Here is a 106458-nt window from a genome sequence, read left to right as displayed (position 1 = left end):
TGTCGAGGACCGCCTTGCCGGTGCCGGAGTCCAGGTTCACGATCATCAGGACCTTGACCCCGCTGGAGATCATGCCGTCGGCGATCGTCTGGAACTGGCTCTTGTCACCCTGGGCGTTCTGGATGTCGACCGCCACCCCGGCCGCGTCGAACGCCGCTTTCAGGAACTTCGGGTCGGCGGTCGCCCACCGCGCCGAACTCTTGGTGTCGGGCAGGATCACGCCGACCCTGCCCACCCCGCCGTCGTCGTCGCCACCACCGTCGCACGCCGAGACGGCGCCGGCGGCCAGCATGCCGGCCGCGGCGAGGGCCAGGGCCGTCCTTGCCATCGTCGTTCCTTCCCGTCCGCCTCACGCGAGGAGTCCCGCGCCGGAAACCGTGTCCGGCAACGGTCGTCCATCGCGGGCACGAACACAAGCGGCGGGGGCGAAACGGCGCCGGACGTCGGCGGAGGACAAGGTGTCAGAGCAGCCCCGACCGGCGCCACAGCACCATGCCCGGGCCGCCGATCAGGTCCAGTTCCCGCAGGAACGCGACCACTTTCTCCGCCGCCCACCGCAGCGTCTCGCGGTGGTGGGGATTGGCCCACGCCGCCCGGACGCCCACCTTGGGGTCGATGCCCACCGACCGGTAGACCTCGGGCGAGATCAGGCGCCGGCCGGCCAGGTACGCGGACCGCGCGATGATCACGCGGTCGTGTGCCAGCCGCTTCTTGCCGGCCGCCCGCACCTGCCGGACGAGTTCCTCGCGGGCGTAGCGGACGTGGCGGGCCTCCTCGATGACATGGATGCGGGACACCATGCGGACCAGCGGCTGCACCGTCTCGTCCGCCGCCGCCTCGCGCTGCAGGGTATCGAGGATCTCCTCGCAGATGAGGATGGCCGCGTACATGCGGGGGCCGGTCGCCGTCGCCGCGATCAGCTTGCCCAGGCCGGCGTCGATCGCGCTGACGCGGTAGACCGGGCACTCGAGCTTGGAGATCATGCGGCCGAACATCACCGAGTGGCGGCACTCGTCGGCGACCTCGGTGAGGGCGTACTGGGCGTGGGGGTCGGTGGGGTCCTGTTTGTAGTACTGGCGAAGGAGCAGTTGCATGAGGATGGTCTCGAACCACACGCCGAGGCCGGCGATGCTGGCGACCTCGTGGCGGCCGAGGGTGATCCGCTGCTCGGGAGTGAGCCGGTGCCACAGGTCGGTGCCGTAGAGCGACGACCGGTGCTCCGGCACGAACCAGGCGTCCGGCAGCAGGGGCGCCTCCCAGTCGATCTCGACACCGGGGTCGTAGGAATGCGACGCCGACGAGCGCAGCAGGCGGGTAGCGGTCTGGGAACGGTCGGAGAGAACCACGTCTGACCTCCGCGGGGGGTTGACGTTACCGGAAGTAACAGCTACTTCTCGTACTATGAGCGCCGACGACGAGACCGTCAACAGTTCCGACGGACGCAGCCGAAGGTGGGCACACCACCGCGAGCGCCGCCGGGAGGAGCTTGTGGACGCCGTCATCGCGGCGATCCGCGAGCTGGGCCCCGAGCCCGGCATCGACGCGGTCGCCGCGCACGCCGGCGTCAGCAAGCCCGTGCTCTACCGCTACTTCACCGACAAGTCGGGGCTCTGGGAGGCCGTCGCCCGGCGGGCGGCGTCGGCGGTGGTCGAGGCGGTGGGCCCCGCGGTCGCCGCCGTCGGCGAGGATCGCGAGGTGGTCGTCGCGGCGGTCGACGCCTACCTCGCCTACATCGAGAACGACCCACACCTCTACCGGTTCGTGGTGCACCAGCGCGGCATCGCCCGCGAGCGCGACGTCGTCTCCGACGCGATCGACACCGTCGCCAGCGTCCTGGCCCGCATCCTCGGCGACCGGCTGCGGGCCCTCGGGCTCGACTCGGGAGGCGCGCTTCCGTGGGCGTACGGGATCGTCGGCTACGTCCAGACGGTCGGCGACTGGTGGCTGCGCCACCAGCAGCCGATCAGCCGCGAGGCCCTCGCGGAATACCTGACCACATTGCTCTGGGGCGGAATGACCGGGGTCCGGGCCGCCGCGGACATACCAGGCGGATTGGCGGCACCACTGTGAGCGACGCGGACGAGGAATACCGGGGCGAGGCCGAGATCCGGGCGGGCGAGACGGCGGTGACCGTCACCGTGCGGCTGTCGGTGCAGTTCGAGCCGATCGAGGGACGCTACCGCTGGGCCGGGCGGGCCGCGCCCGACGAGACCCTCAGCGCCCACCTGCGGGCCGGCACCCGGGAGGTGACCGTCCGCATCGGCGAGCGCGAGTCGCCGGCCCGGCTGGGCGAGCCGGACCCCTGGGGCGGTGTGCGGGTCACCGGGGTGGGACGGCCACCCTGGAGCGCAGCTGCCGGGGTGTGAGGCCGTACCAGCGCCGCACCGCGCGGCTCAGCGCGGACTGCTCCGCCAGACCGACCATGGCGGTGACCTGGGTCAGCGGCAGATCGGTCTGCGTGATGAGCCGGTGCGCGGCGACCCGGCGCACCTCGTCGAGAATGGTCTCGAACGTGGTGTCCTCGCTCGCCAGGCGGCGCTGCAACGTCCGCGGGTGGACCCTTAGCGCCTTCGCGACGGCGGTGACCTCGACCGGTGAGGAGCCCAGCGCCTGGGCCAACAGCAGGCGCACCCCGTCCGCGACGCGCTCCCCCGGCGCCGGGAAATGGCTGGCGATGTAGCTGACGGCGAGCTCGTGCAGCACCTGGTTGCCGCCGGGGACCGCGGTGTTGGCGAGGCCGCCGGGCACCCGCAGCACCGCGTCGGGCCGGTCGAAACGCACCTCCGCCCCGAAGAAGCGGGTGTACGTCTCGACCGGCGCCAGCGCCGGGTGCGGCAGGTGCACCGAGCGCAGCCCGTACGGGCCGCCGTGCAGCAGCACGATGATCCGGTGGAACAGGCCCAGGCCGAGGCCGGCGGCCTGCGGCGGCAGCGGCTCGGCGTCCGTGCTCCGGTAGAGCAACCCCACCACGCCCGCCCGGCCCGACGGGTCCGGGATCTGCGAGACGGTGATGGCCGGGCTGTGCACGAAGAGGAACCGGCGGGTGGTGGCGAGCGCCTCGCCGAAGGTCGGAGAATTCTCGATCGCCACGGCGAGCGGCCCGAGCACCGACGCGTTCTGCGTCCCGGCCAGGCGCAGCCCCAGATCCGGGCAGCCGAGCTCGATGGCGGCCGTCTCCAGCAGCTCGCCCACGGCGAGCGCCGGGATCACCGCGTCGTCGGACTCCACCGCCGCGCAGGCCACGCCGAAGCGGGCGAACAGGGCGGCGCCGTCGCCGCCGAGGCCGTCCACGAGCGCGGGAAGCCCCCGCAGGCAGGCCGCGCGCACCATTGGCTCCATGGCGGGCAAGGATAAATCCCTGTCGCGCAAAGGCAAGTCCCGCGACGGGTACGGGCGAAACACTGGTCCCATGGCCGAACACTTCGACGTCCTCATCATCGGCGCGGGCCTCTCCGGGATCGGCGCGGCATGGCGGCTGCGCCGGGAACGGCCCGGCACGACATACGCGATCCTCGAGGCCCGCACCGCCATCGGCGGCACCTGGGACCTGTTCCGCTACCCCGGCGTCCGCTCGGACTCCGACATGTTCACCCTCAGCTACCCATTCCGGCCGTGGCGCGGCGCCCAGGCGATCGCGTCCGGCGAGTCGATCCGGGCGTACATCCGGGCGACCGCCGAGGACGGCGACATCACGCCGCACATCCGCTTCGGCACCCGGGTGCTCGCCGCGAGCTGGGCGGACTCCCGCTGGACCGTCACCACCGACCAGGGCACCTTCACCTGCGACTTCCTCTACGCCTGCGCGGGCTACTACGACTACGCGCGGGGCTACCAGCCGGACTTCCCGGGCCTCGACGACTTCCGGGGCACCGTCGTGCACCCGCAGTTCTGGCCCGAGGACCTGGACTACACCGGCAAGCGGGTCATCGTCATCGGCAGCGGCGCGACCGCGGTGACCGTGGTGCCGGCGATGGCCGAGACCGCGGCGCACGTGACGATGCTGCAACGCTCCCCCACGTACATGACGGTGCTGCCGGAGCGCGACGTCATCGCCGACGTCCTGCGCCGGGGGTTGCCGGCCCGGGTCGCGCACACCCTCGTCCGCGCCAAGAACGTCCTGCTGATGCAGGGCTTCTATCAGCTCGCGCGGCGCCGGCCCGCGCAGGTCAAGGCCCTGCTGCGCCGGCTCACCCTGTCCCAGCTCGGCGACCGGGGCCTGGTGGACGAGCACTTCACGCCGAACTACCAGCCCTGGGACCAGCGGCTGTGCGTGGTCCCCGACGGCGACCTCTTCACCGCCATCAAGGCGGGCACGGCCTCGGTGGTGACCGCCCACATCGACAGGTTCGTGCCGGAGGGCATCCGGCTCACCGACGGTCGCGTGCTGGAGGCGGACGTCGTGGTCTCCGCCACCGGGCTGTCGCTGCTGCCGATCGGCGGCGTCGAGCTGACCGTGGACGGCGCGGTCGTGGAACCCGGCAAGACGGTCGCCTACCGCGGCGTGATGCTCAGCGGCGTGCCGAACTTCGCGTACTGCATCGGCTACACCAACGCGTCCTGGACCCTGCGCGCCGACCTGTCCCACCGCTACGTCCTGCGGCTGCTGTCCTACCTGGCCCGCAACGGGTTCACCAGCGCGACACCGCAGGCCCGGCCGGGCCCCCGCCGGCCACTGCTCGACCTGACCTCCGGGTACGTGCAGCGGTCCCTCGACCGCTTCCCCAGCCAGGGCGACCGTGACCCGTGGACCGTCCGGCAGAACTATCTGCGCGATGTCCTGTTCACCCCGCGCGCCGACGTGCGCCGGGACATGACGTTCAGCCGCAAGCCCGCCCCCGTGCTCGAGGAGATTCGATGACCGGACTGAACCCGTACCGATTCGTCGGGCGTACCGCCGTGGTGACCGGCGCCGCCGGCGGCATCGGCGAGCAGCTCGCCCACGGCCTCGCCGCGCGGGGCAGCGAGCTGGTGCTCGTCGACCGCGACGCGCTGCGCCTCGACGAGGTGGCCGAGTCGCTCCGGGCCGCGTACCCCGGCCGCGCCATCGAGGCCCTGGTCGTGGACCTCGCCGACCGGGACGCGGTGATCTCCCTCGCGGAAGGCCTGCGCGAGCGGCATCCGCGGCTGGGCCTGCTGATCAACAACGCCGGCGTCGCCCTGGGCGGGCGCTTCGACCAGGTGACGGTGGAGGAGTTCGAGTGGGTCATGGCGGTGAACTTCACCGCGCCGATGCTGCTCATGCACCACCTGCTCCCGGCCCTGACCGCCGAGCCGGGCTCGCACCTGGTCAACATCTCCAGCCTGTACGGCCTCATCGCCCCGCCCGGGCAGTCCGCGTACAGCTCCAGCAAGTTCGCGATCCGCGGCCTGAGCGAGGTGCTGCGCGGCGAGCTGCTCGAGTGCGGCGTCGGCGTGACCACCGTGCATCCGGGCGGCGTGCGTACCCGCATCGCGGAGAGCGCCCGCATCGCCGAGGGCGTGCCACCCGACGACGTCGAGCAGCATCAGCGGATGTGGGCGGCGCTGCTGACCTACGCCCCGGAGAAGGCGGCCGCCGACATCCTCAACGCCGTGCGGCGCCGCCGCGGTCGGGTCCTCATCGCCCCCACCGCGAAGATCCCCGACCTGCTCGCCCGGCTGATGCCGGAGTCGCACATGCGGCTGCTCGCCAAGGCCACCGAGGCCGTCGCCCGGCGTGGTCAGGCCAAGGTCCGGGTGAGCAAATGATCACGAACCTGAACGTACGCGGCGCGTCCATCCGCGTGCACGCCACCGGCGACCCGGACCACCCACCGATCCTGCTGTTGCACGGCATCGGCCGCAGCCTGGAGGACTGGCTGCCGCAACACGAGCGGCTCTCCGCCCGCTGGCGGGTGATCAGCGTGGACCTGCCCGGCTTCGGCCTGTCCGACCGGCTGCCCGGGCCGGTCAGCCTCGCCTCGCTGGCCGACGGCGTGCTCGCCACCATCGACACGCTGGGCGAACGGCGACCGCTGAACGTGATGGGCAACTCGCTGGGCGGCGCGGTGGCGATGCAGCTCCTGACCGCCGTGCCCGACCGGGTGTCGACGCTGACGCTGGTCAACAGCGCCGGCTTCGGCAAGGAGGTGGCGTACTTCCTGCGGGCTCTGGCCATCCCCGGCCTCGGCAGGCCGCTCATGCGCCGGATCGACGCCCGGGTGGCCCGGAGGATCGAGCGCGCCATCTTCTTCGACCGGGTCCACGTCACCCAGGAGCGCGTCGACTTCGCGCTCCAGGTGGCCGCCCGCCCCGAGTACGCGATGGCGTTCCTGGAGACCGCTCAGGCGCTGGGCGGCCTGCGCGGCATCCGGGCACCCTGGCGGCAGACGCTGCTGGCCGAGGTGGCCCGTCACCCGCGACCCACGCTGCTCGTGTGGGGCGACCGCGACCTGATCCTGCCCGCGAAGCACCTGACGGCGGCCCAGGCGGCGTTTCCCGACGCCCGCTCGCACATGTTCGCCGACACCGGGCACATGCCCCAGATCGAACGCCCCGACGAGTTCGCCGACCTCGCCGAGCTGTTCCTCACGGCCCGCTCGGACACTCCCGCCTAGATCTTCCGGGAATGACGTGGGGGCGGCTCGCGCCGTCGGAGGGGCGTAGTGCCGCACTGACCTAAAGTGATCCACATGTCCGTCTGGCCGAGCAGTCCCGCCCACCACCGCTGGCTCGACCAGCACAGCCGCGACCTGCTCGCCTTCGGGCGCCGCACCGCCGACCCCCACGGCGGCGCCCGCTGGCTGGACGACCACGGCGTGCCGATGCCCGATCGACCCGTGTCGGTGCTGATCAGCAGCCGGATGGCCCACGTCTACGGCATCGGGGCCCTGCTCGGCGTGCCCGGTGCCGGCCGGATCGCCGCCCGGGCGCTGGCCGGGCTCACCGGGCGGCTGCGCGACCCGCGCGGCGGCTGGTTCCCGGCCGCCGCCGCAGACGGCACGCCCGAGCCGGGCAAGACCTGTTACGACCATGCCTTCGTGCTGCTCGCGGCCTCCACGGCGGTGCAGGCCGGGCTGCCCGGCGCCGACGAGTTGCTCGACGAGGCCGGACGGGTGCTGCTCGCGCGCTTCTGGGACGACGAGGTCGGCCTGTGCGCCGACACCTGGGACAGCGGGTTCACGAAGCTCGACGACTATCGCGGCGTCAACGCCAACATGCACGCCGTCGAGGCGATGCTGTCGGTGGCCAGCGTGACCGGCGACCATGCCTGGGTCACCCGCGCGCTGCGCGTCTGCCGGTTCGTCGTGACCACCGCCGAGGCGCACCGGTGGCGCATCCCCGAGCACTACGACGCCGCGTGGCGGCCGCTGCCGGATTACCACCGCGACGAGCCCGACCATCCCTTCAAGCCGTACGGGGCCACGATCGGTCACGGCCTCGAATGGTCGCGTCTGCTGCTGCACGCCGCGTCCGCCCCCACAGCCGGGGAGTCGGCGTGGCTGAGCACCGCCGCCCGGGAGCTGTTCGCCCGCGCGGTGACCGACGGCTGGGCGGTCGACGGTCAGCCGGGCTTCGTCTACACGACCGACTGGACGGGCCGCCCGGTCGTCCGCGACCGGATGCACTGGGTGGCGGCCGAGGGAGTCCACGCCGCGGCGGCGTTGCACGCCTACACCCGGGAGCCGGAGTACGCCCAGTGGTACCGAACCTGGTGGGACTACATCGACGAGCACCTGATCGACCACGAGCACGGGTCGTGGTTCCACCAGCTCGACCCGGAGAACGCGCCGACCGCGACGGTGTGGCCGGGCAAGGCCGACCTCTACCACGCGTTCCAGGCGACGCTGGGCCCCCGCGTACCCCTGTGGCCGATGCTCGCGACCGCCGTCGACGAGCACCTCACCGTCTAGACCCGGAAGCGTCCGACGGCGCTTTGCAGGTCGGTGGCGAGCCGTGCCAACTCGGCGGCGGTGCGGTCGGCCTCGGACAGTTCCGTCGTGGTCAGCTCGGCGGACGCCGCCACGCCGCGGACGTTCTCGGCGATGTCGGACGCACCGCCGGCCGCCTCGGTGACGCCGCGGGACATCTCTCCGGCGGTTGTCGTCTGTTCCTCGACCGCCGCGGCGATGGTCAGCTGATAGTCGTTGATCCGGGCGATGATCCGGCTGATCTCGCCGATGGTGTCGACCGCCTTGACGGTGTCGGACTGAATCGCCGCCACCCGCCGCGAGATGTCCTCGGTGGCCCGGGCGGTCTCCTGGGCGAGGTCCTTGACCTCGCTGGCGACCACCGCGAAGCCCTTGCCCGACTCCCCGGCGCGGGCCGCCTCGATGGTCGCGTTGAGCGCCAGCAGGTTGGTCTGCTCGGCGATCGACGTGATGGCCTTGACGACGGTGTCGATCTCGGCCGACGACTCGCCGAGCTTGGCGACGGTCTGTGTGGTGACCTCCGCGACGCCCACCGCGTCCGCGGCGACCCGGGCGGCGTCCTGGGCGTTCTGCGCGATCTCGCGGATGGACGATCGCATCTGCTCGGAGCCGGCGGCGACGCTCTGCACGTTGTTCGACACGTCGCCCGCCGCGGTCGCGACCACGTTGGCCTGGTCCGCGGCCCCCTGCGCGTTGACGGCGATCCGCCCGGTCACCCCGGTGAGCCGCTGGGAGCTGTCGCCCAGGGTGCGGGAACCGGCGGCGAGCGTCTCGACGGTGTGCCGGATGCCGTCTCTGGCCTCGTTGACCGCCGCGGCCATCCGACCCAGCTCGTCGCGGCACCGGACCTCGGCCGGGTGGGTCAGATCCCCACCGGCGACCGCGTGCAGCGCGGCGGAGGCGCCGCGCAGCTGCCGCGCCATCATCCGGGACACCGCGAACCCGACCGCCGCCGCGATGATCAGGCCGAGCAGCAGCGCGGCGATCGTGACCGCCCGTGCCGCCCGGTACTTCGCGTCCGCTCCGGCGGCCATCACGGCCGCGGCCTCCGCCTCGGCGCTGCGCAGCGCGGTGATCGAGTTCTCCATCCGCGTCGCGACGTCGGCGAACGCCGCGGAGATTCCGTCGACGGGCGGCGGGGTGAAGCCCGCCGGCGGCGGCTCGCCGAAGTCCAGCGTGTTGCGCAGCAACCGGTAGTCGGCGATGGCCTTGGCACACGCCTCGATCGCCGCGCGGCGCTCCGCGACGCCGCCGGTGCGTTCGTGACCGCCCTGCGGACCGTTCGCCACGAGCTCCTGATACTTGGACAGTGCCGCGTCGACCTCGTCGTCGGCGGCCGCGACGTCCTTGCGACCCTGCGTCCGCAACGCCGGATCGCGATCGCCGTGGCTGTGGAGCAGCAGGCCGCCGTACATGTCCGCCAGCCCGCCCCGCAGGTCGCCGAGGTGCTTGAGGCTCTCGACGTGCACGGTCTTCGTCTGCTCGAGGTCGTCGCTCAGGACCGACATCCGGTTGACCGACAGCGCGCCGACGCTGATCGCCACGAGCCCGGTGATCCCCGCCGCGAGCAGGCCCTTGACGTTCACACTGCGATCGGCCAGCCAGCCCGCAACCGGGTTACGGCGGATCGTGACCTCCACCGGGCGCCTCGCCGCTTTCGATGACTCCATCGCCTTCGTACGGTACGCGCCGGACCGGCGCGACAGGCACGAAACCGCAGGTCCGGCCAGGGACGCGCGTCAGGGAACGGTGCCGGCCGGGCGGCGCAGGTAGACCGCCCAGGTCACCAGGAGGCCCACCGCGTAGAAGGCGATGAACGCGAGGTACGCGGCGTCCGCCGAGCCGTACTCCAGGAACGACTGCCGGAAGGCCAGGTTGACCAGCACGCCGCCGAAGGCGCCGATCGCACCGGCGATGCCGATCACCGCGCCGGAAAGCCGGCGGGCCTCCTGCTCATGCTCCGGGTGCTTGAGGGCGAAGATCCGCGGGATCATCTTGTACGTCGAGCCGTTGCCGATCCCGCTGACCACGAACAGCGTGACGAACCCGGCCAGGTAGAGCGACAGGGAGTGTTGCCGCGAGGCCAACAGGACGATGCCGGCGCCCGCCGCGAGGGCCGCGAAGGTCCACGCCGTGACCCGGGCGCCGCCGAGCCGGTCCGCCAGCGCCCCGCCGACCGGGCGGACCAGCGAGCCCAGCAACGGACCGAGGAAGGTCAGGTACGCGGCCTCGGCCGGGGTGCTGAACACGTCGCGGAACTGCACCTGCAGCACCTGGCCGAAGGCGAACCCGAAGCCGATGAACGAGCCGAACGTGCCGATGTAGAGCAGCGACATGATCCAGGTGTGCGGCTCCCGGGCTGCGTCGCGCATCCCACGCCGCGCGGCGCGCGCCTGGGTCAGGTTGTCCATGGAGAGCGCCGCGCCGACGGCGGCGACGACGATCAGGGGGATGTAGACGCCGGCCACGATGCCGGGGTGCCCGGCGCCGAAGACGAACAGGACGACGAGACCGACGAGTTGCACGGCGGCCACACCGAGGTTGCCGCCGCCGGCGTTGATGCCCAGCGCCCAGCCCTTGAGGCGGTCCGGGTAGAAGTAGTTGATGTTCGCCATCGAGGAGGCGAAGTTGCCGCCGCCGACGCCGGCGACCGCGGCCAGCGCCAGCAGCGTGCCGTAGGAGACGCCGGGCTCGATGAGGAAGGCGGCGAGGACCGCCGGGACCAGCAGCAGCGCCGCGCTGATGATCGTCCAGTTGCGGCCACCGAACCGGGCCACCGCGAACGTGTACGGAATCCGCAGCACCGATCCGACCAGCGCCGGCACCGCGGTGAGCAGGAACTTGCCGGCCGGATCGATCCCGTACTCGGGGCCGAGGAAGAGCACCAGCACCGACCACATCGTCCACACGGAGAAGCCGATGTGTTCGGCGAAGATCGAGTAGGCGAGGTTGCGGCGGGCGATCGCGGCGCCGCCGTTCGCCCAGAACTCCGGATCCTCCGGCCGCCAGTCGTCGATCCAGTGGCCGCGCACAGTCAGCGCGGGACGTTCCAGGGTGGGGGCGCTCATGCGGGAACCTCCAGGTGGATGACGATGTGGCCGTCGTCGTCGACGGCGACAGGGTAGGTGGTCACGTCGGGCTGTCCACTGAGTGAGCAGCCGGTGGTCAGGTCGAACGCGTTGAGGTGCAGCGGGCAGACGACCACCCGGCCGTCGGTCTGTCCGTCGGCGAGGGGGCCGCCCCGGTGCGGGCAGACCGCGGAGAGGGCACGCAGGGAGCCGTCGCGCAGGCGGAACACGGCCACCATCTCGCCGTCCACGGCGAACGCGCGTCCCTCGCCGAGCGGGATCTGGTCCACGGGACCCAGCCGGGTGCTCATCGGACCGGCACCTGGGGCAGGACCACCAGCGGCAGCGAGGTGCGGAACTGTCCGGGCGTCACCGGCTCGGCGCGTTCTCGCCAAGGGTCGGCGTAGGCGGCCACGGACGCGTCCATGGCGGCGTCGAGGTCCGCGGCGATCCCGTCGGCGTCGTCGACGACCACCTCGCGGATGCGGTCGATGCCGATCCGCGGCACCCACGCGTACGTCCGCTCCAGCCAGTTGGCGTTCTCCCGGTAGTACTGCAGGAAGCGCCCGGTCAGCGTGACGACCTCGGCGGCCGTCGTCACCGTGGCGAGCAGATCGCCCTTGCGCACATGCGCTCCGGCCGCCCCGCCGACGTAGATCTCCCAGCGGCCACCGTCGACGGCGACGACACCCAGGTCCTTCACGTACGCCTCGGCGCAGTTGCGCGGACATCCGGTGACGGCGAGCTTCATCTTGCCCGGCCCCTCGATGCCCTGGTAGCGCTCCTCGAGGGCGATGCCGAGCGCGGTGGAGTCACCGACGCCGAAGCGGCAGTAGTCGGAGCCGACACAGGTCTTCACGGTGCGGAAACTCTTGGCGTAGGCGTACCCGGACGGCATGTCGAGCTCGGCCCAGATCTGCGGCAGCTTCTCCTTCGGCACGCCCAGCAGGTCGATGCGCTGCCCGCCGGTCACCTTCACCATGGGTACGTCGTGCCGCTCGGCGACCTCGGCGATCCGTTTGAGCTGGGCGGGCGTGGTGACGCCGCCCTTCATCTGCGGCACCACGGAGAACGTGCCGTCGCGCTGGATGTTGGCGTGCACCCGGTCGTTGATGAACCGGGCGTCGCGCTCGTCCTCGTACTCCTCGCCCCACATCATCTTCAGCAGCGAGGCCAGGCCCATCTTGCTCCGGGCGTCTTCCTCGCCGCCGGGCACCAGCGTGGCGAAGACCGAGGACACCGATTTCAGGCCGTGCGTACGGATGGCCCGCATCAGCTCCGGCTTCGGCATCGGTACGCCGGGAACATACCAGGACGCCGTCGGATCCTCCTCGGCCTCTCCCCCGGCGGCCCACTCGACGATCCGCTGGACGACGCTCTTGCAGGTGCCGCAGCCCTTGCCGGCCCGGGTCGCGTCCATGACGCCGTTGACGGTCCGGCAGCCGCCCTGCACGGCACCCACGAGCGTGGCCTTGCTGACGCCGTTGCAGTTGCAGACCTGGGTGTCGTCGGGCATGTCGGCGGCGCTGACCTCGGCGGGCGGTCCGCCGAGGTCGAACATCAGCTCGACGCGGTCCTCCGGCAGGGCCAGTTCCCGGTCGAACGCCTGCATGAGGAACGCCACCTTGCGGACGTCTCCGACCAGGGTGGCGCCGACCAGGCGCCCGTCGCGGATGACCAGGCTCTTGTAGACACCCTTGGCCGGCTCGCTGAAGACCAGGGTCTCGTCGTCGTCGCGCTCGGCCTGCTGGATCCCCATCGCGGCGACGTCCACCCCGGCTACCTTCAGCTTGGTGGCCACCCGGGAGCCGTGGTAGGCGGCGTCCGGATCGCGGCCGGTGAGGTGGTCGGCGAGCACCTTCGCCTGATCCCAGAGCGGAGCCACCAGTCCGTAGACCTCGCCGCGGTGCTGGACGCACTCGCCGACGGCGTAGATGTCGGAGTCGTCTCGCACGCGCATCTGGTCGTCGACGACGATGCCGCGATCGACCTCGATGCCGCTCACCTTCGCCACCTCGGCGTTGGGGCGGATGCCGGCGGCGATCACCACGACGTCGCAGTCGATCGTGCGGCCGTCCTTGAGCTTCACCCCGGTGACCGCGTGCTTGCCGAGGATCTCCGTGGTCATCGCGTCGGTGACCACCTCGATGCCGAGCTTCTCCACGCTGCGCTGCAGGGTCGCGCCGCCCTGCGCGTCCAGCTGGGTGTTCATCAGATGCCCCATGGCGTGCAGCAGCGTCACCTGGCTCACGTGGTTCTGCAGGCCGCGGGCCGCCTCCAGGCCGAGCAGGCCGCCACCGATGACGACCGCGCGCTCGTGGTCGCGGGCGTAACGGATCATCGACCGGGTGTCGTCGAGCGTCCGGAACGCGAAGACGCCCTGGTGGTATCCGCGGCCGGGGCGGTGGATGCCGGCGATCGGCGGCACCCAGGGGCTGCTGCCGGTGGCGATGATCAGCTTGTCGTAGGGCGTCGCGGTGCCGTCCTCGGCGTACACCTTCTTGGCGCGACGGTCGATGCGCGCGATGCGGGTGTCGGTGTGCAGGGTGATGCCGTTGTCGGCATACCAGGACAGGTCGTTGAGGAAGATGCCCGCCTCGTCCTCCACGCCCGCGAGCACGTTGGAGAGCATGATGCGGTTGTAGTTGCCGTAGGGCTCGTCACCGAACACGGTGACGGCGAATTCGCCGCCGCGGGCGAGGATCTCCTCGAGCGTACGGACGCCGGCCATGCCGTTGCCGATGACTACCAAGCGCTGCATGTCAACTCTTCCCCTCTGGTTCGTCCGTCCGTGCGATAGCGACCGCGCACGCCTTGAAGGCCGGCATCCGGGAATGCCGGTCGAGTGCGGGGTCGGTGAGGGCATTGACGGCGTTGTCGCCACCCCAGTGGAACGGCGCGAAGACGGTGTCCGGGCGGATGCCGGGATCGAGCCGGGCCCGGAAGAACGCGCGGCCGCGACGGCTGCGCAGCTCGACCAGGTCGCTGTCGGCGATGCCGTGCCGGCGGGCCAGATCGGGATGCAGTTCGACGCGCGGCTCGGGCGTCCCCATGGTGAGCGCGGCGACGCGGCGGGTCTGGTTGCCGCTCTGGTACTGCTGCATCGTCCGGCCGGTCGTCAGGACGTACGGAAAATGCTGGTCGGGAAGCTCGTGCGGATCGCGGTGCTCGACCCGCACGAACCTCGCCCGCCCGTCGGGCGTCGGGAAGCCGTCGGCGAACAGCCGCGGCGTACCCGGGTGGTCCTCGGACGGACACGGCCAGAACACGCCCTGCTCGGCGTCGATCCGCTCGTAGGTGATGCCGGCATAGTCGGCGATCCCGCCCGCGCTGGCCCGGCGCAGCTCCTCGAACACCTCGCGCGGCTCGTCGCTGAAGTGCTCGCCGCGGCCGAGCCGCTCCGCGAGGTCCTTGAGGAAGTGCAGGTCGGTGCGGACCCCGGGCGGCGGGGGAAGGGCCCGACGGCGGCGGATGACCCGCCCCTCCAGGTTGGTCATGGTGCCTTCCTCCTCGGCCCACTGGGCCGTCGGGAGGACCACGTCGGCGAGCGCGGCGGTCTCCGAGAGGAAGATGTCGGAGACCACGAGCAGGTCGAGAGCGCGCAGCCGGTCGATCACGTGGGTGGCGTGCGGCGCGGAGACGGCGATGTTGCTGGCGAGCACGAGCAGCACCCGCACGCCGCCGTCGGTGCCGAGCCGGTCGAGCATCTCGTACGCGGACTTGCCCGGCATCGGCAGCTCGGCGGGATCGACGCCCCAGACCGCCGCGACGTGCGCCCGGGCGGCGGGATCGTCGAGGCGCCGGTAGCCGGGCAGTTGGTCGGCTTTCTGCCCGTGTTCGCGCCCGCCCTGCCCGTTGCCCTGGCCGGTGATGGTGCCGTAGCCCGAGTACGGCCGCCCGACCAGGCCCAGCGCGAGGGCGAGGTTGAGGTAGGCCTGTGCGGTGTCCGTACCGTTGCTGTGCTGTTCGGCGCCGCGAGCGGTGAGAATCATCGCCGGGCCCTCGGTGGCGAGCAGGCGGGCCGTCTCGCGCAGGTGTGCCTCCGGCACGCCGGTCATCCGCTCGACCCGCTGCGGCCAGTAGGAGTTGACGGCGGCGCGAACCGCTTCGAAGCCGCTCGTGCGGTCCCGGACATAGTCCTCGTCGACCAGGCCGTCGCGGATCGCGACGTGCAACAGGCCGTTGGCCAGTGCCAGGTCCGTGCCGGGCAGCGGTTGCAGATGCCGGTACGCGCCCTTGGCCGTCGCCGTCAGCCGCGGGTCCACGACGATGAGGCGGGCGCCGTCGGCCCGGCCGGCGTCGAAATACTGCATGGACGGCGGCATCGCGTCGGCCGGGTTCGCGCCGACCAGCAACACCGTCCGCGCCCGGGCGACGTCCTCGAGCGGGAAGGGCAACCCGCGGTCGACGCCGAACGCGCGGTTGGCGGCGGTGGCGGCCGACGACATGCAGAAGCGTCCGTTGTAGTCGATGGACGCCGACCGCAGCGCCACCCGGACGAACTTGCCGAGCGTGTAGGCCTTCTCGTTGGTGAGCCCGCCGCCGCCGAACGCGCCGACGCTGTCCGGGCCGAACCTCTGCTGGCTGGCCCGGATCGCGTTGACGATCCGGTCCATGGCCTCGTCCCAGGTCGCCGGGCGCAGCGGGCTGCGGCGGTCGGCGGCGTCCTCGCGGACCAGCGGGTTCACCAGGCGGTCCCCGTGGTCGAGCAGCTCCGCGGCGGTCCAGCCCTTGGCGCAGAGACCGCCACGGTTCACCGGGAAGTCGGCGGGTTCCAGCCGCACCCGGGGAATCACAGGCGTCAGCCGGATGCCGCACTGCAACGCGCAGTACGGGCAATGCGTCTCGGTGACCGTCACGCGAACGATGGTGGCGGGCCGTCGTTTCCATTCACCGCGCGTGCCGGTTGCCCCGACGTTCGCAATTCCCTACAACCTGTGAACGGGCGATGTGAGATCCACGTCGTCGACCCGCAGCCGGTATCCGCGCTTGACGACGGTCTCGATGTGCCCGCCCCCGCCGAGCGCGGTCCGCAGCCGGGCGATCGCGACGTCCACGGCGTGCGCGTCGGTGCCCCGAGGCAGCGCGTCGGCCAGCCGCTCCCGGGCGACCACGACGCCGGGCCGGGCCGCGAGCGCGCCGATGATGGCCATCGCGGCCGGGGCCAGTGTCCGCAACCGACCGCCGACGAGCACCGCATGCCCCCGGATCTCCAGCTCGTCCCCGGCCACCCGCAGCCTCGTCGCCCGTCGCGGCAGCTCGTCGGTGACGACCTTGACCAGCGCGCCGAGCCGTGACCGGTGCGGCGTCACCACCGGCACACCGAGCTCCACCAGGGAAGCGGCGGTAACCGGCCCGACACAGGCCGCCATCGTGGGGCCGCGAAACCGGTCCAGAACCTCGGCGGCGTCCTCGCCCGCGGTTTCCAGCAGCGCCTGCACGGCGGGGGCGCTCGTGAACGTGACGGCGTCGACCTGCCCGGCGGTGAGTCGGCCGACAAGCCGGCGTACCGGTGCCACATCCGACGGCAGCGTCCACCGGTAGACCGGGACCTCCACGACGGTGGCCCCCGCCGCCCGCAGCGCGCCGGTGAACTCCGCCTGCGGGCCACCGTGCAGCTGGACGGCGATCCGCCGGCCGGCGACACCCTGCGCCAGCAGCCACTGGAGGATCTCCTCCGACGACTCGGTCGCCGCCGACCAGTCCTCGGTGAGGCCCGCGGCCCGAATCGCCCCACACGGCTTGGCGCCGCGAGCGATCAGCGTCGCCCGGCGCAGCGCGGCCCGCAGGGTGTCGCCCATCCCCCAGCCCTCGGCGGCCTCCAGCCATCCCCGGAATCCGAAGCCGGTGGTGGCGACGACGATGTCCGGTGCCAACTCGACACAGGCCCCGGTCGCGGCCTGAAGCGCCCGGTCGTCGCGCACCGGCACGATGGTGATGACGGGCGCGACGACGACCCGCGCGCCCCGCCGCTCCAGCAGGGCGGCCAGCTCGTCGCGGCGGCGCTCGGCGGTGACGGCCACGGTGAATCCGGCGAGCGGGCCCGCGCCGTCGTTCTGGTCGGCTTTCACCCATCAGATGCTCGCCACCGGCCGTTACGGGCCGGGATCCCACATGTTTCCCGGGTGTCAACGCCGCCGGGCTTCCGGAAACCTCCAGGTCATCTTTGTCACCGGCGGTCACCCGCGTCCACCACGGCGAAGTTACGCTCTGCGCGTGTTGGGAAACTCAGGATCACCGATTCCTCATCCGGTGGGGCTGTACGCGCACCTGTCCCCACCGGAGTGGCACAACGTCTGCGCCGCCGGCGTGCCGGTGCACTACCAGCCTCGTGCGGTGCTGCTTCGACAGGGAGAGTCGACCGAACACGTGCACATCATCGTCGCCGGATGCGTCAAGGCGACCCGGTCCGAGTCGGATGGCAGCCAGGCGTTGCTGACCCTGCGCGCGGCCGGTGACGTGGTCGGCGACCTGTCAGCCGTGGACCGGCGTCCCCGCTCGGCCACCGTCACCGCGCTGACCGATGTGATCACCCACCTGCTGAGCGGTGAACAATTCCGCCGGTTCCTCACGCTGCCGTCGGTGGCGGCCGGGTTCGCGGCGTACACGGTGGGTCGGCTGCGGGAAGCGGACCGCCAGCGCACCGAGATGGCCGTCCTGTCGGTGCGGCAACGGCTGGCCCGCACCCTGCTGCGCCTCGACCGGGCCGGCGGCCACACTCCCGGCCCCATCCGGCTGCCACAGTGGGAGCTGGCCGAACTCGTCGGTGCCTCGCGCAACGCCGTCGTGGCCGAGCTCGCCAGCCTGCGGGACCAGGGCATCGTGGTGACCCGGCGACGGCAGATCGACGTCGTCGATAGCGAGCGGCTCACGGTGGTCGCCGCGGAGCCGGCCACGGACTGACGCCTCGGTCACACCGCGAACGCCCAGAAATGTGCGGACTTCCCGCGGCGCGAGCCCGACGCTGACGGTGTTCAGCCATCCATCGGAGGGAATGCCGTGGACCCGTTCAGCCAGACCGTCGACCTGCCGCCGTACCGGGCGATCCTGGCCGTCGACGCCAAAGACTTCACCGCACAGCCCAGCATCGCGCACGAGCCGATCAGCGGCTCCATCCTGGACCTGGTCGGGGACGCCTTCACCAGGACCGGCCTGACGACCGAATGGAGCCAGCCCGCGTTCCTGGGGCCGACCGGCGACGGATTCGCGATCGGCCTGCCGCCGCGGATCCTGCCATACCTGGTCTACCCCTTCGGCCGGGTGCTGCAGGAGCGGCTGGCCGAGCACAACCGCACGGCGCGCGGCGACCACGCCCGCATCCGCCTGCGGATGAGCCTCAACGTCGGTCCGCTGCCGGCCGACCCCGCGGACCCGCACCGGACCGGCAACGGCACCGCGCGCAACGACACCCATCGCTTGCTGGACTCGGTGCCCGTCAAGTCGATCCTCGCCGCCTCCAGTAGTCAGGTGACGCATCTGGCCTGCGTCTTCAGCGACCGCGTCTTCCAGGACGTGGTGGCCGCGGGATACGCCGAGCTGCACCCCGACCGCTGCATCGAGGTGCCGGCGACCGTGGACGGGAAGGCGTTCGCCCAGCGTGCCTGGCTGTACGTCCCCGAGATCTCCGGAAACCTTCTCGGGATCGCGCGGCCCGCTGCGAGCCACGAGCCGGCCCCGGCGCGGAAGAAGGCGAAACCCGGGGCGGCGGGTCCCCGGGTGGGGAAGAACTGGGGTCAGGTGGCCACGACGGTGGAGTCGATGACCCAGAACACCGGCGGTGAACGATGACCACGGAGCCGGAGGAACCCCGCCCGGTGGACGACGCCGCCGCGGACATCGATGTCGCCGCCGACGACCTGCCCGAGGAGTCCCCGGAGTCCACCGCGGGCCCGGTCGTCCAGGACAATCGTGGGCAGGTCGCGAACCACGTCGACCGGATGAACCAGATCAACAACAACTACTGGCTCCACCACAATCGGGCCGTCTTCGCGTTGAGCCGGGGCTCCGTGCGACTGATCATGGACACCTTCGTCGAGCGCGAGTATCGGCGGGTCGGGAGCGCGGACGGCCCCGTGGACAGCCACTCGGCCGCGCGGATGTTCGACGGGCACCGTTGCCTGCTGCTGGTGGGCCCGGCCGACTCGGGTCGCCGGACCGCCGCGGTCGCCCTGCTCAGCCACACCGGCGGATCGCTGCATGTGCTTCCGGCCGACGACGACAACCATCGGCTCCTGCCGGTCGGCGAATTCGCCTGGCCGGAGGACGACGAGCCGGCCGCCTACCTGGTGGAGGTGCCGTCCGGCGCGGAGCGGCACAGCCGGTTGCCCGAGCAACTGGCCGCCTACCGGCAGGAGGTCGAGCGCCGCGAGGCCCTCCTGGTGATGCTCATCGACCCGGAGACCTGGGAGGCGATCGAGGGCGTGCCGGACTACGTCGCCGTCCGGGTGGCCGGGCCGAATCCGTACGCGGTGATGGAGGTGCTGCTCCAGACCGAGCGCGAGCACTGGGACACCGACCGGCTTCTGCACGAGAAGCGGGTGAGCGAGGTGCTGAACGGTGCGACGCCGAGGCAGGTGGAACGGTTGTACCGACGGGTGGTGGCCGCGGCCGGCGAGGTGCGCGCACAGGAGGTGGCCGATCCGGTCGCGGCGATCGCGGCGATGGCGGTCAGCGCCTACGAGAACTGGGACAAGGAGCTGGCGGACTGGTTCGAGGAGCACACGGATCCGCGGACGCGTCTCTTCCTGATCGCCCTCGCCTTTCTCGACGGCGAGCCGGCCGCCGACGTTCTCGACCAGGCGGAGCGGCTCGCGTCGACGCTGGGGGTGTCCAAGGAGTTCCGGGGCGGGATCAGCGGCACCGGAATCCGACAGCTGGCCCGGCTGGTCGGCGCGCACGTCGATGACAACTGGCGGATCCGGTTCACCAGGACCGCGTACGGGACCTCCGTGCTGAGGTTCGTGCACGGCGACCAGTCGGCGGAATTCCGCCGTCAACTGTGGGTGTGGGCGGCCGCTCTGCCGCTGCGCCGGGGAGCACCCCACCAGAGGACCGCGAACGAGGTGGCCAGAGCCATGCTCGGGATACACCTCGCGATGCCCAGACCCAACATTCCCGAACTGCGACTCCTGGTCCACTCCTGGTGGCGGTATCCGACGTTGCGGCCGCTGGTCACGAATCTCATCACCGAACTGGCGTTGAGCCCCGAGGCGGGATCGATCATCCGGGCCCGGCTGCTGCGCTGGTCCGAGGCGTCGGGTGACTCCCGGGTGCTCGAAGCCGTCGCCGCTGTCTGTGCGGGTCAGTTCGCGGACGCGTACCCGCAGGCGGCGTTCACCCGACTCAATCGACTGGCGTCCCGGATGATCGTGGACAACGACGTCGTCGACGCGATCGCCGAGTTGTGGTCGCGGTCAACACACCGCAGGACCGTCCTGCGTCAGGTCGTCGGTTGGGCGGCCGAAGATGGCCCACGGCGAGCGGTCGGCCTCAGCGCGCTGGCCGCCATCACCACGACCGAGCCCGACGTCCGGGCGGTGTTCGAGGAACTGGCCGGCGACGACACGGTGCGGGCAGATCTCGTCCAGGCGTTCAGCGACCTCTTCGTCCCCCCAGGTCCGTTCGGGGAATTCCGTCAGGCCTTCAAGGTCTGGCTGGAGGTCGCGGCGGAGCACCAGGGATACCGCGATCTGATCGCACGCCTGCTGCTCCACGGCGGCACGTGGTCCGGGGACGACGGCGTCAGCGCCCGCTACGCCACGATGAACACGCTTCTCTTCGAGTGGCGACCGGTTCTCGGCGACGACGAGAACCCCCGCGCGCGGGACTTCCGCGCCTGGCTGGCCGAACGGTTGATCCACGCCGATCCGCTGACGAACCACCGTCCTTCCGAGCCCCGGGCGGCGGCCTGATGACCGCGACGGCAGACTCGTGGTACCGACGCCTGTTCACCGGGTGGGAGGGTTCCGGCGGCTGGAGCGAGACGCACCCGGTGACCGCGCCGCCGGTCCGGCAGAGCCAATTCTCGGCGGAACTGGCGAGCCGTGATCCGGGCCTGGCGTTCACGGCCTCGTTCGAGCTGTTCTGGCAGGGCGAGGAAAGGGCCGTCTGGGCGACCTTGCGGGACCTGCATCACTGGGCGGCCGACATCTCCCGCCGATACTGCGTCGCACAGACGGGATACCTGCAAGCCGAGTTGAACGCGCTGGTCGGTCAGCGGTGGGCACGCCAGATCGACACGGTGACCCGGATCGTCGACGCGAAGGTCCGGGTGGCCGCCAGTCACGACGTCCTGACCGCCTACACCGAGATGCAGTCGATCAAGCGGCGCGCGGCGATCGAACGGCTGCGCTGGGAGACCGACCTCGAGGAGCTCGCCTTCCTGCGGGAGAAGGTCTTCTCCCGCCCGGACGTCGCCCGCAGCTACTGGCTGAACCGTCACCTCGACAAGCCGGATGAATTCGGCAGGGTGCCGTTCGACGAGATCGCCGAGGCCTTCGGCGCGTCCTCGAAGGAAAGCATGTCCGCCCGGATCGGTGGACTCATCGAGGAATTCCTCGGCGGACTGGACGAGGGACAACGCAACTATCTCGTCGTCCAACTCGGGCAGGTGTTCTCCTCGTACCTCCGCCCCGACCTCGCGAAGCTGCTCGACGAGGCCCGCGAGGACCGCGATCCGGATCGGGTGCCGGAGTGACCGGCGCGGTGACGCGGGTGGGCGGATCTGCCCGCGTCACCGGCGGCGGAGCCGGAACCTGGCAAAATCGCCGCATGTCCGACCCCGAGCTGGTTCTCGTGCTGCGTTACCGCAAGGCCGTCACGTACGGCTTCCACGTGCTGCTCGGCGCCTTGGAACAGCACGAGACAGGCACTCGATACGAGGTGCACTTCGGCGACACCGCCAAATCGACCGCCGAGCACATCCAAGCCGCGCTCGCGACCGGCGCCAAGGTGCTCGTCCTCTGGTCGTTCTACTCACCTGACGCCGCGGCACTCGCGGAGGAACTCAGTCGCATCCGTGAGCTGGCGGACGGCTCCTCCGTGCTCCACGTCGCCGGCGGCGTGCACGCCACCGCCGAGCCCGTCCAGACCCTCGACGCGGGCTGGGACGTGGCCGCGATCGGCGAGGGCGAGACCACCCTGCTCGCCCTGGTCGATGCCAAGGGTGACCCCACCGGGATCGGCGGTCTGGCCTACCGCGACACCGGCGGCGACCTGGTCCGCACCGGTAAGGCGAAGCAGCGCCCGCTCGACGACTTCCCCGGCTTCTCCCTGAGATGGGACCGCTTCAACGCTCTGGAGATCACCCGCGGGTGCGTCTACGCCTGCCGGTTCTGTCAGACGCCCTTCATGTTCTCCGCGCGGTTCCGGCATCGCAGCATCGGCAACGTGCGGTGGCACGTCGACCGGATGCGTGCCCGCGAGCTGCGTGACGTCCGGTTCGTCACGCCGACCGCGCTGTCCTACGGCAGCCAGACCGACGAGCCGAACCTCGCGGCGGTCGAGGAACTGCTCGCCTCGTGCAAGGAGGGCATCGGGCCGCACGGCCGGGTCTTCTTCGGATCGTTCCCCAGCGAGATCCGCCCGGAGCACGTGAGCCGCGAGGCGCTGCGCCTGGTCAAGCGGTACTGCGCCAACAACAACATCATCGTGGGCGCCCAGTCCGGGTCCGATCGCGTCCTCGACGCCGCCAAGCGGGGACACGGCGTCGAGGATGTCCGGCGGGCGGTGCGCCTCGGCGTCGAGGAGGGCTTCCGGATCAATGTCGACATGATCTTCGGCATGCCCGGCGAGGGAGCGGCGGAGGTCGCGGAGTCGCTCGCGCTCGCCGGGGAGCTGGCCGATCTCGGCGCCCGCATTCACGCGCACACCTTCATGCCCCTGCCGGGTACGCCCTGGCGGGACGCGCCGCCGGGTGATGTCGACCCGGCGACGATCAGTGAGGTTGACCGGCTCTCGCAGCGCGGCGCCCTCTACGGGCACTGGCAGAAGCAACGCGATCACGCGGCCCGGCTCGCGGCCGCGGCCGCGGCATACCCGCGGCCGGGCCGCAGCCGCACGATCCTGCCGACGCTGCCGGTCGGCGAACAGCGCCTGTCAGGGTGAGACCGACGCCGCGAGCAGGCGGCCCACCGCGTCGGAGGCTTTCAGCGCCGTGCCGGTCAGGATCATCACCGCGGTCTCGTCTGGACGCAGCGATCCCCGGCGCAGGAATTCCCGGACGGCGGGCACCACGATCGCGCTGGTCGGCTCGGCGTAGAGGCCGCGCCCGGCCAGTTCGAACGTCGCCGGCCCGATGTCCTGTTCGGCCACCGCCGCCATGTCGCCGCCGGAGGCGCGGATCGCCGCGAGCACCTCGCGGTCGCGGACGGGCCGGGCGATGGCCGTGCCCTCGGCAACCGTCGGGGTCCACTCCCCCGCCGTCACCTCGTCGGCGCCGCCGGTGAACGCGGCGACGAGCGGGGCGCAGTGGCTCGGCTGGGCGACCAGCAGGCGGGGGCGGCGCTCGATCGCTCCCGAGGCGAGCAGCTCGCCGAAGCCGAGGTGCAGGCCCAGCACCAGGCTGCCGGCTCCGCACGGCAGCACGACCGCGTCCGGCGCGGCGAAGCCCAGATCTTCCCAGATTTCGTACGCCAGCAGCTTCGTGCCGTGCAGGAAGAACGGATGCCAGTTGTGGCTGGCGTAGAACACCGAGGCGGAACGCCGTACAGCCGCGTCGGCGGTGTCCTGGCGGCTGCCCGGCACGAGTTCCACCGTCGCGCCGTGCACCCGGCTCTGCTGGATCTTGGCCGGGGAGGTCGTCTCGGGGGCGAGGATCGTGGCGCGGATCCCGGCGGCGGCCGCGTAGGCGGCGACCGAGGAGCCGCCGTTGCCGCTGCTGTCCTCCAGCATCTCGGCGATGCCCTGCTGCCGCAGGGTGGAGACCATGACGGTGGTGCCGCGGTCCTTGAAGCTGCCGGTCGGATTCAGCCACTCCGGCTTGACCCGCAGCACGGCGCCGTCGAGCTCGAGGGACAGCATCGGCGTGAGGCCCTCGCCGAGGGTCACCGGGTGGTCGATCGGCGTGGGCAGGGCGGCGGCATAGCGCCACTGGGAGCGTACGGAGGTGTCGACGTCGGCCCGGGTGATGCCGGGCAGGGGCGCCACCAGGAGCGGCGAACCGTCGTCCCCGCGCCACCGTGGCTCGTCCAGGGGGTAGTGGCGGCCGTGGCGATCGAAGAGATAGGACATGCCACCATCCTCGCAGAAAAAAATCTTGGAGAAACTCTTGGCACTCGTCCATGGACAGTGCTAAAAAATGAACTGTCGCTGCAGCTCACCGCGGTGATGACCACCTCGGATCAGCTGCGCGATCTCGGCAGAGAAGATCAGATCGCCGAGCGCCACTCGCCCGCCGGACCGACCGGCGGGCCGGATGAGGAGGTGGATTCGTGGTGCTGACCTTTGATCCTTTCCGGGAGCTCGACCGCCTGGCCGGCCAGGTCCTGGGCGCCGCACCGGGTGCCGCAGGGGCCGCTACCGCGGCGATGCCGATGGATCTCTACCGCTCCGGCGACCATTTCGTCCTGCACTGCGACCTGGCCGGTGTCGATCCCGGCTCGGTGCACGTCGGCGTCGAGAACCAGGTCCTGACCATCCGGGCCGAGCGCTCGCCGCGTACCGACTCCGACGTCCAATGGCTGCGCCGCGAGCGCGTCACCGGCACCTTTGAGCGCCGCCTGACCCTCGGCGACGGCCTCGACCTCGACCGCATCGCGGCGACCTGGCAGGACGGCGTCCTCACCCTGACGATTCCCATCGCCCAGGCGGCCAAGCCGCGGCGCATCGAAATCGTCACGGGCACCGGCACCCCGGCGCTCAAGAGCGAATCCGGCCCGGTGGTCGAGGGCTCAGCTCAGGAACGGCCGTCCGTCTCGTCGTAACCCGGTATTCCGGAGCCGGGCGGTGCGCCCGGCTCCGGAGCGTTTCCGGCCAGCCCGTTCAGCCGACCGCCAGCCCGTTCAGCCGACCGCCAGCCTGTTCAGCCGACCGGCGCGCCGCGGCCCCGGAGGCGTCCGAAACCCGTCCGGAAGCTGTCGCGGCCCGCGCGCAGTGCCGCACCCACCCGGTTCACCACGCCGTCGCTGGTGATCAGCAACTCCCCCACGTACGCCGAGGCGCGGTCCATCAGCAGCAGGGCCCGCTCCAGGTCCTCCTCGTCGTCCCGCAGCGCCCAGAGCCGCTCGGCCTGCTCCCAGGCGCGGGCCCGGGTGGCCGCCACGAGGACGCGCTGGCTCCAGTCGTCCAGGTCGCCGACCAGGCCGTCGATGCGCAGCTGCCAATGGGTCGAGTAGCGGCGGCGCAGCGCCGGGATCTCCGCGTAGAAGATCTCGTTGACCAGCAGATAGTCCGGGTGGACCAACTCGTCGCGGGGCGGGCCGAGGTGCTTCCAGGTGGCGATCAGGGCCAGCGCCAGGTCGTGGTTGATGTGGGCGTTCACGCCCAGCATCGCGGCCGCGAGCCTGCTGAGCCTGTGGTCCTGGGCCCGGCGGAAGAGGATCTCCCACGCGTCCGGGGTGGCCAGGTCCTCCTCGCCCCAGAGGCGGAGCGCCTCGAAGTAGCGCTTGGCGAACTCGACGTCGAGCAGCTCCAGGAAGTCGCAGTCGCGCACGCCCGTGCCCCGTAACGCCGTCTCGACGCGGTCGGTGATGGTGAAGTAGAGCGAGTTGAACGACGCGACCCGGTTCGCCGTGGGCGGCGGCAGCTTGTCCATGATCTTCTGCGCCCGGGTCAGCATGCGCAGCACGTCACCGATGGTGTCGGGGCAGTCGGCGCACAGCTCGGCCATCTCCCGGGCCGCGGGCGCCCAGCCGCGGCCGCCGGGCACCAGGCCCGGTTCGTCCGGCGCGATGCGCCGACGTTCCTCGCGTAACAGCTTCGCGCTGCTCTGCACGCCACCGCGGTCGAAAGCGATAGTCGTGGTCATGGTGGCCCCCCAGCCCCCGAAAATTCCCCGTCGGTCGTCCACAGTGCTGAAGATCGCCGTGGTTGACCAGCTTCCCGGCGGCTACCCGACAGTAGTGGGCACTCCGGTCAGCGCGGAAGCAGGTTACCGAATAGGACCGTGTCGATGCTGCCCCTTATTCGATCACACCGATGTGGCCGGTGGGACTGGCGGGACCGGTGGGGCCGGTGGGACGTCACGAGGTCGGTTGTTGCTTCAGCCGCGCCTTCTGGACCTTACCCATCGCGTTGCGGGGCAGCTCCGCGACGACGTGCACCACCCGGGGACGCTTGTGCGCGGCCAGCCGGCCGGCGACGAACCCCGCGAGCTCGTCCGGATCGGGACGGCCGTCGGCGACCACGAAGGCGGTCACCTGTTCGCCCAGGTCCGGGTGGGGGGTCCCGATCACCGCGGCTTCGCGTACGGCGGGATGTGCCAGCAACGCGTCCTCGACCTCGCCGGCGCCGACCCGGTACCCGCCGGTCTTGATCAGGTCGGTGGAGGCGCGGCCGACGATCCGGTGCCAGCCGTCGGCGCCGATCGTGGCGACGTCGCCGGTGCGATACCAACCATCGGCGGTGAGCGGAGCAGCGGCGGTGCCGTCGGCCCGAAGGTATCCGTCGAAGAGGGTCGCCCCACGAACCTCGAGATGCCCGATGCCGGCGCCGTCGGCCGCCACGGCCTCGCCCGAGTCGCCGACCAGGCGGGTCTCGACGCCCGCGACGGGCAGGCCGACCTGGCCCGCGCGCCGCTCGCCGTCCGCGCGGGCGCTGACCGTGATGAGGGTCTCGGTCATGCCGTACCGCTCGACCGGCGCCTGCCCGGTCAGGGCGACCAGGTCGTCGAAGACCGGCACCGGAAGGGGCGCGCTGCCGGACACCAGCAGCCGCGCACCCCGCAACGCGCGCGCCGCCTCCGGTGCGGCGCACACCCGCGACCACACGGTCGGCACCCCGAAGTAGAGGCTGCCGGCGGCTTCCGCGTACGCCTGCGGGGTGGGCCGTCCGGTGTGGACGAGCCGCGACCCGGCCCGCAGCGCGCCGAGCACGCCCAGCACGAGCCCGTGCACGTGGTAGAGCGGAAGCCCGTGCACGAGGGTGTCGCCGGCCGTCCACTGCCAGGCCTCGGCGAGGGCGTCGAGGTCGGCGGCGATCGCCTGGCGCGACAGCACGACGCCTTTCGGCGGTCCGGTCGTTCCGCTGGTGTAGAGCACGAGGGCGGGGGTGTCGGCGGCCGGCTCGGCGGGCACGGTTCCCCGTCCGGGCCGAGTTTCCCGTCCGGGTCGGGTGACGGGTATGACGGGAAGCCCGCTGTGTCCGGCGGCCCCGGGATCGTCGGACAGCACCACGGCCGCGCCGGAGTCCCGCAGCATGTGCGCCCGCTCGACGTCGCCGGCGTCGGGCGGCACGGGAACGATCGGCACGCCGGCCAGCAGTCCGGCGGTCACGGCCACGACCGTCGGTGCCGCCGGGACGGCGTGCACCGCGGCCATGGGTACGCCGCGCAGCTCGGCCGCGAGGGCGGCGGCCCAGCCGAGCAGTTCGTGCCGGGACAGCGTCAGCTCGGGCGTGACGACGGCCCGCTCGTCGTCAGCGGGTTCGTGCAGGGCTCGCAGCAGACGCATGCCCGCGATGATCCCAGACGCCCGGCGACCGTCGACGACCGATTCAGTGCCTGATCACGTAGCGCATCGTCTGCCCCAGGTAGTCGATCTCGTTCAGCACCCGGTAGGGCATGCCGTCGGGCACCGCGGTGTCCAGGACCACCTCGGCGCCTGTCGGCCCGTCGCTGCAGGCCAGCACCGGCTCGGTGTACTCAGACTCCCCCTCGGCGGGAAAGTAGCCGAGAAGGAAGGTGGCACAGTGGTCGTCGGGATTCCGCGGGTCGCTGATGTTCCTGACGGTGATGGTGGTGCACCGGCTGCTCGCCGGCACCGTCAGCAGCTCGCTGGCGACCCGGCCGCCCTCGTAGAAGTCCGGCTGGGGCCGGACGGTGCGGCATGGGGCCCGGTCGCTCGGAGGCGCCGCCACGGCGGGTGCCGCCGTGGCGACCGTGCCCGTCACCGTCAGGGCGAGTCCGGCGATCCAGACTGTCGTGCGGCGCGGGAGACGGGCGCGGTGAACAGACATGACGACCTTTCCAGTGGAAGAACCGGCCTCGGTGGGCCGGCTTCCCCCAGGGAAGGGCATGGCGGCCCGTTACGCCGCACTACGTCCTTGATCCGACCCGACGCGGCGGGCGTGCGGGCGGCCGCGCGGGCCGCGCGGGCCCTATCGTCTGCGTCATGACGCGCATCCTGCTGATCTCGGGTGACACCCGGGAGGGCTCCCCGCACACCGCCGCGCTGCGCACGGCGGTGCGGTATGCGCCCGCGGGCATTGCCGTGACCCTCTACGACGGCCTGCGTACCCTCCCGGCGTTCGTCCCCGGCCAACCGGTCCCGCCCGCCGCCGTGGCCCTGCTGCGCCACTGGGCCGGTGCGGCGGAGGCCGTCCTGATCAGCACCCCCGAATACGCCGGCTCCCTGCCCGGCAGCCTCAAGAACCTTCTCGACTGGCTGGTGGACAGCGGCGAGCTCAGCGGAAAGCCGGCGGCCTGGCTGTCGCTGTGCCCGGCGGCACAGGATCAGGCGGCGCTCGTCACGCTGGAGGCGGTGCTGGGTCATGCCCGGGCCCGGGTGCTGAAGTCGGCGTGCATCCGCATCCCGCTCGGTCCGCGCGCCGTCGCCGACGGCGTGGTCACCGACCCGCGGCTACGGACGGCCCTGCAGGACATGCTTCAGGCCCTGGACCGGACACTCGCGGTCAGCGAGCCGCGGTCGGCGCCGTCGTGGCAGGTGCACTCGAGCCTCTTTCCGATTGTGTCGCGGCGTAACAACATTTCCGGCTTCGATCCCGGCCGGCTCCACACCTGACCTGTCCGTTCGGCTATGAACCAGCTCACCCCGCCCGGCCGTCGATAACGCAGCGCTCACCCTCGTCATCGACGGTTGACGATCATTTATTGATCTTATCGAGGCCGATCCCTGCCCGGCCGCGACTGCACCGGCAGTGCAGGGTCACTCTCCGCAAATCTGCACGGCGACTGCGCCCATCGAGCGGCTTGCCCTCCATCGAGCGACGCTGTTACCTTCGCCCCGCTTCCGGCGCCGGAAAAACTCAGGAAAAGCCGAGCAGTGCAGCAATTTTTTCATTCATCTCGCGTTCATGCGTGAAATTTTGCTGCCCAGCGCCGGAGAAGGGGGAGGAACATGTCGAACACCAATCGTCGCGACCTACTGAAGTTCGCCGGCGCCGCCACCGTGGCCGCCGGCACGGGCGCTCTCATTGTTCAGGTCACCACCGCCGCCGGGTCCCAGGCCGCCGTCGACGCTCCGCGTCCGGTCGAGGACCCGAAGCAGCTGGTCGAGACCTACCGCGGCCGCAAGATCGAGATCGGCGGCACCTCGGCGGCCCAGAAGCAGGCCGGGGCTCACCACCTGTCCGCCGCCGGCGGGACGGTCGACGCCGGCATCCGGATCGACGGCGTCCCGCTGCACGTGATGCAGAACGCCGACGGCACCTACACGAGCGTCTCGAACCACTACGAGAGCTTCAAGTCCCTGCGCGCGGTCGCCCGCGCCGCCGTCGACGAGCTCGACGGTGCCCGCCTGCTGCCGCTGCAGCACGGCTGACCCCCTCACTTAAGAAAGGCGACCGCACCCCTCATGGGCGTACGCAAGGACCAGCGCAACCTGTCCGCGACGGAGAAGAAGGCGTTCACCGATGCCGTGCTGCAGCTCAAGCGCAGCGGCCGGTACGACGCTTTCGTCCGTACCCACAACCAGTTCATCGTCAGTGACTCCGACAACGGCAACCGCGTCGGGCACCGCTCGCCGTCGTTCCTGCCGTGGCACCGGCAGTTCCTGCTCGACTTCGAGCGGGCGCTGCAGGCGATCAACCCGGCCGTGAACCTGCCGTACTGGAACTGGACCGTCGACCGCACCGCGACCTCGTCGATCTGGGCGGCGGACTTCATGGGCGGCAACGGCCGCAGCTCGGACGGCCAGGTGACCACCGGCCCGTTCGCGTTCAACACCGGCAACTGGACGATCAACGTCCGCAGCGACACCCGCAACTACCTGCGCCGCTCGCTGGGCGCCGGCGGGCGTTCCCTGCCGACCGCCACCCAGCTGCAGACGGTGCTGGCCCAGACGGTCTACGACGTCGCGCCGTGGAACAGCACCTCCGCCACGGGCTTCCGCAACCAGCTCGAGGGCTGGCGCGGACCGGGCATGCACAACAGCGTCCACGTCTGGGTCGGCGGCGACATGCAGACCGGCACGTCGCCCAACGACCCGGTCTTCTGGCTGCACCACTGCCACATCGACAAGCTGTGGTCGGACTGGCAGCGGGCGCACCCCACCTCCGGCTACCTGCCGACCGGCAACACCACGAACGTCGTGGACCTCAACGACACCATGACCCCGTGGGGCACCGTGCGGCCGTCGGACATGCTGAGCCACACCGCCTGGTACACCTACGAGTGACCGGCACCCGATAACGCGGGCACCGGCCCGGGCGACGCCAGCCCGGGCCGGGATCCTCGGCGAATTCCGCCACCTTCCGGGCCGCATAACCGCCCTGAGCTGGGGTAGTGGGTGGCCATGAGCGACACACGGATGCGGCTGGACTCCTCGACCGAGGCACCAACGGGAGCCCTCGTCAGCCAGATGACCGAGCAGGTGTCCACCCTCGTACGCGAGGAACTGGCGCTGGCGCGTACGGAAATGATCGAGAAGGGCAAGCGGGCCGGAACCGGCGCGGGACTGCTCGGCGGAGCCGGCGTCCTCGCCCTCTACGGCGTCGGCACCCTGCTATTGACCGCCGGCGCCGCCCTGGCCCTGGCCTGGCCCGCGTGGCTGGCCGCCCTGACCGTCACGGTCGCGGTGTTCGCGGTGGCGGCCGTCGCGGCGCTGATCGGCAAGAACCAGGTGCAACAGGCGGTGCCGCCGGCCCCGACCGCCGCGGTCGCCAGCGCCAAGCGTGACGTCGACAGCGTCAAGGCAGCCGTCCGGAAGGGTCGCGACGGCTGACCGCGTGGCGTAGTTGGACGGCCCCGGTACCGGCAACGATCATGAACTCATGATCTACGTCGCCGCTCCGGACCGTTACACCAGTGGAATGCAGTACCGCCGCACCGGGCGCTCGGGCCTCGACCTGCCCGTGCTCTCGCTCGGTTTCTGGCACAACTTCGGCGACGACAAGCCGTACGGCGACCAGCGGGCCATCGTCCGGCGGGCCTTCGACCTCGGCATCACGCACTTCGACCTGGCCAACAACTACGGGCCGCCCTACGGAGGCGCCGAGGTCAGCTTCGGCCGGATGATGCGCGAGGACCTGCGGCCGTACCGGGACGAGATCCTGGTCTCGACGAAGGCCGGCTGGGACATGTGGCCGGGCCCGTACGGAAAGGGCGGCGGCGGCCGCAAGTATGTGCTCGCCAGCCTGGACCAGTCGCTGAGCCGGATGGGCCTCGACTACGTCGACATCTTCTACTCGCACCGCTTCGATCCCACCACCCCGCTGGAGGAGACCGCCTCGGCGCTGGACGCGGCCGTCCGCGCGGGCAAGGCCCTGTACGTGGGCATCTCCTCCTACGACGCCGAGCACACCCGCCGGATGGCGGCGCTGCTGCGCGAGCTGGGTACGCCGCTGTTGATCCACCAGCCGTCGTACTCGATGCTCAACCGTTGGATCGAAACCGAGGGCCTGCTGGACGCCGCCGCCGAGGTGGGCGCGGGGGTCATCGGCTTCACCGCGTTGGCTCAGGGGCTGCTCACCGGCAGGTATCTGAACGGCATCCCGGAGGGCTCGCGCGCCACCCAGGGCAAGTCGCTTCGCCCGGACTCGATCGACGAGGCGATCGTCTCGCGGCTCCGCGCGCTCGACGACGTCGCCTCGGGCCGCGGGCAGAACCTGGCCCAGCTCGCGCTGGCCTGGGCGCTGCGCGATCCGCGCGTCACATCCCTGGTGATCGGCGCCAGCAGCGTGCGCCAGCTCGAGCAGAACGTGGCCGCGCTCGGCAACCTCGACTTCACCGACGACGAGCTGACCACCATCGACAAGATCCTCGACGCCGACCTGGCCTCGGTGGATCTCTGGGAGGGCGCCCGCCAGGGCAAAGTCTGATCCCTCACTCAGGTGAGACAAACTTGTCTCACCTGAGCTATGTTTGTCTCGTGAGAGAACGCGACGACATCCTGCGGGCGGCGGCCGAGTTCCTGGGCCGCCGCCCGAACGCTACCCAAGACGAGATCGCCAAGGCGGCCGGGGTGAGCCGGGCGACGCTGCACCGGCACTTCGCCGGCCGCGCCGCGCTGTTCGAGGCCCTCGAGCAACTCGCCGTGGAGCAGATGCGGCAAGCGCTGCACACCGCCCGGCTGTCGGACGGCCCGGCCGCCGACGCCCTCGGCCGCCTCGTGGCCGCCAGCCAGGCCGCCTCCGAATGCCTGGCGCTGATGTACAGCCAGAGCCAGGAGTACGACCCCGACCACCCGCACGAGGCCTGGGCGGAGATCGACGCGCGGATCGCCGCCCTCTTCGCGCGAGGGCAGGAAGCCGGCGAGTTCCGGCTCGACCTCAGCCCCGCCTGGCTGGCCGACGCCTTCTACAGCCTCGCCGCCGGCGCGGCCTGGTCCCTGCAGACCGGGCGGGTCGCCGCCCGGGACTACTCCCACATGATCACCACGCTCCTCCTGCACGGCGCGTCGCGCCGCGGCACCGGACCGGGTCAGGAGTGAACCCATGGCCACCCTCACCACCCCCGCCGGCGGCGACACCGCCCAGGGCCGGCCGACCCGTTGGCTCGGCTTCGGCGCGCTGATCCTCGCGGTGCTGCTCGTCTCGGTCGACGGCACCGTCCTCGCCCTGGCGATGCCGTCCATCAGCCGCGACCTCGAGGCCACCGGCACCCAGATGCTCTGGATCGGCGACGTCTATTCCTTCGTCCTCGCCGGCCTGCTGGTCACCATGGGCACCCTGGGCGACCGGATCGGCCGCCGGCGACTGCTTCTCTGCGGAGCCGCCGGGTTCGGACTCGTCTCCACGGTGCTCGCGTACGCCCCCAGCGCACCGTGGCTGATCACGGGCCGGGTGCTGCTGGGCGTCGCCGGCGCGACGCTGATGCCCGCCACCCTCGCCCTGATCCGCACCCTCTTCCCCGACAGCAGGGAGCGCAGCACGGCGATCGGCATCTGGGGTGCCGCCATGTCCGCGGGCGCGGCCCTCGGCCCCGTCCTCGGCGGGTTCCTCCTCGAGCACTTCTGGTGGGGCTCCGCCTTCCTCATCAACGTGCCCGTCATGGCGGTGCTGCTGGTAGTCGGCGTCAAACTGCTGCCCGAGTCGAAGAACTCCGAGCCGGGACCGTGGGACCTGCCCAGCGTCGCCCTCTCCATGGTCGGCATGTTCGGCACGGTCTTCGCCATCAAGGAAATCGCCGCCCACGGTCCGGACGCCGGCACGATCGCCGCCGCCGCCGTCGGCGCGGCCGCGCTCGTCGCCTTCGCGCGGCGCCAGCTCAGGCTGCCGTATCCACTCATCGACGTCCGGTTGTTTCGCCACCGCACCTTCACCGCCGTGATCGCGGCCGGCGTGCTCTCGGTCCTCGGGCTCTCCGGACTGCTCTACTTCCTGTCCCAGTACTTCCAACTCGTCGAGGGATTCAGCCCCCTCAAGGCGGGCCTGGCGGAGCTACCCGCCGCGATCGGCTCCATGGTCTTCGGCGTCCTGGCCGGCGCCGTCGTCCGCCGCACCTCCATCCGCGCGGTCCTCGGCGGCGGGACGGCGCTCAGCGGCCTCGCCATGGCCACCCTGATCACGATCGATCCGTCCACTCCGTACCCGCTGCTCGGCACGGCCCTGTTCCTCATGGGCGCGGGCATGGGGCTGGCCTACACGGTGGCCAGCGACGTCATTCTGACCGTCGTACCCCAGGAGCAGGCCGGCGCCGCGTCCGCGGTCTCCGAGACCGCGTACGAACTCGGCATGGCCCTGGGAATCGCCACCCTGGGCACGGTCGTGACCGGCGCCTACCGCGGCGTCGACCTGCCGGCCGGCATGCCGCCGGAGCTGATCCCGATCGCCCGGGACTCCCTGGCCGGCGCCGTCGAGGCGGCGGGCTCACTGCCCGTGGAGCAGGCGGCGGTGCTCCTGGACGCGGCACGGACCGCGTTCACCGATGGGCTCGCCCTCGCCACGACAGCCGGCAGCATCCTGCTCCTCGCCGCCGCGGCGGCGGTGCTGGCCCTCATCAAGCGTCAATAGCCGCGTCGAGCTCCACATCCCACATGGTGGGAGGCAACGCGCAGGGTTTCGCGCGTCACACAAGTCGATGACGCCGCAGGTCACCCCCTCCGCACCGGGCGTGTTCGAGCTTCCATTGTGGCGAAAAGGTCAGCGGAGCCGCGGGAAAACCCCAACGATGAATCGACGCCGTCGCACTGGCTCGGGGCCCGCTCGTGGCCCCTGCTTCGCGGCTTGCTCGCGGCGCGACGGGCGGTATTCGCGGCCGTCGCCGGACGGAATTCCGGCGCGGCCGCACGCCATTCGGGGGAGGGCACATGCAGCACACCAGGCACCACGTAGTCGAACGGCTCCGGTACCGGCTGACCGGCCGGAGCAATCGATCGACCGTCACATCCACGGGTCATCCGCACGCCAGAGGCGACTACCGGTCCTCACGCGACACCGCTGCCACCAGGTTACGCGGCGAGGACGCCAAACTACTCGGCCTGGGTCGCCGCCGGCGGCCGAACAGCACTCTGGTCGACTACTACTCGCGGTCGTAGATCGGACCCGTCGCGTCCGCACCGTCTTCCACCGAGGACGGTGCGGACGCCGGCTCGTCGGTCCGGGCGGGAGCCGCTCAGTGGAAAACGATCGCGTGACCACTCGCGAGGCTGACCCGGCACGCCTCGAAGAGGGTCAGCCATACCATCGACTCGGTGGCGAACGGCGCGTCGGTAGGGAGCCGGAAAATCCGCTCCGCCTCGACGTCGGAGAGTTCCCCACCGTCGAGGTGGATGCCGAGTGGCGCGGCGCAGCGACGTAGCTCGTCGCGCAGGGCGAGGCTGGAGCCGACGATGCCGCCACCCTCCACGCCGGCCTCGGTCGGCAGGAACAGCGGATCGTCGAGGTCCACCGGCACGAAGAAGCCGGCCGAGTCGGAGTGGCACACCAGGTGCGAGTCGAGCATCGACGACCGTTCGTCGATTTCCCTCCAGTCCCGGTCGAGGTTGTCGGCCCGGTCGGCCGGAGGGACCGGCTCGCCGGCGTCGGTGAGGACCAGCACCCGCCGCAGGTATCGCAGGCAGGAGTACGGGAATCCGCCCACGTGCCGGCGCATCGGCGGGGCGTCGCCGACCGGCTCGCTCCAGCCAACCCCTTCCGCGCCCAGAGCGGCACTGAGCCGGTCGAGGGCAGCGCGGTGCTGAGCCACGCCGTCCTCGTCGAAGGATGCCAGGCCGACATTGATCGCGAGTCCCATGCGGCGGAGCCTAGGCGAATGGCCGCCAGCAGGTCCGTCCGGTCCGGCATATCGGATTCGCGGAAGGTCAGGTTCGGTCCGGCATCCCGGATTCGGGGAAGTCAGGCTCGGGCCACGGCGAGCAGGTCGGGCACGGTGCCGGCGAAGTCGGGCAGCAACCGCGCGATGGCCGGCCAGTTCCGGGGCGGGACGGCGGGCAACGCGGCGAACAGCGCGGTGACCTTCTCGGCCAGAGCGACCCGTACCAGGTCCTTTCGGGCCGCGGCCGGGTCGTGCCACGGCGGACCGACTGGCGGGGCGGCGAGGGCCCACTCGAGGACCGCCACGGCGGGACGGGCCGCCGCCAACACCTCGTCGACGCTGAGCGTCCCGGCGCACAGGAGCGAGGTGAGGGCCGCCCGCCACAGCATCGGCGGCATCGTCCAGTCGTCGCGACGCAGCGCGGCCAGGGCGAACGGGCGACCGGCGTTCCCGGCGTGCGCGAGCGGCCGGTAGGGCAGGCCGTCGAGAAGCGCCTCGGGAAAGCCCGGCCGGTCCGCGAGCGCCGCCACGGAGTGCGTCGGAAGCGGATCGTCGGCGTGCGCCGCGACGAGCGGCGGCCACGACGGCGCGGCGCCGTCCGGCAGGGCGGCCACGAGTACCGCCTCCGCCTCGACAGCACCGGCACATCCGCGCAGCGCGGCAATCAGGTCGACGGACGGATCGGGCGGCGGCAGCAGGGCCGCGAACCGCCGTCGCAGCGCGACATCGCGCAACGCACGAATCGCCACGTCCTGCTCCAGTAGGGTGCCGGCCAGCACGCCGGAGAGTCCTACCAGGGTCTCGGCAGAGGCCGCGCCGGGCACCGCGCGGACCCAGGTGACGTACTCCCGGCGGGGACGCGCCCCGCCACGCAGCCCACGCTCGACGAGTTCGGCCCGCCGACCGGAACGGTCCTGGGCGGCGCCGATCTGGTGCAGGTCGTCGTCGGACCAGGCGTCTAGCACCGCGGCGAGAACGCGGTCGGGTGCCAACGTCAGTACCCGAAGGTCGACCGCTTCCGCCGGTGGCCGGGGCGCGTCGGGTCCGGCGGTGCGCCGAAGCACGCCCCGGAGGGTGCCGGGGTGGCGGGGCAGCAGCGCCGCCGTCGCCAGCCAGGCGGTCGGTCGCCGGCCGAGGGGCCCGCGCAGGAGCCGGCCCAGCGTCGGCCAGACCAGCGCCGCCGTCCGGCGGTGGCCGAAACTGTCGTCGCCGACCGCGGCCACCAGCAGATCGATGCGGGAGGTGGCGGTGAGCATCTCCTCGGCGGGGAAGCCCTGCTCCAACGCCTCGCGCAGGTACGCCCGGCGTACCTGCCCGACCCGCGAGAGGGCCTCGCGGACCTCCTCGGGACGGAACCGCTCGTCCGGTTCGGGCGATCGGAGTGCGCCGGCGTCCGGAGCGACCGGGTGCGTACCCAGTGCGATGCCCGCTCCCTCGAGCGCCGCCACCAGGCTCCGCAGCGGGTCCCGCGTTCGGTCGTCCATCCCCGTATTCGATCACGCGTGGCCGGCTCCGCGAGCTTTGTGGGGCATCCCACCGCGAAGCCCCTCCCCCGCTTCACCGCCCGCACCGGATCGGCCCGATACTCGACGCATGATCACGTCTGGGAACGGCACAGGGATGAAGATCGAGCTCGATGACCTTTCCCGCGAGGAGGTTCGGCGGCTGATCGCCGAGCACCTGGCCGACATGCACGCGACCTCGCCCCCCGAGAGCGTGCACGCCCTGGACCCGGGAGGACTCCGCACGGCCGGGGTGTCGTTCTGGACCGTGTGGGACGGGCCGAATCTGCTCGGCTGCGGCGCGCTGAAGGAACTGGACCCGACCGCGGGCGAGATCAAGGCGATGCGCACCCGCCCGGAGGCGCGCGGTCGTGGCGTTGCCGCCCACCTGCTCGGCTTCCTGCTCGAGGAGGCCCGGCGACGGGGCTATCAGAGCGTCAGCCTGGAGACGGGAACCCAGGACTTCTTCGCACCGGCCCGCCGGCTCTACGGTCGGCACGGATTCGTCCCCTGCCCGCCCTTCGCGGACTACACGTCGGACCCGAACAGCACATACATGACGCTCAGCCTCACCGCCCGGACACCGGCCGAAGACTGACGTATGCCGGCCAGCGCCGCCGTCGAGGTTGAACAAAGTGAGTATCGCTCGGTACCGTTCCGGCCCGTGAAGCGTATTCGTGGTACCGCCACCGTCCTGATCAGCGTCTCCCTGATGGTTCTCACCGCGTGTAGCGACGCCGGCACCGACTCCAAGGCCGGTTCCACCCCGCCCGCCGCCACGGGGGCTTCTTCGACTGCGCCGTCAGCGGCGGCTACCTCCGCGCCCGCGGCGGCGAGCGGCGGAAGCGACGCGGAGCTCTGCGCCAAGGCGAACGCCGCCGGCGAGGCTATGAAGGCGACCGTCATCGAGGCGGCGAAGGCCGCTCTTGCCAAGCAGGAGACACCACCCGCGGCCGAGATCAAGAAGGCCATGGAGGAGTTCTCGTCCACGCTGAACGCCGCGGCCGGCACGAGTGACAGCAAGGTGGCCACCGCGGTGAAGCAGGTGGCAGCACAGGGCGCCAAGGCCGCCGCCGCGAAGGATCCGTTCGCCGCCGCCGACCAGGCCGAGTTCACCAAGGCGTACACCGAGCTGACGACCGCGTGCAAGGCGGCGGGAGTCAAGATCACCGCATGACGAGGCGGCCGCCGTCGGCCCCTTCGTGATCGCGCCCTGGCTCCCTCTGGTCACCGTCGCACGGTGACCGGAGGGAGCCGCTGGTCAGGCCTCCGGACGCCACCAGTAGTCGAGGGGCGTCGCCGGCACGGTGCGCTTGTGCCGGGTCGCGTGATAGAGCGACTCCAGCCTGGCCGCCACGTCGGGTGCGACCTCGACGCCCTCGAGGTAGTCGTCGATCTGGTGGTAGGTCAGGCCCAACGCCACCTCGTCGGGCAGCGCCGGCCGGTCATCCTCCAGGTCGGCGGTCGGCACCTTCTCCCAGGAGCTCGCCGGGGCGCCCAACTCCCGCAGCAGGGCGGCACCCTGGCGCTTGGTCAGGCCGGTGAGCGGGGTGATGTCGACACCGCCGTCGCCGTACTTGGTGAAGAAGCCGGTCACCGCCTCGGCGGCGTGGTCCGTTCCCACGACGAGCAGGTTCAGCTGTCCGGCGATCGCATACTGGATCACCATGCGTTCGCGGGCCTTGATGTTGCCCCGGACGAAATCCCGCAGTTCGTCGCCCGGCAGCTCCCGCAGGCCCAGCGCCGCCTCGGCGGCGAGGGCGTCCACGCTGGGCTGGACGTTCACCGTGATCGACCGGTCGGCGCGGATGAACTCGAGTGCGATCTGCGCGTCGTTCTCGTCGGCCTGCACACCGTACGGAAGACGCATGGCGACGAAGGTCGCCGCTCGCCCCTCGGCACGCAGTTCCTCGACGGCGAGCTGGCACAACCGGCCGGCCAGCGTGCTGTCCTGGCCACCGCTGATGCCCAGCACAAAGCCCTCGGCCGGAGTCGACCGCAGGTAACCCTTGAGGAAGTCGACGCGGTGCCGAATCTCCGTCCCGGGGTCGATCGCCGGCTTGACGCCGAGCTCAGCGAGGATTCGCTGCTGTAGGTTCGCCATGATCGCACTGTACTGATCCACTCCCGAGCGGTCGTACGGGACAGCGGCATCGGTGTCCGACCGGAGCCGGCACCGATGCCGCTGTATTACTGGATCGGCGAGGTCAGGTGCGGTACCGGAAGAGGATCCGGCCGCGGGTGAGGTCGTACGGGCTCAATTCCACGAGTACGCGGTCATACGGCAGGACCTTGATGTAGTTCTTCCGGATCTTTCCACTGATATGTGCCAGCACCTTGTGCCCGTTCTGCAGTTCCACCCGGAAGGTGGCGTCGCGCAGACACTCGACAACGGTGCCCTCGAGTTGGATGCTTCCTGGCGCTTTGGTCATCTCTCGCACTGCTGCGATCGGGGAGGCGTCATCGAAGCACCAGTTCCAGGTTGCTGCTCGTCCGGCGCGCGCCGACGCCCTCGAACAGCGCGATCGCCGCCTCGTTGGACTGGTGCACATCCGCGGACGCCGTCGCGAGCCCGCGCCGGTGCGCCGAGCCGAGCACCTGAGCGAGAAGAGCCCGGGCGATACCTCGGCGGCGCAGGTCGGCCCGGACCGCGATGAGACCGATTCGCGGCTGCCGCGGCAACGGCACCACCCGCACGAGTCCCACGTATCGGCCGGACCGTGCCGCCACCGCATATTTCGACGGGTCCCACAACCGGGTTCCGTCGGGGTGGGCCAGCACCTCCGCGGACATGTTCTGCCATCCGACGGTGGCCTCGATCTCGTCGCGAATGACGCGGTCCAACTCGCGAAGCGGGCCGTCCTCGGCCTCGCCGACCGGCACCACCGTCACCCCGGGCGGCGGTGGCGTCGAGCCGAGCCCGGTGAGGTGGGGATCGGTGGGCACGACGTACTCCCACTCGCGGCGCCGGGGCCCGAAGCCCCTCCGCTCCCACCTGGACAACAGGTCCAGGTCGGCCTCGTCAACGACGGTGTACAGGGGCTTCGGCAGGTTCGCCAGCATGACGTCGGCCAGGTGGTCGAAGACGGTGCCGTGCCACGCGTCGATGCTGAGAAAACTCCGCCCGTCGGGCCGGCGCGAAACTTCGCCGCGGCCGACCACTCGATCGTCGCCGACAGCGTGCCACTGCCGCTCGGAGACCCGCGTGATGGCTACGACGTGCTCGTCTCTGTCCGCGAACAGGTAAGCAGGGTCCATGGGTGTCGCCTTTCTGGAATGCCTGGGTGAGGCGCTCCTCGGCGACACCTACGTCAGTCGCACCACCGTGACGACGAGGGGAGCACCCACATCGGAACAACGTTCACGGTGCTCACCTCCTCATGTTGTGTCACGGCTGACGGCAGGCTACCGGCACGCACATCGCCCGGTCCAACCAATTACCGCCGCGCCGCCCCGAAGGGCGGCGTGGCGGCAGCGCACCTGGTGGCCGGGCCGGCCGGTCAGTGGGCCAGGGGTAGGACGATCTTGGAGACGCCCAGGCGCACCCCGACCTGGGTGCCTGCCGGGTAGCGCAGGGTGTGGTCGCGGTCGGTGGAGATCAGCACGAGGCCGATGCGGTGGCCGGGGGCGAAGACGTGGTCCTGGGGCTGGGTGTTCCAGCGGAACGTGTACGTCTTGCCGGCCTCGATCGGGGTGCTGTGCGACGGCGACAGCCGGTTGCGGACGTCGAGCCAGCCGTGGCTGACGATTTCGAACGGGGTTTGCTCGGTCACGTACTCGCGGCGGTTGAAGCATCCCGGGTCTTCGGGGATGCCGGGGCCGACGCAGTCCTGGCCGGGCACCGTCCGGATGCCCGCGTAGCGGTCGGCCGTGCCGTAGTCGACCAGCAGCGCCGTCAGGTACGGCGATTTGCCGTCGAGGTCGGCGCGGACCGCCACCTCGGGCGTGCCGGAGAGGCGGGTTTCCTTCTCCAGCGGCGTGGACAGGTAGGACAGTCTGTTGGGGTCGGTGCCGAGCTCGTCGGCGACCAGGTCCTCGGCGGTGCGGGACGGGTCGTCCACGAAGGTCTGCCTCGGCCCGCGCGGCGCCGGCCAGGGTGCCAGGGTGCCCGGGCGGCCGTCGGCGGCGGGGCCGCCGAGGGCGAGCGACGTCGGTGTGGCGCCGGGCACCGGCCAGGTGTCGGCGGTGCGCCACTGGCCGGGTGCGACCTCCACGTCGGCCATCGGTTCGCGCATGATGCCGGTGTCGATGCCGTAGAGCCACTGGTCGAACCAGCGGTGCAGGGTGGCGAGCCAGGCGTCGCGCCGGACGTTGAAGGGGTCGGTGTGGCCGGCCTGGTGCAGCCAGATCTTGCGGGGCACGCCGCGGCGGGCCAGGGCGTCCCACCACTGTCCGGCATGCTGGGTGCGGACGTTGGCGTCGTGCAGGCCGTGCACCAGCAGCACGCTGGCGCGCACCTTGCGGGCGTCGCGGAGGTAGTCGCGCTCGGCCCAGAAGCGGCTGTAGTCGCCGGTCTCGCGGTCCTGCTCGCGTTCGAGGTCGGCCATCACGTCGGCGCAGGCCTCGGGGTTCTGCCTCGTCAGCACCGCCTTGGCCAGGACGTCGGTGTCCTCGCCCTGGAAGCCGCCGGGCGCCACGACGCCGCCGTTGGCGCGGTAGTAGTCGTACCAACTGGAGATGGCGGCGATCGGGACGATCGTCTCGAGGCCGGCCACTCCGGTCGCGGCCACGGCGTTGGGCAGGGTGCCGTTGTAGGACACGCCGATCATGCCGGTGCGGCCGGTGGACCAGGTGGCGCTGGTCGGGGCGCCGGACTCGTCGAAGCCCGGGGCGCGCCCGTTGAGCCAGTCGATCACGGCCTTCATGCCGAGCGTCTCGTTGCGTCCGCCGGACGTGGGGCAGCCGGTCGAGCCGCCGGTGCCGAGGCTGTCGGCGAAGACGACCGCGTAGCCGCGGGGCACGAAGTAGTTGTCGAGGTAACCGGAGAAGACGATGGTCTCGGCCGCCCGGTCCGCCCCGGGGGCCACGCCGCGTCGGGCGGCGGTGCCGTCGCGGTCGATGTCGTCATGGTTGGGTACGTCGTTGAGCCCCGCGTAGTAGGGGCTGGGCTGGAAGATCACCGGGATCTTCCCGGTGGCGGCGGTCTCCCGGGGTCGGATGACGCGCACCGCCACACGGTCGGGTTGCCCGTCGGCGTCGCTGTCGACCGGCACCTGCACCCACACCCGCTCACGAATGGCCTGGGTGTAGTCGTAGATGGGCTCGGTGCCGCCGAGCCCGGCCGGCGGGGCGGGCGCGGCGGTGGCGGTTGACGCCGCGCCGAGAACGGTAATGACGGCACAGGCGGCGGCGAGCAGCCGCGCCCCACCCCGGAAAGTTCGCATCGTCGACTGGCCTCCGGCGCTCGGATGAGAAGAGCCACACCCTATCGCCTGCCATCGATGTCCGATGCCCCGGGCGCGCCCGGCGGATGGCGACGAAAGATCGATTCGGCTGATCGGAACCGGTCACGAGTCCTGAACTCGGAGTCATGAACCCTCGATCCAAAGGGGCCGTCATGGCGACTATGGCGTGAGGGCTCGATCGCCTGCCCCGCCACAGCCTGCGGGAACAGCCCATCCTCGACCCGGCTGAGCACGGAAAATAGTCATTTAAGGACACGTTGACCTTGGCATGAATCACGCCTTGTAATCCGACAAATACGCTCCGTACTCTGTGGTCAGAAAGACCATCGATCGGCTTGAGTGCCATGAGGCTGGGGTGGCCTCGACCGTCCACAATTTCGGGGAGCGTCGCATGGTTATCAAGGTTGTCGAACAGATCAACGACGACGAGCTCATCGAGAACGCGTGGAAGATGTACGAGGAGTCGTTCCGCGGCCTGAACGCCCTGGCGGTCCAGCGTCATCTGATGTTCCGCCACGAGTTCGAGGACGTGATGCGCGACGGCCGGGTGCAGAAGTATCTCAGCCTCGACGACGAGGGCACGTTGTGCGGGCTCTCCACGTACACCAATGATCTGGACGCGATGCCGTTGATCTCGCCGCAGTACTTCGAGCGGCGCTGGCCGGAGCTCTACGCCCAGCGCAAGATCTGGTATTGCGGATTCGTCGCGGTGCTGCCCGGTGGGCGCTCCAGTTCGTCGTTCTCCGACCTGGTCGAGGCGATGTATCTGATCGCCGCCGCGCAGAACGGCATCATCGGGCTCGACTTCTGCCGGCACAACGACGAGAAGCGCAAGATGAGCCGGGTCATCAGGCTGATGCTGCAACGCTTCTCCGGCAACTGCGAGGCCGAGATGATGGACACGCAGCAGTTCTGGCTCTACCGCTTCCCGCAGGCGGCCTGAGCACGCCGGGACCGCCCGCCGCTTCGGCCGGATCCGCGCTCTTGGGGGGCTGACGGTCCGGCCGGTTGGGCTTCCTCCTTTCCGCACGGGGTCGGCGGGCGGTTCGGCGCATTTCGCGGGGGGTCTATTTCCAGCGGGAGGGTTCGGGCGGGGTCTCCCACGGCTGCTCGGGCGGGATCTCCCACCGTCCCTGCCCGGGCGGGGATTGCCAGGACGCCGATCCACCCGGCGGGGTCCGCCACGGCGGGGGCGTCTCGGAGTCGGGACCCCAGGTCGAGGACGCTTCCGGCAGTCCGTCCCGGGGCGGCGAGGGCCGCTCGTCCCACGGCGACGCGGGCTGGTCCTGCCAGGGGGGCGAGGGCTGGTCGTCCCACGGCGCCGACGGCTGCGACGGAATGGTCCACGTCCGGTTCACCTCGGTCGGGGCGTCGTCCCACTCGGGTGGGGCCTCGCGGGGCGTGGCGCCGGCGGCGAGCATCGCGCGGGCGCTGATCGGCTCGGTGTGCGAGCCCTTGAGGCGGGGGGCGTCGGAGACGAAACCGCTGTCCGCGCCGCGGCCGATCGCCGCGTACACCTCGGGGCGGGCGGCACGCATGACGATCGCCCAGATGAAGCCGACGACGGCGCAGACCGCGTACCCGGTGGGGAACAGCCAGTGGAAGATCGAGCCGGGCTGCACCTGCAGCAGGTCGCCGAGGCCGTAGACGGTCGCGGCCAGGATGATGCTCAGCAGCAGGAAGGCGATGATCGGCGAGACCTTGGCGCGCCACACGTTTTCCTGGTGGGGGTGCCGCAGGAAGAACGCGATCACCGCGGCCGAGGCGCTCCACATGAGGATGAGCACGCCCAGGCCGCCCACGACGGTGAGCCACGCGAACAGGTAGACCAGCGGGTCGGCGCCGGTGATCCGGTAGACGACCAGGACGCCGAGCGCGAGCAGACTCTGCGACAGCGAGCCGACGATGGGCGCCCCGGTGCGCGGGTGGGTGTATCCCCACGCGCGGGGCAGAACGCCCTCGCGTCCGAGCGCGAACTGGTAGCGCGCCACCGCGGCGTGGAAGGCCAACAGCGCGGCGAAGATGCTGGTCATGAAGAGCACGTAGCCGAGGTTGATCAGCGCCTCGGGCAGGTGCGGTCCGACCAGCGTGAAGACGAGATCGGTCTGCTCCTGCCTGGCGGCCGCCACGATGTTGCCCGGCCCCGCGCCCACGGACATGGCCCATGCCGACAGTCCACAGAGCAGCCCGGCGAGCATGACGGCCCAGTGGGTCGCCCGGGCGATCGTCCGGCGGGGGTCCTTCGCCTCCTCCGAGAGCACGACCGTCGCCTCGAAGCCGACGAAACCGCCGATGGCGAGCACCATCATGGCGGCCACCTCGGGGGTGAACACCTGCGTCGGCGACAGGGTGGAGAACGACACCGAGCCGCCGGCCGGGTTGGCGACCATCACCACGTCGTAGACGAGCACGATGACGATCTCGGCGATCAGCAGGACGGCGAGCACCTTGCCGCTGAGGTCGACCCAGAGCAGGCCCAGCACGGCGACCAGCACCCACGCGACGATGGCGCAGGTGAACCAGCCGACCTGGAAGCCCAGGCCGTCCAACACCCCGGAAGCGACCACACCGAACAGGCCGAACAATCCAATCTGCATCAACGCGTACGCCGGGAGCGCCACGAACGCCGCGCCGACGCCGGGGATGCGGCCCAGACCATGACTGATGTACGAGTAGAACGCGCCGCTGTTGACGATGTGGCGGCTCATCGCGACGAAGCCGACCGTGAAGATCGACAGGATCCCGGCGACGACCAGGTAGACCACCGGTACGGCGGTGTTGCCGACGACCGCGTAGATCGTCGTGATGGCTCCGATGACGACGGTGAGCGGGGCGGCACCCGCCACCCCGAAGAAGACCACCGAGGGAACGCCGAGCCGGTTCCGCGCCAGCGCGGTGGACACGATGTCGGGCTCGGATCTTTCACGCGCCATCAGGAGCCTCCCAGCCCATTGATCGATGTTGTCCCGTCGGCGGTGGTGCCGGCCGACGGCACTCACCTCCTGCCGACGGCGAGCACCGAGCCGACGGAACCCTCGGTCTGTTCGATCAACTGGCGGAAGTCCTCGGGCAGGGTGCCGATGGCGGTGGGAAGCTGGGTCAGGGCGTGGCGGTGCACCTCGAAGTCCCACAGGACGTGGCGGGTGAGTCCGGTCGCGACGACCAAGCCGGCGAGCAGCCGGTCGCTCACCGACATCTGCAGGCCGCGGACCATGATGTTGGCGAGCCGCATCGGCGCCCAGGCCGCGGCGTTGCGCTGCGCCTCGTTGTTGGGCATGTAGAAGGTCTGGGTGCTCAGCATCCGGCGGCGGGTCACGGATTCCACCGCGCCGACGCGCATCAGCCGCTCACCCACCCGGTCGGCGGCGTCCTGCGAAAGATACGCGAGCCAGGTGCGCACCTCGCGGTGCTGCGGTTGGGCGATGAGCAATTCCAGCACGGAATGGGACAGCGAATCCCGGGGTGGCTGGCGGCTGGAGATGTAAAGATCGCCGTCGAAGATTCGCAGGCGTCCCTCGAGCATCAATTCGCCGAGCAGAGCCGCGGCGAGACCCAGACCGGTGGCCCGGGGGTGCAGACGTGACCGGCCGGTCCGGTCCTCGTGTGCGATCAAGAAGAACTGGTCAGCCAGCACGCCGCCACTCCTTAGACAAATGTCGGAATACTTCGGCGGGCAACCACCCGTGTGAAGGCAATAACTCGCTGTTCGAAGCATCATGTACCTGGCTCCGAGGTCAATGCAAGAAGTACTAGACTCGCGAGAGTCCCGGTCCTCCAAAATGGATCATGAGACGATGGAGACGCCGGTGGTGACAGCCAAGATCGAGGGAGTCACAGTGTCCGTGGACGAGGGACCTACGCTGCGCCGACGTCGCCTGGGCACCGAATTGAAGCGATGCCGCGAGCGGGCCGGACTGACCCAGGAAAACGTTTCGCGCCATTTTGAATGGCACGCCGCCAAGGTCACCCGGATCGAGACGGCGCGGGTCGCCGTCACCCCGCGCGACGTTCGTGATCTCCTCGCCCTCTACGGCGTCGAGGACGAGCAATATCGCGAGGCACTCCTCGAACTGGCCCGCTCGTCACGCCAGAAGACCTGGTGGACGGACTACCGCGACATCATGCGGCCCGGCAACTTCATCGGCCTCGAGGCCGAGGCGTCGTCGCTACGCGACTGGGGTCCGATCATCGTGCCCGGGCTGCTGCAGACCGAGGCCTATATCAGGGCGTTGATGCGCACCGGTCGGGCGACGGACACGCCGCAGCACATCGACCGTCGGGTGGCACTGCGGCTCAAGCGGCAGGACAGGCTGACCGGCGCGAACCCGCTCGAGCTGCTCGCCATCATCGATGAATCCGTGGTGCGCCGCTCGGTCGGCGGCCCCGACGTGATGGACGGACAGCTCCGCCATCTCATCGACACCGCTAAATTACCGAACGTGACGCTGAAGATCCTTCCGTTCGACGCCGGCGAACACCCCTTCCTCGGGGGTTCAGCAGCGCTTTTGGAGTTTCGCGAGACCACTCATTTGGATGTAGTTTACCTAGAGGGTCTTGCGGGAGACCTCTACGAAGAGCAACATTCAGAGGTCGCACGTTACCGTGCGGAGTTCGAGCGGTTGAGCGCACGGGCATTGGATCCGCGCATGACCCTCAAGATGATCGAAAGTCTCCTGCGCGCGTAGGAGGCGGGCACGCACAATCGCATATCGAAGGGGGGTGCATGGCATGCCAGCGCACCATCTCAACGCTGCCGTTTGGAAAAAGAGCAGTCGCAGCAACGGAAACGGCGGCAACAACTGTGTCGAGGTCGCAGTCCTCGACACAGTCGTCGCCGTACGCGACAGCAAGAACCCTTCCGGTCCCGCTCTCGTCTTCGAATCGGCACACTGGAACGAGTTCGTGAACTCGGTTCAGGATGGCGAGTTCGATATCAACCGCTGACGAGATTACCGATCCGTACTCACGGATGGGAAGTGGATACTCAAAGTCAACTTCCTCCAGGGTTCAAGATCTAATTCAAGATGGTGAAATAGTCCTGATCAGGCTCGTTCACCATAGGTTCGGGGCGCCTTCTTCGAGGGCGCCCCGAACCGCATGACCACTCCCCCACCGCACGTCCCACGCATTGATCTCCATGCCCCCAGGTCATCGACGTTTCCGCCGTCGGGATGCATACTAAGTAGCGCACGCTCCGCATTGGACCAATTACTTAACGTAAGGGGTCTCCCGTTGCGCCAATTGTCGCCACACCTTGTCGTCGAGCCGATCGTCCACCCGCGCCCCGGGCCGGTGCTGGAGATGCGGGCCGAACGCATCGTCGCCGCTCTGGACACCTTCCGGGCCGCGTTCCCCGGGGTGCGGCCCTACTACGCCACCAAGTGCAACAACCACGTCGGCGTGCTGCGGACGCTGCACGACGCCGGATGCGGCTTCGAGGTCGCCTCCGCGAGTGAGATCGAGGTCCTGGCCGGCATCGGCGTCCCGGGGCCCGAGGTGATCTTCAGCAACCCGGTCCGGGCGCGGGACCAGACGGCCCGCGCGGCGGCCGCCGGCGTCGACCGGTTCAGCGTGGACTCCGCGGAAGAGCTCCACCGGCTCGCCGCCGTCTCCCCCGGTGCCCGGGTGTACGCACGGCTCGCGACCTTCGGACAGGACAGCGTCGTGCCCAGCGAGGGCAAGTTCGGCGTCGACGTCACCGGGGTGGTCCGACTGCTGCTGGAGGCCCGCGAGCGGGGGCTGGTGCCGTACGGAATCACCTTCCACATGGGGTCGCAGTCGCTGGCGCCGTCGGCACTGCGGCGACCGCTGCAGGACGTGGCCCACGCGATGGACCGGCTCCAGCGGGCCGGCGTGCGACTCGAGATGGTCGACATCGGGGGCGGTTTCCCGGCGGCGTACGACGAGCCCGTACCCCCGCTGGCCGACTTCGGTCGCGCGGCCGCCGCCGGGATCGCCGCCCTGCCGTACCCGGTGGAGATCTTCGCGGAGCCGGGCCGCTGCCTGGTCGCCGAGGCCGGGACGTTCCGCTGCCGGGTGATCGGCGTCGCCGAGCGCCCCTCCGGCTGGTGGGCGCACACCGACCTGGGGGTGTTCCACGGCCTCATGGAGGTCCTGGAGTCCGGCGGCGAGCTGCGTTACCCCATCCACGACACCCGCGGCACGCGGCTGCGGCGCTGCTACCACCTCACCGGTCCGACCTGCGACAGCCAGGACACCTTCGCCCGCGACGTGCTGCTCTCCTTCGACCTGCATGAGGGTGACGAGTTGCTGATCGGGTCCGCGGGGGCCTACACGAGCGTCTACGCGTCCCGTTTCAATGGGTTCGCCCCGCCACGCGTGGTGATGACCTGACCCGACCGGCCCCGCGATCGCCCCGCGAAAGCAACGAGGAAAATCCTCAAGTCCAGGTAAAGATTCTCAAGTCCTCCCGCACCACGTCGATTCCCACCGGCATGACGGGCAGACGAGCACGAGTGCGGCAGTACGCGGCAGCTGTCGCGATGACGGCCGCGGCCACGGTGGCGACGACCCTCTCCGGGTTGGCGCCCGCCCAGGCCGCCACGTCGGCCGACTACACCTTCGACGCCGCCGGGGCGACCCTGACCGACGTCCGCAGGATCACCCGGGCGGACGTCGCCGCGCAGCGCGGCTACACCGGCAAGGGCATCGGCATCGCCCTCATCGACACCGGCGTGGCCCCCGTCGAGGGTCTGACCTCCGGCAACGTGGCGAACGGCCCGGACCTGTCATTCGAGAGCCAGGTCGCGAACCTGCGGTGGCGCGACACCTACGGACACGGCACCCACCTGGCGGGCATCATCGCCGGCCGCGACACCGCCCGGAACGGGTTCACCGGAATGGCGCCCGACGCCAAGCTGCTGTCCCTCAAGGTGGGCGCGGCCAACGGCGCGGTCGACATCACCCAGGTGATCGCCGCCATCGACTGGGTGGTGGAGCACCGCAACGACGACCCCCGCAACCCGATCCGCGTGCTGAACCTCTCCTACGGCACCGACGGCGTACTGAGCTGGCAGAAGAACCCGCTGTCACACGCGGTGCAGAACGCCTACCGGGCCGGCATCGCGGTCGTGGTGTCCTCCGGAAACACCGGCGGCGCCATCACCAACCCGGCCTACGACCCGTACGTGATCACCGTCGGCGCGACCGACCCTCGCGGCACGACGTCCCCCGCGGACGACCAGGTGGCATCGTTCACCAGCATGGGCGCGGCGCCGCGCGTGCCGGACCTGCTCGTGCCCGGGCGTTCGGTGGTGTCGCTGCGGGTGCCCGGCTCCATGGTCGACGCCATGAACCCGACGGCACGCGTCGGCGAGCGCTACTTCGTCGGCAGCGGCACCTCCCAGGCCGCCGCGGTCGCCACCGGCGCGGTCGCGGTGCTGCTCGACCGGTACCCGGGCCTGACGCCGGACTCCCTGAAGTGCTCGCTGCGCCAGTCCGGCCCCACCGTGGGCAGCGCCGCCAACGGCGGCAAGATGATCGACCTCGACCGGGCGACGGCGACCCTGCCGACCCTGTGCCGCGCGGTCGGCCCGCACTCGACGGGTACGGGCAGCATCCAGGCCGCCCGGGGCACCTCGATCGTCACGCTCAACGGCGTGTCGCTGACCGGCGAGCGGGACATCTTCGGCCCGCTGAAGTCGTCCACGTGGGCCGCGGCGAGCAAGACCGGACGGGCCTGGCAGGGCGGGTTCTGGATGGACCGGCCGATGACCGGCACCGGCTGGACCACCAGCCAGTACGGACAGGCCAACTGGGCCGGCCGCTCCTGGTCGGGCACCAACTGGGCCGGCCGGTCGTGGTCGGACATCGCCTGGGCCGAGGCGACCTGGAACGGCCGCTCATGGTCGAACACCCTGGTGGACGGCGCGCCCTGGTCCGGACGCTCCTGGTCGGGCGTGTCCTGGCAGCACGGCACCAAGGGCGCCTGGCTGAAGTAACGATCGCCGCCGAAGCCCCCGGCGCGGTTTACCGTGCCGGGGGCATCCGCACGTCAATCGATGAGGTTGCTGAAGTGCCAGAAGAGCAAAGGACCGACCCGAGCGCGGTCGGCGAGCTCATGGACGGATGGCGGAAACTCGCCGCCTGGCAACGAGAAGGGCATCCCGGCTGGCGTCGATGGAACACCCTTGTCGACAAGCTCAATCGCATCGCCGAGAATGCCATCACCGACCCGGCCCGCGTCACGGCGCTGCGGCAGGTCGCCGCGGAAGACCCAGATCCCTCCGTACGCCTGTATGCCCGCCAATGGGTGACGCCATATGTTCCTCGTCCCGATTCCGCGGTTGACCTCGCCCGGTGGATGAACCATCCCCTCGTCGACATCGCCTCGATGGACCTGCGGCCGCGAGTGGCGCTGGCCCTGGTCCCCGACGACGGCCCGGATGACAGCCCCGACGCCGACCTGACGGAGTCGAGCCTGACCTGGCTGCGGGGAACGCCCGTGGCCGCGGCCGACCTGGCTTGGCCCCGACGCGCGGACGACATCGCGCTAGCACACCTGGTCCAGGCGGAGATCGGGAACCAGCCGCTGCTGCGGGACCGGTATCCCCGATTCCCCGACGCCGGCGTCCTGCAGTTCTTCCATGACCTCGAAACGTCGGGGCACGACCTGGAGGACGGGAAAGCCGGAGCCTGGCAGATCCGGCTGCTCGACGAGCCCGCCGCGACGCTTCTGCGCCGACCCGATGACCTGGGCGACGACGCCTTCGGGGAGCGATGGCCCGCTGAGGCCACGCCCACCTGGACCTTCCCAAGCTCGAGCGACCTCGACATCGACGGCGCCGCGGCGGATCGCCTCGATATCGCCAACGAGAGGGTCCGCGAAACCCTCCACACAGGATGGGGTATCAGTGAAAAACGCGGACCAATTCCCACCTACCCTTTGATTCTCGGTCACGGCGCCGAGCCGGCACGCGACATCGCCGACCTGCTCCGCGAGGTTCGCCCACCGCGGTCCGCCGAAGACCACCACGTCCTCCTTCTGTCCGTTCCGGGAGAGGGGCCGTTCGACGGATGGCTCGGCGATTCCGGCAATCTGGAGTTCTGGATCCGCGACAGCGACCTGCGTCGCAACGCCGTCGACGAGGCTTGGGCACTCCTGCGCTGAGCCGCGTTCGCTAGTCGACATGTGGCATGTTGCCGTCGAGATAATCCTCCGTGGACGTCTCGAACAGCGAGCCGTACCACGACCTTCCCATAGCTCAGCAGACGACGCGGTCGCGGCCGGTGCGTTTGGCTACGTAGAGGTTGCGGTCGGCTTCGGCGAGGAGGCCGGCCTGGTCCTCGCAGGATCCCACGGGTCCGGCGACCGCGCCGATGCTCACCGTGACCGGCAGTTCGCCGGTGATGGGTTCCCACAGGTGGTCGCGGACCGAGTGGCGGAGGCGGTTCAGCCATGAGCGGGCTCCGGCCTCGGCGAGGCCGGGTACCACGATGAGGAACTCCTCGCCGCCCATGCGGGCGACGAACGCGTCCTTGTCCTGACCGTCCAGTACGGCGGCGAGCAGGTCGGCGATGGCGACCAGGACGCGGTCGCCGACGTCGTGGGAGAGGGTGTCGTTGATGCGCTTGAAGTGGTCGAGGTCGATCAGGGCGACGGCGAGGGGGGTGCCGGCCCGGACCGCGTTGGTGATGATCTGTGGCAGGCGTTCGTCGACGAAGCGGCGGTTGTAGAGGCCGGTGAGCGGGTCCCGGCGGGCCTGCTCGCGGTAGCGCTCGGCCTCGCGGCGCGCCTCGGCGGTCTCGAACATGGCCTGGCGGGTGCGTGCCCGCGCCTCGTGCTGCCGGGAGCGGAGTTCCTCGGCAGCGGCGTGGAAGCGCTTGTACTCGGCGAAGGCGTCGGCGTACCGGCCGGCCGCCGCGTACAGCTCGGCCTGCTCCGCCATCGCGCGGACCAGGACGGCCCGGAGGTTGTCGCTGGTGCAGGATGCCCGGCAGCGGTCGAGGGTCGCCTGGGCGCGAACAAGCGCGCCGAGCTGGCGCTGCGCGGCGGCCAGGGTGAGCCGGGCGTCGGCGACGTCGTGGGCCTCGAACCAGCGGGGCGCGTCGGCGATCCCCGCCAGGGTGCGCTCGGCGCCGGCGAAGTCTCCGGCGCTCATCTGCACGTTGGCGATGGTGTCGCATTCGACGACGAGGTAGTCGCGGCCGAGGGCGCGGACCGCGGCGTGCATGCGTTCGACGATGGTGGCGGCGACGGCGTCGTTGCCGGCTTCCATCTCGGTGTAGGCGAGGTTGTTGAGCACCAGCAGCTGGCGGGTGAGGTCGCCGGCGTCGATCGCGATGCGCTCGGCCTGGGCGTACCGCTCCCGGGCGGGGGCGAGGGAGCCGCACTCGACCAGCGAGTTGGCCAGCCGGACGAGGTACATGATCCGTAGTCCGGCCGGCGCCGTCTCCTCGAGCAGTTCGACCGAGGCGAGCGCGTGCTCGAGGGCCGCCGGCTGGTCACCGAGGTAGTGGTAGGTCAGGGCCAGGTGGAAGTGGCTGCGGGCGCGCAGCGGCCGGCAGTCGTTGCGTTCCGCCCAGGCGTGGATCGTGAGGAAGGTCCGGGCCGCGTCGCCGGGGGTGCCGTTGCGCTGCCGCATGTCGGCCTGCACGAGCTGGGCGCGGCGCAGGAGCAGGTCGTCGCCGAGCGCCTGGGCCGCCCAGGCCGCCTCGGCGGCGCGGACGAGGATCGAGTCGATGTCGTGGCCCTGGTGATCTTCAAGATCATCCAGCTCGAACGCCAGCTTGGTCGCGGCACCGGAGGGTTCCGCGACCGCCTTCGGCGTCCGCACACTCACAGGCCTTCCGATCGGCCGCCGGAGCCGGAATCGGAGCGTTAGTGATCCTGCTGGTAGGCCGGGGTGGTGCCCGCGCGGCATCCCCGCCGACGGGGGACGGTTACGTGCGGCGGCCCTCGAGGGGGAAAGGGACGGTGATGGACGACAGGGCCGCGATCGAGCTTGTCGGCGTACACAAGGACTTCGTGTCCCATGGTGAGACAGTACGGGCGGTATGCCCCATGGATCTGACCGTCCGGTCAGGCGAGTGCTTCTCCCTGCTGGGGCCCTCCGCTGCTTCCGCACCTCAATATCTACCGGAACGTGGCTTTCGGGTTGGAGAGCGCGGGGGTCGCCCGCGACGAGATCCGCCGCCGGGTCGGCGAGATGCTCTAGATCGTCGCGCTGGCCGGCCTGGAGAAACTCTCCCCGCGGGAGCTGTCCGGCGGACAGCAGCAGCGGGTCGCCCTGGCCCGCGCGCGCCCGGCCCGCCAGGACCAGAGGCTAGGTCAGGGCGGCGAGCAGCTCGTCCCGGCCGGCGACGCCGGTCTTGCGGTAGATCGACTTCAGGTGGTCGTTGACCGTGTACGGCGACAGCCGCAGCCGGCTGGCGATCTGTTTGGCGGGCAGACCCTGCCTTACCTGGTCGAGTACCACGCGTTCGGCGGGGGTGATGTCGAACCAGGACGCGAAGGCCGGCAGCAGCAGATCCGCGGAGGCGGGTTGGATGGTGATCACCACGGCGCCGGACTCCGGGTCGTCGAACGGTTGGGCCCGCATCGCCAGCCATCCTCCGCCGGCGGGGATGCGGGTGAGCGCCTCACCGCCGGAGCGCCGCGCGGCGTAGACGACGTTCCACAGGTTGGCGAAGAGGGCGTCGTCGTCGGCCTCCTCGGACGGTGGCAGCAGCTGGCGCAGCCAGGCACGCCCGCTGGCCGCGGCCCGGACGGTGTCGTCGGCCTCGACCATGACGACGCCCGGCGCGGCGCGGCCGTCGAGCGGGCGTGGCCGCCGACCGGCGACGAACCGCTTCAGCGCCACGGCCAGCGGCGCGGACAACCGCTCGGCGTGGCCGGCTTCGGCGGTGGTGAACGCCCGGCTCCCCCGCTCCCGGAGCAGGGTGAGTGTTCCCCAGGTGACACCGGCGTGGACGAGGGCGACGCGCAGCTCGCCGCCGAAGCCCTCGCCGGCCATGATGTCGTGCAGGCGTTCGCTGCGGCGTTCCTCGCTCGCGCCGGTGCCGAGCACGCCCACGCGACGGTCCCCGCCGGTCAGGGAGGCCAGGGAGTGCAGGTCTCGGCCGGCGAAATCGTTGAGCTCGATTCGCCGGGCGGCGGCGGCGCGGTAGCCGCCCTCGCTGATGACGAGGCAGCCGACGCCGGTGGTGGGGTCCAGAGCGCGGAGCTGGTAGCCGTCGTGCGGGATCAGCCGCCCGATCTTGCGGGAAATCTCGGCGCCGAACTCGGCGGGCGTCGTCGGCATGCGCCGAGTCTGCCGCCTCGACCATCCCCAGGTCTTGGGATTTTGCGGCGGCGTGCGTCACACCAGACTCGAGGGCATGGAACTTCACGAGTACGTCCGGTACGACGCGGTCGGTCTGCGCGGTCTCATGTCCACCGGTGAGGTGACGCCGGCCGAGGTCGAGGACGCCGCCCGGCGGGCCCTGGAAGCCGCGAACGCCGAGGTGAACGGCCTCGCGCTGCCGCTGTTCTCGCCCGCGCTCGACCACGCCCCGGACGGGCCGTTCGCCGGCGTGCCGTTCCTGCTCAAGGACAGCGGTCCGATGGCGGCCGGCGTCCCGTTCATGATGGGCAGCCGCGCCATCCAGCACGCGGTGGCCCGGCACGACAGCGACCTGATGCGCCGGTTCCGGGCCGCCGGTCTGGTCACCCTCGGACTGACCACGGTCCCCGAGATGCTGATCAGCTTCGCCACCGAGTCGGTCCGGTACGGAACGACCCGCAACCCGTGGGCGCCGGACCGGGGTGTCGGCGGCTCCAGCGGCGGCGCGGCGGCCCTCGTGGCGGCGGGGGCGGTGCCCCTGGCGCACGCCAACGACGGTGCCGGATCCATCCGGGTGCCCGCGTCGTGCTGCGGGCTGGTCGGCCTCAAGCCGAGCCGGGGCCGGGTCGGTTGCGGCCCCGACCTCGGCGAGCCGATGTTCGGGATGGCGTACGAGTTCGGGCTGACCCGCAGCGTCCGCGACACCGCGCACCTGCTCGACGCGGTGCAGGGTCCGGGCGTGGGCGACAAGTACACCGCGCCGCCGCCGCGCCGGCCCTACGCCGATGAGCTCGCGGCCGACCCGGGGCGGCTGCGGGTCGCGGTGTGCACGCGGGCGTGGTCGGGCGTGCCGGTGGACGCCGAGGTGGTGGCGGCGGCCGAGGCGACCGTCCGGCTGCTGGAGGCGATGGGGCACGAGGTGGTCGAGGCCGGCCCGGCGGTGGACTGGGAGGAAGCGGTGCTGGCCCTGCGGGCGGAACTGAACGCCATCGCGTCCATGTTCCTACTGGGTCCCCGGCCGCCGGACCCGCGCCTGCTGGAAGCGGTCTCGCGGCAGGCCATCGCCGAGGTGCGGGGCCTCAGCGCCCTGGACCTGATGGCCAGGCTGGACGCGCAGAACAGGGTGAGCAGATCGGTCGGCGCGTTCTTCACCGAATACGACCTGCTGGTGACGCCCACGCTGGCACAGCTACCGGCGCCGCACGGCACCCTGCGCTACGACGATCCCGACCACACGGTCGCCAGCTGGCTCGACACGCTGCTCGCCTACGGACCGTTCACCTCCGTCTTCAACGTCACCGGTCAGCCGGCCATGAGCCTGCCGCTCGGGCACAGCGCGGAGGGGCTGCCCGTCGGGGTGCAGCTCGTGGCCGGTTACGGCCGCGAGGATCTGCTGATCCGCGTCGCCGCCCGGCTCGAGGAGGCCGCGCCCTGGCAGGACCGGTCTCTAGGTCTTCGACTTCTCGAGGGGGGCGTCCGCCGGGGGTGACGGGCGGCGGCTGCGGCCTGCGCCGTGGGCCACCTTGCGGGCGTAGAGCTCGGCGTCGGCGTGCGCGTAGAGGGCGCCGAAGTCGTCGCCGTCGTCGCCCACCATCGCGGCGCCGACGCTGCAGGCGGTGCGTTCGGCGAGGGCCGCGCGCAGCGCCTCGGCGCGTTCCACCGGTGTCTCCCCGGGCCGCAGGCCGAGCAGCATCACGAACTCGTCCCCGCCGAGGCGGCCGACGAGGTCGCGGGGACGCCGGTGGGCGCGCAGGGTCCGCGCGACCCAGATCAGCAGCTCGTCGCCGGCCGCGTGGCCGTGCAGGTCGTTGACCTGCTTGAAGCCGTCCAGGTCGAAGATCAGTAGGGCCATCGGGCGGTGGTGGCGGCGCGCGGACGACCGCTCGGCCTCGAAGCGCTCGGTGAAGCCGCGCCGGTTCAGGCCGCCGGTGAGCGCGTCGAGCCGGGACAACCGGCTGAGCTGTCGCCGCTGCCGCGCGGCGATCCGGCCCTTGTGCCCACAGATCACCGACACCGCGAGGGCGCCGGCCAGGTGCATCACGACGTACCACGGGTTCGGGTCACCGACGAAGACCGCGATCGCCACATAACCGGCGACGATGACGGCCACTAGTGGTCGGCCGACGCTGGGCGTGGTCAGGGCGATGAGCGGCAGCGGTGCGAACAGCCCGAGTGCCAGGGTGGCGGTGGCTCCGCCGTCGAGGCAGACCACCGCGCCGGCGATGCCGAACTGCGTGACCCCGACGGCGAACATGACCGCGCCGCTGCGGCGGGACCGGCTCAGCGGACCGGCCAGCCAGAGCGTCCCCAGGCCGATCAGTCCCGCCACTGCCAGCAGCAGACCCATGCTGAGCCGGTGCGGATGACCCCCGGCGAACAGTGCCACGTAGAGCAGAGCGACGGCGGGGTCGAACAACCCGAGCCGGCCGGAGTCGGTGATTGCCCGCCGGCGCCGCTCGTGGCGGGAGACCTGGGGCGCCTCGGTGGGCGCGGCGGCGGCCCGGGCCCGGGCGACGGCCGCGGGCGGGGGCAGCTGCCGTACCCGGGAGGTCTTGTCCTCGTAAGCCCGCTCGTCGGCGCGCTGGCGCAACTCGGCGACGTCGGCCGCCTCGGCGGGGTAGCAGGCGAAGCCGATGCTGCCGGTCACGACGCCGTCCAGTGCCGCGCGCAGCCGCTCGGCCACGACGGCGGCGCCCTCGGCGTCGACGCCGCTGAGCACGGCCGCGAACTCGTCGCCGCCGAGGCGGCCGACGGCGTCGCGCGCCCGCAGCTGCGACGCCATGGTGCGCGCGGTCCAGGTCAGCAGTTCGTCGCCCGCCTGGTGGCCGTAGGTGTCGTTGACCTCCTTGAACCGGTCCAGGTCCAGCACGAGCAGGGCGACCGGCTCACCGGTGCGGTCGGCCTCGGCGAGCTCGGTGGTGAGGCGCTCGTCGAAGCCGCGCCGGTTGAGGCCGCCGGTCAGCGGGTCGGCCCGCGACAACTCGTCGAGGCGCCGCCGCAGCGACGCCATGGCGCCCGAGTAGCGCAGGCAGAGCACCGAGATCCCGCCGAAGGCCACGGTGTAGATCACCGCGTATCCCGGCGGTGAGGGGTCGCCGCCGATCGCGACGACCCAGTAGGCGACGCCTGTCAGCGCCGCGGCCGGCGCGAACGACCGTGGCGGCATCGAGACGGCGTACACCAGCAGGGCGAACGGAAGCAGCGCGCCGAGGGGGCCGGCCACCCCGCCGTCGAGCAGCCCGAGTGCGGCGTACCCGACGGTGTTGACCAGCAGCTGGGCGACGTGTAGCGGCATCCGGAGGCGGGCGCGGCCGATGGGTGCCGCCAGCCACATGCCGATCGCGCACAGCATGAGGAGGCCGACCGTCGCCGCCATCGCGGGACGGTGCCCGGCGGACCAGGTGGCGGCGATGTAGGGAACGGCCGGCATCGGGGTCAGCAGTGCCCAGACCGCGGCGCCGCGCGTCTGCCGCACCCGCCTTTCGGGTACGCCACGAGGATCCACCACGCTCGGCATCACCTCGGTTGCGCCCCCTCCTCGTCGCGTACCCCATCGGCGGGGGCGTCGGCAAGGTGAGGTTTCGAGGTCAGAGGTGGTGTGAGGATCTGCCCGGGACGCCGCGGCTCGGAGCTAACCTTGCCGGCATGCCGGATGATCACCAGGGACCACCGGCCGCGCCGTCCACCTGCCGCTTTCCGGTGCCGTGGACCCGCCTGGCGCCGGGATTCGCGCCCGGGCTGCTGATGCTGGTTCTCGGCCTGATCTATGCCGGGCGGCCCGCGCTGAGTTGGGACGAGGCCAGCACGGCCGACATCGTGCGACGCTCGCCGGGACAGATCTGGGACCTGATCCACCACGTCGACGCCGTCGTCGGGCCCTACTACTTCTTCCTGCACGCCTGGTCGCGGCTGGCGGGCACCTCGGAGACCGCCCTGCGCCTGCCCTCCATCGTCGCCATGGCCGTGGCGGTGGGGCTCGCCGGTGAACTCGGCCGCCGTCTGTTCACTCCCCTGGTCGGCCTGCTGGCGGGCCTGTTCCTCTGCCTCGTCCCGGACAACTCGCGGTTCGCGGCCGAGGCGCGCCCGTACGCCTTCACCTGTATGTTCTCGGTCCTTGCCCTGCTTCTGCTCCTGGGTGCGCTGGAGCGTCCACGGCCGCGCGGCTGGATCGCGTACGGAATTGCGGTCGTCCTGCTGGGGGCGAGCCACCTGATCGCGCTGACCACGCTCGCCGCCCACGCCGCCGTGGTGGCCTCCCACCGTCGGCGCGGAGACTCGCCGCGGGCTGTCTCCGCCTGGGCCGCGACGCTCGCCGTCTGCGCCGTGGTGCTGCTGCCCGTGGCGTGGCTGGGCGTGCGCCACCGCGCCGAGCAACTGACGTGGGTGGATCCGCTGACGCCGGACACCTTTCTGCGGGCGCCCTCCGAGATCGTCGGCGCCGCCAACCCGGCGTGGCTGCTGATCGGGCTGGCCGTCCTCGCGAGGTGGCGGCCCGCGGAGCCGGTGCGCCACCTGACCGTTCTCGCGCTGGCCCCACCGGTCGCGATCGCCGCCGTCTCGCTGTGGATCCCGCTCTGGGTGGCCCGCTACCTGATGGTGGTCCTGGCGCCGGTGGCGATCCTGGCCGCCGTGGCGGTGGTCGGCTCGGCCGGCCGGGCGGCGCGCGCGGGCCGCCGGGGGGCCGTCGCGCGGGTGGTCGCGATCGTCGTCCTGCTGGCGGTCACCGCGTATCCCGCGCACGCCCGGGTCCGTGGCAGCGCGGGGAAGAAAGGCCCCGACTACCGCAGCGTCGCCGCGATCGTCACCCGTCACCAGAGCCCCGGCGACGTCATCGTGTACGAGGCGCAGTCGCGAGCCATGCGAGCGGGCGTGGAGTACTACCTGCGCCGGCAGCCGTCCCGCCCCGGCGACGTGTTGCTGAGCCGCTCGGCCGCCGAGGCCGGCCAGCTCAGGGCCGACGAGTACCAGGACGCCGCGACGCACGTGGCGGGCCAGGACCGGGTGTGGCTCGTCGTCGGCGGCCACCCCGGCGACCCCACGACCGGCCAGCCCGCCCTGCGGAACCTGTTGCGCGAGCGGTACGAGCCCGTCCGCAGCTGGCAGCGGTCGGAGGTCACCGTCGTCCTCTTCCGGACGCGCCAGACGTAACGTTGCAGTCGCATTGCCAACGGCGTACCGTCGAATCCAATGCAGTTGTATTGGACCGGAGGTCGCAGTGCGCGTGGTGGTGTTGTCCGAGGCGTGCGCCGAGCGCGCCGAGCTGGTCGGCGGCAAGGCGGCGGGGCTGGGCCGGCTGATCGGGCAGGGAGAACGGGTGCCGCCCGGCTTCTGCGTCACCACCGAGGCCTACCGGCACGGGGAGATCCCGCGGGACGAAATCGCCGAGGCGTACGAGCGGCTGGGCGGCGGCCCGGTGGCGGTGCGGTCGAGCGCGACCGCCGAGGACCTCCCCGACGCGAGCTTCGCCGGCCAGCAGGACACCGTCCTCGACGTCGAGGGCCTCGACGAGGTGACGGCCGCCGTCGCGAAGTGCTGGGAGTCGCTGCACGGCGCCCGCGCCGCGGCCTACCGCGAGGCCCACGACATCGCGCACGCCGAGGTAGCCATGGCCGTCCTCCTGCAGCGCATGGTCCGTCCCGAGGTCGCCGGGGTGCTGTTCACCGCGAACCCGGTCACCGGACGCCGCACCGAGATGCTGGTCGACGCCGCCTCGGGGCTCGGCACGACCGTGGTCGACGGCACCGGCCCGGTGGACCACTACGTTCTCGACGACACCCCTCGCGACCCGACGGGCTGCCTCAGTCCGGCGCGGCTCGCGGAGCTGCGCGCGGTGGGTGATCGGCTCCAGGAGAAGTTGGGCGGCCCGCAGGACGTGGAGTGGGCCGTCGACCACGACGGCCTCCTGTGGCTGCTCCAGGCACGGCCGATCACCACGCTGTTTCCCCTTCCGCCGCCGACCACCAAACTCCTCCCCCGCGTGTACGTGGAGTTCGGGCACGTGCAGGGCATGCTGCGGCCGGTGACGCCCATGGGGATGGCCAACCTGCGGGCGCAGATCGTCGGAATGCTCGCCGCGCTGGGCGTCAAAGCGGACATCGTCGACATCGGCGGACGCCTCTACGGCGACCTCAGTGACCTCGCGCGGCACCGGACCGCCCGGCGCCGGCTCGTCAAGCTCATGGCCGTCGACTTCGGCCCGCGCGCCCAGGCCGTCATGGAGCACGTGCTGGCCGACCCCCGGTTCGCCCCGGGCAGCGGCGGCTCCGCCCGCCCGGGCGGGGCGGACGCGTCGGCGCTGCGCACGGCCGGCCGAGCGGTCGCCGGCATCCTCCGCGCGCTGGCCCGTCCCGAGAAGGCACGCCAGCGGCTGTTCGACGCCGTCGAGCGCATCCGCGTGGCCTCCGCCGGCTCCGACGCACCGATGACCACCGCCGAGCGGCTGAGCCACGCCGAGGCGCAGGACGCGACGGACAGCCCCGACGACATCGTCTGGCCCATCGTCGCCGGCATGCTCGCGGCCGCCCTCCCGGCCAAGCTGTTGGACGGCGTGGCGGCGCCCGGGGAGATCCACACCGTGCTGGGCGGGATGCCGCACAACGTCACCATCGAGATGGACCTCGCGTTGTGGCGGCTGGCCGAGAAGGCCGGCGGCCACCGGGAGCTGCTGCTCGGCACGCCACCGGGCGAGCTGGCCGCACGGTACGCCGACGGCACGCTGCCGGACATCGGGCTGGACGGGTTCCTCGAGGCGTACGGCCACCGGGGCGTCGCCGAGGTCGACCTCGGCGTGCCCCGCTGGGACGAGGATCCCACGCCGGTGCTCGCCATGATCGCGAACTACCTCCGCGTCACCGACGCGGACCAGGCACCCGACCGGCGCTTCGCCCACGCCGCCGCCACGGCCGAGGCCGGGCTGCGCGACCTCGCCGCCCGGGCCCGCCGCAGGCCGGTTCGCGGCCGGCTCGCCGTCTTCCTGCTGCGCCGGGCGCGATCGCTGGCGGGCCTGCGGGAGGCCGGCAAGTTCGCCGGGCTCTACCGGCTGCGGGAGGTGCGGCGGCACCTGCTGCACATCGGCGCCGACCTCGCCGGCTCCGGCCGGCTCGACCAGGCCGGCGACATCATGTTCCTGACCCTCGACGAGGTGCGGGCCGCCGTGCACGAGGGCGCCGACTGCCACGCCACCGCCGCCGCCCGCAAGGCGGTGCACCGGGCGGAGTCCCGCCGCCGGGCCGTGCCGGTCGGTCTGCTGTCCGACGGTACGGACATCGAGGCCGTCCTGCCCCCAAAGCCTGCCACCGACGGCGTACTCACCGGCGTGGGCGCCGCCGCGGGCCGGATCACCGGCCCGGCCCGGGTCGTGCACGACCCGGCGACCGCCCACGTGGAACCCGGCGAGATCCTCGTCGCCGCCACCACCGACCCCGGCTGGACGCCGCTGTTCCTCACCGCCGGCGGGCTCGTCACCGAGACCGGCGCGATCATGGCGCACGGCCCCACCGTGGCCCGCGAGTACGGCATCCCCGCGGTGATCAGCGTCCCCGGCGCGACCCGGAAGATCACCACCGGCCAGATCGTCACGGTCGACGGGGCGGCGGGAACCGTCGCCGTCGATGCGACGGCCCTGTGAAACCATCGACACCATGCCTAGGAAGGTCGACACCCATCAGCGGCGCACCCGGATCGCCGACGCCCTGATGCGGGTCGCCGCGGAGCAGGGACTCGAGGCCGTCAGTCTGCGCCACGTCGCCGCCGCGGCCGGTGTCTCGCCCGGGATGGTGCAGCACTACTTCCGCACCAAGGACGAGATGATGGGATTCGCGCTGGAGGTGGTCCGCGACCGCACCCAGGTACGGGTCACCGAGGCGCTCGCCCGGCTCGGCGTCGAACCGGAGCCACGGCTGCTGCTGCGTACGATGATCACCGCGATCCTGCCCCTCGACGCCGAGACCCGCGACGACGGGCGGGTGGCACTGGCGTTCCTCGCGTACACGGCGGTACGCCCGGCGGCCGCCTCGGCGCTGCGGGAGGACACCACGCAGATGACCGCGTTCATCGCCCGGCTCCTGCCCGGCCCGGGCGCCGAGCCCGCCGCGGCGGGGCTGCTGGCGCTGATGGAAGGCCTCGGTGTCTATCTGCTGGGCGGCCACTACACCACTGAACAGGCTCTGGCCGCCCTAGACGCCCAGCTCGACCGATTGTTCTCACCGAGGGCGTAGTAATGACTGTTTCCTTCATCGTCGCGGCGAGGCGCCGATAGTTCCAGCGTGGGGCGAGGCAAATTCGGGGCGAAGGGCGGGTCACGACTGTTCGTGGCGTACGCCGCCGCGAGCCTCGTGCCCGTCGCCGTGCTCGGCGCCGTGCTGGTGACCGGCTACCGCAACGACGCCGCCCGGCAGGCCGAGGAGCAGGGCCGCGCCCAGGCCGTCGTCATCGCCGAGATGGCGGTCGCCCCGGCGCTCGAGGAAGCCGACCTGACCGCCGGGCTCACCCAGACACAGCGGGAGCGGCTGCACGCCGCCACCGACTTCGCGATCTTCCACGGTTCCGTCGTGCGCCTGCGGCTGCGCAGCTTCAGCGGACAGGTGATCTTCTCCGACGACGGCTCCACCGCCGGGGGCATCCCGGTGGCGGACCCCGCCTTCCGGACCGCCGCCGTCGGCCAGACCGACGTCGCGGTCGTGCCCGACACCGAACGCGGCAACGGCGAGGTGATCCGGGTCCTGGAGCCGGTGGTCGCCAGCGCCTCCGGGCGGGCGATCGGGGTGCTGGAGCTCTACCTGCCGTACGAAAGCATCGCGGCGCAGCTGCGGGAGCAGATGCGGGTGACGTACTGGCGCCTCGCCGCGGGCCTGGTCGGGCTCTACCTGGTGCTGGCGCTGATCTCCTGGTCCACCACCCGCTCGCTGCGCCGCTACGCCGCCCAGCAGGAGCGCGAGGCGCTGCACGACGTCCTCACCGGGCTGCCCAACCGGGCTGCCTTCCGGCTGCGGGCCAAATCCGCCCTGGAGAACGCCCCGAAGCGCGGTGCGTTCGTGCTCGTCGACCTCAACCACTTCAAGGAGGTCAACGACACCCTCGGCCACCACGCCGGCGACGAGCTGCTGAAGGTGGTCGCCGGCCGGCTGGTGGCGGCGTTGCGTCCGGAGGACACCGTCACCCGCCTCGGCGGCGACGAGTTCGGCCTGATCCTGCCCGGAGTCGACCGCGACGAGGTTCTCGCGCTGCTCTCCGGCGCCCGCGCCCGCCTCACCGAGGAGATCGTGCTCGACGGCATCCCGCTGACCATCGAGGCAAGCTTCGGGGTGGCGCTCTACCCCGAGCACGGGGCCGCCGTCGAGGAACTGCTGCAGTGCGCCGACGCCGCCATGTACCAGGGCAAGCGCGGCACCCACGGCATCGTCGTCTACGCCGGCGGCGAGGTCGCGCACTCCACCCAGTGGCTGGTGGTGCAGGCCGAGCTGCGGCACGCCCTCGAACGCGACGAACTGGTCCTGCACTACCAGCCCAAGATCCGCCTGTCCGACGGGCAGATCTGCGGCGTGGAGGCGCTGGTCCGCTGGCAGCACCCGATGCGCGGGCTGCTCGCACCTGCCGACTTCCTGCCCGCCGCCGAGCAGTCCGGCCTGATCGAGCCGCTCACCGACTGGGTGCTGCGCCGCGCCCTCGCCGACCAGCGGGACTGGACCACCGCCGGACGGACCTGGCCCGTGGCGGTCAACGTCTCGGCCCGCAACCTCGACCAGCCGAACTTCGCCGACTCCGTCTCCGCGCTGCTCGCCGAATCCGGCACCCCGGAAGACATGCTGATGCTCGAGGTCACCGAGACGGCGCTGGCCGGCGACACCCCCGCCGCCCTGCGCGCCGTCGTCGACATCGTCGAGCACGGCATCGGCGTCGCCGTCGACGACTTCGGCGTCGGATACACCAGCCTCTCGCAGCTTCGGGCCATCCCCGTCTCCGAGATCAAGATCGACCGACTCTTCGTCGACGGCCTGTCCCGCAACCCGCAGAGCGAGGCGATCGTGCGCTCGGTGATCGAGCTGGCGCACGGCCTGGGCTGCTGGGTCACCGCCGAAGGTGTCGAGACCGAGGAGGTTCGGCACTGGCTCTACGACGCCGGCTGCGACGCCGCACAGGGCACGCTGCTCGGCTCCCCGCTGACCTGGAACGACCTGATCGAGACCACCACGGCCGACCGTACCCGGCGGGACATCCCCGCCGCGGCCGGCTCATGACAGGAGCACACTCGCGATGAGAAAGCTGACGAAGACCGGCCTGGCCCTGACCGGTGTCCTGCTGGCCCTGGCGGGGTGTGGCGGCGCCGACAAGTCCGCCGAGAACGGCAACGGCGGATCCAGCACCATCGAGATGGACCAGGCCCTGCACGACGCGCTGCCCCAGGAGATCCGCGACCGCGGCACCATCCGGCTGATCACCGACCCCGCCTACGCGCCGATGGAGTCGTACGGCCCGGACGGCCGCACCATCGTCGGCTTCGAGCCGGACCTCGCCGCCGCGCTCGGCACCGTGCTCGGCATCAAGATCGAGATGGTCGCCGGTGACGACTTCAGCACCTTCCTCAACGAGACCGTCAAGGGCACCTATGACGGGGTGCTGTCCTCCATGACCGACACCGCCGAGCGGGAGAAGGAGGCCGACTTCGTCAACTACTTCGCCGCCGGCACCTCGATCGTGGTGCAGCGGGGCAACCCGAGCGGCGTCACCGACCTCAAGGACATCTGCGGCAAGGTCGTCGCGGTCGAGAAGGCCACGGTCCAGGTCGACCTGCTGGAGCGCTCACAGCAGGGCTGCGGCACCAAGCCGATCATCGTGAAGACCTACAAGACCAACGCCGACGCGCTACTGCAGCTGCGCACCGGCCGGGCCGTGGCGGTCCTCAACGACTACCCGCCGGCCGTGCACCTCACCACCGACCAGCGCACCCGCGGCTTCTACCAGCTCGCCTCGACGGTCCAGTACGAGCCGGGCCTGTACGGCATCGCCGTCGCCAAGGGCAAGGGCCCGCTGCGCGACACCCTCCACGACGCCCTGGACCGGCTGATCCGCTCCGGCGCCTACGGCGAGCTGCTCGAACGCTGGGGCCTCACCAGCGGAGCGATGAGCGCGGCGTCGATCAACGCGGCCGGCGGCGGCTTCACGACCGGCTGACGCCCACGGGCGGCGCTCGCGTCGTGGGCCGGGCGGCGTGCGTAGACTCGGCGGGTGTCGCCCCCGGCTCCGCTGCTGCTCGTCCTCGACGGAAACAGCCTGTTGCACCGCGCCTACCACGCCGGTGCGGTCGACGGTCTGCTCGACTCCTCCGGCCGGCCGGTGTGGGCGCTGCGCGGACTCGTCGGATTCATCGCGCGGGCCGCGGCCTACCTGCGGCCCGACGCGCTGATCGTCGGCTTCGACTGCCCCGACGACTCCGCGCGCCGAGCTGACTACGCCGGCTACAAGGCCCACCGCCCGGAAAAGCCCGCCGACCTCAGCGAACAGATCGCCGGCGCGCCCGACCTGCTCACCGCCGCCGGGGTACGCAGCATCGTCCCGCCCGCCTGGGAGGCCGACGACGTGCTCGCCAGCGCGGCGGCGCACGCCCGCGGCCACGGCTGGCGCTCGGTGCTGATGACCAGCGACCGCGACGCCTTCGCCCTCATCGACGAGACCACCTCGGTGCTGCGCGTCCGCAACGGCGGCTTCGACGAGGCTGTGCTGGTCGACGCCGCCGGCCTCCCCGAGCTCTGCGGCGTGGAACCATGGCAGTACCGCGACTTCGCCGCGCTCCGCGGCGACCCCTCCGACAACCTGCCCGGCGTCCGCGGCTTCGGCGAGGCCACCGCCGCCAAACTGCTCGCCGCCTTCGGCACGATCGACGGGGCGTGGACGGCGCTGGAGTCGGGCGCCGCGCACCTGATCCGCGAGGCCGTCGGCGACCGGGCCGCCGAACAGTTCGCCGCGCCCGGCGTCCGCGAGGTGATCGAGCGCAACCGGCGGCTCATGCGGATGCGCACCGACCTGGCCGTGCCCGGGCTCGACGAGGTGCGGCTGCCGCTGAGCCTGCCGGTGTTCCGGCGGGCCCTGCGCGAACGCGGCATCAATCTGGGACCGTCGCTGTGGGCGCTTACGGGCGGGGTCCCGCAACAGCGCCAGCCCCGCGACGAAGACCCGATTCCGGAGCTGCGGCCGTGGATCATCCGCAAGGGCATGACCGGGCGCCGCGACCCTACTCCGGGTCAGCTGTCGCTCTTCTAGGCCGCGGGCCTCCTACAAGGGCAACTCGATCTCCCACTGAGCGAACGGAGGATCCACCCGGTAGGTGTCGTCGCAGCATCTACGGATCCACTGCGCGGCGCGAAACTCCGCGTCGTCGTAGTTCGTCACCTTGCCCGCCTCATCGACGTCCAGGACATTGGCGAAAATGGCGAAGACCTGCTCAAGGCCTGATCCGTACGCCATGACGACGGGGCGGTAGTCGAAATCCTCCAGCAACTCCATGACGAGCGTCCCGTTGGCCAGGAAGAAGGCGAAGAAGCGAAGCGCTGATCGAACATCCTCGGGTAGTTGTGCCACGCTGCGATTCTGCCTGCTGACGTCGGATCGCTATCTTCTCGTGCATGACGGACGACGACCTCTCTTGGCCCACGGAGAAGTTGTCGGCCTTACGGCTGGGTCGGCGACTGGCAGTTGAGGTTCCGGCCTCGGATCCCGCGGTGGCCGATTGCTTGACTCGAGGAGAGCCGGATCGTATCGGCAAAGCCTCAGCGGAACGTCGGGACAGGAAGCGTCCGAGCGGGGTGCTCGTCGTTGAGCCATCGGCGGACCGCTGCGAAGTCTTCCTCGGTGAGGCCCTGGAACGGATCGACACGACGCAGCAACGCCCCGCCCGGATGGTGTGCCGCGACCCATCGCCGGTCGGTATCGGTCAGCTCGTCGTCGATCCAGGCGAACGGACCTCCACCTACCCACCGGATCAGGGCGTCTGTCTTCCAGTGCAGACCACGCGCGAGGTCCTCGGCGTCGTCGGGCCACTCGACGACGGGCAGTGGGGGCAATCCGAGCCGTGGTGAGACGACCTCATTCGCCTCCTGCCCCCAGGTCGTCGCCCAGACCAGCCCGCATCCCAGTTCCAGCAGCCGTCGCCCATCCTCCGGATTGATGCGATCAAGCAGAGGGTTGCCCGTGTCGTTCGCCAACGTCGGAGGAATCACCTGGCCCAGGGGGCGGGCTCTGAACGGGATCAGCGGACCGTCGACGTCGAGGAAGATGACGGGCTCGCCGGCCTGACCGGAGATCACGTGCGAACCCTACCGAACAGCAGGCGCTGCGCTCGTCTCCAGGCACAGGTGATCCCGCGGTAGGGCGGCCGACCCGCCGAATCCCTTGACGGGGAACCAGGCAACCACGGCAATCATGCCGGTGCCGGCGATCTGGGCGGCCATGATGCCCAACGGTGGAGCTGCTTGGTGGGACCTCTATCGAACGAGCTCGGCATCCAGGAGATCAGCTGCTTCGTCAAGGACGGCTGCGAACTCGTCCGCCGGGATCTTGGCAACGAAGACCTTGCCCAGGTCCTCGGGGAAGGGATGCTCCGCTCGCTGGTAAGCGAAAACGACCACTAGATCGTCACCGTCCAGATAGGCGTAGCTCGTCACGTTGTCGACGGTCGGACCCCAGTGCAGCAGCCAAAACTGCTCTCGAAAGTCTGTCTCGTTGTCCGCGTAGAGCAGCCGGAAGATCTCCTCCGGTGAACGTTCCGGGAACGGGCAAGGGCTGACGTCGCGGCGCCGTACCTGGGCCGCCGTGGACCGGAGGAAAGGGATGAAGGAAGGAAGGAAGGCGGTGTTGTCGTCCGTCGTCAGCCATTTGCCGCCGGCCCATAGATCGACGGTGCGCAGATCGCCGGTGGCCGGGTCGGGTGGCGGCGGCCAGACCTGGCCCACCTCTACAGCAAATCTGGCTCGGTCACCGAATTGTCGCGTCATAGGATCACCAAGGTAGCAACTCACATAGAGCGGGTCTTGCGCCGCTGCAGCTACGGTACGTCGCTGGCAGCGCCCACAATGGGCGGGGATGTCAGCGCGCCGAGGAGGGCGGACGATGGTATCGGGACGCGTACTGGTGATCGGTCTTGATCCAACCAGGTTGTCGGGGTGGGATCCCGAGCCGGTCGTCGCCGCGATCCGACGCGGCGAGGCGCGCTTCGCCGAACTCGGCATCGATGCCGACACGGTCCTGATCGCCGTCGACGACAATGCCGAGGAAACGATAGTCGAGGCGCTGACCCGCAGCGAGTACGCCTGTGTCGTGATCGGTGGCGGCATCCGCAAGCACGAGCCGTACCTCGAGTTCTTCGAGAAGCTGGTCAACCTCGTCCGGCTGCACGCGCCCGGCGCGGCCATCGCTTTCAACAGCTCCCCCGAGGACACCGCCGACGCCGCCCTGCGGGGGTTGCGGCAGCAGTGACCCCTGCCCGACCGCCGGGCAGAACGCCTTGACGTACTCGCCGAGCATCCCTTCGGCCTTCCGCTTCCGCTTCCGCTTCCGCTGGAGCCACGCCGCACGAGTCGCGACCGTATTCGCGTTTCGCAGCGGTGCGTCGGTAATCCCGACGCATCCAGTTCGGCAACCTTCGGTGGCGATCGCCTCGTCCCACCGCGGAACGGGCCACATGCGGCACTCGAGTGGCTAGGCTTGATCATCGTGGCGATTCCGACGCACCAGTCCGTACCTTCTCCACGGCGCCGTACGCTGCGGACGGTGTTGATCGTCGTCGGTGTTGTACTGGTGCTGTGCTGCGCGGGTGGGGTGACCGGAGGCTACTTTCTCTTCCGCGGGATACAGCAGGCAACCGGACCGGCTAGTCAGGCCACGGACGAGTTCGTCGCTGATCTGAAATCGGGCAACGCTGACGCCGCTTATGGTCGGCTCTGCGCCAGCACACGGAGCAAGTTCTCGCGCGAAACATTTGTTCAAGGGCTCAGTGGGCAGCCCCAGATTCGTAGCCACAAGATCGTGGGCGTGAACGTATCGAACCTCAACGGCCGAGTATCCGCAACCGTTACCGCGAAGCTAACTCTCGATACTGGATTTGTCGACCAGCACACGTTCGCACTTGTCAAGGAGTACGGACAGTGGAAAATGTGCGGGCAGCCGTACTAACGAGAACTACTACGCTACAGGTGCGAGATGATCAGCTCATGTTGATCCGCGCGACGAAGACGCTTCTGACGTAGCGATCATCCTGAGGCCGACGCATCCGGTCGGGACTCCCGCCTCGGATCGGGAAGGTCACGCAGGACGCGGGGTGCGGCGAAGTCGCGGTTGTCGATGACGATGTCGGCTCTTTCGGCCGGGCGGATCTCGGCCAGGTAAAGCTTCTCGCCGGGGAGGTAGTACGTGCGGTATCGCTCAGCCGCCGCTTCCGCGGAGTCCATCCACGCCTTGTCGCGATTCGTGCCGCGTTGCAGCACGTCCGCCAATTCGATGTGAAGGTAGACGGTCAAGTCCCAGTGTCGGGACAGTGCCGGCTTCTGCAGGAACGCGCCATCGACCACGAGGATCGCGTCGTCCGGGCTCAGGTGGACGCCGGAGTCGACAGGCAGGCGGCCGCTGAAGTCCATGACCTGGGTGCGGTAGCGGCGGTTGCCGTCCGGGCCGAGGGGGGGCGAGCAGCTCGGCCCGGATGGCGTCGGCGTCGTACATCTCGTGGTAGTAGCTCTCCGGCGAGCCGGCCGGATATCGCGTACGCAGGTCGACATGCCGTTTGAAGTGGTCGATCGTGACCCGGAGCACGGGCCGCGCCGTCTTCTGACGCAGGGTGACGGCCAACTCGTCGGCCAGGGTGGTTTTGCCGGACGCGGAGCCGGTATCGTGCGCACTCCGCGCCGGAGTTGGCGAATATCGTGCTTGACGTTCTGCTCTCTCATCCAAGTCGTTTCTGGCGTTCTTCATGGAATCGAAAGCCGAGGGCTCGGTCGTGTCGCCTCAGAAATTGAAGACGCCGCTTGTCGCGCGTTCCATGAGGCATGGGTTGGTGAATGTCTCGCTGTAGCTCGTCGGCGTGCCGCGCCAATATCCGTACGCGATGGCGGTCACCGGACGGTAGTCCATGGTGCACGGACCGCGGACGCCCTGGATGGCGTGGAAATCGCCGCCGGCGATTCGGAGCACATAGCAGGCCGCGACCGGGTCTGGATGCGTGCCACCGGCGGGGTCGCAGAGAAGTGTCGCCATACTGGTGGGTCCACCGAATTCCGGAACCACCGCGAGAATGAACGCGCTCGCCGACTGGCTTTCGACCGGACGGGCCTGGGCGGGTGTCGCGACGGTCAGCCCGGCCGCCGTCGCGGACAGGCAGGTCAGCGCAATACCGATTCGCCGGAAGGTGGTCATGAATTCCTCCTTGTAAGAGGGCGGCGAGACATCAGCGATCACTATCTACGCGGTAATCGCCGGACGCTCCGCACCAATCGACTCCACGCTATGACGCTGTTTCCTGCCGGTCAATTGCCGGGCCGGCGACCGTCGATATGAAATGACAAGGCGATATTACGGGCGGCTCTTCAATGCTCCACGCGACGAACGCGGCCGGCACCCACCCGGGCGACGCGGCGCGCTGGTGGCGTCGGGCACCGCACGGGATACGGCAGTACGGCGCGGATGGATGATCACGACGTAGGGATCATCACATCGGGTCACGTGTGTTCATGAAGCTTTAACAGCGGCCGGCTGCGGGACCAGCCCTCACGCGATCTTGGGGGCTAGGACAGCACCGGCATGTCAGCGACGCTCGTGCCGGGCTGCCAGGGCCAGCGATGGTACCGGTCCGGCCACACGATCTGCAGTGCCCGCACCGCGCTACCCGAGGCGGCGTAGAACTGCGCGGCAGCGGGCAGGTGGCGATCCGGCTCGCTCACGGCGACGAACTGGACCCGGTGTCCTTCGAGTACGTCGTCGGCGTGTTGTCCCGCTGCGTACGTACGGCGGCCGGCGATGATGTCAGCGGCGATCTCGTGCAGGACGGGCCGTGAGATGTCCGGGGGCAATCCGAACAAGATCAGCTCAGGGTGACCGTGGTCGGTCAGACCGATCGTGTACCAGCACGTTTCCAAGGGAGTCGGCTGCGGGACGAACTCCAGGTAGACGCCGAGGCGCTCGATGGTCTCGCCGATCTGGCGAAGCCCGGCGTCGCGCTGTCCGGCCGTCATCAGGATTGCCTCCCGCTCGCTGCGTTCTCCGCAAGACCGATTACCCGTAAAGAGAACACACACACGCGCGCTAAGACACCGTACGCAGGTCGAGGGTGTGTCGGACGAAGGTCTCCTGGCTGCCCGTCGACCAGCAGAGCACCCCGTTGCGCAGAAAAACCCCGCCCGCGTCCGGGCTGATCTCCACGGTGCTGCGGGTGAGCGTCTCGTGCACCAACAGCTGTGCGTTGCCGGTCAGCTCCGAGTTCGCCCCGATCCTGGCGAACACCTCGAAGCGGTCGAGCGGCGCCACGTCCACGATCTCGGTCGCCGCCGTGTCGCCGGCGATCTCGTGCCGGTCGCCGCCGTCCGGGCGCATCAGCTCGATGCGGGTGTAGCCGTCGGCGTCCAGGGACACGATCCTGCACCAGACCGCGCTGCACCCGATGGCGCCGTCGCGCGGCCGGGCCACCGCGACGTCCCGGCCCGAGACAAGATCACGCAGGGTACGGGCGCCGGCCGAGTCGGCCACCCCGTCGGTTATCCACGGCCAGGTCAGCAGCCGCCAGGTGCCGGCCATGGGGCGTACCTCGACCGGGCCGCCGCCCACCGCGACCGCTCGCACCTCGGTGACGCCCCCCGCGCCGGAGGCGACCCAGCGCAGCCGCCCGTCCGCGACGACGAGGTCGGTCTCCGACCGGTAGAACCGGGCCTCGCCGGTGTCGGCGGTGACCCGGTGCGGTGTCTGTCCGGCGCCCAGCCCCGACGCCCACAACTCCAGCCCGCCGTTGGTGCGCTCGAACCAGGCGAGCAAGTCACCCGTAACGGTGAGACTTTGGAAAGACGGGTTCCGCGCCGACGGCAGCGTCCGCAGCTGCCGCACCGAGCCGTCCGCGGCTCGGGCCAGCAGTCGCAGCGACTTGCCGTCGCGGCTCGCGGCGGTGCCGACCGAACTGCGCGCGTCGAGGAAGACACCCGGCTCGTATGCCGTCCCGTCGGCGAGGGCCGCCGGAAGGCTCGCGCGCTGGGCGTCCGGCCAGGCCAGGGCGGCGGGTGTCGGAGCGGTCCGCCGGCCCTGCGCGGCCGGCGGCACAGCGAGCAGCAGGGCACTCGCCGCCAGCGCGGCGACGAGTCCCACACCAGGCCGGATCCGACGGTCGCGCAGCACGCCCCGATGCTACTGCGCCGATAGGATTTCACCATCCGTAGCGCAATCGTGCGGGCCTTGGCTGTTCGGTAGTCTGGGGCGCGTGGGTGGTACTAACGCGCCCGACCACCAGCGGACGAGCTTGGCGGCGGATCTGGACGAACGGGGACTGCGGTTGAGCGCGCGAGAACGCGACGCCGACCTGCGGGACGCACGCGCCGAGGCGCGGGATCGCCTCGCCGATCACCGCGAGCGCGAAGCCGACGCCCGGGAACACCTCGCGGATCGCCGCGAGCGCGAAGCCGACGTCCGGCAAGACCTCGCGGACCGCCGCGAGCGCGAGGCCGACGCCCGTGACGATATGGCGGACCGCCGGGAACGTGACGCCGACGCCCGCGACGACCTGGCGGACCGCCGGGAACGCGAGGCCGACGCCCGCGAGGCCGCCGCCAACGAACGCGAACGCCTCCTCGATGAGGAGTCCGACCGGCGGGACGGTCGCACGGCCGACCCGATCGCCCGCTTCCGCGGTTCGCTCGAACGCACGACGGCGAAGACGAACCGCAGCAACGAGCTGTTGCACCGCTCCCGCGACGCGGTCCAGCGCGGCGCCGACCGCATGGACCGGCTCCGCCGCGACAGCCACGGCGGCACCACCGGTCCTGACGCTGACTGAGCGTCGCTACGAGGGACGTCCCCATCCCCGCGGGGAGGCCAGGACGCTTCGTCGCGGTGGCCGGCGCCACCGAGCTGCTCTTCGGGCTGCTGGATCCCGGGGCGGCTGGTGCGCCGGCGGGCAGCTTTGCGTCCGGCTTGAGAACCGGATGAGACGGCGTTGAGATTGCTAGTCGAATCTCGGGGCATGACTGTCGCTCACCTCATCGCCGTCCCTCCGTTCGTCGTCGCCGGACCCACCCAGCGGGCCTCCTCGTCGGGCCAGGCCGCTGTCGAGTTCACGGTGGTCATCCCGTTCCACAACCCCGGTGCGGCGCTGCGCCGCACGGTCGACCGCCTCGCGTCGACGCTGTACGCCCAGAACATCTCCTTCGACATGATCGCCGTCTCCGGCGGCTCGACCGACGGCTCCGAGCGCGCCCTCGAGGGCCTGTCCTGGATCCGGGTCATCGCCGACCGGGACCTGCAGGACAAGGGTGCCGCGCTCCAGGCGGGTCTCGTCGAGGCCGGCGGGTCCTGGGTCGGTGTCGTCGACGTCGACGCGGACGTCGATGTCGACCCGCACGAGCTCATCGAGTGTCTGCACCGCGCCCGCGACCGGGAGACCGTCCTCGTCTGATCCGACTGACACCGCACCCCGGCACGCACCGCGTGTCGGGGTTCAGTGCTGTCCGGCCGGCGACACCCCGCGCGGGCTTGCCGAGCTCTTGAAACCGGTCTGAGACTGCCTTGAGAGACGCTGCCGAACTAGGCGGCATGACCTTCACCGCGCCTGCCGTGCCAGCCATGCGCAACCTCCGGGAAGTTATCCACTCCCAGGCGATCCAGCCCACGTTCCAGCCGGTCGTGCGACTCGAGGACGGCGTCGTCAAGGCGTACGAGGCGCTGGCCCGGTTCGACAAAGCGCATTTTTCCAGCCCGGCGGACGCGTTCGCCGCGGCCACGGAGGCCGGCGTGGGCGTCGACCTGGAGCTGCTCGCCCTGGAGCGGGCCTTCGCCTACCTCGACGAGATGCCGAGCGGGGCCTGGCTGAGCGCCAACCTGTCGGTGGAGGCACTGCTGGACCCGCGCGTCTGCGAAACCCTCCTGGGACACGCGGCGCGCGGCATCGCCGTCGAGCTGACCGAGCACACCCAGGTGCACGACTACCCGGCGCTGGTGAAGGTGACCGAGCGGCTGCGCTCGGCCGGCATCCTGCTCGCGGTCGACGACGCCGGGGCCGGCTTCGCCAGCCTCAGCCACATCCTGCAGCTGCGCCCGGACATCATCAAGCTCGACATCACGCTCACCCGGGGCATCGACACGGACCCGGTACGCATGGCGCTGGCCCGCTCGCTGGTCGGATTCGCCGAGGACATCGGCGCCATGTTGATCGCCGAGGGTATCGAAACCGTCGCCGAGCACGAGAAACTGCGGACGCTGGGCGTCAAGTTGGGTCAGGGTTACTTCATGGCCCGTCCCGGACCGCTGCCGGCCCGTGCCGAGATCACCGCCGATGGAATCCTGATCGGCGGCGCCTGACCCGCGATCGTGCCCGGCGAAACCTTCGTTTCGGCGACGGCGCGACCGATAGGACTCGAAGCAACCCCCGTCGTTCCCGCAGAAAGTGGAGGTCCCGTGGCCAGGCCGCGCGCGCTCGTCGTCGAGGACTCACCCGAATTCATGCTGCTCTGCCAGCATCTGCTGGAGAAGGAAGGCTTCGACGTCGTCGTCGCCACCGACGGCAAGGGTGCGGTCGAACAGGCTCAGAAGGAAAAGCCGGACATCGCCATCCTCGACCTCGGCCTGCCCGACGTCGACGGCATCGAGGTGTGCCGGCAGATCCGGCAGTTCACCGACGCCTACATCGTCATGGTCACCGGCCGCACGGACGAGCTGGACAAGGTCGTGGGCCTGTCGGTGGGCGCCGACGACTACGTCACCAAGCCGTTCTCGCCGCGGGAACTCGCCGCCCGCATCCAGGCGATGCGCCGCCGCCCCCGCAACTCCGCGGCGGGCCAGAGCACGGCGATCCGCGAGTACGGCCTGCTGCGCATCGACCCCGACGTGCGCGAGGTGACCCTCGACGGGCAGGTTCTCGAGCTGACCAAGATCGAGTTCGGCATCCTGGACCTGCTCTCCTCCGCGCCGCGCCGCACGTTCACCCGCGGGCAGTTGCTCGAGGACGTCTGGGGCGACAACTGGTACGGCGACGACCACATCATCGACGTGCACGTCGGCAACCTGCGCAAGAAGCTGGGCGAGTCGGCCTCGTCACCGCGGCACATCCGGACCCTCCGCGGCGTCGGCTACCGTTTCGAGCCCTGAGCCGAGCCACACTTACCTCAAGACCCCACGCGCCGTTCGGCGCGTGGGTCTTTTTTGTAGCGGAGCGAAGACTCAGGCCGCGCGGTGGCGGGCCGGGTGCCGACGCGGGTAGCGGTGCGCGCCACCGGCCGACGCTCCGGCCAGCGCGGCCGTGCGACGCCGGGTCCAGACCACGAGGGCACCGACCGCCGCCGCGGCACCCACCCAGGGCGCGACATCCTGAAGTCCGCGTCCGGCGTCGGGGGGCGGCACCGAGCCGACCAGCGTACGCAGCACACCGGTCGGGGTCTCCCCCACGGCCAGCACGCTGGCGCCGGTCGAGAGCCGGCTGACCGCGCTGGCGGCGGACAGCACCGTGGTGTCCGGGGTCGAGGCGGGCGTGGGTGTCACGGCGGAGGTCAGGACCAGGACGCGCAGAGCGCCGGAGGCGTCGGTGAACACGGGCCGTTCCGGCTCGGAGCCCACGCGCAGGTTGACGGGCGAGCTGCCCTTGAAGCCCACCGCGTAGACGGCCAGCCCGTCGCCGGTGGCACCCGTCGGGGGCTGCCACTGCACGGTGAGGGCGTCGGCGGTGCCGCCGTACCCGGGTCCCTCGGCCAGCGCGGCACCCGGCGCGACCAGGGCGCCCACCAGCGAGGCGGCCGCGACGAGGCTGCCTGACCTGCGGGAAGGGCGAGGGTTCACGTATCACATAGTGCCACGCAAAAGGTGCAGAACGGCAGGGGGCGAACCGCTTCGCAACTTGCCTGGGGCTTGAAGACGGCTAGAGGTTGGATTGAGGTTGCGCTCCGAACTAGTCGGGCATGACCGCAACGCTGCTCACCGCCTCCGCTCCGACCACCGCCGCCGCGCCGATGTACAACGCGGCCCGGCTGTGGGCCCCGGCCGACCCGGCCGTCGAGCTGACCGTGGTCGTGCCGTTCTACAACCCCGGCGCGGCGCTGCGGCCCACCGTCGAGAAGCTGGTCTCGTGCCTCGCCGAGGAGCGGGTCTCCTACGAGGTCATCGCGGTCTCGGACGGCTCGACCGACGGCTCCGAGCGCACCCTCGCCGGCCTGCCGGGCGTGCGGGTCGTGGTCAGCCCGGTCAACCAGGGCAAGGGCGGCGCGCTGCACCTGGGCTTCTCCGCCGCGCGGGGCGCCTGGATCGGCTTCGTCGACGCGGACGGCGACATCGACCCGCGGCACCTCGCGGAGTACCTGCGGGTGGCCCGGGCGGGCGACCACGCCGGCGTGTACGCCGACAAGCGGCACGCCGCGTCGGGCAGCGCCTCCTCGCCGTTCCGCAAGCTCGTGTCGATGGTCTACTCGACGCTGGTGGCGCTGATGTTCGTGCTGGGCATGCGGGACACCCAGACCGGCTGCAAGGTCCTGCGCCGCGACGTGCTGGCCGAGCTGCTGCCCCGGCTGCGCGAGCGCCGCTTCGCCTTCGACCTGGAGTTCTTCGTCGCCGCCAAGGCGGCCGGGATCCGCGGGTTCGTCGGCGCGCCGGTGCGGCTCGAGGAGCGGATGGCCGGCTCGACGGTGGGTTCCTCGGCGATCCTGCGGACCATCCGCGACACGTTCGTCATCTTCGCTCGCCTGCACCTGACCGACCAGTACCGTCGGCCCGCGTCCGCCCCGATCGTGCTCCGTCCGGCGCCGACCGCCTGGACCTCGCAGCTGGCCGACGCCGCCTGACCGGTTCGCCCGGCGCGGGTTGCGGCGATCCGATCCCCTGCGGGTACGGCAGCGCCCACCAGCGCACCAGATCCTTGCGATGCTCCAGCAGCCCCACGACGAGCAGCACCAGCAGCGACAGCACCGACGCGATCAGCCCGATCCGCAACCACCGCCATGGCGTGTAGCTCACCGTCACCGCGGCGGCTCCGGCGTCGATCGCGACCGTCCCGGCCGCGGTCGGCGCGCTCGGCAGACCACCCGCCGACCAGCCCGGTGACCACTCCTCCGGGATCACCACCCAGCCCGGCGTGCCCGCCGCCACCTCCCAGGTCGTCGAGTCGGTCCGTCGGATCCCGCCCGACGCGGTGGACGGCAGCGGCGCCCGGTCCGCACCGCCTTCCAGCACCGTCTCGGTGCCCAGCGATCCCCGGCCGGCCACGGTGACCGCCTCGTCGTAACCGCCCGCACGCGCGGCGACCACCCGCCCGGTGCCGTCCACCTCGACGCGGTAGACGTCGAGCTGCGGCGTCCGCAACACCCGGCGCAGGTTGCGCTGCTTGTCGAGCCAGGCGTAGTCCTCGGCCTCGCGGTCGCGGGCCAGCACCACGTAGCGCACCCCGAGCGGCGCGACCATTCGGCCGAAGTCCCCGGCGCCGCCGGCGGCGACCAGGCGCTGCACGTACGCCATCCGCCGCGAGACCGAGTTGGTCTGCACCGGGCCCAGCTCGACGGCGTCGCTGCTGAGCACCGGGCGGCGGAAGAACGCCGCGGCCGGCGTCGCCACGGTCCGCGAGTCGGTGAAGCCGAACGGCTGGTAGAGGTGCCAGGGCAGGAAGAGCACGGCCTCGTCACCGTCGCCCATCATCCGATCGGCGGCGTACCACGCCTCGGGGTACCGGCTGATCTTCACGCTGCCGCCCAGGCCCCAGACCAGCGAGGGGGCGACGACCGCGAACACGCCGCCGACCGCCACCATCGCACCGGCCGCCGTGAGACGCACGGGCAGCGGTCGCGCGGCTCGGCACGCCGCGGCAAGCGCCTCCACGGTGACCCCGATGCCGACGGCGTACGCCAGCATGGTCAGCGCGACCCACTTCTGCTGCTCGCGCATCGCCTCGAACAGCGGCACGACGTCGAACGCCCACCGGTATGCCGGGGCGAGCGGGCCGTGTATGCCCGCGCCGAGCAGCAGGCCGACGACGGCCAGCAGTGCCAGCGGCTGCCCGGAGAGCGGGCCGCGGCGGCACAACCGGACCAGTCCCACGACCGCCGCCAGCAGCATCAGCGTGGCAGGGATGACGCCCAGGTCGATCGGGGGACTGCTGTCGGCGCCGCCGCGCCAGAAGCCTTGCAGCGAGACCAGCGTGGCGAGCATCCCGCCACGGCCCGCGTGCGGGGCGTACACCTCGAGGTCCTGGTTGCCGACGCGGACGGTGAGGATCGCGCTGAGGAGCACGGCGAGCGCGTACGCGTAGATGAATCCGGCACAGACGATCACCACGGCCGTACGGGCGAGGTCCCTGAGGGCCGGGCGCGGCAGCAGCGCGACCGCCAGCAGGCAGGCGCCGCCGAGCCAGGCGGCGTGCGGGCCGATCGCCATGGCCATCGCGAACCAGACCGCCGGCCGGATGGCGAACCAGGTGGCGCGGCGGCGGGCCCGCACGGCCGACGCGAGCAGCCAGCTCAGCAGGGCGACGGCGAGCAGGAAGGCGACGTGCCCGGCCTGGATGCGCTCGACGACGAACGGGTTGCAGCAGGCGAAGAGGGCCGCGGTGTGCCGACGCCACCGTCCCCCGGCGGCCAGCGCGGACACGCCGGAGGCCGCGATCGGGAAATAGCAGAGGACGACCAGCCAGCTGGTCGCGGCCGGGCCGACGGCCGAGCGTACGGCGTCGGTCAGCATCCGGTACGGCAGCGCGTCCAGTGCCGCCGGGTCGAGGCCGTAGAGCGCCGGGGTGATGGCCTGATGGGGACCGGCCACCCAGTCGAGCAGCACCAGGTAGCCGTCGCCGGTCCACGGCGCGACCACGGCCACGCCGACGATCAGGCCGAGGAGCCCGGATTCGGCGGCCAGCCGGGCCGCGCGCGGGTCGATGCCCGGCAGCCGCCGATGCCGGGGCGCGTAGGACGGCGCCCCGGCCCGGGTCGCACGGGAACGCTGGCCGCCCCGGTGGCGGGCGACGAGAGTCACCGCCGGCGGCGCCTCGGGCTGTGCGCCGCCTGCACCACCGCCGCCACCAGCGGCGCCAGGTTGTCCGCCGTGCCGCCGGACGTGTCCACGACGATCTCGGCGGACCGGGCAGGACGCTCGGCGACCAGTTCCCGGAACCGCTGCTGCTGGGCGGCCTGCTCGGCGTGGGAGCGCTCCGGCTTGCGGCGGTGGATGAGCTCGTCCGGCGCGTCGGGCAGCACCAGGATGTCGGGGGCGGGCACCAGGAGTTCGGCCACGCGCGCGGCGCGGGAGCCCGGCCACGGCGACTCGCGCAGGTCGTACACCCAGCGGTCGGCGATCACGACGCGGCGGCGGGCCACGGCCGGCGCGACGCTGCGCAGGTAGCGCCAGAGGTACTCCCCCGCGTAGAACCAGGCGGCGACGCGGCGCAGCGTGCGGTGGTCGTCCGGTGGCCCGTCCGAGGCCTCGGCCGCCGGCCGGACCTCGGCGGAAGGGGCGGTGGAGCCGACGTTCAGCATCCGGCGGACCAGGGCGACGCCCGGCAGGTTGCCGCGCGCCATGCCGAAGTAGGTCGCGCTCGTCGGCAGCCCGAAGGCGTGGAGCCGCTCGTGCAGCCCGTCGGCGACCGTCGACTTGCCCGAACCGTCCGTGCCCACCAGCGCCACGACGACGCCGCGTACCCGCAGGCCCAGCGGTCCGGCTGCCCCTGCGGCGGGCAGCACGCTGTGGCGCTGCGACCAGGTCGACCCGACGACGGCCGGCGCGAGGCTGCGGGCGACCAGGCGCAGCCGCGCCCTCAGCGGCAGGCGCGGGTCGGGTGCCGCGCCCTCGGCGACGGCGATGAGGTCGGCGGCGACGCGGGCGCCGAGCTGCCGGGTGAGGCGCCAGGCGAACTCCCGCCGGTGCCGCACATCGGCGGCTTCCCAGGCGTCCCGGGCCTCGGCGAGCCGTTCCGGGTCGGGAAGGCGGCCCCGCAGCACGGGGCGTACCAGCAGGTCGGCCGTTGCCGCCGCGCCGGTGAACCGGTGGGCGGCGGGGTCGGTGGTCGCCTGACCGGCGGGCACCAGCAGCACCGGGCCGACACACAGGTCACCGTGGGTGACATCAACCACGGCAGGCCCGGTGGTCGTCTCGATGGAGAGGCTCACGTGGCGTAGCCGCCGCGGATCGTGCGTCTCGGCCACCCGGGCCCCGGCGTACGTGCGGGCGAGCACGTCGACCGGGTCGCCGGGAGACGACGACGCGGCGTACCAGATGTCGAGGTCCTTGGGCCCGGTCTCGGCCGCCCAGCGCTCGGCGGCACCGGCCTCGCCCTGCCAGGCCCAGCGGTGCCCGGTGGCGTCGAGGGCTGCGGTGACCGCGGCCAGCAGCTCGGGACGGCTCGGCGGCCCGGGGCGTGACCCGTCGGCCGCGAGGTCTCGCGGCGGCTGTTCCGCACTGGTTTGCCAGTAATTGGTCATTTCACCCCGATTATGGCCCGGTCGGCGCACCCCGCGGGTCGACTTGCATGACGCAGACGTGCGGAAGAATCAGACAGGTCGAGGGCCGGACGGTCGATAGAGACCCTGTGACCTCCCTATCCCGTCGCATCGTGGGCCTCGCCGCCCGGGGCGCCGCGCCGATCGCCGTGGCGGTCGCCGTGCAGAGCGCCGGCAACCTCGCCTTCCACTCGGCGGTCGGGCGGCTGCTGGACCTCGGCTCCTACGGAGCACTGGGCGCCGTGCTCAGCGCCATGGTCATGCTCACCGTGCCGCTCGGCGCGCTCCAGACCGCCGCCTCCGCCCTGGTGGCCGAGCACGGCCTGACCTGGGAGACCGCCCGTCGCACGCTGCGCACGGTCACGATGTGGTCGCTGCCGCCCGCGCTGCTCGTGCTGTTCTGCGCGCCGCTGCTGCGTGACTACTTCCACCTGGCGTCGCTGGCCGAGGCGGTGCCGCTCGCGCCGTACCTGGTCGCGGCCGCCGTGGTGTCCGCCGCGCGCGGGCTGCTGCTCGGCGACCGTCAGGTGAGCGCGGTCGCCGCCACCTATCTCGTCTCCACCGTGGCTCGGCTCGCGCTGGGACTGGCCCTGGTCGTGCCGTTCGGCGTCGCTGGCGCCCTGGCCGGCACCGTGCTCTCGGAACTGGCGGCCCTGCTGGTCGCCGTCCCGCGGCTGCGGGGCTCGGTGGGGCACACCGGCGCGACCGGCCTGCGGCTCGGCGCCGTCGCGCACGCCGGGATCGCGGTGACCGGCCTGTTCCTGTTCTCCACCGCCGACCTACTGCTCGCGCGTCACCACCTGGGCGACGCCGCGTCGGGCTCGTACGTCGCCTCCGCGACCGTGGCCAAGACCGTCCTGGCCCTGCCCGCGGGCATCATGGCCGCGGTCTTCCCCCGATTGCTCGCCGCGGGGCCGACGCCCGGGCGGACCCGCGCCCTGCTCAGCGGCGGCCTCGCGGTGACCGGCCCGGCCGTGCTGGGCGCGGCCGTGGTCATCGCCCTGCCGTCGCTGGTGCTGGCGGTGCTCTTCGGCGACAAGTACGCCGACGCCGTGGGTCTGGTCCGCGCGCTGGCCTCGGTGGCCGCCCTGACCTCGTTCGTCACCGTGCTGACCCATGCCGCGCTGGCCCGCCGCTCGCGGCTCATCGCCGTCCCGTGGGTGGGTGCGGTGCTCGAGGTCGCGCTGATCGAGACCTGGCACGGCTCGGGCACGCAGATCGCGCTGTGCTCGGCCGCCGCCCTGGTGCCGACGCTGCTGGCGATGGTCGTGCTGGAGGGCCGGCGCTGGGCGCGGGCTCCGCGGGCGAACGCTCAAGTGGCACCGGCCGATGCCGATCCTTCCCGTACCGCCGCTACCGCGGCCTGATCCTCGGAGGCCCGACGTGCGCATTCTGGTGCTGAACTGGCGCGACCTGACCCACCCCGCCGCCGGCGGCGCGGAGGTCTACACCGAGCAGGTCCTGCGCCGCTGGGTGGCCGCCGGCCACGAGGTGACGCTGTTCGCCGCGGCCGTCGCCGGGCGCCCCGCCGCGGAGATCGTCGAAGGCTACCGAGTCGTCCGCGCCGGCAACCGGTTCACCGTCTATCGGGAGGCGCGGCGCTGGTGGCAGCGCTACGGCCGGGGCCGCTTCGACGTCGTGGTCGACGAGACCAACACGGTGCCGTTCCTCGCCCACGAGTGGGTCGACGACGGCGCCCGCACGATCGCGCTGGTGCACCAGACCTGCGAGGAGATCTGGCACCACAACGCCCCGCCGCTCATTGCCCACCTCGGCCGGCACCTGCTGGAGCCCGGCTGGCTGCGCCGACTGTCCGGCGCGCCGATCCTCGCGGTCTCCGACTCGACACGTGACGCGCTGGGCCGCTTCGGCGCCCGTGACGTCACCGTGGTGCCCGAGGGCTACGAGCCGCCCACCACCCTGCCCGAGGTCGCCAAGGAGCCGACGCCCACGGCGGTGTTCTGCGGCCGGATGGTCAGCTACAAGCGGCCCTGGGACGTGATCCAGGCCGTCCAGCTGGCCCGTCGGGACATCCCCGACCTGCGGCTGTGGATGGTCGGCGGCGGTCCGATGCTGGACCGGCTGCGCGCCGCGGCGCCCGAGGGTGTCGAGTTCCTCGGCCGGGTGTCGGAGGAGGACAAGCACGACCGGATGGCCCGTGCCCACGTCCACCTGGCGACCAGCGTCCGCGAGGGCTGGGGCCTGGTGGTCACCGAGGCCGCGGCCCTGGGAACCTCGACCATCGCGTACGACGTGCCGGGCCTGCGGGACTCGACGCGGGCCGCCGGCGGGGTCGTGTCGGAGCCGCGGCCCGAAGCGCTCGCTCGCCGGATCGTGGAGTTGCTGCCGGGCCTGACGACGGCCGCGACCGCGCCGCTGCCCTACGGCGGCGCCCACTCCTGGGACGATGTCGCCACCACGCTGCTCGAAGCGGTATCCACGCACGCCCGCGTTCCGGGCCGGGCGCGGACCGCCATGTCCCTGCCGCCCTCACCCGGCGCGACCGGACTGCCGCACGCGGCCTGATGGCACGCAAGGGGATGGCGAGGAAACCGGGCTTCGTGGCTGTCGCGACGTCGGCTCTGGCCGTCGCGGCCACCCTGGCCGGATGCACCTCCCCCTTGTCCTCGGGCCAACAGCTTTTCGATCACGCGGTCGTGGCCGACAGCGAGGTGAGGCTGGGCGACGCGGTCATGGCGTTCTTCATCGGGCCGCAGAGCTCTGAGATGTCCAACGCGCTCGGGACGGTGCAGAATCCGGGATATCTGGTTCTCGTCGACGCTGACGGCTCTTTCCGCACCGTGAAGACCAAGCACATGGACATGATGAGACCGGTCTGGTCCGACCATGGACTGCACTTCGCCGACGAAAGCAGCGACTACCATCTGACGGCGTCGGGGCTGACCAAAGCCGATAACCCCAAAGCCAGCGCGCAGAATCTGATGTTCGCGCTGCCGAACGGCGAATCCGTCGGCGTCTACAACGGCGGGCACGGCGACGACGGCGGCTACGACAACCAGGTCGCCGTCATGACCGACGGCGACACTCACCTGTTCCCCGTGCAGGGCAACTACTTCACCGGCGCCCGCTGCGACGGTCAAATCTTCGGGGTGGCCGAGAATCCCGGCAACCACAAGAGCCAGGCGCCCAAGCGGCCTGGCATGGTCTCCACGGTCGACGAGATCGCCAGCCCGCAGATGCTCGCGCGGCTGTACCCGGCGGACGACGGCGAAAAGGTCATCGGATGGCGCCCGCAGTTCGGCACCACGCCGACCGGTGAGGTTCCGTGCCACGAGGGCGTGGTCACCTTTCTGTCCTGGGACACCGACGCCGCCGGCCGCGAACAGCCGAACGTCGTCTCGTGGGACACCGCCACCGGCGACCATCAGGTACACCGTCTGACTTTCGACGACGCCACGCTCATCAATGACGCCGACATCGACTACGTCGAACAGGACTGGCAGGGCGACCGGCTGCACTGGGTCTATGCCGATGGCCGCGTCTTCTCCACGGATAGCAGGACGGGAAAGACCACCACTCTCTTCGACACCAAGCTCGGCACCGGCCCGGATCGCCCCATGCAAACGCTCCATGCGTTCTCCGACACCCAGCTACACACCCTCAGCACCACCCGCGAGGGCGAAGGCAGCCTGACCTACACCGTGTTCCACCGCGCGAACGGCGCAACCGCGCGCACAGTGTCCATCCCCATTCCCCATGCCGCCGTCCACGTCTCCTACCTGAACCTCTCGTACATGACGGTCCGCCCCGAAGTCTGAGAACCGAATCGGGTCTCGAATTAGATAAAAGCCTCATAATATGAAGAAGGGTGCCTACCCGGGCCCCGGCTTTGGAGGCTGCCCGATGACAACCGAGCCCGTGGTGTCGGTGATCGTTCCCGCCTACAACAGCGCGCCCCTGCTGCGCGACTTCCTCGGCGCCTGCCAGGCCTCGCGGTACCGCGACTTCGAGGTGATCATCAACGACGACCTGCGCTCGACGGACGACACCCAGGCGCTGGTCGAGAAGTTCCGGGCCGACGGCCTCGACGTGACGTATCTGCGGGAGAACCGCTCGATGGCCCAGGGCCGCAAGCGCGGCGCGGCCGAGGCGCGCGGGTCGATCCTGCTGCACCTCGACTCCGACATGAAGGTGACCCCCGGGCTGATCGGCGAGTGCGTCGAGCTGCTGTCCGGCGGCGGCTACGACGCCCTGGTCATCCCCGAGGAGTCGTTCGGAACCACGTTCTGGGCCCAGTGCAAGTGGCTGGAAAAGAAGATCTACAACGGGGTCGAGCAGATCGAGTCGCTGCGCTGCGTACGGCGCGAGGTCTACGACAAGCTCGGCGGCCACGACGAGCGGATGGTCTTCTCCGAGGACAAGGACTTCGACCTGCGGGTCCGCAAGGCCGGGTTCACGGTCGGCCGGACCCGCGGCTTTCTCTACCACAACGAGGGCGAGCTGCGGTTGCACAAGACCATGCGCAAGAAGCTCGGATACTCCGGCACCGCCGACCTCTTCGCCACCGAGCACCCCGAGGCGTTCCGGTGGCAGACCAACATCTTCAACCGCTTCGGCCTCTATCTGCGGAACTTCCCCTACGCCTTCTCGCATCCGCTGCTCTACGGCGGCCTGTGGGCGATGAAGGTCGGCGAGTTCGGCTTCGGCGCCGTCGGCCATCTGCGGCACCGGATAGCCGTGCGCAAGCTGGACCGCGGCGTCCACGGAGGTCGCGCATGACCCGGGTCGCGCATGTCATCGCCGAGTTCTCCGCCAAGGAGGCGATGGGCCGCACGGTCACCGAGATGGCCCAGCGGGTCCCCGGCGAGCACCACCTCATCACCACCCATGCGATCGACGGCCAGGACACATTCGCCGGCGTCCACGAGATCGGCGGCGCGTTGGAGACGTTCCCGCTCGGCCGCTCCACGGCGTTGCGGGACGCGCTCGACAAGATCCGGCCGGATCTGGTGCACCTGCACGCCGGCGCGCTCGGACCCTTCCTGGCGCTGCTGCCGGCGCTGCGCCCGTACCGCAAGCTGCTCACCGCGTACGCCTGGCCGATCCTGCCCAGCCCGAAGGCGTGGCGGCGGGCCACCGTGGCGGAGATGCGCGCCTCCAACGTGCTGCGGGCCCGGGTCTTCATCACCACGGTGCTGCCGGTCCCGCTCGCCGCCGCCGCGCTCCGCCGGGCCGGGATGACCACCGTGCTCACCCCCGATCCCCGGGTCGCCGACCGGCTCGGGCGCCGACGTGGCCTCAACGTCGTCCGCTTCGCCTCCGGGGCACCGGCCGACCCGCGCCGGGCGACGTTCGACTCCGAGCGGCCGACCATCGTCTTCGCCGGCCGCTCGGAGACCGTGCGCGGCCTGGACACCCTGCTGGCCGCGTTCCCCCGGGTCCGGGCGGCGGTACCCGGCGCACGGCTGCGGCTGCTGCTGATCCCCCGGCCGGAGCTGCCGCGGATCCTGGCCCGGGCCGGCGCGGCCGGCGAGGCCATCGAGGTGGTCACCGAGCCGGTGCCGGACCTGCTGGCCGAGCTGGCCGCCGCGCAGGTGGGAACCTGGCCGTTCAAGTTCGACTACACCACGTCGCCGCCGGCGATGGCGCTGGTCGAGGCGATGGCCGTCGGCCTGCCCGTGGTCGGCACCGACGTCGCCTGCGTCCGCGCGGTCCTCGACCACGGCGTGAACGGCCTGTCGGTGCCTCCGGACGACGCCCCGGCCCTGGCCGACGCGCTGATCACCCTGCTGCGCGACGAGGGGGCGTGGCAGCGCTACTCGGCGGCGGGACTGGAGTCCGCGACGCGCGGGATGGGGTGGGAACGGGTCGCCGAGAAGACCGCCGAGGCGTACGCCAGCGTCCTCAGTGGCAGGGCGTCTCACCCTGGTCGGTGACCGGGGCACCCACCCGGTGGAAGCCCCAGCTCCACGAATCCGGCTTCAGTTGCAGCTCCAGCACCCCGTGGTGGTCATAGTCGACGAACGCGCTGCCCGGCATGCCGCTGCGTGACCTCGACAGGCCCTTCTCGTCGCGGGTGTCGCCCGCCGTCCCCGGCTTGTAGTGGGCCTGCCCGCCGGTGCCGACGACGTACTGGCGCACGCCCAGCGGATCCGATCTCCCGTCCGGGTTCAGCGGCCCGAAACGCTCGTAGTGGGCCTCGTGGCCGGAGACGACCAGCTCCACCTGGTGGTCGTAGAGCGTCCGGAACAGCTCGGCGGTGCGCGGGTCGGGGCCGGCGATGCCGTTCGACCAGCGCGGGTGGTGCCAGGCGGCGATGACGCAGGCGCGGTCGTTGGCGGCCAGGTCGCTCTCGAGCCAGCTCTGCTGCGGCGAGCCCTTGCCGCACCCGCCGGCCACCGCCGAACAGTTGGAGTTGATCACCACGAGGTGCCAGCGGCCGATGTCCTGCGACCAGTAGCCCTTCGCGTCCTTGAAGCGGTCGCCGAAGTACGCGGTGAACGTGTTCGCGTCCTGCACCTTGTACTCCTGGTTGCCGATGACCGGCACGGTGCGGTTCAGCAGCCGGCCGTACGCCGGCCCGTAGACCGACCGGTACGCCTCGGCGGCCGGCAGCTCGTACTGGTAGTCACCGAGCCCGAGAAACACCTCGGGGTTCAGCGCGACCGCCAGGTCGGACGTCTCCTTGTGCTTGCAGTGGTCGTTCGCGCCGGTGGCGAAGTCCGGGTCGTCGGGGTCGCAGGCCATGTCGCCCACGGTGACCACCCGGATCGTGTCCGGGGCGGTCGAGCAGCGGCTGAGCAGCCACCCGAGCACCAGTGCCAGCACCACGAGCACCGCGAGCGTGGCGGACGTGCCGCGGCGACGCCGGGTGGTGCCGAACATCGCGGCCATCGGACGGGCGAGGGTGCGGATCATTTGCGCCCCCTCAGCAGCCGGCGCAGGCGCGGCCGGCGCGCCCAGAGCAGTTCGAGCCGATGCCGGCGGCGGTGCCGCATCGTCCACGCGCCGGGCCGGCCCGCGGGCAGCCGGACCGCGTACATGAAGATCAGCGAGGCGGCGACGGCGATCGGCAGCAGGTAGAGCGCGTACCGGGAGATCGTGGCGGGCGTGTAGCGCAGCGTCACCTTGCCGCCCTCGGGCACCAGCCAGCCGCCCATCCAGCCCTGCAGCGTCACCTTCTGGGCACCCGAGACGCCGGTGAGCATCCAGCCGGGCGCGGCGCTCTCGGCGAGCGCCACAGCGGTGGGTCCGGTCGTGGTGACCGTGCCGGTGAACTCGGCCGGATTCCGCTTCGTGAACTCCACCGAGGACTTCACCGCCGGCTCCTGCTGACGCACCATCACGATCGACGACGGGCTGGCGACGGGGCGCAGCCGGACGCCGCGGTACTCCACCTGCGACTGTTGCTGTCCCTTGAGGTCGCGCAGGCCGTACAGGTAGATGCGGGCCTCGACGGCGTTCGGGTCCGGCGGGAACAGCGCCTCGTAGGAGGTCCAGCCGCTCCACAGCGCCACGGTGGGCATGGTGCGGCACAGGTCGGGGCCGCGCAGGAACAGGCAGAACTTCGGGTTGCGCACCGCGACGCTGCGCGCCTGCATGGAGTACTCGTACAACGAGGACGCGCCCATGTCGTTGGCGAGCGAGCCGATGCAGGCCAGGTGCCGCACGGCCTTGAGCGTGTACGTGGTCTCGCCGTCCGCGCCGATCTGCGACTCGGCGTCCAGCCCGGCCTGCTCGGCGGTCTGGTCGTCGTAGCGGAAGCAGTCGTCCAGCGGTTCGAACGGCGAGAGGACCGAGCCGGCCAGGCCGCCCTCGACGCTCAGCTTGTGTTTGCCGGCGGTGAGATCGACCGAGACCTCCGGGACCGCGGGCGGGAAGACGGTCGGTGTCGCCACCGCCTCGAGCGCGTCGATCCGCAGTCCCCGGTACTCGGCGACGGTCTTGGGCTTGAGTCGCTCGCCGACGTCGGCGCGCAGGATGACGTGCAGCTCACGGGAGATGCTGTCCATCGTCACCACGCGTTCGTACGAGGTCCAGTTGTCGTCCAGCACCGGCCGGGCGGCCAGCTCACACCCGGACGAGCCGACCTGGAACAGGCAGACCTGCGGGCGGGCGCCGGTGACGTGCCGGTACTGGAACTTCACCCGGTAGCTCTCGCCCGGCTTGGCGTCGCTGACCACGACCTTCGTGCAGGCGGCGTGGTCGGCGGCGGTGAGTCGCACGACGCGGTTGCTTCCGGTGCCGGTGATCGTCTGCTGGAACCCGAGCTCCTTCCACGGCCGGGGCTCGTAGTTGTTGCAGTCGAACACCGGGGCGTAGTCGCTGACCTTGGCCGCCTTCCTGGACGCGGCGAGCAGGGTCAGCTTGGTGGCGGAGCCGACCTGCACCGAGGCCGCGGTGCCGGGCCCGTCGAGGGAGACGGTCCGGTTGCCGTTGCGGACGGCGAGGATCTTGCGACCGGCCGGGACCGGCACCGACAGGGCGGGGCGGCGCGACACCGCCTTGCCGTCGACCTTCACGACCGTGCGGTCCTCCAGCAGCAGGCGCGACTTCGCGGCGTCGAGCCGCGGCGTGAGCACCGCGGCCGCGCGGGCGCGCTGGGCGAGCGTGTACCGCCCGGCCGCCACGTCGACGGTCGTCACCGCCGGACCCTTGTCCACCGCGGGCACCGGCCAGTGCACGACGTCCGGCGTGCCCGTGACGGTGTCGTCCACCTGCGGGCTCATCGCGAACGGCGTGGTGTCCTTGCGGGCGGCGATCGCGGTGCGGGTGTCGACCGTGCCGATCACCGCCGCGCCCGCGTCCGCGCGGGCCGGGGCGTCCAGCACCCGGTCGTACGTCCGCATGGTCGGGCTGACGCCGTCGTCGAACTTCCACATCTGCAACATGCCGTCGAAGTCCAGCTCGGCGCCGGGCACCCGGGCCATGGCGGCGGCGAGGACCCGGTCGTCGGCGAAGTAGCGGTTCGGCAGGCCCCGCACCAGGTCGTGGCGCACGATGACCCGGCTCGCGCCGATGGCCTGCAGGAGCTTGGGCACCGGCGTCAGGTCCCCGGCGAGCAACCCCGCCTCGATCGCCTTGACGTCGGCGCTGAAGCCGGCCACGTCGCCGAAGTAGCCGTCCGGCTTGGGCTGGATGACGGGATGCTCGATGAGCAGGTTGGCGATGCTGTCCACGCCGAAGAAGCCCCACGTCGTGGGCATCTGGTAGTAGTCGTCCAGGGGCAGCACGAGCACCTTGCCGGGCCGCGGGTCGGCGTCGATGTGGTCGGCGATGTCCCACCACTCCTGCGCCACCCGCACGTGCGTGGACGGCTGCGTGGGCCGCTCGTCCGGCATCACCTCGCCGGTGTAGAGCGGGTACGGGTACGCGAGCACGAGCAGCAGCGGGGTGACCGACCCCGCGTACGCGAACCGCCTTGGCCAGCCCGGCATCTTCAGCCGGGGCATGGAACGCAGCTTGATCAGCATGCCTTCCACGGAGATGGCGAGCATGACGCCGAAGAAGGAGACCAGCAGCTGCCCGAGCTTGCTCATCGGTTCCCGGAACAGCCAGAATCCGGGCGCGTGCAGGTACAGGAACATGTTGATCTGGTTCAGCGGCGGGCGCAGGCCCTTGGCGAGGAACACGAACAGCAGTACCAGCCCGATGAGGCCGAACGCGACACGGCGCAGCCGGCGCGGTGCCACCAGCGGCGCGAGGAACACCAGCGCGGGCAGCAGGTAGCGGATCCAGATCCACCACGGCCGGTCCAGGTCGGTGGCGAACGGCAGGTACTGCGGGCGGAACCAGGCCCAGTTGGCCACCATGGTGAGCACGTTGGGCGGAATGTTGTTGATCTGCGACCACGACCAGTTCGTCGGGTCGGTGAAGGTCGCGTTGGCGGTGGCGCCACCGCCGCCGAGGTAGCTCTGGGCCAGCGGGATGAGCCAGTACGCGTTGAGCGCGAGGGCCCACGGCGTCGCGAAGACAAACCACTTCAGCAGGCGTACGGCCGGCTTACGCCCGAGCACCAGCAGGGCCAGCAGCGGCGTGCCGCCGACCGCCCACGCGTACGCCACCACCAGCATCGGCGGGTTGAACGAGAGGAACGACGTGGGCATGAGCGCGAAGCCGGCGATCGGCGTGGGGACCCGGCGGCCCTGCGCCACCCGGATCGCGATGCCGGTGATCAGCGCGACCGAACCCACCGAGATGATGTTGAGCGGGTTCGGCAGCCGGGTGAGGAAGAAGCCGTTGAGCAGGCCGAAGGCCCCGGCCGCGACGATCGCCGCGTGGCTGCGCACGAAGGCGCCGGCGAGGTAGGCGACGCCGAACCCGACCAGGCCGTAGATGCAGGTGTAGAAGAGCCACTGCGCGGAGTACTCGGTGAGCCCGACGGCCTTGCAGAGCCAGATGAGGACGAACTCGAAGCCCCGGGCGATGGTGTAGCCGGCCGAGCCGGTGCCGGTGGTCTGGTGGTTCCACGCCCAGGTGGCCTCGGGCGCCCAGCCCCGCCGGATGTAGGCGCCCATGTCGCCCGAGGCGATGAACGTGCCGGTGCGGAACCACTGGCTGACGACCAGCGCGTTGAGCGCCAGCACGATCAGGTAGGGCCGCGAGCTGAGCCAGGCGGCGCGGTTCGGCTTGGGCAGCGACCAGGAGGCGGGGTTCAGCAGGCGCTCGACGCGCATGTCATCCTCCCCGGTCCGGCCGCCGCGCACCCCGGCCGGGCCCGCTCTCGCCGAACAGATCGGCCACCACCGCGCCGCCCTGAGTCACGGATAGCGGCCTGCCCCGCTAGCCGCCGGGTTCTCCGTCACGCCGCAGACCGATCATCCCGAGCGACACCGCGACCACGGAGAGGCACAGACCGACGAGTACGGCGTGAAACACCAGGTCGGTGTGCCCGAGCGCGTGCGCCGGCCCGCAGGCGGCGAAGATCGCGACGGCGAGCGCCAGCGGCGGGCGCCACAACCGGTCGGCCAGCTCGGGCAGGTCGACCGGGCGGCGGTGCTGCGCCGGCGGCCGCGAGGGCAGATCGGCCGGCACGGGCGCCGCGGGAGCCACAGGGGCAACGGTGGGCACGGACGCCGATGGGGCCGAAGGGGCCACAGGGGCCGGGACGGGTGCGGGCGCCGGAGCTACCTTCAGATCGAGCGACACGTGCGGCTCCCGGCGTCGGCGTACAGGACCCGGACAGGGCCCATAACCTCCCCATCGGCCGAGCGCCCCGCGGGCCTGAGCTGGTTCAAGGTTCGCTCAGGCGACGGGCAAGGTTGGCTCCAGCGCATTCCCTACGGGTCCGCGGTGCCGCATCGTAAGGACATGCGCACCCTCACCTCCTCCGCTCGCGGCACTCTCGTCGTCCTCCTGACGGTGCTCGGCCTCGCGGCGGTCCTGCTGGCCTCGGCCACCGGGGCCGAGGCTGCCAGCACGAAGGGCATGGACAAGCTCGTGCTGACCTGGGTCGAGGACGGCACGCAGCTGCAGGTGGAGGGTGAGGCGTACCGGCCGAAGGCCGTCGTGAACCTGCGGCTCGGCAGCGACCCGATCCAGCAGGCGCGCGCCGACGAGAACGGCCGCGTGCGGGTCACGGTGCCGCAGTCTCTCATCACCGCCGGCCAGTCCGGCGCGAGCATCATCGTCGCGGGCCGGTCGGTCTCCGGCGCCTCCCGGGTGCTGATCTCCGCGGTGCCGCCGCGGGCGGCGGTGCGCGGCCCGGTGGACGTGCTCCCCTGGTCGATCGCCGGGCTCGCGGTCCTCGGCCTGGCGCTCGGCGCCCTGCACCGCCGCCGGCCGCGCCGGGCGGCCGCCGCCGCCGCGACCGGCGTCCCGCAGGCCCCGGCCGGTTACCGGTCGCGGCACGCCATCGCCTGAGCCGGCCGCCGTTCGGCCGGTGAAACCCGACTGCACCCCAACGCAGACCCCGTAGCCCCCGCGCTTACGCAGCCTGGGTGAACGGACTCGACCACCCGAGTCCCGCTCCCCCGAAAGGTCAGCGCATGGGATTTACGGCGCGCACGCTGGTCGAGGCTGTTCCCGGTCCGGCGGCGATCGTGGATCCGGACGGCCGCGTCCTGGTCGCCAACGGGCGATGGTCACGGCCGGACGGCGGCGGAGCGTACCCCGTCGAGGGTGCGATGCTGACACCCGAGACCGGTTGCCCGGCCCACCACCAGCTTCCGGCGGTGGTGCAGCGGATGACGCCCCAGGCGGCGCCGGCCGTGCTCCCCTGCCGGTGCGACAAGGCGGAGTGCACGGTACGGGTCACGCACCTCGAGAGTGACTGCGGCGCGCACCGGCGACTGATCACCGTCGAGCGGGTGGCCGCGCCTCTCGGCGGCGACCCGGCGTCCGACGGCGACCGGGTGGCACAGGCCAAGTCGCAGTTCCTGGCCCTGCTCGGCCACGAGATCCGTACGCCGGTCACCACCGTGGTCGCCACGGTGGACCTGTTGCGCGCCCAGCCGTTGCAGCAGGGCGTCCGCGAGGTCGTCGACAGCGTGCACCGCTCGGTGCACTCCCTCAAGGCGCTGACCGACGACCTGCTCGACCTGGCCCGCCTGGAGACCGGCAGCCTGCGCGTGGAACGGCAGCCGGTCGCGCTGCGGCCCGTGCTGGAAGGCATCGTGGAGCCGCTGCAACAGCAGGCCCGCCGCAAGGGCATCCTGCTGCTGGCCGCGCCCGCGCCGGACCTGCCCGCGGCGGTGCTCGGCGACATCCACCGGCTGCGTCAGGTGCTGACCTGCGTGGTCGGCAACGCGGTCAAGTTCACCGACTCCGGCGAGGTCATCGTGACCGCCGCCCGCGACGGCGACGACTCGTACGTGATCACCGTCTCCGACACCGGGCCGGGCATCGGCGAGCGGGACCGGCAGCGGATCTTCGCGCCGTTCGTGCAGACCGACTCCTCGGCGGCGCGCCGCCACGAGGGCGCCGGCCTGGGCCTCGCGCTGGCCTCGCGCCTCGTGCAGTGCATGGGCGGCACGATCGACGTCCAGTCCAAGCCGGACGAGGGCTCGCACTTCCTGATCCGGCTCCCGCTCAAGGCCGCCACCGAGCAGCCGGCCACGAACCTGCCGCTGCCGCTGACCCGCCGCCGGGTCGCCGTCGTCGCGCCCTCGCCGCGCTCGACCCTGGCCCTTTCCTGGCTGCTGACCAGCGCGGGCGCCGAGCCGGTGCCGGCGCGCCTCGAGGACGTGGCGAAGCGCATCCCGGACGTCGACACGGTGCTGTGGTGCGACGACTCGCACGACCCCGAGTCCGTACGCCGCGCCGACGCGGTCATCGAGGTGCTCGGGCCCAAGGGACGCGCGCTGATGATCAGCACGACCGACCCGCGGACCGGCATCGTGCGCAAGCCCGGCGTCCTCACCGCCCCGCTGGTGCTCGGCCGGCTCGTGGCGGCGCTCAACCTGGAGCGTACGGGCGTGCGCGGCGCGCCGGTCACGGTGCCGCCGCTGGGCGGCGGCCGGGTGCTGCTCGCCGAGGACAACGACGTCAACCGTACGGTGTTCCGTCGCATGATCGAGCTGCTGGGCGTCGAGTGCGACGCCGTGGCCGACGGCGGCGCCGCGGTCGACGCGCTCCTCGGTGAGACCTCCTACGACGTGGTGCTGATGGACCTGCAGATGCCCCGCGTCGACGGGCTCGAGGCGACCCGACGGGTCCGCGCCGCCGGCAAGGGCACGCCGATCCTCGCGCTGACCGCGACCGCCCTGCACGGCGACCGGGAACGCTGCCTCGAGGCCGGCATGGACGGGCACCTGAGCAAGCCGATCACGCTGCCCGAGCTGCGCGCCGCGCTGGAACCGTATCTGTCGGCCATGCCGGAGGAACCGGAGAAGCCCGCCGAGTCCGTCGACGACGTGGCCGACGTGGACGCTCCGGACCTGAGCAAGCTGCGTGACCTGGAGGAGCAGCTCGAGGACCGGGCGCTGGTCGTGACCACCGTCAACACGTTCCTGTCGCAGCTCGACGGGCGCCGCTCGGCGCTGGCCGAGGCGCTGCGCAAGCAGGACCACGACGCGCTGCGTGCGACCGCGCACACACTCAAGTCCTCCAGCGCGCTGCTCGGCGCCGACCCGCTCGCCGAGGCGTGCGCCGAGGTCGAACGCAACGCCATCGCCGGCACCAGCGAGAAGGACCTGACCGCGCTGGTCGCCGAGGTGGAGAGCGCGGTCGCGGGCGCGATCCGGGTGATGTCCGGCTACCTCGCCGCCGACGAGAGGGTCGACAGTGCCGGACACCGCTGACCTGCCGAAGCAGCATTCCCCCACCGACGCGACCCGGGACGGTACCCCCATGCGACTCGAGTCCTCCCGTGCCCGGCGATGGTCCCTACGCCGGCGCCGGATCGGCCGGTCCCCCCGCTGGTACGTGGTCTCCGCGACCGCACGCCGGAACGACCTGTACGCCGAGCTGGACCGCGAACGCCGCCGCGCGGCCGAGCTCGAGCGCCGGGTCAGCGAGCTGAGCCGGTCCGTGCAGGACCTCGAGGCCTTCTCCCGGGAGATCAGCCACGACCTCAAGGCGCCGCTGGCCGGCATCTGCGGGTACGCCCAGCTGCTCACCCATCTCGACGTCGGCTATCCGCGACCGGTGGACTACGACGACTTCGTGGCGGAGATCAACCGTGGCACCGACCGGATGCGCCGGCTGATCGACGACGTGCTGGCGTACTCGACCGTGCGCGGCGCGCGCCTGCACCTGACGACGATCGACCTGAACGCGCTGATCGACGACGTGGTCGCGGACCGCGCCGTGGATTTGCCCCGTCCGGGCGCGGCGCCGCGACCGGCGCCGCAGATCACCTGGGAGCGGCTGCCCGCGGTCCGCGGCGACCACGGAATGCTGCGGCGGGTGCTGGAGAACCTGTTGGGTAACGCGCTCAAGTACGTGCGTCCCGGCGAGCCCGCCCAGGTGCACATCTCGTCGCGTACCGGCCCGGACGGGTTCGTACGCACCGAGGTGACCGACCGGGGCGTCGGCATCCCCGACGGGCAGCACGAGGCGATCTTCGGGGAGCTACACCGGGCCCATCCGGACGCGTACCCGGGCACGGGCCTCGGCCTGACCATCTGCCGCCGCATCGTGCAGCGGCTCGGTGGCGCCATCGGCGCCGACCCGCAGTTCCGCGGTGGCGCGCGGATCTGGTTCACCCTGCCCACGGCCGGCAACGACGCCGCCGCCGGTGCCGGACAGCTCCCCGTAGCCGCCGACGCGGCGCGCTGATCCCCCACAATCCCCCGCGGCCGGTCACCGGTCGTGAACTTGAGGTTCCCCAGAGGTGTTCTTGAGATCGGCTTGAGGTTGAGAGCCGATCTGACACCCGTAGGAGCTCGACCTGAGAAGAGGCATGATGGACGTGAGGCGACTGCTCACCGCGGTGAGCGCCGGACTGGTGGGCATGGCGGTGACCGCTGTCGCCACACCCACCATCGCGAGCGCCGCGCTGCCTGCCCCGGGCGGCTTTACGGTGGCTCGGTCCGCCGCTGACGTACGCAAGATCGACGTCAGCTGGAAGATCGTCCCCGGCGCCGACCACTACGTGGTCGACTCCGTCGCGGGCAATGTGGAGACCGTGGTCAACCTGCCCGGCGCGACGCTGAACCACACCGTGGACGCGGCCGACGTGTGCAGCCCGTACAAGGTGCGCATCGGCACCGCCGACAACACCGGGGCGGTCACGAACACCTCGTTCTGGACGATCAAGTCCCTGGCACCGGACTACGTGGCCGGTCAGGTCGTCAGCCGCGAGGGAGACGGCAGCATCCTCACCTCGTCCTGGAAGCCCCCGACGTGGCAGGGCTACAGCCCGGTCACCGGCTACCGCGTGGTGCTGACCCGCTACTCCGACGGCGTGGTGCTCTACGACAAGACCAGCACGGACCTGTCGTTCCGCTACACCGGCGCCGACCCGGCGCGCGTCTACACCCTCAAGGTGACCCCGGAGAACGAGTTCGGCGCCTGCGCCACCTCCAAGCCGATGTTCGACCGGTACCGCCCGAACGACCCGACCAACCTGGTCGTCGAGCGTCGCGCCGACGCGCCCGGCACCGTCGAGCTGGTCTGGAAGGCGCCCGCCTCCGGCGTGGCCCCCACCTACTACCAGGTCGGCTACGGCGAGACCGCGATCAGCAAGCTGGTCAAGGTCGACGTGCCGACCACCTCGCTGACGCTGCCGCTCGACGTGGCCAAGAAGTGGATGATCGAGGTCAAGGCGTACAACCAGAACGGCGGCAGCAACGCGGTCGCCGGTTCCGTGCCGGTGTTCGTGCCGCTGGTGACCCTGCCGGTCCCGGCGCCCACGGTCTCCAGCGTGGCGTCGCCGACCCCCTCGGCCAGCACCGCCGCCCCGGAGACGAGCAGCGCGCCGTCGACCGGCCAGGGCACCACCCCGAGCAGCCCGGCGACCGACGCGGGCGCCGAGACGAAGACGACCACGACCACGGTGAGCACCGGCTCCGACCGTACGCCGCCGACCATCACGGCTTCGCTGTCCACGACGTCGACCAACGGCTACTTCAAGTCGCCGGTGACGATCCACTTCACCTGCGTCGACGCCGGTGGCCCCGTCGCGGACTGCCCGGCGGACATCACCGCGAAGAACGACGGCGCCAACCAGCGCTTCTCCGGCACCGCCGTGGACGCCGCGGGCAACACCGCCACGCTCACGCTGACGCTGGCCGTCGACCAAACGCCGCCGACGGTCTCCTCGACCGTCAAGGGCGACAAGAACGCCGCCGGCTGGTTCAGGACCCCGGTGTCGGTCCAGTACACCTGCACCGACACCGTCTCGGGTGTCAACACGCTCGCCGTCTGCCCGATCGACGCCACCGTCAACGTCGACGGTATCCGCCACACCGTCACCGGTACGGCGACCGACAAGGCCGGCAACTCCGCGACCGACACGGTGACCGTCAACCTCGACCAGGTCGCCCCGGTCATCACCGCCTCTGTCGTCGGTGACGTGAACGCCGACGGCTGGTACACGACCGCCCCGACCATCCACTACACCTGCGCCGACACGCTCTCCGGCATCGCCGACTGCCCCGAGGACCGCAAGGTCACCGAGGACGGCGTGGGCCAGGAGATCGTCGGCAAGGCCGTGGACAAGGCCGGCAACGTCGCCACCGCGACGGTCAAGCTCAACGTGGACCTGACCGCCCCGTCGATCACCGCGACGGTGACCGGCGACGTCAACGCCGAGGGCTGGTACACCACCATGCCGGTCGTGCACTTCACCTGCACCGACGCCCACGCCGGCGTGCGGAACTGCCCCGCCGACGTCACGATGCGTGAGGACGGCACCGACCAGCGGGTCACGGGCACCGCGATGGACAAGGCCGGCAACACCGCCACCGCGGTCGTCGCGGTGAACGTGGACCGCGTGGCTCCGAAGATCACCGCCACGGTGATCGGCGACCAGAGCGACCAGGGCTGGTTCCGCTCCTCCCCGACCGTCCACTTCACCTGCGCCGACGAGCGCTCCGGCATGGTGGCCTGCCCCGAGGACCAGGAGATCGTCACGGACGGCGGCGAGCAGACCGTGATCGGCACCGCGACCGACAAGGCCGGCAACACCGCCACCGCCCGGGTCACGGTCAGCGTCGACCAGACCGCCCCGGCGATCACCGCCGAGGTTCTCGGCGAGGCCAACGCCGACGGCTGGTACCGCACCGCCCCGGTCGTCCACTTCACCTGCACCGACGAGGGCTCCGGCATCGTCGACTGCCCGAACGACACCCCGGTGATCGCCAACGGCACGGGCAAGATCGTGATGGGTACGACGACCGACCGGGCCGGCAACACCTCAACCGCTTCGGTCACGGTGAGCGTCGACCAGGACGCCCCCGTCATCACGGCAGCCGTGGTGGAGACGCCCAGCGCGGACGGCTGGTTCAACAGCGCCCCGACCGTGCACTTCACCTGCGCCGACGAGCGTTCCGGCCTGGTCGAGTGCCCGGCGGACGTGACCGTGACCACCAACGGCGTCGGCCAGAGGATCAGCGGCACGGCGACCGACAAGGCCGGCAACACCGCCACCGCCCAGGTGAGCGTCAACGTCGACCTGGTCTCCCCCGAGGTGACCGCCACCGTCGACGGCGTCAAGAACGCCGCCGGCTGGTACCGCAGCGCCCCGACCGTGCGCTACGCCTGCACCGACACGGGCTCGGCGGTGGCCTCCTGCCCGGCCCCCGCGACGGTCACCACCGAGGGCGCCGAGATCAGCGTTCCCGGTACCGCCTCCGACAAGGCCGGCAACACGACCACCAACACGCTGAGCCTCAACGTCGACAAGACCGCCCCGGTGGTCACGGTGCTCGGCGCGGTCAACGGCAAGGTGTACGGCGCCGAGGCCACCCCGCTCGTGTCGTGCCGCACGACCGACCAGGGCTCGGGCGTCGCCACCCAGGCGAAGGTCACCCACACCAGCACCGAGCGCGGTCTGCACACGGTGATCTGCTCGGGTGGCGTCGACAAGGCGGGCAACACGTCGCCGGCGGTCACCGTCAAGTACACCGTCGAGCCGACGGTGGCCTGGCTGATGGCCCTCACCCAGCAGTACCTCGGCGCCAACGCGACCGACTCGGTCCTGCGGGACTTCGACCGGGCCCTGGACAAGCGTCACTTCGCGCTCTACGTGGCGAAGGTCGTGGTCTCGTCGGTGGGCAAGAAGCCGCTGCTGACCTCGGCGGAAGCCTCGACGCTGATCTACTGGGCGTTCGTCCTGGACATGCGGAACTAGAAGAACAGCACCGCCGAGGCGGGGCCGGAGCTCTCACGAGCCCCGGCCCCGCTTTGCGCGTCGTGTCTGTGGTTGACTGCTCTCAGGCCGGCCTCCCCGGTCCGGACAAGGACGGGATGCGGTGGACGTCACGATCGACTCACGCGCGGAAGCCACGGTGCGCCTGGCCGTCACCGGCGAGATCGACATGGCCACCGTCGACGAGCTCGCCCGGGCGCTGCACGAGGCGATGACCCGTCCCGGCGTCACCGAGGTCGTCGCCGACCTCGCCGCGGTCACCTTCTGCGACTCGTCCGGCATCGCGGCGTTCGACCGTGCGTACGCGGAGGGCCAGCACCGCGGGATCGTCTTTCGCATCAGCGACCCTCAGCCCGCGGTGCGCCGGGTGCTCGAGCTCACGGGCATGCTGGACACCCTCATCGGCATCGAGGAACCGCCCGGATAACCTCTCAGCGAGGAGAGGGGGCTCCGGTGGCCGATGCCGACGACGTGCGCCGACTGGCGCTGGCGCTGCCGCATACCGTCGAGATCGACAGTGACGGCTTCGACTTCCGGGTGGCGAACAAGGGATTCGTCTGGTCGTATCCCGAACGGAGGCCGGGCAAGCCGCGCGTCATCCGTACCGATATCGCGGTGCTCTATGTCGGCGACGAGGCCGAGAAGCAGGCGCTGCTGCTCGGCGAACCCGACCTGTTCTTCACCACGCCGGGCTATGACGGCCTGCCCCTGGTGATGCTGCGCCTGCCGCGGGTCGACGTGGGACGGCTGCGGGAACTCGTGACGGACGCGTGGCAGATGCGCGCGCCCCAGGAGTTGGTCGCCGACCTCGAGGACGCCGGTTGAAAAGAGCCGGGAACCTCGAGGCGCGCTCCAGCGACCAACGACCGTGTCACGAACCCTGAGGAAGACAATGCCGACCATGACCCGCCGCGCCCGTACCGGTGCCGGGCTGACCCTCTCCGCCGTCCTGGCCGCCACCGCCCTGGCCGGTTGCGGCGGCAAGGACGCCGCCGCACCCGTCGCCGCCGGCCCGACGAGCGCCGCGGCCGTGACCGGCCTGGTGATCCGGGATCCGTGGGTCAAGGCCGCCGACAAGGGCATGACCGCCGCGTTCGCCATCCTGGTCAACGACAGCGACGCCGACATCACCGTACGCGGCGCCACCTCGACCGCGTCGCCGATCGAGCTGCACACCATGGCGATGAAGGACGGCAAGATGGTGATGCAGCCCAAGCAGGGCGGTTTCGTCGTCAAGGCCCGTACCACCCACCAGCTCGCCCCCGGCGGCGACCACCTGATGCTGATGAAGCCGGCGGCGGCGATCAAGCCCGGCGACGAGGTGTCGTTCACGCTCGAGCTGTCCACCGGCAAGCCGGTGACGTTCACCGCGATCGCCAAGCCGTTCGCCGGCGCCGGCGAGAGCTACGACCCGGGCATGAAGATGCCCCCGGCGAGCGCCCACCCGTGACCCTCAGCCGACGCAACCTGCTGGCCGGCGGCTCCGTCGCCGGTCTCAGCGCGGCGGCCGGCGCTGCCGTCGGCGCCGCCGCGATCGGCAGACCACCCGTCGCGGCGGCTCCGGCGGCGGCCGGCTTCGGCACGGAAACCGTCGCGTTCCACGGCCCCCGCCAGGCGGGTGTGGCCAACGAGCCGCCCGCGCACGCCGCCTTCGTCGCCTTCACCCTCGCCGCCGGCACGGATCGGCGGACGCTGGGCCGGATGATGCGACTGCTGTCCGACGACGCGGCCCGGCTCACCCGCGGCGAGCCCGCGCTGGGCGACACCGACGCGACGCTGGCCGGGCTCCCGTCCCGGCTGACGGTCACGTTCGGCTTCGGACCCGGCCTCTACCGCGCGGCAGGCCTCGACGACCGGCGCCCGCCGTCGGTGGCCGACCTGCCGCCGCTGCGCATCGACCGGCTGGAGCGGCGCTGGAGCGGCGGTGACCTGCTCGTGCAGATCTGCGCCGACGACCCGATGACCGTCACCCACACCCAGCGGATGCTCATCAAGGACGCCCGGCCGTTCGCCGCCGTCCGCTGGGTGCAGCGCGGCTTCCGCAACACCCCCGGGGTGCAGCCGGCCGGCTTCACCCAGCGCAACGTGCTCGGCCAACTGGACGGCACGGCCAACCCGCGCGGCGCCGAGCTGGACACGGCGGTGTGGGCACCGGACGGCGGCACCACCCTCGTGGTGCGCCGCATCCGCGCGGAGATCGAGACGTGGGACCTGCTCAGCACGGTCGACAAGGAGGCCGCCGTCGGCCGGCGCCTGGCCACCGGGGCGCCGCTGACCGGGCAGAACGAGCACGACGAGCCCGACTTCGCCGCGCTGGACCCGGCCGGGCTGCCGGTCATACCGGACTTCTCGCATGTCACCCGGGCCCGCGTCACCGATCCCGCGCTGAAGATCCTGCGCCGGCCGTACAACTACGACGACCCGCCGAACGCGGCGGGACATCCCGACAGTGGCCTGATCTTCGCCTCGTTCCAGGCCGACGTCACCCGCCAGTTCCTGCCCATCCAGCGTCGCCTAGCCGAGAAGGACTTGTTGAACCAATGGATCACACCGATCGGATCCGCAGTCTTCGCCGTTCCGCCCGGCTGCGCCGAGGGCGGCTGGATCGGCGACCGGCTGCTCGGCTGAGCGCCCTGCTCCTGGCCGTGGCCGCCGCCGCACTGACCGTGCTGGCGCCCGGCGCTCCGGCGTGGGCGCACAACGCGCTGGCCGAGGCCACGCCCGCCAAGAACGCGGTGGTCAAGAAGTCCCCCGCGACGGTCAAGCTGCGGTTCCTGGAGAAGCTCAGCCCCGACTACACCACCATCACCGTCTCGGACGCCGACAAGAAGCCGGTCACCGCGTCCGAGCCGAAGGTCGACGGCGCCACGGCGTCCGTCACGCTGACGAAGCCGCTGGCCAACGGCAAGTACACGGTCGCCTACCGGGTGGTCTCCCACGACGGCCACACCGTGCAGGGCTCGTACGACTTCACGGTGAAGGACCCCGCCGCGGCGACCACGGCACCGTCCGCCCTCCCCTCGACGCCGCCCGCCGCCGCGTCGTCGGCGGTAGCGGCGCCCGCGACCAGCAGCGCCGTCGCCATCGAGAAGAAGGCCTCGGAGAGCTCGATGTCGGGCGCCGCGGTGGCCGGAATCGTCGCCGCCGTCCTGGTCGCGGTCGGTGCCGTGGTCTTCCTGGTGCGCCGCCGCACCCGCTGAGGCTCCTTTTGCCAGGTCGTCCCTCAGGTCATCACAGGTTCCTGACAGGTCCGCCGCCGACGGTAGGGGTGAACCCACACCACACGGAGGTTGCCTTGAAGCGATCCACGAAACTGACGACCGTCGCGGCCGGCGTGGCCATGGCCGGCACTGCCGGCATCCTCGGCCTGACCCTTGCCGTGCCCGCCCTGGCGGAGACCGGACCCGCGTCGCCCTCGACGTCGGCCTCGGGACCGGCGGCGGCGCCGGCCGACGACGCCGACCGCGAGGCCGAGCGGGCGAAGCGCCAGGAGGAGTTCGCGGCCGCGCTCGCCACCGAGCTCGGCGTCGACAAGGCCAAGGTCGCCGCCGCGTTGGAGAAGGTGCGGGCCGCCGAGCAGACCAAGGCGAAGGCGAACCGTACGGCGGAACTCAAGACCCGCCTCGACACCGCGGTCTCCGAGGGCAAGCTCACCGCCGACGAGGCGGCCGCCATCCTCAAGGCCGCCGAGAACGGCGTCCTGGCCCAGGGCGGCAAGGGCGGCGGACCCGGTGGCCCCGGCGGTTTCGGTGGCCCCGGCGGCGGGCCCGGTCGCGGCGGCCGCTGAGCCGACTCCCCCGGCCCGGGCCGCGGCCCGGGCCGGGACCGCTCGTGTGACGCGTTACCCCGCGCTATCCGGGTGTACTGGGCAGCCGCACGGTGACGGCGGTGCCGCACGGCTGCTCCGGGCTCAGGGTGATGGTGCCCTGGTGATGCTCGACCACGGCCCGGCACAGCGCCAGCCCGAGCCCGTTGCCCGCAATCCCGCTGTGCCGCACGTTGTCGCCGCGGTAGAGCCGGCGGAACAGGGCGGGGCGATTCTCCCCGGGCAGGCCGATGCCCGTGTCGGTGATCCTCAGCACGACGGCCTCGTCATCCCCCGCCAGCTGCACGGTGACGGTGGAATCGCCATGACTGAACTTGACCGCGTTGTCGAGCAGGTTGTCGACCACCTGGCGCAACCGGCCCAGGTCACCGATGACGGTCACCGCCGGCGCGAGATTCGTTTCGACGGTGATCCCACGCTCGGCCGCGGGACCACGCGCGGCGACGACGGCGGTCTCGACCAGCTCCGTCAGGTCGACGCGGCCACTCAGCAGGGAAAGATGGCCGCCGTCGAGCGCGGCCAGATCCAGCAGCTGGTCGATGAGGGACCGCAGCCGGCGGCTGTTGCGGTCCACGACCTCGGCCAGGCCGCGCAGGTCCGGACTCAGCTCCGGCGCCTCGGCGATCATCTCGATGTAGGCGCCGATCGAGGTCAGCGGCGTCCGCAACTCGTGCCCGACCAGCGCGATGTACTCGTCCGTGGCGGCCGCCAGGTGATGCTCGAGATCGTCGGCCCGGTGCTGCTGCAGGTGCGCGCCGACGCTGCCGGCGACGCCGGTCAGCAGCACCGCCAGGGCCGGCTCCGGCTCCTGCGGGTCGTAGGAGAAGAAGGTCAGGACCCCGGTGATGTGCTCACCGCTGCGCACCGGCACGGCACCCGCCGCCCGGAACCGGCTCCCCGCGACCACCTCCGGCAGGATCGGCGCGTCCTCGGCATGGATGTCCGGCACCCACACGAGCTCGCCCCGCTGCCAGCAGAGTCCGGCCAGGCCCTGACCCCGGGCGATACTGGCCGGCACCGGCAGCGACTGCTCGTTGGGGCCGGTGTAGGTGGCCTCGACCCGGAGCCGGCCGGTGACCGGATCGACCAGCCACAGCCGTACGTATCGCCAGCCCAGCGTGCCGCCGACCGTCCGGACGACCTCCTGATGGGCCTCCGCGGCGCTCCTGCTCTCCGCCAGGGCCTTGAGCACTTCGGTCGTGCACGCCTGGTAGAGGCGGGATTTGTACTCCACTGTGATGTCGTGAATCGCGGCGACCGCCCCGACCACCTCGCCGTCCTCGTCACGCACCGGCCTCGCGTTGATGGTCAGCCAGCGGGGATGGCCCCGGCGGTCGTTCGCCAGGAGACCGGCATGCTCGACCACCTCGCCGGCCAGCGCCCGCGTCATCGGCAGATCATCGGCATGCAGCGGAGACCCGTCATGGTGCCGCAGCGCGAAGCGCTCCGGCCATTCCTTCAACGGGACGTCGGCGCTGTCCCCGCCGAAGAACCCGCGCACCACGGAATTCAACATGATCATCCGGCCGGTGGTGTCGCAGGCGGTCAACCCGGTGTCGGCGCTCTGCAGCAGGGCCTCCACGAAGACCGGTTCCATCGCCGGAGCCTGCAACAGCGGCGGGTGGTCGCTCTCCGGAGCCGGGACCGCATCCAGAAAAGGGGTCAACGCCGACGACAACTGTTGCAGGGTGAAAGGCTTGTGGACCACCGCCGTCGCGCCACTCTCCCGCAACCGCCGCTCATCGGTCATCGACAGCGCGGTCACCAGGACGATCGGCACATTGGCGAAAACGGGATCCCGGTGCAGTGCCCGGCACAGCTGCAAGCCATCCATCTCGGGCATGTCCACATCCGCGACCACCAGGTCAGGCCGACGATGCGCCGCCGCGACCAGCGCGGCCCGGCCGTCGTCGGCGACCGTGACATCGTGGCCGAGCCGACGGATCACCCCGGCGATCAGCCGCTGATGATCCTGGTCGTCCTCAGCAACCAGCACCGACGCCATGCCTCCACCCTAAGCGTGAGGAAAGGCATAGAAGAGCTATAACGGCCACTTCGCGCTATGGTACGGACGCAGCACAGCGCCCTTCCCACGCGGCCGGCACGGCATCCACCGCCCGGTTTCGTCCCCACGTGCCCCCTCTGCCCGGGTCACGCCGGGCTGGTGCCAGCTTCACGCGGGCGCGCCCTTTTGTCGGCGTGGTTGTCAGCGTGCGGCGGCCCCCGGCGCGTGGTCCTTCACGCCGCTCGGCGCCGCACCTTTCACCCGGCCCGCGGTCTTTCGCCCGCCTCTCACCCGCCTTCGACCCCGGCGCGCGGTCTCGTTCCCGCCTCCCGGGCCGCCCTTCACCCGGGACCACCTTCATCTACGTCCGGCCCAGGTTGTGGCGTCCTTTACTCGCCTGCGGTCCGGCACGCTTCAGCCGTGCCCGGTCCCGGCGCGGCCTTTCACCCGCCTCCGGCCCGGCGCATTTCACCCGCGTCTGGGCCGACGCCTTTCACCCACGTCCCGGCCGACGCCTTTCACCCACGTCCCGGCCGACGCCTTTCACCCACGTCCCGGCCGACGCCTTTCACCCACGTCCCGGCCGACGCCTTTCACCCACGTCC

General features: G+C 71.4%; 94 protein-coding genes and 1 pseudogene. 56 read left to right on the top strand and 39 right to left on the bottom strand.

Translation table 11 applies throughout. From position 1 onward, the window contains the following. Both AB0M36_RS32725 and AB0M36_RS32720 read right to left on the bottom strand, forming a co-directional pair. Positions 1–328, bottom strand: a pseudogene (locus AB0M36_RS32725) (sugar ABC transporter substrate-binding protein); the annotation flags it as partial. Positions 329–461: 133 nt separating this feature from the next. Next, positions 462–1346, bottom strand: coding sequence for a diiron oxygenase (locus AB0M36_RS32720; protein ID WP_364165593.1), 885 nt, complete (start codon positions 1344–1346; stop codon positions 462–464). 55 nt (positions 1347–1401) lie between these two features. On the opposite strand from AB0M36_RS32720, the gene AB0M36_RS32715 reads away from it, so the two are divergent. Further along, the gene (locus tag AB0M36_RS32715) at positions 1402–2070 is read left to right on the top strand and encodes a TetR/AcrR family transcriptional regulator (RefSeq protein ID WP_364165590.1); all 669 of its coding nucleotides are present in this window, start codon (positions 1402–1404) and stop codon (positions 2068–2070) included. Further along, entirely contained in the window at positions 2067–2366 is a 300-nt protein-coding gene (locus AB0M36_RS32710) for a DUF4873 domain-containing protein (RefSeq protein WP_364165587.1), read from the top strand. Before AB0M36_RS32715 ends, AB0M36_RS32710 begins: the two co-directional genes overlap by 4 nt. Here the strand turns inward: AB0M36_RS32710 and AB0M36_RS32705 are convergent. Continuing rightward, a complete protein-coding gene (locus AB0M36_RS32705) occupies positions 2320–3339 on the bottom strand; it encodes an AraC family transcriptional regulator (protein WP_364165584.1) in 1020 nt (339 codons plus the stop codon). The two genes, AB0M36_RS32710 and AB0M36_RS32705, sit on opposite strands and share 47 nt — an antisense overlap. A 70-nt stretch (positions 3340–3409) precedes the next feature. Here AB0M36_RS32705 and AB0M36_RS32700 point away from each other — a divergent pair, with 70 nt between their 5' ends. The 4 genes from AB0M36_RS32700 to AB0M36_RS32685 all read left to right on the top strand — a co-directional run bounded on the left by AB0M36_RS32700 (position 3410) and on the right by AB0M36_RS32685 (position 7871). Beyond that, positions 3410–4858 carry an NAD(P)/FAD-dependent oxidoreductase gene (locus AB0M36_RS32700; RefSeq protein ID WP_364165581.1) on the top strand — a complete coding sequence of 483 codons (1449 nt, stop codon included), beginning with the start codon at positions 3410–3412 and terminating at the stop codon, positions 4856–4858. Then, complete coding sequence (locus AB0M36_RS32695) at positions 4855–5727, top strand: SDR family NAD(P)-dependent oxidoreductase (protein WP_364165578.1); 873 nt, start codon at positions 4855–4857, stop codon at positions 5725–5727. Before AB0M36_RS32700 ends, AB0M36_RS32695 begins: the two co-directional genes overlap by 4 nt. Next, positions 5724–6575 (top strand): alpha/beta fold hydrolase, encoded by an 852-nt coding sequence (locus AB0M36_RS32690; RefSeq protein WP_364165575.1) that lies wholly within the window; start codon positions 5724–5726, stop codon positions 6573–6575. The genes AB0M36_RS32695 and AB0M36_RS32690 overlap by 4 nt, the downstream gene beginning before the upstream one ends. A gap of 75 nt (positions 6576–6650) precedes the next feature. Further along, positions 6651–7871: an AGE family epimerase/isomerase gene (locus AB0M36_RS32685; protein WP_364165572.1), complete on the top strand. Its 1221-nt coding sequence runs from the start codon at positions 6651–6653 to the stop codon at positions 7869–7871. On the opposite strand, the gene AB0M36_RS32680 is transcribed toward AB0M36_RS32685, so the two are convergent. The 6 genes from AB0M36_RS32680 to AB0M36_RS32655 form a co-directional block, all read right to left on the bottom strand. Beyond that, a complete protein-coding gene (locus tag AB0M36_RS32680) occupies positions 7868–9559 on the bottom strand; it encodes a methyl-accepting chemotaxis protein (protein WP_364165569.1) in 1692 nt (563 codons plus the stop codon). The two genes, AB0M36_RS32685 and AB0M36_RS32680, sit on opposite strands and share 4 nt — an antisense overlap. Before the next feature lie 69 nt (positions 9560–9628). Continuing rightward, positions 9629–10957 carry a nitrate/nitrite transporter gene (locus AB0M36_RS32675; protein WP_364165567.1) on the bottom strand — a complete coding sequence of 443 codons (1329 nt, stop codon included), beginning with the start codon at positions 10955–10957 and terminating at the stop codon, positions 9629–9631. Next, a complete protein-coding gene (locus AB0M36_RS32670) occupies positions 10954–11268 on the bottom strand; it encodes a Rieske (2Fe-2S) protein (protein WP_364165564.1) in 315 nt (104 codons plus the stop codon). The genes AB0M36_RS32675 and AB0M36_RS32670 overlap by 4 nt, the downstream gene beginning before the upstream one ends. Then, on the bottom strand, positions 11265–13718 hold the full coding sequence (gene nirB / locus AB0M36_RS32665; protein ID WP_364165561.1) for a nitrite reductase large subunit NirB: 2454 nt from the start codon (positions 13716–13718) through the stop codon (positions 11265–11267). Before nirB ends, AB0M36_RS32670 begins: the two co-directional genes overlap by 4 nt. Before the next feature lies 1 nt (position 13719). Further along, entirely contained in the window at positions 13720–15816 is a 2097-nt protein-coding gene (locus AB0M36_RS32660; RefSeq protein WP_364165558.1) for a molybdopterin oxidoreductase family protein, read from the bottom strand. A 69-nt stretch (positions 15817–15885) separates the two neighbouring features. After that, on the bottom strand, positions 15886–17028 hold the full coding sequence (locus AB0M36_RS32655) for a uroporphyrinogen-III synthase (protein ID WP_364165555.1): 1143 nt from the start codon (positions 17026–17028) through the stop codon (positions 15886–15888). A gap of 145 nt (positions 17029–17173) precedes the next feature. Between AB0M36_RS32655 and AB0M36_RS32650 the strand changes: the two genes are divergently transcribed. The 5 genes from AB0M36_RS32650 (at position 17174) to AB0M36_RS32630 (ending at position 23062) form a co-directional block, all read left to right on the top strand. Then, complete coding sequence (locus AB0M36_RS32650; protein ID WP_364165552.1) at positions 17174–17860, top strand: Crp/Fnr family transcriptional regulator; 687 nt, start codon at positions 17174–17176, stop codon at positions 17858–17860. 96 nt (positions 17861–17956) lie between these two features. Then, positions 17957–18745 carry a hypothetical protein gene (locus AB0M36_RS32645; RefSeq protein ID WP_364165549.1) on the top strand — a complete coding sequence of 263 codons (789 nt, stop codon included), beginning with the start codon at positions 17957–17959 and terminating at the stop codon, positions 18743–18745. After that, complete coding sequence (locus AB0M36_RS32640) at positions 18742–20868, top strand: hypothetical protein (RefSeq protein ID WP_364165547.1); 2127 nt, start codon at positions 18742–18744, stop codon at positions 20866–20868. Before AB0M36_RS32645 ends, AB0M36_RS32640 begins: the two co-directional genes overlap by 4 nt. After that, positions 20868–21653, top strand: a complete 786-nt coding sequence (locus AB0M36_RS32635) for a hypothetical protein (protein WP_364165544.1) — start codon at positions 20868–20870, stop codon at positions 21651–21653. Before AB0M36_RS32640 ends, AB0M36_RS32635 begins: the two co-directional genes overlap by 1 nt. Before the next feature lie 74 nt (positions 21654–21727). Continuing rightward, positions 21728–23062, top strand: a complete 1335-nt coding sequence (locus AB0M36_RS32630; protein ID WP_364165541.1) for a TIGR04013 family B12-binding domain/radical SAM domain-containing protein — start codon at positions 21728–21730, stop codon at positions 23060–23062. On the opposite strand, the gene AB0M36_RS32625 is transcribed toward AB0M36_RS32630, so the two are convergent. Then, positions 23054–24187, bottom strand: coding sequence for a threonine synthase (locus AB0M36_RS32625; RefSeq protein ID WP_364165538.1), 1134 nt, complete (start codon positions 24185–24187; stop codon positions 23054–23056). The two genes, AB0M36_RS32630 and AB0M36_RS32625, sit on opposite strands and share 9 nt — an antisense overlap. Here AB0M36_RS32625 and AB0M36_RS32620 point away from each other — a divergent pair. Continuing rightward, positions 24164–24397: a hypothetical protein gene (locus AB0M36_RS32620; protein WP_364165535.1), complete on the top strand. Its 234-nt coding sequence runs from the start codon at positions 24164–24166 to the stop codon at positions 24395–24397. The genes AB0M36_RS32625 and AB0M36_RS32620 overlap by 24 nt on opposite strands. Beyond that, positions 24388–24879 (top strand): Hsp20/alpha crystallin family protein, encoded by a 492-nt coding sequence (locus tag AB0M36_RS32615; RefSeq protein WP_364165532.1) that lies wholly within the window; start codon positions 24388–24390, stop codon positions 24877–24879. Before AB0M36_RS32620 ends, AB0M36_RS32615 begins: the two co-directional genes overlap by 10 nt. Before the next feature lie 98 nt (positions 24880–24977). On the opposite strand, the gene AB0M36_RS32610 is transcribed toward AB0M36_RS32615, so the two are convergent. The 3 genes from AB0M36_RS32610 to AB0M36_RS32600 form a co-directional block, all read right to left on the bottom strand. After that, complete coding sequence (locus AB0M36_RS32610) at positions 24978–25922, bottom strand: DUF5995 family protein (protein ID WP_364165530.1); 945 nt, start codon at positions 25920–25922, stop codon at positions 24978–24980. 214 nt (positions 25923–26136) lie between these two features. Beyond that, complete coding sequence (locus AB0M36_RS32605; RefSeq protein ID WP_364165527.1) at positions 26137–27564, bottom strand: AMP-binding protein; 1428 nt, start codon at positions 27562–27564, stop codon at positions 26137–26139. Between the two features lie 43 nt (positions 27565–27607). After that, positions 27608–28069: a hypothetical protein gene (locus tag AB0M36_RS32600; protein WP_364165524.1), complete on the bottom strand. Its 462-nt coding sequence runs from the start codon at positions 28067–28069 to the stop codon at positions 27608–27610. Positions 28070–28224: 155 nt separating this feature from the next. On the opposite strand from AB0M36_RS32600, the gene AB0M36_RS32595 reads away from it, so the two are divergent. From AB0M36_RS32595 to AB0M36_RS32565, 7 genes are all read left to right on the top strand, one after another. Next, positions 28225–28854, top strand: coding sequence for an NADPH-dependent FMN reductase (locus AB0M36_RS32595; RefSeq protein WP_364165521.1), 630 nt, complete (start codon positions 28225–28227; stop codon positions 28852–28854). 336 nt (positions 28855–29190) lie between these two features. Then, complete coding sequence (locus AB0M36_RS32590; RefSeq protein WP_364165519.1) at positions 29191–29613, top strand: tyrosinase family oxidase copper chaperone; 423 nt, start codon at positions 29191–29193, stop codon at positions 29611–29613. A 33-nt stretch (positions 29614–29646) separates the two neighbouring features. Then, positions 29647–30468: a tyrosinase family protein gene (locus AB0M36_RS32585; RefSeq protein ID WP_364165516.1), complete on the top strand. Its 822-nt coding sequence runs from the start codon at positions 29647–29649 to the stop codon at positions 30466–30468. Between the two features lie 117 nt (positions 30469–30585). Further along, positions 30586–31014 (top strand): phage holin family protein, encoded by a 429-nt coding sequence (locus AB0M36_RS32580; protein ID WP_364165513.1) that lies wholly within the window; start codon positions 30586–30588, stop codon positions 31012–31014. A gap of 49 nt (positions 31015–31063) precedes the next feature. Beyond that, entirely contained in the window at positions 31064–32110 is a 1047-nt protein-coding gene (mgrA, locus tag AB0M36_RS32575; RefSeq protein ID WP_364165511.1) for an L-glyceraldehyde 3-phosphate reductase, read from the top strand. 50 nt (positions 32111–32160) lie between these two features. After that, complete coding sequence (locus AB0M36_RS32570; RefSeq protein ID WP_364165508.1) at positions 32161–32721, top strand: helix-turn-helix domain-containing protein; 561 nt, start codon at positions 32161–32163, stop codon at positions 32719–32721. 4 nt (positions 32722–32725) lie between these two features. After that, positions 32726–34243: an MFS transporter gene (locus AB0M36_RS32565; RefSeq protein ID WP_364165505.1), complete on the top strand. Its 1518-nt coding sequence runs from the start codon at positions 32726–32728 to the stop codon at positions 34241–34243. Positions 34244–34844: 601 nt separating this feature from the next. Here the strand turns inward: AB0M36_RS32565 and AB0M36_RS32560 are convergent. After that, positions 34845–35465 carry a hypothetical protein gene (locus AB0M36_RS32560; RefSeq protein ID WP_364165503.1) on the bottom strand — a complete coding sequence of 207 codons (621 nt, stop codon included), beginning with the start codon at positions 35463–35465 and terminating at the stop codon, positions 34845–34847. Positions 35466–35566: 101 nt separating this feature from the next. Next, entirely contained in the window at positions 35567–36970 is a 1404-nt protein-coding gene (locus AB0M36_RS32555) for a hypothetical protein (RefSeq protein WP_364165500.1), read from the bottom strand. 109 nt (positions 36971–37079) lie between these two features. Between AB0M36_RS32555 and AB0M36_RS32550 the strand changes: the two genes are divergently transcribed. Beyond that, complete coding sequence (locus AB0M36_RS32550; RefSeq protein ID WP_364165498.1) at positions 37080–37586, top strand: GNAT family N-acetyltransferase; 507 nt, start codon at positions 37080–37082, stop codon at positions 37584–37586. A gap of 66 nt (positions 37587–37652) precedes the next feature. After that, positions 37653–38165: a hypothetical protein gene (locus tag AB0M36_RS32545; protein WP_364165495.1), complete on the top strand. Its 513-nt coding sequence runs from the start codon at positions 37653–37655 to the stop codon at positions 38163–38165. Positions 38166–38249: 84 nt separating this feature from the next. Here AB0M36_RS32545 and nadE read toward each other — a convergent pair whose 3' ends face one another. The 4 genes from nadE to AB0M36_RS32525 all read right to left on the bottom strand — a co-directional run bounded on the left by nadE (position 38250) and on the right by AB0M36_RS32525 (position 42372). Continuing rightward, entirely contained in the window at positions 38250–39092 is an 843-nt protein-coding gene (nadE, locus tag AB0M36_RS32540) for an ammonia-dependent NAD(+) synthetase (RefSeq protein WP_364165493.1), read from the bottom strand. A gap of 103 nt (positions 39093–39195) precedes the next feature. Next, positions 39196–39420: a translation initiation factor IF-1 gene (gene infA, locus AB0M36_RS32535; RefSeq protein ID WP_364165491.1), complete on the bottom strand. Its 225-nt coding sequence runs from the start codon at positions 39418–39420 to the stop codon at positions 39196–39198. Positions 39421–39448: 28 nt separating this feature from the next. Continuing rightward, positions 39449–40246 carry a GNAT family N-acetyltransferase gene (locus tag AB0M36_RS32530; protein ID WP_364165488.1) on the bottom strand — a complete coding sequence of 266 codons (798 nt, stop codon included), beginning with the start codon at positions 40244–40246 and terminating at the stop codon, positions 39449–39451. Positions 40247–40488: 242 nt separating this feature from the next. Continuing rightward, complete coding sequence (locus AB0M36_RS32525; protein ID WP_364165485.1) at positions 40489–42372, bottom strand: Xaa-Pro dipeptidyl-peptidase; 1884 nt, start codon at positions 42370–42372, stop codon at positions 40489–40491. A 412-nt stretch (positions 42373–42784) separates the two neighbouring features. Here AB0M36_RS32525 and AB0M36_RS32520 point away from each other — a divergent pair, with 412 nt between their 5' ends. Further along, positions 42785–43336, top strand: coding sequence for a hypothetical protein (locus AB0M36_RS32520; protein WP_364165483.1), 552 nt, complete (start codon positions 42785–42787; stop codon positions 43334–43336). A 124-nt stretch (positions 43337–43460) separates the two neighbouring features. On the opposite strand, the gene AB0M36_RS32515 is transcribed toward AB0M36_RS32520, so the two are convergent. Next, on the bottom strand, positions 43461–45326 hold the full coding sequence (locus AB0M36_RS32515) for an amino acid permease (protein WP_364165480.1): 1866 nt from the start codon (positions 45324–45326) through the stop codon (positions 43461–43463). Between the two features lie 62 nt (positions 45327–45388). Continuing rightward, positions 45389–46027: a GPP34 family phosphoprotein gene (locus AB0M36_RS32510; RefSeq protein ID WP_364165477.1), complete on the bottom strand. Its 639-nt coding sequence runs from the start codon at positions 46025–46027 to the stop codon at positions 45389–45391. A 160-nt stretch (positions 46028–46187) separates the two neighbouring features. Between AB0M36_RS32510 and AB0M36_RS32505 the strand changes: the two genes are divergently transcribed. The 5 genes from AB0M36_RS32505 (at position 46188) to AB0M36_RS32485 (ending at position 51523) form a co-directional block, all read left to right on the top strand. Further along, a complete protein-coding gene (locus AB0M36_RS32505) occupies positions 46188–47078 on the top strand; it encodes a helix-turn-helix transcriptional regulator (RefSeq protein WP_364165474.1) in 891 nt (296 codons plus the stop codon). Between the two features lie 43 nt (positions 47079–47121). Continuing rightward, a complete protein-coding gene (locus AB0M36_RS32500; protein WP_364165471.1) occupies positions 47122–47337 on the top strand; it encodes a DUF397 domain-containing protein in 216 nt (71 codons plus the stop codon). A gap of 288 nt (positions 47338–47625) precedes the next feature. Further along, positions 47626–48747 carry a type III PLP-dependent enzyme gene (locus tag AB0M36_RS32495; protein WP_364165468.1) on the top strand — a complete coding sequence of 374 codons (1122 nt, stop codon included), beginning with the start codon at positions 47626–47628 and terminating at the stop codon, positions 48745–48747. Between the two features lie 101 nt (positions 48748–48848). After that, complete coding sequence (locus tag AB0M36_RS32490; RefSeq protein ID WP_364165465.1) at positions 48849–50354, top strand: S8 family serine peptidase; 1506 nt, start codon at positions 48849–48851, stop codon at positions 50352–50354. 74 nt (positions 50355–50428) lie between these two features. After that, on the top strand, positions 50429–51523 hold the full coding sequence (locus tag AB0M36_RS32485) for a DUF1963 domain-containing protein (protein ID WP_364165462.1): 1095 nt from the start codon (positions 50429–50431) through the stop codon (positions 51521–51523). A gap of 94 nt (positions 51524–51617) precedes the next feature. On the opposite strand, the gene AB0M36_RS32480 is transcribed toward AB0M36_RS32485, so the two are convergent. Together AB0M36_RS32480 and AB0M36_RS32475 are read right to left on the bottom strand one after the other, a co-directional pair. Next, complete coding sequence (locus AB0M36_RS32480; protein WP_364165459.1) at positions 51618–53195, bottom strand: GGDEF domain-containing protein; 1578 nt, start codon at positions 53193–53195, stop codon at positions 51618–51620. A gap of 483 nt (positions 53196–53678) precedes the next feature. Then, positions 53679–54656 carry a helix-turn-helix transcriptional regulator gene (locus tag AB0M36_RS32475; protein ID WP_364165456.1) on the bottom strand — a complete coding sequence of 326 codons (978 nt, stop codon included), beginning with the start codon at positions 54654–54656 and terminating at the stop codon, positions 53679–53681. Positions 54657–54732: 76 nt separating this feature from the next. Here AB0M36_RS32475 and AB0M36_RS32470 point away from each other — a divergent pair, with 76 nt between their 5' ends. Next, on the top strand, positions 54733–56166 hold the full coding sequence (locus AB0M36_RS32470; protein ID WP_364165453.1) for an amidase family protein: 1434 nt from the start codon (positions 54733–54735) through the stop codon (positions 56164–56166). Here AB0M36_RS32470 and AB0M36_RS32465 read toward each other — a convergent pair. Continuing rightward, on the bottom strand, positions 56125–58185 hold the full coding sequence (locus AB0M36_RS32465) for a GGDEF domain-containing protein (protein WP_364165451.1): 2061 nt from the start codon (positions 58183–58185) through the stop codon (positions 56125–56127). The genes AB0M36_RS32470 and AB0M36_RS32465 overlap by 42 nt on opposite strands. 137 nt (positions 58186–58322) lie before the next feature. On the opposite strand from AB0M36_RS32465, the gene AB0M36_RS32460 reads away from it, so the two are divergent. From AB0M36_RS32460 to AB0M36_RS32435, 6 genes are all read left to right on the top strand, one after another. Further along, positions 58323–59825 (top strand): glycosyltransferase family 39 protein, encoded by a 1503-nt coding sequence (locus tag AB0M36_RS32460; protein WP_364165449.1) that lies wholly within the window; start codon positions 58323–58325, stop codon positions 59823–59825. Between the two features lie 67 nt (positions 59826–59892). Next, positions 59893–62304: a PEP/pyruvate-binding domain-containing protein gene (locus AB0M36_RS32455; protein ID WP_364165446.1), complete on the top strand. Its 2412-nt coding sequence runs from the start codon at positions 59893–59895 to the stop codon at positions 62302–62304. A gap of 13 nt (positions 62305–62317) precedes the next feature. Further along, the gene (locus tag AB0M36_RS32450; protein WP_364165443.1) at positions 62318–62893 is read left to right on the top strand and encodes a TetR family transcriptional regulator C-terminal domain-containing protein; all 576 of its coding nucleotides are present in this window, start codon (positions 62318–62320) and stop codon (positions 62891–62893) included. 48 nt (positions 62894–62941) lie between these two features. Further along, on the top strand, positions 62942–64912 hold the full coding sequence (locus tag AB0M36_RS32445; RefSeq protein ID WP_364165441.1) for a bifunctional diguanylate cyclase/phosphodiesterase: 1971 nt from the start codon (positions 62942–62944) through the stop codon (positions 64910–64912). 16 nt (positions 64913–64928) lie between these two features. Next, positions 64929–65846, top strand: coding sequence for an ABC transporter substrate-binding protein (locus AB0M36_RS32440; protein ID WP_364165438.1), 918 nt, complete (start codon positions 64929–64931; stop codon positions 65844–65846). 54 nt (positions 65847–65900) lie between these two features. Next, positions 65901–66932, top strand: a complete 1032-nt coding sequence (locus tag AB0M36_RS32435; RefSeq protein ID WP_364165435.1) for a 5'-3' exonuclease H3TH domain-containing protein — start codon at positions 65901–65903, stop codon at positions 66930–66932. A gap of 12 nt (positions 66933–66944) precedes the next feature. Here the strand turns inward: AB0M36_RS32435 and AB0M36_RS32430 are convergent, their stop codons facing one another. The 3 genes from AB0M36_RS32430 to AB0M36_RS32420 form a co-directional block, all read right to left on the bottom strand. Further along, positions 66945–67250, bottom strand: a complete 306-nt coding sequence (locus AB0M36_RS32430; RefSeq protein ID WP_364165432.1) for a hypothetical protein — start codon at positions 67248–67250, stop codon at positions 66945–66947. A gap of 188 nt (positions 67251–67438) precedes the next feature. Continuing rightward, on the bottom strand, positions 67439–67972 hold the full coding sequence (locus tag AB0M36_RS32425; RefSeq protein WP_364165604.1) for an HAD domain-containing protein: 534 nt from the start codon (positions 67970–67972) through the stop codon (positions 67439–67441). Between the two features lie 180 nt (positions 67973–68152). Beyond that, entirely contained in the window at positions 68153–68662 is a 510-nt protein-coding gene (locus AB0M36_RS32420; RefSeq protein ID WP_364165429.1) for a hypothetical protein, read from the bottom strand. A gap of 115 nt (positions 68663–68777) precedes the next feature. Here AB0M36_RS32420 and AB0M36_RS32415 point away from each other — a divergent pair, with 115 nt between their 5' ends. Together AB0M36_RS32415 and AB0M36_RS32410 are read left to right on the top strand one after the other, a co-directional pair. Next, the gene (locus tag AB0M36_RS32415; RefSeq protein ID WP_364165426.1) at positions 68778–69143 is read left to right on the top strand and encodes a hypothetical protein; all 366 of its coding nucleotides are present in this window, start codon (positions 68778–68780) and stop codon (positions 69141–69143) included. Positions 69144–69437: 294 nt separating this feature from the next. Further along, positions 69438–69839 carry a DUF4878 domain-containing protein gene (locus tag AB0M36_RS32410; RefSeq protein ID WP_364165423.1) on the top strand — a complete coding sequence of 134 codons (402 nt, stop codon included), beginning with the start codon at positions 69438–69440 and terminating at the stop codon, positions 69837–69839. A gap of 77 nt (positions 69840–69916) precedes the next feature. Here AB0M36_RS32410 and AB0M36_RS32405 read toward each other — a convergent pair whose 3' ends face one another. From AB0M36_RS32405 to AB0M36_RS32385, 5 genes are all read right to left on the bottom strand, one after another. After that, on the bottom strand, positions 69917–70300 hold the full coding sequence (locus AB0M36_RS32405) for a hypothetical protein (RefSeq protein ID WP_364165420.1): 384 nt from the start codon (positions 70298–70300) through the stop codon (positions 69917–69919). Between the two features lie 364 nt (positions 70301–70664). Next, positions 70665–71114 carry an SSI family serine proteinase inhibitor gene (locus AB0M36_RS32400; RefSeq protein ID WP_364165417.1) on the bottom strand — a complete coding sequence of 150 codons (450 nt, stop codon included), beginning with the start codon at positions 71112–71114 and terminating at the stop codon, positions 70665–70667. A gap of 326 nt (positions 71115–71440) precedes the next feature. Further along, positions 71441–71887, bottom strand: coding sequence for a DUF4262 domain-containing protein (locus AB0M36_RS32395; protein WP_364165414.1), 447 nt, complete (start codon positions 71885–71887; stop codon positions 71441–71443). Positions 71888–71957: 70 nt separating this feature from the next. Then, positions 71958–73034, bottom strand: coding sequence for a hypothetical protein (locus AB0M36_RS32390; RefSeq protein ID WP_364165411.1), 1077 nt, complete (start codon positions 73032–73034; stop codon positions 71958–71960). 28 nt (positions 73035–73062) lie between these two features. Continuing rightward, positions 73063–73659 carry a hypothetical protein gene (locus tag AB0M36_RS32385; protein WP_364165409.1) on the bottom strand — a complete coding sequence of 199 codons (597 nt, stop codon included), beginning with the start codon at positions 73657–73659 and terminating at the stop codon, positions 73063–73065. Between the two features lie 216 nt (positions 73660–73875). On the opposite strand from AB0M36_RS32385, the gene AB0M36_RS32380 reads away from it, so the two are divergent. The 3 genes from AB0M36_RS32380 to AB0M36_RS32370 all read left to right on the top strand — a co-directional run bounded on the left by AB0M36_RS32380 (position 73876) and on the right by AB0M36_RS32370 (position 75995). After that, positions 73876–74307: a glycosyltransferase gene (locus AB0M36_RS32380; RefSeq protein ID WP_364165406.1), complete on the top strand. Its 432-nt coding sequence runs from the start codon at positions 73876–73878 to the stop codon at positions 74305–74307. A gap of 167 nt (positions 74308–74474) precedes the next feature. After that, positions 74475–75209 (top strand): EAL domain-containing protein, encoded by a 735-nt coding sequence (locus AB0M36_RS32375; RefSeq protein WP_364165403.1) that lies wholly within the window; start codon positions 74475–74477, stop codon positions 75207–75209. A gap of 96 nt (positions 75210–75305) precedes the next feature. Continuing rightward, positions 75306–75995, top strand: coding sequence for a response regulator transcription factor (locus tag AB0M36_RS32370; RefSeq protein WP_364165400.1), 690 nt, complete (start codon positions 75306–75308; stop codon positions 75993–75995). A gap of 72 nt (positions 75996–76067) precedes the next feature. Here AB0M36_RS32370 and AB0M36_RS32365 read toward each other — a convergent pair whose 3' ends face one another. Further along, positions 76068–76679 carry a hypothetical protein gene (locus tag AB0M36_RS32365; RefSeq protein WP_364165398.1) on the bottom strand — a complete coding sequence of 204 codons (612 nt, stop codon included), beginning with the start codon at positions 76677–76679 and terminating at the stop codon, positions 76068–76070. 119 nt (positions 76680–76798) lie between these two features. Here AB0M36_RS32365 and AB0M36_RS32360 point away from each other — a divergent pair, with 119 nt between their 5' ends. Beyond that, positions 76799–77674 carry a glycosyltransferase family 2 protein gene (locus tag AB0M36_RS32360; protein ID WP_364165395.1) on the top strand — a complete coding sequence of 292 codons (876 nt, stop codon included), beginning with the start codon at positions 76799–76801 and terminating at the stop codon, positions 77672–77674. On the opposite strand, the gene AB0M36_RS32355 is transcribed toward AB0M36_RS32360, so the two are convergent. Beyond that, complete coding sequence (locus AB0M36_RS32355) at positions 77562–79847, bottom strand: hypothetical protein (RefSeq protein ID WP_364165392.1); 2286 nt, start codon at positions 79845–79847, stop codon at positions 77562–77564. The genes AB0M36_RS32360 and AB0M36_RS32355 overlap by 113 nt on opposite strands. Continuing rightward, on the bottom strand, positions 79844–81289 hold the full coding sequence (locus tag AB0M36_RS32350) for a thymidylate kinase (protein WP_364165389.1): 1446 nt from the start codon (positions 81287–81289) through the stop codon (positions 79844–79846). The genes AB0M36_RS32355 and AB0M36_RS32350 overlap by 4 nt, the downstream gene beginning before the upstream one ends. 107 nt (positions 81290–81396) lie before the next feature. Here AB0M36_RS32350 and AB0M36_RS32345 point away from each other — a divergent pair, with 107 nt between their 5' ends. The 5 genes from AB0M36_RS32345 (at position 81397) to AB0M36_RS32325 (ending at position 87204) form a co-directional block, all read left to right on the top strand. After that, positions 81397–82674 carry a polysaccharide biosynthesis protein gene (locus AB0M36_RS32345; RefSeq protein ID WP_364165386.1) on the top strand — a complete coding sequence of 426 codons (1278 nt, stop codon included), beginning with the start codon at positions 81397–81399 and terminating at the stop codon, positions 82672–82674. A 16-nt stretch (positions 82675–82690) separates the two neighbouring features. Continuing rightward, on the top strand, positions 82691–83833 hold the full coding sequence (locus AB0M36_RS32340) for a glycosyltransferase family 4 protein (RefSeq protein WP_364165383.1): 1143 nt from the start codon (positions 82691–82693) through the stop codon (positions 83831–83833). Between the two features lie 131 nt (positions 83834–83964). Further along, positions 83965–85086: a hypothetical protein gene (locus AB0M36_RS32335; RefSeq protein WP_364165380.1), complete on the top strand. Its 1122-nt coding sequence runs from the start codon at positions 83965–83967 to the stop codon at positions 85084–85086. Positions 85087–85171: 85 nt separating this feature from the next. Continuing rightward, positions 85172–86047 carry a glycosyltransferase gene (locus AB0M36_RS32330; RefSeq protein WP_364165378.1) on the top strand — a complete coding sequence of 292 codons (876 nt, stop codon included), beginning with the start codon at positions 85172–85174 and terminating at the stop codon, positions 86045–86047. Then, complete coding sequence (locus tag AB0M36_RS32325; protein ID WP_364165376.1) at positions 86044–87204, top strand: glycosyltransferase family 4 protein; 1161 nt, start codon at positions 86044–86046, stop codon at positions 87202–87204. The genes AB0M36_RS32330 and AB0M36_RS32325 overlap by 4 nt, the downstream gene beginning before the upstream one ends. Here AB0M36_RS32325 and AB0M36_RS32320 read toward each other — a convergent pair. The 3 genes from AB0M36_RS32320 to AB0M36_RS32310 all read right to left on the bottom strand — a co-directional run bounded on the left by AB0M36_RS32320 (position 87173) and on the right by AB0M36_RS32310 (position 92320). Beyond that, positions 87173–88186, bottom strand: a complete 1014-nt coding sequence (locus AB0M36_RS32320; RefSeq protein ID WP_364165373.1) for a metallophosphoesterase — start codon at positions 88184–88186, stop codon at positions 87173–87175. The two genes, AB0M36_RS32325 and AB0M36_RS32320, sit on opposite strands and share 32 nt — an antisense overlap. Further along, positions 88183–91944: a hypothetical protein gene (locus AB0M36_RS32315; protein WP_364165371.1), complete on the bottom strand. Its 3762-nt coding sequence runs from the start codon at positions 91942–91944 to the stop codon at positions 88183–88185. Before AB0M36_RS32315 ends, AB0M36_RS32320 begins: the two co-directional genes overlap by 4 nt. Positions 91945–92050: 106 nt before the next feature. Then, complete coding sequence (locus AB0M36_RS32310) at positions 92051–92320, bottom strand: hypothetical protein (RefSeq protein WP_364165368.1); 270 nt, start codon at positions 92318–92320, stop codon at positions 92051–92053. Positions 92321–92578: 258 nt separating this feature from the next. On the opposite strand from AB0M36_RS32310, the gene AB0M36_RS32305 reads away from it, so the two are divergent. The 10 genes from AB0M36_RS32305 to AB0M36_RS32260 all read left to right on the top strand — a co-directional run bounded on the left by AB0M36_RS32305 (position 92579) and on the right by AB0M36_RS32260 (position 103809). After that, positions 92579–93130, top strand: coding sequence for a hypothetical protein (locus AB0M36_RS32305; RefSeq protein ID WP_364165365.1), 552 nt, complete (start codon positions 92579–92581; stop codon positions 93128–93130). 125 nt (positions 93131–93255) lie between these two features. Beyond that, complete coding sequence (locus AB0M36_RS32300) at positions 93256–95508, top strand: ATP-binding protein (RefSeq protein ID WP_364165362.1); 2253 nt, start codon at positions 93256–93258, stop codon at positions 95506–95508. Positions 95509–95557: 49 nt separating this feature from the next. Continuing rightward, positions 95558–96487, top strand: a complete 930-nt coding sequence (locus tag AB0M36_RS32295) for an ATP-binding protein (protein WP_364165360.1) — start codon at positions 95558–95560, stop codon at positions 96485–96487. Between the two features lie 127 nt (positions 96488–96614). Then, positions 96615–100004: a Neogenin gene (locus AB0M36_RS32290; RefSeq protein WP_364165357.1), complete on the top strand. Its 3390-nt coding sequence runs from the start codon at positions 96615–96617 to the stop codon at positions 100002–100004. 121 nt (positions 100005–100125) lie between these two features. Then, entirely contained in the window at positions 100126–100449 is a 324-nt protein-coding gene (locus tag AB0M36_RS32285; RefSeq protein ID WP_364165355.1) for an STAS domain-containing protein, read from the top strand. Positions 100450–100475: 26 nt separating this feature from the next. After that, positions 100476–100847 carry a hypothetical protein gene (locus AB0M36_RS32280; protein ID WP_364165352.1) on the top strand — a complete coding sequence of 124 codons (372 nt, stop codon included), beginning with the start codon at positions 100476–100478 and terminating at the stop codon, positions 100845–100847. 67 nt (positions 100848–100914) lie between these two features. After that, positions 100915–101472 carry a copper chaperone PCu(A)C gene (locus tag AB0M36_RS32275; RefSeq protein ID WP_364165349.1) on the top strand — a complete coding sequence of 186 codons (558 nt, stop codon included), beginning with the start codon at positions 100915–100917 and terminating at the stop codon, positions 101470–101472. Continuing rightward, a complete protein-coding gene (locus AB0M36_RS32270) occupies positions 101469–102650 on the top strand; it encodes a Dyp-type peroxidase (RefSeq protein WP_364165346.1) in 1182 nt (393 codons plus the stop codon). The genes AB0M36_RS32275 and AB0M36_RS32270 overlap by 4 nt, the downstream gene beginning before the upstream one ends. Next, positions 102563–103222 carry a copper resistance CopC family protein gene (locus AB0M36_RS32265; RefSeq protein ID WP_364165343.1) on the top strand — a complete coding sequence of 220 codons (660 nt, stop codon included), beginning with the start codon at positions 102563–102565 and terminating at the stop codon, positions 103220–103222. The genes AB0M36_RS32270 and AB0M36_RS32265 overlap by 88 nt, the downstream gene beginning before the upstream one ends. Positions 103223–103317: 95 nt before the next feature. Beyond that, complete coding sequence (locus AB0M36_RS32260; RefSeq protein WP_364165340.1) at positions 103318–103809, top strand: hypothetical protein; 492 nt, start codon at positions 103318–103320, stop codon at positions 103807–103809. A 64-nt stretch (positions 103810–103873) separates the two neighbouring features. Here AB0M36_RS32260 and AB0M36_RS32255 read toward each other — a convergent pair whose 3' ends face one another. Further along, a complete protein-coding gene (locus AB0M36_RS32255; RefSeq protein WP_364165337.1) occupies positions 103874–105853 on the bottom strand; it encodes an ATP-binding protein in 1980 nt (659 codons plus the stop codon). Between the last annotated feature and the right edge of the window lie 605 nt (positions 105854–106458).

Origin of the sequence: Actinoplanes sp. NPDC051346 (genome assembly GCF_040682215.1) — a bacterium.
Classification (GTDB): Bacteria; Actinomycetota; Actinomycetes; order Mycobacteriales; family Micromonosporaceae; genus Actinoplanes.
This window is presented reverse-complemented; position numbering and strand designations above follow the sequence as displayed.

Bases quoted from the DNA above. Each gene is read 5' to 3' on its own strand.
- AB0M36_RS32375 (WP_364165403.1), top strand. From the start codon at position 74,475: ATGCGCAACCTCCGGGAAGTTATCCACTCCCAGGCGATCCAGCCCACG.
- AB0M36_RS32350 (WP_364165389.1), bottom strand. From the start codon at position 81,289: ATGACCAATTACTGGCAAACCAGTGCGGAACAGCCGCCGCGAGACCTC.
- AB0M36_RS32705 (WP_364165584.1), bottom strand. From the start codon at position 3,339: ATGGAGCCAATGGTGCGCGCGGCCTGCCTGCGGGGGCTTCCCGCGCTC.
- AB0M36_RS32695 (WP_364165578.1), top strand. From the start codon at position 4,855: ATGACCGGACTGAACCCGTACCGATTCGTCGGGCGTACCGCCGTGGTG.
- AB0M36_RS32415 (WP_364165426.1), top strand. From the start codon at position 68,778: ATGGTATCGGGACGCGTACTGGTGATCGGTCTTGATCCAACCAGGTTG.
- AB0M36_RS32330 (WP_364165378.1), top strand. From the start codon at position 85,172: ATGACAACCGAGCCCGTGGTGTCGGTGATCGTTCCCGCCTACAACAGC.
- AB0M36_RS32585 (WP_364165516.1), top strand. From the start codon at position 29,647: ATGGGCGTACGCAAGGACCAGCGCAACCTGTCCGCGACGGAGAAGAAG.
- AB0M36_RS32685 (WP_364165572.1), top strand. From the start codon at position 6,651: ATGTCCGTCTGGCCGAGCAGTCCCGCCCACCACCGCTGGCTCGACCAG.
- AB0M36_RS32490 (WP_364165465.1), top strand. From the start codon at position 48,849: ATGACGGGCAGACGAGCACGAGTGCGGCAGTACGCGGCAGCTGTCGCG.
- AB0M36_RS32690 (WP_364165575.1), top strand. From the start codon at position 5,724: ATGATCACGAACCTGAACGTACGCGGCGCGTCCATCCGCGTGCACGCC.
- AB0M36_RS32450 (WP_364165443.1), top strand. From the start codon at position 62,318: ATGCCTAGGAAGGTCGACACCCATCAGCGGCGCACCCGGATCGCCGAC.
- AB0M36_RS32700 (WP_364165581.1), top strand. From the start codon at position 3,410: ATGGCCGAACACTTCGACGTCCTCATCATCGGCGCGGGCCTCTCCGGG.
- AB0M36_RS32715 (WP_364165590.1), top strand. From the start codon at position 1,402: ATGAGCGCCGACGACGAGACCGTCAACAGTTCCGACGGACGCAGCCGA.
- AB0M36_RS32610 (WP_364165530.1), bottom strand. From the start codon at position 25,922: ATGACCACGACTATCGCTTTCGACCGCGGTGGCGTGCAGAGCAGCGCG.
- AB0M36_RS32265 (WP_364165343.1), top strand. From the start codon at position 102,563: ATGGATCACACCGATCGGATCCGCAGTCTTCGCCGTTCCGCCCGGCTG.
- AB0M36_RS32290 (WP_364165357.1), top strand. From the start codon at position 96,615: ATGGACGTGAGGCGACTGCTCACCGCGGTGAGCGCCGGACTGGTGGGC.
- AB0M36_RS32315 (WP_364165371.1), bottom strand. From the start codon at position 91,944: ATGCGCGTCGAGCGCCTGCTGAACCCCGCCTCCTGGTCGCTGCCCAAG.
- AB0M36_RS32580 (WP_364165513.1), top strand. From the start codon at position 30,586: ATGAGCGACACACGGATGCGGCTGGACTCCTCGACCGAGGCACCAACG.
- AB0M36_RS32255 (WP_364165337.1), bottom strand. From the start codon at position 105,853: ATGGCGTCGGTGCTGGTTGCTGAGGACGACCAGGATCATCAGCGGCTG.
- AB0M36_RS32605 (WP_364165527.1), bottom strand. From the start codon at position 27,564: ATGCGTCTGCTGCGAGCCCTGCACGAACCCGCTGACGACGAGCGGGCC.
- AB0M36_RS32675 (WP_364165567.1), bottom strand. From the start codon at position 10,957: ATGAGCGCCCCCACCCTGGAACGTCCCGCGCTGACTGTGCGCGGCCAC.
- AB0M36_RS32680 (WP_364165569.1), bottom strand. From the start codon at position 9,559: ATGGAGTCATCGAAAGCGGCGAGGCGCCCGGTGGAGGTCACGATCCGC.
- AB0M36_RS32520 (WP_364165483.1), top strand. From the start codon at position 42,785: ATGGTTATCAAGGTTGTCGAACAGATCAACGACGACGAGCTCATCGAG.
- AB0M36_RS32530 (WP_364165488.1), bottom strand. From the start codon at position 40,246: ATGGACCCTGCTTACCTGTTCGCGGACAGAGACGAGCACGTCGTAGCC.
- mgrA (WP_364165511.1), top strand. From the start codon at position 31,064: ATGATCTACGTCGCCGCTCCGGACCGTTACACCAGTGGAATGCAGTAC.
- AB0M36_RS32295 (WP_364165360.1), top strand. From the start codon at position 95,558: ATGCGACTCGAGTCCTCCCGTGCCCGGCGATGGTCCCTACGCCGGCGC.
- AB0M36_RS32590 (WP_364165519.1), top strand. From the start codon at position 29,191: ATGTCGAACACCAATCGTCGCGACCTACTGAAGTTCGCCGGCGCCGCC.
- AB0M36_RS32670 (WP_364165564.1), bottom strand. From the start codon at position 11,268: ATGAGCACCCGGCTGGGTCCCGTGGACCAGATCCCGCTCGGCGAGGGA.
- AB0M36_RS32395 (WP_364165414.1), bottom strand. From the start codon at position 71,887: ATGACGGCCGGACAGCGCGACGCCGGGCTTCGCCAGATCGGCGAGACC.
- nirB (WP_364165561.1), bottom strand. From the start codon at position 13,718: ATGCAGCGCTTGGTAGTCATCGGCAACGGCATGGCCGGCGTCCGTACG.
- AB0M36_RS32305 (WP_364165365.1), top strand. From the start codon at position 92,579: ATGCGCACCCTCACCTCCTCCGCTCGCGGCACTCTCGTCGTCCTCCTG.
- AB0M36_RS32300 (WP_364165362.1), top strand. From the start codon at position 93,256: ATGGGATTTACGGCGCGCACGCTGGTCGAGGCTGTTCCCGGTCCGGCG.
- nadE (WP_364165493.1), bottom strand. From the start codon at position 39,092: ATGGCGAACCTACAGCAGCGAATCCTCGCTGAGCTCGGCGTCAAGCCG.
- AB0M36_RS32475 (WP_364165456.1), bottom strand. From the start codon at position 54,656: ATGCCGACGACGCCCGCCGAGTTCGGCGCCGAGATTTCCCGCAAGATC.
- AB0M36_RS32565 (WP_364165505.1), top strand. From the start codon at position 32,726: ATGGCCACCCTCACCACCCCCGCCGGCGGCGACACCGCCCAGGGCCGG.
- AB0M36_RS32555 (WP_364165500.1), bottom strand. From the start codon at position 36,970: ATGGACGACCGAACGCGGGACCCGCTGCGGAGCCTGGTGGCGGCGCTC.
- AB0M36_RS32325 (WP_364165376.1), top strand. From the start codon at position 86,044: ATGACCCGGGTCGCGCATGTCATCGCCGAGTTCTCCGCCAAGGAGGCG.
- AB0M36_RS32470 (WP_364165453.1), top strand. From the start codon at position 54,733: ATGGAACTTCACGAGTACGTCCGGTACGACGCGGTCGGTCTGCGCGGT.
- AB0M36_RS32320 (WP_364165373.1), bottom strand. From the start codon at position 88,186: ATGATCCGCACCCTCGCCCGTCCGATGGCCGCGATGTTCGGCACCACC.
- AB0M36_RS32640 (WP_364165547.1), top strand. From the start codon at position 18,742: ATGACCACGGAGCCGGAGGAACCCCGCCCGGTGGACGACGCCGCCGCG.
- AB0M36_RS32380 (WP_364165406.1), top strand. From the start codon at position 73,876: ATGACTGTCGCTCACCTCATCGCCGTCCCTCCGTTCGTCGTCGCCGGA.
- AB0M36_RS32600 (WP_364165524.1), bottom strand. From the start codon at position 28,069: ATGTCTGTTCACCGCGCCCGTCTCCCGCGCCGCACGACAGTCTGGATC.
- AB0M36_RS32440 (WP_364165438.1), top strand. From the start codon at position 64,929: ATGAGAAAGCTGACGAAGACCGGCCTGGCCCTGACCGGTGTCCTGCTG.
- AB0M36_RS32560 (WP_364165503.1), bottom strand. From the start codon at position 35,465: ATGGGACTCGCGATCAATGTCGGCCTGGCATCCTTCGACGAGGACGGC.
- AB0M36_RS32420 (WP_364165429.1), bottom strand. From the start codon at position 68,662: ATGACGCGACAATTCGGTGACCGAGCCAGATTTGCTGTAGAGGTGGGC.
- AB0M36_RS32595 (WP_364165521.1), top strand. From the start codon at position 28,225: ATGACGCGCATCCTGCTGATCTCGGGTGACACCCGGGAGGGCTCCCCG.
- AB0M36_RS32500 (WP_364165471.1), top strand. From the start codon at position 47,122: ATGCCAGCGCACCATCTCAACGCTGCCGTTTGGAAAAAGAGCAGTCGC.
- AB0M36_RS32515 (WP_364165480.1), bottom strand. From the start codon at position 45,326: ATGGCGCGTGAAAGATCCGAGCCCGACATCGTGTCCACCGCGCTGGCG.
- AB0M36_RS32405 (WP_364165420.1), bottom strand. From the start codon at position 70,300: ATGGACTTCAGCGGCCGCCTGCCTGTCGACTCCGGCGTCCACCTGAGC.
- AB0M36_RS32275 (WP_364165349.1), top strand. From the start codon at position 100,915: ATGCCGACCATGACCCGCCGCGCCCGTACCGGTGCCGGGCTGACCCTC.
- AB0M36_RS32460 (WP_364165449.1), top strand. From the start codon at position 58,323: ATGCCGGATGATCACCAGGGACCACCGGCCGCGCCGTCCACCTGCCGC.
- infA (WP_364165491.1), bottom strand. From the start codon at position 39,420: ATGACCAAAGCGCCAGGAAGCATCCAACTCGAGGGCACCGTTGTCGAG.
- AB0M36_RS32550 (WP_364165498.1), top strand. From the start codon at position 37,080: ATGATCACGTCTGGGAACGGCACAGGGATGAAGATCGAGCTCGATGAC.
- AB0M36_RS32635 (WP_364165544.1), top strand. From the start codon at position 20,868: ATGACCGCGACGGCAGACTCGTGGTACCGACGCCTGTTCACCGGGTGG.
- AB0M36_RS32525 (WP_364165485.1), bottom strand. From the start codon at position 42,372: ATGCGAACTTTCCGGGGTGGGGCGCGGCTGCTCGCCGCCGCCTGTGCC.
- AB0M36_RS32505 (WP_364165474.1), top strand. From the start codon at position 46,188: ATGGAGACGCCGGTGGTGACAGCCAAGATCGAGGGAGTCACAGTGTCC.
- AB0M36_RS32630 (WP_364165541.1), top strand. From the start codon at position 21,728: ATGTCCGACCCCGAGCTGGTTCTCGTGCTGCGTTACCGCAAGGCCGTC.
- AB0M36_RS32625 (WP_364165538.1), bottom strand. From the start codon at position 24,187: ATGTCCTATCTCTTCGATCGCCACGGCCGCCACTACCCCCTGGACGAG.
- AB0M36_RS32360 (WP_364165395.1), top strand. From the start codon at position 76,799: ATGACCGCAACGCTGCTCACCGCCTCCGCTCCGACCACCGCCGCCGCG.